The following is a 112076-nucleotide window of genomic DNA, read 5'->3' as shown; positions in this document are numbered from 1 at the left end:
AGTGGGTGGGCATGATGGACCTGACGCTCAGCGAGGAGCAGGAAGCCGTCCGGAAGCTGGCCGAGGACTTCGTCGCCCGCGAGGTCGCCCCCCATGTCGTCGCGTGGGACCGCGCCGAGAATGTCGACAGGTCGATCGTGAAGAAGCTCGGAGGCCTCGGCTTCCTCGGTCTGACCGTCCCCGAGGAGTACGGCGGATCCGGCGGTGACCACCTGTCCTACTGCCTGGTCACCGAGGAGTTGGGGCGCGGCGACTCCTCGGTGCGCGGCATCGTCTCCGTATCGCTCGGGCTGGTCGCCAAGACCGTCGCGTCCTGGGGCGACGAGGAGCAGAAGCGGGCCTGGCTGCCGCGGCTCACCTCCGGCGAGGCGATCGGCTGCTTCGGCCTCACCGAGCCCGGCACCGGCTCGGACGCCGGGAACCTCGCCACCCGGGCCGTGCTCGACGGCGGTGACTACGTCGTCAACGGCGCCAAGACGTTCATCACCAACGGGACCTGGGCCGATGTCGTGCTGCTCTTCGCGCGGACGAACGACGCCCCCGGCCACCGGGGTGTCTCCGCCTTCCTCGTCCCCACCGACACCCCCGGCCTCACCCGCCGCACCATCCACGGCAAGCTCGGCCTGCGCGGCCAGGCCACCGCCGAACTGGTCCTCCAGGACGTCCGGATACCGGCCGCTTGCCTCCTCGGGCCCGAGGGCAAGGGCTTCTCCATCGCCATGTCGGCTTTGGCCAAGGGGCGGATGTCCGTCGCGGCGGGCTGCGTGGGCATCGCGCAGGCCGCTCTGGACGCGGCCGTGCGCTACGCCGGCGAGCGCGAACAGTTCGGCAAGGCCATCGCCCGCCATCAGCTCGTCCAGGAGCTGCTCAGCGACATCGCCGTGGACGTGGACGCGGCCCGGCTGCTGACCTGGCGGGTCGCCGACCTGATCGACCGGGGGCAGGAGTTCGCCACCGCCGCGTCCAAGGCCAAGCTGTACGCGTCCGAGGCCGCCGTCCGCTGCGCCAACAACGCCCTCCAGGTCTTCGGCGGCTACGGCTACATCGACGAGTACCCGGTCGGCAAGCTGCTGCGGGACGCCCGTGTGATGACGCTCTACGAGGGCACCAGCCAGATCCAGAAGCTGATCATCGGGCGCGCGCTGACCGGCGTCTCCGCCTTCTGACCGGCTCGCGGCTTCGTACGGGTGTCTGAGTACGAGCCTGAGTACGGGCGCGGATGTGGCGTGCGCCACGTCAGCGGATGCTGAGCCCATGAGTGACACGACATCGGTCAAGCAGCAGAGCACCGCCGCCTTCTACATGCAGGCCGTGGCCTCCTTCATGGTGGCGATCGGCGCGGTCGCCTTCGGCATCTTCTTCCTCGACGCCGACGCCTGGGTGCGCGGCTTCCTCGCCATCGGTGTGCTCTACCTCGTCACGTCCTGCTTCACGCTCGCCAAGGTGATCAGGGACCGCCAGGAGGCCGGGCAGATCGTCAGCCGGGTGGACCAGGCCCGGCTGGAGAAGATCCTCGCCGAGCACGACCCCTTCCAGAAGCTCTGACCGCCGGGATCGGCGGGGTGGCCGCTAAGCGCTTGCTCAGGTTCGGGGTATGGTGTTCGTCCTGCTGACGGAGAGGGGCCCTGGGCGATGTGTGCGGCGGAGGAGACGAGCGGCGAGGACGCGCCGTGGGGCGAGGTCACTCCCGAGGCGGCCAGGCGGCTCCTCGTCGCCGCCGTGGACGCCTTCGCCGAGCGCGGGTATCACGCGACCACCACCCGCGACATCGCCGGCCGGGCCGGGATGAGCCCGGCCGCGCTCTACATCCACTACAAGACCAAGGAAGAGCTGCTCCACCGGATCAGCAAGCTCGGTCATGAGCGGGCGCTGAACGTGCTCACGGCCGAGGCCGACCGCGACGGCACGGCCGGCGAACGCCTCGCGGGAGCCGTCCGGTCCTTCGTCCGCTGGCACGCGGAGCGCCACACCACCGCCCGGGTCGTGCAGTACGAGCTCGACGCGCTCGGCGAGGAGCACCGCACCGAGATCGTCGCGCTGCGGCGCAGGAGCGACGCGGTGGTGCGCCGGATCATCGGCGAAGGGGTGCGGGACGGCGAGTTCGACGTCCCCGACGTCCCCGGCACCGCCCTCGCGGTGCTCTCCCTCTGCATCGACGTGGCCCGCTGGTTCAACGCCCGGGGCACCCGCACCCCCGACGAGGTCGGCGAACTGTACGCCGGCCTCGTCCTGCGGATGGTCGGAGCCGGGCGGGCCCGGAAGTAGCCGGCGGCTCCGGAAGCGGCCGACGGTTTCCGGGGTGTCAGAAGTAGTAGCGGGACACCGACTCGGCGACGCAGGCCGGCTTCCCGCTGCCCTCGCGCTCGACCGTGACGACCGCCGTGACCTGTACGCCGCCGCCGGTCTCCTCGACGTCGCGCAGTACCGCCGTCGCCCGCAGCCGTGAGCCGACCGGGACGGTCGAGGGGAAACGGACCTTGTTGGTCCCGTAGTTGATGCCCATCTTCATGCCCTCGACCCGCATCACCTGCGGCACCAGCGCGGGCAGCAGGGAGAGCGTCAGATAGCCGTGCGCGATGGTCGTGCCGAACGGCCCGTCCTTCGCCCGCTCCGGGTCCACGTGGATCCACTGGTGGTCGCCGGTCGCGTCGGCGAACCGGTCGACCCTCTCCTGGTCGATCTCCAGCCAGTCGCTGTGTCCCAGCTGCTCGCCCACTCCGTCGCGCAGCTCCTGCGCGGACGTGAAGATCCTCGGCTCTGCCATGTTCCCGGTTCCTGCCTTCCGGCTCGGCGCACCATCAGGCGCGATGTCTAAGCGCTTGCTCAGCATCGTTGTGCGGCGCGTTCCTGTCAACGACATGGCAGTAGATTCGAGGGGTGCCCCAGATTCCACAGACACTCCACGAACTCTCGGTCGGCCAGCTCTCGGCGCGCAGCGGCGCGGCCGTCTCGGCCCTGCACTTCTACGAGGCCAAAGGCCTGATCAGCAGCAGCCGCACCAGCGGCAACCAGCGCCGCTACTCGCGGGACGCGCTGCGCCGGGTCGCCTTCGTCCGGGCGGCCCAGCGCGTCGGTATTCCCCTGGTCACGATCCGGGAGGCGCTCGCCGAACTGCCCGAGGAGCGCACGCCGACCCGCGAGGACTGGGCCCGCCTCTCCGAGGTCTGGCGCCAGGAACTGGACGATCGCATCGGGCAGTTGCACCGCCTGCGCGACCATCTGACCGACTGCATCGGATGCGGCTGTCTCTCACTGGAGACCTGTGTGCTGTCCAACCCCGACGACGTCGTCGGTGAGCGGATCACCGGTTCCCGCCTGATGCCCGAGGGCCGGCAGCCACCCAGGCGTAAATAGTTCAGGGGCGCGGGCGCGAGGCCTCACGCCGCTGTTGTGGCCGGCCTCCGGTGCCGTGGCAGCCGCGCCCTGGCCAGGGTGCGGTCGGTCAGGGCGGGCTGCGGCACCGCGATCCCGCAGGCCGTGCACACCGGGCCCGCCCAAGGCGCCTCGCCCCGCTCCTGCCGCCACTCGATGCCGGTGTCCGCGCAGACCGGGCAGGCGGAGCCGGGGTCGGCGCCCAGAGCCGCGATCAGGCGGCGCAGGACCTCGGCGAGCGGCTCGGTGGGATGGATGTCCGGGTCGGAGCAGCGGGCCACCCCGTGCCCGCCCCAGGTGCGGCGGTGCCAGTCGTCGAACGCCCCGGGTCGCCGCAGCCCCGCGTGCTTCTCGCGCCGCCGCCGCTCGGCGAACCCCGCCTCGTACGCGAGCCACACCGCCCGCGCCTCCTCCAGTTCGTCCAGCGCGCCCACCAGGCGCACCGGATCGGGCGCCCGGTCCTCGGGATCGATCCCGTGCCGGGCGCACAGATGGTCCCAGGTCGCCCGGTGCCCGTACGGGGCGAACCTCTCCAAACACTTGCGCAGCGAATACCGCCGCAGGGCCAGATCCCCCATCGGATCGCGGACCTGTCTCGCAAGACTCCGGAAACCGGCCATGACACCGCCACCTCCGTCGCTCGTCCTTGGACGTCAAGGAATGGACGTACGCCTGCCCGTTTCGGCTCCATCGAAAGATGGAATCCGTCCATTGGCCGAGACTCCCCATGTGGGAAGGGGTGCCTCGGGCGAGAGCGAAGCGGCGCGCGGACGGGGGGTGCGAGGGCGCACTTCTCGCGCGGGTGGCGAAATCCGATGGCGGTGTCACGGTCCCGTGCGGTTGGGTTCCCCCATGACAACAGCTCGTCCGCGCCTGGAAAAGGTGACCCCCGACAACGTGCTCGCCGCCTGTCGGCTGGAAGTCGCCCCAGAGCAGCGCGTGTTCGTCTCCCCGGTCGCCCAGTCCCTGGCCGAGGCCTATGTGTATCCCGACATCGCCTGGCCCCGGCTGATCTGTGACGGTGAGCGCGTCGTCGGTTTCGTGATGGCCTTCTTCGACGTGCCGTTCGACTTCGACGCCGGGGCGCCGGACGCCCCGCCCCGCTCCGGGCTCTGGCGGCTCGCCGTCGCCGCCGACGAGCAGGGCCGGGGCTATGGGCGGTTCGCCGTGGGGGCGGTGAACGAGGAGATCCGGCGGCGGGGCGGAACGGTCTCGACCGTGACCTGGAAGCCCGGCGAGGGCGGACCGGAGGAGTTCTACCTCCGGCTCGGCTACCGCAAGCGGGGCATCACCGAGGACGACGAGTGCCTCGGTGACCTGGACCTGACCGGCTGAACCGCCGTCCCGGGCCCGGCGGCCGGGCCCGGGACGCCCGCGCTACCCGCCGTACCGCAGATACCTCCGCCGCTTCGCCCGGAACGCCGACAGGTCCTGCTGCCATGCCCGTACCACGGTGTCGGTGTCCGCGCCCGCGTCGATCATCGTGCGGACCCGGGTGTTCCCGGTGAGCTTGTCGATCCAGTTGTCCGGCCGCCAGGCGAAGCCGCTCCAGCTCTGCTTCGCCGTCACCAGCAGGGCGATCCCGGTGCGGACCGGGTCGAAGACCTCCCGGTCCTGTACGTGCACCTGCACCCCGCCCACCGTCTTCCCCGCGAACTTGGAGAAGGTCGGCGCGAAGTACGCCTCGCGGAAGGCCACCCCCGGCAGCTCCAGGGCGTTCGCGGCGGCCGCCCAGCGGTGGTCGACGCCCTCCGCGCCCAGCAGCTCGAAGGGGCGCGTGGTGCCGCGGCCCTCGGAGAGGTTCGTGCCCTCGAAGAGACAGGTGCCGGAGTAGACGAGCGCCGTCTCGGGCGTCGGCATGTTCGGGCTCGGCGGCACCCACGGCAGCCCGGTCTCGTCGAAGAAGTCCGAGCGCCGCCACCCCGACATCGTCACCACGTCCAGCCGCGCCGGATTCTCGAGCAGGAACTCCGCGTTGAAGAACAACGCCAGCTCCGCCACCGTCATCCCGTGCGCCTGGGCGATCTCCCGGCGGCCGACGAACGTGCCGAACGCCGGGTCCAGCACCGGGCCCAGCGCAGCCCGTCCGGTCACCGGGTTCGGCCGGTCCAGCACGACGAGGCGCTTGCCCGCGAGCGCCGCCGCCTCCATGCAGTCGTACAGCGTCCAGATGTACGTGTAGAAGCGCGCGCCCGCGTCCTGGATGTCGAAGAGGACCGTGTCCACGCCCGAGGCGGTGAAGACGTCCGCGAGCGGCTGCCCGCTCTTGAGGTACGTGTCGTACACCGGCAGCCCGGTCGCCGGGTCGTCGTAGCGGCCCTCGGAGCCGCCCGCCTGCGCGGTGCCCCGGAACCCGTGCTCGGGGCCGAAGACGGCGGTCAGGTCCACCCGCGCGTCCGGGTGCATCACGTCGACGATGTGCCGGACGTCCGCCGTGACGCCGGTCGGGTTGGTGACGATCCCGACCTTCTGGCCCCGCAGCAGCCGGTAGCCGTCGGCCGCCAGCCGGTCGAAACCGGTGAGCACCCGGCGGCGCCCGGGCCCGGGGCCGCGAACGGGAGCGGCGGTCGCCGCGGCGGGACCGGTGCCGGCCACTGTCGCCGCGAGCGCGCCCACGGCGCCTCCCGCGGCCAGCACACCACGTCGGGACAGGCTCATTCCGCTACCTCCATGATCGCGCCGACTGTCATGGCCACGCAGGCTAGCGCGGGCCGGGGCCGCGCGGAACGACCTGGACCGCGCCGGATTCCCCGAGCCGGGCGCCTCGCTCCTCCCGGCCTCCCCCTGCCTCCTCGCGGCCTTTCCGGGTGCTCGCTCCCGGCCCCGGCCGGTCCGTTCCCGCCCCTTCCCGGAGCACATACCGACCGGTTAGTCTGCCGGTGCAGCCGGATGGGAAGGGCGGGATGACGATGTGTACGGTGCAGGGCGCCGGAGTAGTGGTCACAGGGGCCGGAGGCGGCATCGGCGCCGCTCTGGCCCGCAGGTTCGCCGCCGGGGGCGCGCGGGTCGTCGTCAACGACCTCGACCTCGCGCGGATCGAGCCGCTCGCGAAGGAGATCGGCGGCTTCGCCGTCGCCGGGGACGCCTCGGGCGCGGTCGACGCCGCCCGGGAGGCGCTGGACGGCACGGTGGACGTCTACTGCGCCAACGCGGGCCTGGCCTCGCCCGGCGACGTGTTCGCCGACGAGGAGGTCTGGGCGGCCGCCTGGGACGTCAACGTGATGGCCCATGTCCGCGCGGCCAGGGCCCTCCTGCCCCACTGGCTGGAGCGCGGCAGCGGCCGGTTCGTCACCACCGCCTCCGCCGCCGGGCTGCTCACGATGATCGGCGCGGCCCCGTACAGCGTCACCAAGCACGGTGCGGTCGCCTTCGCCGAGTGGCTCTCGCTCACCTACCGCCATCGCGGGGTCAAGGTCCACGCGATCTGCCCGCAGGGCGTGCGCACCGACATGCTCACCGCCGCCGGTTCGGCCGGCGAGCTGGTCCTCGCTCCCGGCGCCATCGAGCCGGACGCGGTCGCCGCCGCGCTGTTCGAGGCGATGGACGCCGACCGCTTCCTGGTCCTGCCGCACCCCGAGGTGGCCGGCTACTACCATGCCCGCGCCGCCGATCCCGACCGGTGGATGGGCAGTATGAACCGCCTCCAGCAGAAGTGGGAGGCGAGCGGCGCGTGAACGACCCGACCCCCGCCCCCGCCACCCCGGCCCCCGGCGGCTCGATCTACGCGGCCCAGCCGTGGCTCGCCCTGCTCAGCGACGCCCAGCGCGCCCCCGTCACCCCGCCCGCGTCCGTGCTGCACGCCTTCCGCGCCGCGGTCGGGCGCGCACCCGAGCACCCGGCCCTGGCCTACTTCGACGGCCGCCTGAGCTACCGGGAGACCGACGAGCTGTCCGACTCGGTGGCCGGACACCTCGCCGCCCGCGGGCTGCGCCGCGGGGACCGGGTCGCGATCATGCTCCAGAACAGCCCGCACTTCGTCCTCGCGCTGCTCGGCGCCTGGAAGGCGGGCGCGACCGTCGTCCCCCTCAACCCGATGTACAAGTCCGGCGAGGTCGGCCACGTCCTCGCGGACGCCGGGGTCACCGCGCTGATCTGCTCGGACCGGGCGTGGGAGGGGTATCTGCGGGAGACCGCGGCGGCGGCCCCGCACCTCACCGTCGTGCTCACCGCCTGCGAGCTGGACCTCCAGACCGTGAACGACCCCCGCGTCCTCGGTTTCGAACGGCTCCCGGCCCCCGGCCCGGACGGCCTCGCGAACGATCTGCTCACCGCTGCCCGCGCCGGGAACCCGCTCCCGGCCGGCCGGGAGCTCACCGCCGCCGACACTGCGCTGATCAGCTACACCTCCGGGACGAGCGGCACCCCCAAGGGTGCGAAGAACTCCCACGGCAACATCATGGTCAACGCCGAACGCCAGCGCACCGGCCACCCGATCGCCGAGGGCTCCGCCTACTTCGCGCTCGCCCCGCTCTTCCACATCACCGGCATGGTGTGCCAGCTCGCCGCCTGCGTCGCCAACGTGGGCACCCTCGTCCTGGCCTACCGCTTCGAGGCGGGCGTCGTCCTGGAGGCCTTCGCCGCCCACCGCCCCGCCTACACCGTCGGCCCCTCCACCGCCTTCATGGCGCTGGCCGCGCATCCGGACGCCACCCCGGACCACTTCGCCTCGTTCCGGGTGATCTCCTCCGGCGGCGCGCCACTGCCGCCCGCGCTCGTGCGGAAGTTCCGGGCGGGCTTCGGCCCGTACCTCCGCAACGGCTACGGACTCACCGAGTGCACGGCCCCCTGCGCCTCGGTCCCTCCGGAGCACGAAGCCCCGGTGGACCCGGTCTCGGGCACCCTTTCCGTCGGCGTACCGGGCCCCGACACCTTCGTACGGATCCTCGACGACTCGGGCCGGGAGGTCCCCTTCGGGGAGCAGGGCGAGATCGCGGTGCGCGGCCCCCAGGTCGTCTCCGGCTACTGGAACCTCCCCGAGGCCACGGCCGCCGCCTTCCCGGACGGTGAGCTGCGCACCGGCGACATCGGCTTCATGGACGCGGCGGGCTGGCTGTACGTCGTCGACCGCAAGAAGGACATGATCAACGCCTCCGGGTTCAAGGTGTGGCCGCGCGAGGTGGAGGATGTCCTCCACACCCACCCGGCGGTGCGCGAGGCGGCCGTCGTGGGCGTGCCCGACGCGTACCGGGGGGAGACGGTCCGGGCGTACGTGAGCCTGCGGCCGGGGGCCACGGTGGAGCCCGGTGAGCTGAGCGCTCACTGCGAGGAACGGCTCGCCGCGTACAAGTATCCGCGCGAGGTGGAGATCCTGGCCGAGCTGCCGAAGACGGCGAGTGGGAAGATCCTCAGGCGGGAACTGCGTTCCCCCCGTTAGAACGACGTCGAAACAGCGCACGCACGGTACGAAAGGAAGGTGGCGGCTCATGGCCAAGGCGACGGACCAGAACGGCACTCCCGTCCCTCAGAGGCTGCTTGCCGCCGCCACCCGGCTTTTCGCCGAGCGTGGATACGATCGCACCTCCGTCCAGGAGATCGTCGAGGCGGCGGGCGTCACCAAGGGGGCGCTCTACCACTACTTCGGCTCCAAGGAGGACCTGCTCCAGGAGGTCTACGCCCGGGTGCTCCGGCTCCAGCAGGAGCGACTGGACGCCTTCGCGGACGCCGAGGCGCCCATCGAGCGGCGACTGCGCGACGCGGCGGCCGACGTGGTCGTCACGACCATCGACAACCTGGACGACGCGTCGATCTTCTTCCGCTCCATGCACCACCTGAGCCCCGAGAAGAACAAGCAGGTGCGCGTCGAGCGCCGCCGGTACCACGAGCGCTTCCGGGCCCTGATCGAGGAGGGCCAGCGCAGCGGCGTGTTCTCCTCGGCCACCCCCGCCGACCTGGTCGTCGACTACCACTTCGGCTCGGTCCACCACCTCTCCACCTGGTACCGCCCGGACGGCCCGCTCAGCCGCCAGGAGGTCGCCGACCACCTCGCGGACCTGCTGCTACGGGCCCTGCGCCCGTAGAGGGGGACGGGGCCGGCCTGCGGATCGCGCTATCCACTGGCCCGCTCCGCCGGTCGGGGTGAGTCTGGGTAGATGACGTATGTCCTGCCCCACGGTGAGGCGCCGGAGCCCACGGGCGAACCACTGTTCGTTAATAGAACGGCCATGTCCGGTTTCCGCTCTTGACGGAGCACTGTCATTTCCTTGAGCATCGGTCACGCATTGCGCACCTCTGGGCCGCTTGTCGGGGCCCACGCTCCAGGACCCGGCCGGATCACCACGCGGCCGGGGACCCCCCGCACGTTCCGTCAGTCCCCAACGGAATCCGGAGCCAGTGAATGAGACCGAACCGTTTCACCCTGCGCAGATCCCCGACGGCCGTCGTCGCCGTCGCCCTCGCCGCCGTCCTCGGAGCCGGAGCACCGGCGGCCCAGGCCGCCGACGCGTCCGCGCCGCCGACCGCCGCCGCCGCGGCGCCCGACATCCCCCTGGCAGGCGTCAAGGCCCACCTCACGCAGCTCTCGACGATCGCCGCGAACAACGGCGGCAACCGCGCCCACGGCCGCCCCGGCTACAAGGCGTCCGTCGACTACGTGAAGGCCAAGCTCGACGCGGCCGGATACACCACCACGCTCCAGCAGTTCACCTCCAACGGAGCCACCGGCTACAACCTGATAGCCGACTGGCCCGGCGGTGACCCGAACCAGGTCCTGATGGCCGGGGCCCACCTCGACTCGGTCTCCTCCGGCGCCGGGATCAACGACAACGGCTCCGGCTCGGCCGGCGTCCTGGAGACCGCCCTCGCCGTCTCCCGCGCCCAGTACCAGCCCGACAAGCACCTGCGGTTCGCCTGGTGGGGCGCCGAGGAGCTGGGCCTGATCGGCTCCAAGTACTACGTCAACAACCTGCCGTCCGCCGAGCGTTCCAAGCTCTCCGGCTATCTCAACTTCGACATGATCGGCTCGCCCAACCCCGGCTACTTCGTCTACGACGACGACCCGGTCATCGAGAAGACCTTCAAGGACTACTTCGCCGGCCTGAACGTCCCCACCGAGATCGAGACCGAGGGCGACGGCCGCTCCGACCACGCCCCGTTCAAGAACGTCGGCGTCCCCGTCGGCGGACTCTTCACCGGCGCCGGCTACACCAAGTCCGCCGCCCAGGCGCAGAAGTGGGGCGGGACCGCGGGGCAGGCCTTCGACCGCTGCTACCACTCGTCCTGCGACACCACGAGCAACATCAACGACACCGCCCTGGACCGCAACAGCGACGCCGCCGCCCACGCCATCTGGACCCTGTCCTCCGGCACCGGCGAACCGCCCGCCGGGGACGTGTTCAGCAACACCGCCGATGTCGCCATCCCGGACGGGGGAGCGGCTGTGACCTCGCCGGTCACGGTCACCGGACGGACGGGCAACGCCCCGGCCGCCCTCCAGGTCGGCGTCGACATCAAGCACACCTGGCGCGGCGACCTGGTCGTCGACCTGGTGGCCCCGGACGGCACCGCGTACCGGCTGAAGAACTCCAGCAGCGGCGACTCGGCCGACAACGTCATCACGACGTACACGGTCAACGCCTCCGCCGAGGTCGCCAACGGCTCCTGGAAGCTCCGCGTCCAGGACGTCGCCCGTCAGGACACCGGCTACATCGACAGCTGGAAGCTCACCTTCTGAGCCCGCCGTATACGTACGGCAGCGGCCCCCTCCCGAAGAGCACCTCGGGAGGGGGCCGCACCGCTGTCCGTCACACGTACCGCTTGATCTCCCGCCGGGCCAGCGACCGCTGGTGCACCTCGTCAGGACCGTCCGCCAGCCGCAGCGTCCGCGCCGAGGCCCACAGCTCCGCCAGCGGGAAGTCCTGGCTCACCCCGCCCGCGCCGTACAGCTGCACCGCCGAGTCGAGGATGTCCACCACCGCGCGCGGGGTGGCGATCTTGATGGCCTGGATCTCGGTGTGCGCGCCCTTGTTGCCCACGGTGTCCATCAGCCAGGCCGTCTTGAGCACCAGCAGCCGCAGCTGCTCCACCGTGACCCGGGCGTCCGCGATCCAGTTCCGCACGACGCCCTGCTGGGCGAGCGGCTTGCCGAACGCCGTACGCGCCACCGCCCGCCGACACATCAGCTCGATGGCCCGCTCCGCCATCCCGATCAGCCGCATGCAGTGGTGGATCCGCCCCGGGCCCAGCCGCGCCTGCGCGATGGCGAAGCCGCCTCCCTCCTCGCCGATCAGGTTCGCCGCGGGCACCCGTACGTCGTGGAAGGCCACCTCGGCGTGACCGCCGTGCGCGTGGTCCTCGTACCCGTACACCCGCATCGCGCGCCGCACTTCGAGACCCGGGGTGTCGCGCGGCACCAGGATCATCGACTGCTGGCGGCGGATGTCCGCCCCGTCCGGGTCGGTCTTGCCCATCACGATGAAGACCGCGCAGTCCGGGTTCATCGCCCCGGAGATGTACCACTTACGCCCGTTGATGACGTAGTCACCGCCCTCCCGGACGATCCGCGTCTCGATGTTCGTCGCGTCCGAGGAGGCCACGTCCGGCTCCGTCATCGCGAACGCGGAGCGGATCTCCCCGGCGAGCAGCGGCTCCAGCCACTGCTTCTTCTGCTCGTCGGTGGCGAACTGGAGGAGCACCTCCATGTTCCCGGTGTCCGGGGCCGCGCAGTTCAACGCGGTGGGCGCGAGATGCGGGGAGCGGCCGGTGATCTCGGCGAGCGGGGCGTACTGGAGATTCGTCAGCCCGGCCCCGTACTCCGCGTCGGGCAGGAAGAGGTTCCACAGCCCCCGCCGCCGCGCCTCGGCCTTCAGCTCGCCCACCACCGCCGGGGTGTCCCACGGTGATGCGAGCCGCGCCCGCTGCTCCTCGGCGACCTCCTCGGCGGGATACACGTGCTCGTCCATGAACGCGAGCAGCCTGCTCCGCAGCTCCTCGGTACGGGCGTCGAATGCGAAGTCCATGGGGGTTCAGCCTTCCTGGAGGGTGGTGAGGCCGTGCTCGATGAAGACGGGGACCAGATCGCCGATCTGATCGAAGCCCGCGCCGACGGTCTGGCCGAGGGTGTAGCGGTAGTGGATGCCCTCCAGGATCACGGCGAGCTTGAACCACGCGAACGCGGTGTACCAGGAGATGGCGGAGGCGTCCCGGCCCGAGCGGGACGCGTAGCGCTCGATCAGCTCGGCGGGGGACGGATGTCCGGCCGCGCCGCTGGTGGTGGAGACGGGCGACCGGGGCAGGGCGAGGTCGGAGCTGTACATCACCAGCAGCCCGAGGTCGGTCAGCGGATCGCCGAGCGTGGACATCTCCCAGTCGAGGACGGCCTTGATCCGGTCGTCGGAGCCGAGCAGCACGTTGTCCAGGCGGTAGTCGCCATGGACGACGGTGGGCGCGGGGGAGGAGGGCAGCCCGCGGCCGAGGGAGGCGTGCAGCTCGTCGATGCCCGCCAGGTCACGGTTGCGCGAGGCGTCCAGCTGCTTGCCCCAGCGCCGCAACTGCCGGTCCAGGAAGCCGTCGGGACGCCCGAAGTCGCCGAGCCCGACCGCCCCCGGGTCCACGGCGTGCAGGTCGACCAGGGTGTCGACGAGCCCGAGGACCGCCGCCCGGGTGCGCTCGGGGCCCAGCGGAGCGAGCTGCTCGGCGGTGCGGTACGGGGTGCCCTCGACGTACTCCATCACGTAGAACGGGGAACCGATCACGCTGTCGTCCTCGCAGAGCAGCAGCGGCTCGGGCACCGGGACGGCGGTGGGGTACAGGCCGCTGATCACCCGGTGCTCGCGTGTCATGTCGTGCGCGGTGGCCAGCACATGGCCGAGCGGAGGCCTGCGCACCACCCACTGCCCCGTCCCGTCGCCGACGACGTAGGTCAGGTTCGAGCGACCGCCCTCGATCAGCCGCGCTTCGAGGGGTCCGCTCACCAGCCCCGGCCGCTCGCGGTCGAGATGGCCGCGCAGCAGCTCCGGGTCGAGACCTGGTGGGGGGACTGGGCTCATGGTGCGTACCTCCGGGCGGCGACGGAACAAGACGGAACGAGGCGACTGGACGTCCGGGAACCATGATGCCGACCAGTCGGTATGTCGTCCAGTGCCCTCCCGCGATCCGACGGTGCGGAGCCCTGTGACCGTGCGCACTGTCCGGGGTCGTGGCGGACGGCGTCGGCCGGTGCCCGGGGCTCCTGCCGCCGGCGCGGGCCTACGGGGTGCGCTGTCGGAGGGGTCAGGTCGCGGGGTTCTCCAGCAGGGTGACCCGGTTGCCGTCCGGGTCTTCCAGGGCGGCGGACCGGGTGCGCGTACCGCCGGCCTGCACCGGCCCCGCGGTCAGACCGCGTTCCTTGGCCGGAGTCCGCCGAGCGGCTCGCCTCCGTACGGAGCGATGCCCGTCGACGCTCGGCCCTCGCCTTCGTCGCACCTGTGGTCGCGGCCGTCTTCTTCGTGCCGTCCGCCGTCCATCTGGCGTGGCAACTGACGACGAGCGTGCTCCCGCCCTCCCGGTTCGACGAGTTGACCACCGGCCGGCCGCGCACCGAACTCGCCCCTCTGCTGCCGGCCCGCGCCTATCCCTACCCGTCCGACCACGCCCGTTCCGCACCCCGGTCGCCGGGCGCCCGTTGCGAGTTCTGCCGTTCCGGCCGCGACCTGTTGGACGAGGTCGACCTCTACCGGCTCTGCTGGTCCGGCGACACGCTGCTGACGAAGGACACCGTGCCCGCCGGCCGCCCCTGAAGCCCGCGACCTCACCGGCGGCGCAGGCGAGGGCCTGGCGGGAAAACGCATCCCTGAATAGAGTTCACGTATGAATACGGCTCTGGTGATCGAAGACATCCGGCTCACCCCGGCCCTCGTGGCCGATCCGCCCCTGCTGAACACGCAGGGCGTCCACCAGCCGTACACGCCGCGCCTGATCGTGGAGGTTGTCACCCGGGGTGGAGCGACCGGCGTGGGGGAGACGTACGGCGACGGCGCCTTCCTGGAGCCCGCGCGTTCCCTCGCCGAGGCGCTCCCCGGTGCCCACCGTGAGCGCGACGACGCGGCGGCGATGCGCGCCGCCGACCCGAAGTGGACGCCACCGGCGGTCCCGCGCTGGTGAGAGGGGGTGGACCCCGGCCGTACCCCCTGAGTTGCGGTAACCCCGACCTGCACGGAAGGTCGGGGGATGAAGGCGATCAGCTACAGCGCGTACGGTTCCGCCGACGTCATGGAGTACGGCGAGCGGCCCGACCCCAAGGTCGGCCCCGACACGGTCCTGGTGAAGGTACGGGCCGCCGCCGTCAACCCGGTCGACTGGAAGGCCCGCGAGGGCTACCTCCAGGGTGGCCTCGAAGCCGTCTTCCCGGTGATCCCCGGCTGGGACGTCTCCGGAGTCGTCGTGCAACCGGGCGTCGCGGTGGACGAGTTCGCGGTCGGCGACGAGGTCATCGGCTACGTACGCGAGGACTTCCTCTCGCGCGGCACGTTCGCCGAGTACGTCGCCGCCCCCGTGCGCACCCTCGCCCGCAAGCCCCTGAGCCTGAGCTTCGAGGAGGCCGCGGGCCTGCCACTGGCCGGGCTGACCGCCTACCAGGTGCTGCACCGCATCCTGAAGATCCGCGACGGCGACACCGTCCTGATCCACGCGGCGGCCGGCGGCGTCGGATCGATCGCCGTCCAGATCGCCCGGCACGCCGGCTGCCGGGTGATCGGCACCGCGAGCCCCCGCAACCACGAGCACCTCCGCAGCCTCGGCGCGGAGCCCGTGGAGTACGGCGAAGGCCTCGTCGAGCGGCTGCGCGAACTGGTCCCGGACGGCTTCGACGCCTCCTTCGACACGGTGGGCGGCGACGCGCTGCGCGCCTCCGCCGACACCCTCGCCCCGGGCGGCCGGCTCGCCTCCATCGCGGACGGCGAGGTCTTCTCCTACGGCGGCCGCTACGCCTTCGTGCGCCCCGACGCCGACGACCTGGCCCAAGTCGCGGAACTGGCCGAACGGGGCATCGTCACCGTCCATGTGGACCGGGTGTTCCCGCTGGAGCAGGCCGCTGACGCGTACCGGCTCAACCAGGAGGGGCGCACCCGCGGCAAGATCGTGGTGACGGTGGACTGGGACGGCTGAGGAGACCGGCCGGAACCGCCCGGCCGCCCCCGCTCAGGGGCAGCCGGGCCGCCCGTGTCCGGCCCGGCTCAAGCGGCGTCGCGCCCGCGTCCGGCCCGCTCTCAGAACGGCATCGCGTCCGCACCCGGCCCGGCTCTCAGAACAGCATCGCCGCGGCGAACACCGCCAGCGCCACCGTGCACAGCATCGCCGCCAGCGCTCCGCGTGGGGCGAGCGGCTCCGGCCGTGTCACCTCCATGCGCAGCATCCGACGGTGGGCCACCACCAGGAACCCCAGCCAGGCGGCCGCGCTCAGGGCCACCGCGATCAGCGCGGTCGGCGTCGCTCCGCCGAGCAGCGCCTGCCGCACCGCGAGCAGCGCGACGACCGTGGCGGACAGTGTCGTACGCCGCCAGGCCAGCCGTGTCCGCTCGGGCTGCAGCCCGGGATCCCGGTCCGCCGTCGCCGTCACACGCCCTCCCAGCCGAAGAGGACCACCACCACCATCGCCACGGCGACGACGGCGACCACCAGGCTCAACAGGGTCGGGAACCGGGACACCGGCAGGTCCTCGCCCCGCCGCATCGCCCGCTCGCACCGCACCCAGTGGTTGACCGCCCGCAGCGCGCAGAGCACGCCGGCCGCGAGCAGCCCGAGCGCGAGCCCGGCCCGGACGCCCCACACCAGCTCCGGCAGAAACTGGTCGACGGCGAAACCCCCGCCGATCAGGGCCAGAGCCGTCCGGATCCAGGCGAGGAACGTCCGCTCGTTGGCCAACGAGAACCGGTAGTCGGGGGTGTCCCCCTCGTCCCGGATCCGCTGCGGCGCGAACCACAGCCGTACGCTCTGCACGATCTTGTTCACACGGGAACCCTAGGCGGTACGCGCCGATCAGGCCCGGTCAGCCCCGCTCGGAATCGGTCTTGAGAGACCGAGCCAGGTCAGGCCGCCCGGATTTCCCGCAGCCGCCGGTACGCCTCCACCCCGTCCGGCACCCAGGGCCACTCGTCGAGCCGCCGCTCCAGCTCCGCGTCGTCCAGGAACGTGTGCCAGGCGACCTCCTCCACCTGCGGGGAGACCGGCAGCTCGCACCGCACCCGGTAGACGGCGGACCACCAGGTGTACCCGGTGTCCGCGTCGGCGTAGAGGAACCGGAACAGCGGCTCGGGCCGCGGCAGCCCCGAGACCCCCAGCTCCTCCTCCGCCTCGCGCAGCGCCGCCTCGTCGTACGACTCGCCCGCCCCCACCACCCCGCCGACGAACATGTCGTAGTGCGAGGGGAAGACCAGCTTCGTGGGCGTACGCCGATGGACGAACACCCGCCCGTCGGCGTCGCGCGCCTCGATGAACACACAGCGGTGCCGCAGCCTCCGCGCGGTCGCCTCGCCGCGCGGGGCCTGCCCGACGACCTCGTCGTTCTCGTCGACGATGTCCAGGATCTCGTCAGAAGGCGTCATACGTTTCATCCAACAGCACCCGGACGGTTGACGTGGCCCCGGCAGGTACCCAAGATCTGACGCACGAGTAACTTGAACGTTTCGCCGGCCCGGTGGGCCGACCTTCCCCGCGCGACCCGAGCCACCCCGACAGGATGGAACCCATGGCGTACGACGCTGATGTGATCGTGATCGGGGCAGGACTCGCCGGGCTCGTGGCCACCGCCGAACTGGTCGACGCCGGCCGTTCCGTGATCCTCCTCGACCAGGAGCCCGAGCAGTCCATCGGCGGCCAGGCGCACTGGTCCTTCGGCGGCCTCTTCCTCGTGGACTCGCCCGAACAGCGCCGGCTGCGGATCAAGGACAGCCGAGAGCTGGCCCTCCAGGACTGGTACGGCACGGCGGGCTTCGACCGGGAGGCCGAGGACCGCTGGCCGCGGAAGTGGGCCGAGGCGTACGTCGACTTCGCCGCCGGTGAGAAGCGCTCCTGGCTGCACCAGCAGGGGCTGCGCATCTTCCCGGTCGTCGGCTGGGCGGAACGCGGCGGCTACGACGCGATGGGCCACGGCAACTCCGTACCCCGCTTCCACATCACCTGGGGCACCGGCCCCGGCGTCGTCGCCCCCTTCGAACGGCGGGTCCGCGAGGGCGTCGCCAAAGGGCTCGTCCAGCTGAGGTTCCGCCACCGCGTCACCGGTCTCGCCCGCACCGCCGGGGCGCTCGACACGGTCACCGGCGAGATCCTGGAGCCCAGCGCCGCCGAGCGCGGCACCGCGAGCGGCCGGGAGGCCACGGCCCCCTTCGAGCTGAAGGCGCAGGCGGTGATCGTCACCTCCGGCGGCATCGGCGGCAACCACGACCTGGTCCGCGCCCAGTGGCCCGAGCGCCTGGGCACCCCGCCCGCGAAGATGCTGTCCGGGGTGCCCGCGCACGTCGACGGACTGATGCTCGGCATCGCCGAGAAGGCGGGCGCGCACCACATCAACCGCGACCGGATGTGGCACTACACCGAGGGCATCGAGAACTGGAACCCGATCTGGGCCAAGCACGGCATCCGGATCCTGCCCGGCCCCTCGTCGCTCTGGCTGGACGCGCGCGGCAAGCGACTGCCGGTCCCGCTCTTCCCGGGCTTCGACACGCTCGGCACCCTCGAACACATCATGGGCTCCGGCCACGGCTACACCTGGTTCGTGCTCAACCAGCGCATCATCGGCAAGGAGTTCGCGCTCTCCGGCTCCGAGCAGAACCCGGACCTGACCGGCAAGTCGGTCCGCGACGTGATCGGCAGGGCCCGCGCGGACGTGCCCGCACCGGTCAAGGCCTTCATGGACCACGGCGTGGACTTCGTCGTGGAGAAGGAACTCGGCGCGCTGGTCCGGGGCATGAACGCGGTCACCGGCGACGACCTCATCGACGAGGAGAGCCTGCGCCGCGAGATCACCGCCCGTGACAGGGAGATCGCCAACCCCTTCACCAAGGACCTCCAGGTCACCGCGGTCCACGGGGCCCGCGCCTACCTCGGCGACCGCCTCATCCGCACCGCGAAACCGCACCGCGTCCTGGACCCGGCGGCCGGCCCGCTGATCGCCGTCCGGCTCAACATCCTCACCCGCAAGTCCCTGGGCGGCCTGGAGACGGACCTGTCCTCCCGCGTCCTCGATTCCGCGGGCGCCCCGCTCCCCGGCCTGTACGCGGCGGGCGAGGCGGCGGGCTTCGGCGGCGGCGGAGTCCACGGCTACCGCTCCCTGGAGGGCACGTTCCTGGGCGGCTGCATCTTCTCCGGCAGAGCGGCGGGCCGGGCGGCGGCGCAGGCGGTGTAAGCACCGCATCGGGACCGGGCCCCGCACGTCCCTCCGGGCCGCGTTTCAAGCCCCTCCGGCGATTGAGGAGCGGGGCCCGGGGCAACGCTCCGGCGGCCGGCCGGCCGAAGACCCCCGCCCTCACCCCGCGGACGAATCGGACCCCGCGGTCACCCCAACCGCTCCACCACCCGGAACCGCTCCGCGACGATCAGGGTCCCGTCGTTCACCGTGAACCCCGGATCCCCCAGCGCCTCCCGCATCTCCTCGCTGTGCCAGAACCGCTCGTGCCCCGCCCGCCATTCGGCCACCGACCGATAGCCCTCGCCCTCGTCGAGCGCATGCTGGAGATCCACCTCCCCGAGGGGCAGTACCCGTACGTCGACCAGCTCCAGCACCGCCACCTCCCGCCCTTCCGAGTCGATCAGCGCGGACCGTTCGCCCACGGGGGGAAGCTCCTCCTGCTCCCGTTCGTACTCGGCCAACAGCCCGGATGTGGACACCTTCTCGCCGGAGAGGACCGCCGCCACCAGCTGGTCGCGCAACGGCCCGGGAAAGGCGAGAAGGAAGGGGCTGAGGGGTTCGCGAGGTTCCATGCCCTCAGTGTGTCAGGCGCCACTCGGCGCCCACCGACCCCGCCGCACGCTGCGCGAACACCGCGCCCGATGGGGTGCAATCCAGCCAAGTAGCGGAAAAGCGAACAGAGTTGACATCAATCGCCTCTTGACGGGGAGCGTTGCCTACCGCTTTGCTGTGCGCGATCATCCGCTCGCACACCGCATCGAAAGAAGCCTGCGGCATGCCCCCGCCTCCGCCGCCCCTGGGCCGCTCCCGCCGTCGGGGCAGCCGCTCGGACCACGTCTTCGACCTGGCCCTCGACGACGATGAACTCATCGCCGTACGAAGCCAGTTCGTCCAGGGCAGATGGTCCGAGGCCCGCACCCTGCTCGGGGGCACCGGGCGGGACTGGGACCGCCGCGGGCACCGTGTGCTGGCCCTCGCCGAGACCCCGTCCGCCGTCGACTGGGCCGGTGACTGGCTGCTCGTCGAACCCGAGAGCGCCGACGCCGCCACCCTCCTCGGCTGCGCCCGGGTCGCCCGCGCGCTGCGGCCCAGGGCCAAGGCGAACGACGCCGCCCGTGCCCGGGAAGCCTGTCTGGCCGCCGCCCGTCTCCTCCCCGACGACCCCACCCCCTGGCTCGCGCTGCTCCTCCTGGACCGGGGCCGCGACGACGGGGCGGACGAGACCGGCCGGCTCTTCGAGGAGGTGCGCTCCCGCCACCCCGACCACCACCATGCCCACCACGTGATGACCGCTCTGCTGGCCGAGAGCAACCCGGCCAGCGGTCACGACCCCCTCCACGAGGTGTACGACTTCGCCGCCTGGGCCGCCGAACTGGCCCCCGCCGACTCCCCGTTGTCCGTTCTCCCGGTCATCGCCCATGCCGAGCGCTACCGCGTCCTGGTCGCCGCCGGCATCGAGCCCGGCGACCCGGCGCTCTCCGAGCACTGGTCCGGACGGCGGGCCCGCCAGGTGATGAAGGCCGCCTTCGACTGGTGGCTGGAATGGGAGCGCGAGGACCACCCGCGTCACCGCCTCGATCTGAACTTCCTGGCCCACGCCAAGGTCTGCGAGGGCCGGCCCGCCGAGGCCGCCGCCCTGTTCCACCGCATCGGCCCGTACGCCACCGCCGCGCCCTGGTCGTACTCCGGACGGGAGCCCCACGCCGCGTTCGTCGCCGCGCGCGCCTACGCGCTCGGCACCCGGTGAAGCGCCCGTGAAGCACCCGGTGAAGGCGTCGTCCGTGAAGCACCTGGTGAAGGCGTCCGTGCAGCGCCCGTGAAGCACTCCGTGATCCACGAAAGGCACCACCCCGCCACGAAGAAGGGACCCATCCCGCCATGTCGAGGGGCAGTTCGATTTCCAGCGAGACCGGCAGTACGAGAGGGACGACCGATACCGGCGGGATCAACACCTACAAGGGCGAGGAACGAGCCCTGCGGGCGAACCGGCTCGGCACCCCCGGACTCCTGCTGTCGGTGATCGCGGCCAGCGCCCCCCTGATGGTGGTCGCCGGAGTGATGCCGACGGTCTTCGGCGTGATGGGCATCGTCGGCCAGCCGCTGCTCTACCTCATCCTGGGCGTCGTCCTGATGCTGTTCGGCGTCGGCTACGCGGAGATGAGCCGGCACGTCCACAACGCCGGCGCGTTCTACGCGTACATCGCCCGCGGGCTCGGCCCGACAGCCGGCGCCGGAGCCTCGCTGGTGGCCCTGGTCGCGTACAGCGCGATGCAGGTCGGCATCTACGGAATCCTCGGCTTCGAGGTCTCCGGCATCTTCGCCACGTATCTCGACATCGAGCTGGCGTGGTGGGTACCGGCCCTGGTCGCTGCGGCCGTCGTCGGCGTCCTCGGCTGGCTGAAGATCGATCTCAACGCGAAGGTGCTCGGCGTCCTGCTGGTCATCGAGTGCGCCCTCGTGGTGATCTTCGACATCGCCGCTGTGAGCAAGCCCGGCCCCGAGGGCCTGTCGCTGCACGCGTTCAACCCCGAGACCCTGACCGGCGCCGGGCTCGGCACCGCGCTCTGCTTCTGCATCGCCGCGTTCGTCGGCTTCGAACAGGCGCCGGTGTACGCGGAGGAGACCAGCCGCCCGCAGATCGTGGTGTCCCGGGTGATGTTCCTCGCGGTGGGCTACGCCGCGCTGTTCCTGGCGATCAGCTCCTGGGCCCTGACCGTCGCCGCCGGGCCCGGCTCCATCGCCGACACCTCCCTCAAGGAGGGCCCCGGCATGCTGTTCGGTCTCACCGAGGACCGGCTCGGCTCCACCTTCACCGACATCCTGCACATCCTCTTCGTCACCGGGATGTTCGCCGCGCTCCTCAGCTTCCACAACGTCGTCGCCCGCTACGCGTTCGCGATGGGCCGCGAGGGCCTGCTGCCCGCCCGTTTCGGCCGCACCAACCGGGCGAGCGGCGCCCCCGGCACCGGCTCGCTGCTCCAGACGGTCGTCTCCGTGGTGATCATCCTCGCGTTCGCGTTCACCGACGACAAGCCGGTCGGCGACCCCACCGCCCCCGTCCTGCGGCTCTTCACCTGGATGGGCAACGTCGGCGCGCTCGGAGTCATCCTGCTGATGGCCGCGGCCTCCTTCGCCGTCATCGCCTTCTTCGTCAAGCGCGGCGCCGGCCGCGCGCAGGCCCCGCGCCTGGTCGCCTCCGGCCTCGCCGGTCTCGCGCTCCTGACGATCGCCGTCTTCACCGTCCGCGACTTCGACGTCCTCGTCGGCTCCGGCCCCGGCTCCGCCCTCAGCTGGCTGCTGCCCGGCGTGATCATCCTCGCGCTCGTCGGAGGTCTCGTGTACGGGGCGGTGCTGCGCTCGGCCAAGCCCGAGGTGCACGCCCGGATCGGCCTCGGCAACGAGGCGTTCCAGCTGGAGAAGGCGGCCGAGAGCGGGTCGGCCCGCCGCTGACTACTCCTGTACGCACGCGAGACGCCCGCCCCGGTGCGGTACCGGGGCGGGCGTCTCGTCATTGCCGTACGGAGGGGCTACAGCAACAGCGAGAGCAGCAGGATGAAGGCCATGGCCACCACGGAGATGATCGTCTCCATCACCGACCAGGTCTTCACGGTCTGGCCCACGTCCATGCCGAAGTACTCCTTCACCAGCCAGAACCCGGCGTCGTTGACATGGCTGAAGAAGAGCGAACCGGCGCCGACGGCCAGCACGAGCAGGGCCGCGTGCGAGGTCGACATATCGGCGGCCAGCGGGGCGACCAGACCGGCGGCCGAGATGGTGGCGACGGTGGCCGAGCCGGTGGCGAGGCGGATCGCGACGGCGATCAGCCAGCCGAGCAGCAGGGCCGGGATCGACCAGTTCTCGGAGAACTCCAGGATCATCTGGCCCACCCCGGCGTCGATCAGCGTCTGCTTGAAGCCGCCGCCCGCGCCGACGATGAGCAGGATTCCGGCGATCGGGGCGAGGGACTTCTCCACGGTGCCGGCGAGCCGGTCCTTGGTGAACCCGGCGGCCCGGCCGAGGGTGAACATCCCGACGAGGACGGCCGCGAGCAGGGCGATCAGCGGCGACCCGATGACCGCGGTGACCTTCTGGAGACCGTTGTCGGGGTTGTCGACCACGATCTCCACGAGCGCGTTCAGCAACATCAGGACGACCGGCAGCAGGATGGTCGCCAGGGTCGCGCCGAAGCTCGGACGGCGGTCCAGGTCCTCGGAGGGGCGCTGCGGGATCATGTTCTCCGGCGGCTTGATGTCCACCCAGCGCGCGGCGTAACGGGAGAACACCGGGCCGGCGATGATCACCGTCGGGATGGCGACCAGCACGCCGAGCGCCAGCGTCACGCCGAGGTTGGCGTCCAGCGCGTCGATCGCGACCAGCGGGCCGGGGTGCGGCGGGATCAGCCCGTGCATCACGGAGAGCCCGGCCAGCGCCGGGATGCCGATCCGCATCAGGGAGTAGTTGCCGCGCTTGGCGACGAGCAGCACGACCGGGATCATCAGCACGATCCCGACCTCGAAGAACAGCGGCAGACCGATGATCGAGGCGATCAGGACCATCGCCCAGGGCATGACCCGGCCGCTGGCCCTCGCGAGGATGGTGTCGACGACCTGGTCGGCTCCGCCCGAGTCGGCGAGCAGCTTGCCCAGGATCGCGCCGAGCGCGATCAGGACGCCCACGCCCGCGACGGTGGAGCCGAGGCCCGCGGTGAAGCTGAGGATCGTGTCGGCCGGAGCGGCTCCCGCGAAGGAGCCGAGCGCCAGCGAACCGATGGTCAGCGCCAGGAACGCGTGCATCTTGAGCTTGGTGATGAGGAGAACGATGACGGCGATGCCCGCCAGGACGGCGATGCCCAACTGAGCGTTGCCTGCCGAGGTGATCGGTTCGGCGGCTTCCGCTGCCAGGATCTCGACGCTGAGACTGGTCACGGTGATGGTCCTTAACTGTCGAGCCGGCGCAGCGCGGCCACGGCTCGCCGGGTGATTTCCTCAGGAGTGCCGGACACGTCGACGCTCACCCCGGCCTCGTCGGCCTGGAGCGGCTGCAACGTCGCGAACTGGGAGTCGAGCAGCGCGGTGGGCATGAAGTGCCCCTTGCGGTCCGCCATCCGCTCCTCGATCAGCGCCCGGTCACCGGTCAGATGCAGGAAGACGGCGTCCGGCGCCCCGTCCCGCAGCCGGTCCCGGTAGACCCGCTTGAGCGCGGAGCTGGAGACGACCCCGCCGAGCCCCGCCCGCCCGTGCGCCCACGCGCCGATGGCGTCCAGCCAGGGCCACCTGTCGTCGTCGTCCAGGGGGGTGCCGGCCGACATCTTGGCGATGTTCGCCGGCGGATGGAAGTCGTCGCCCTCGGCGTACGGGACGCCGAGCTCGGCGGCGAGCAGGGGACCGATCGTGGTCTTGCCGGTTCCTGCTACGCCCATCACCACGACGACGTGGGGGGCGGTACTCATGGGGGGTGCCGTGTTCATGGAGGTGTCTCGCTGTCTTCTTCGACATCGGTCCGTCGCGCCACTGAAACCTATTAGGTACGACTTATTCAAGAGCCTGTGACGTAAACGTCGTACTTATTATTCCCGAGGGTCGCCCCGTAGGCTTGACCCATGACCACACAGAGCCAGGGGCTGCATACACATGTGCTGGACACCCTGGGTCTGGAGATCTCCTCCGGCCAGTGCCCGCCCGGCAGCGTCCTACGCACCGACGAGCTCGCCCAGCGCTTCGACGTCTCCCGTACGGTCGTCCGCGAAGTGGTCCGGGTCCTGGAATCGATGCACCTGGTCGAATCCCGCCGCCGCGTCGGCGTGACGGTCCGCCCCACCGAGACCTGGAACGTCTACGACCCCCAGGTCATCCGCTGGCGCCTGGCCGGCGCCGACCGCCCCCGCCAGCTGCGCTCCCTCACCGTGCTGCGCTCCGCGATCGAACCGGTCGCGGCGGGCCTCGCCGCCCACCACGCCACCGCCGCCCAGTGCGCCGAGCTCACCGAACGCGCCCTCGGCATGGTCGCCACCTCGCGAGGCCAGCAGCTGGAGGGCTACCTCGAACACGACATCGCCTTCCACCGGATCGTCCTCAACGCCTCCGGCAACGAGATGTTCGCCCGGCTCGGGGACGTCGTCGCCGAGGTCCTCGCGGGTCGCACCCACCACCAGGTGATGTTCGAGGACCCCGACCCGGCCGCCGTCACCCTCCATGTCCGCCTCGCCGAGGCGGTCCGCGAGGGAGACCCGGAGGCCGCCGAACGGATCACCAAGGAGATCGCGGTCGGAGCCCTGCACGAACTGGACGTGCTCGCTCCGTAGCGGGTCCCCCAAGGCGTACGGTGGTCCGCGATCGATCGTCGCGAAAGCTCAGGAGCAGGGAGAACACGGTTATGGCGCAGCAGGTGCAAGGGGTCATCGCACCGGGGAAGAACGAACCGGTCAGGGTCGAGACGATCGTGATCCCGGACCCCGGCCCCGGCGAGGCGGTCGTGAAGATCCAGGCGTGCGGCGTCTGCCACACCGACCTGCACTACAAGCAGGGCGGCATCAACGACGAGTTCCCCTTCCTCCTCGGCCACGAGGCCGCGGGCGTCGTGGAGTCGGTCGGCGAAGGCGTCACGGACGTCGCCCCCGGCGACTTCGTCGTCCTCAACTGGCGTGCCGTGTGCGGACAGTGCCGCGCCTGTCTGCGCGGCCGCCCCTGGTACTGCTTCGACACCCACAACGCCAAGCAGAAGATGACGCTGCTCGACGGCACGGAGCTGTCGCCCGCGCTGGGCATCGGCGCGTTCGCCGAGAAGACGCTCGTCGCCTCCGGCCAGTGCACCAAGGTCGACCCCGAGGTCTCCCCGGCGGTCGCCGGACTGCTCGGCTGCGGCGTCATGGCGGGCATCGGCGCGGCCATCAACACCGGCCAGGTCGGCCGCGGCGACTCCGTCGCCGTCATCGGCTGCGGCGGCGTCGGCGACGCGGCGATCGCCGGGTCCCGGCTGGCCGGCGCGGCGAAGATCATCGCGGTCGACATCGACGACCGCAAGCTGGAGACGGCGAAGAAGATGGGCGCCACCCACACCGTCAACTCCCGCTCCACCGACCCGGTCGAGGCCATCCGCGCCCTCACCGACGGCAACGGCGCCGACGTCGTCATCGAGGCCGTCGGCCGCCCGGAGACCTACCAGCAGGCCTTCTACGCCCGTGACCTCGCCGGAACGGTCGTCCTCGTCGGCGTCCCGACCCCGGACATGAAGCTTGAACTGCCGCTCCTGGACGTCTTCGGCCGCGGCGGCTCGCTCAAGTCCTCCTGGTACGGCGACTGTCTGCCCTCCCGCGACTTCCCGATGCTCGTCGACCTCCACCAGCAGGGCCGCCTCGACCTCGCCGCCTTCGTCACGGAGACCATCGGCATCGGCGACGTCGAGCAGGCCTTCGCCCGGATGCACGATGGCGACGTCCTCCGCTCGGTGGTGGTCTTCTGATGTCCGCCCGCATCGACCACCTCGTCACCTCCGGCACCTTCGCCCTCGACGGCGGCGAGTGGGACGTCGACAACAACGTCTGGATCGTCGGCGACGACACCGAGGCGATCGTCATCGACGCCGCCCACGACGCCGCCGCCATCGAGGCCGCGCTCGGCGGCCGGACGCTGCGCGCCATCGTCTGCACCCACGCGCACAACGACCACATCGACGCCGCCCCCGCCCTCGCGACAGCCACCGGCGCCCCGATCCTGCTCCACCCGGACGACCTGCCGCTCTGGCAGCAGACCCACCCGGACCGCGCCCCCGACGGCACCCTCTCGGACGGCCAGGAACTGACCGTGGCGGGCACCACGCTCACGGTCCTGCACACCCCGGGCCACGCCCCCGGCGCGGTCTGCCTGTACGCCCCCGAGCTGGCCACGGTCTTCACCGGCGACACCCTCTTCCAGGGCGGCCCCGGCGCCACCGGCCGCTCCTTCTCGTCGTTCCCCACGATCATCGACTCGATCAGGGACCGGCTGCTCACCCTCCCCGGCGACACCGCCGTCCGCACCGGCCACGGGGACCCCACCTCCATCGGAGCGGAAGCCCCGCAGCTCGACGAGTGGATCAAGCGCGGTCACTGAGGGCCGCGCGCCTCACCCCTCCGGCCAGGCGGAGAGCCGCAGCCCGCTCACGAAGCGGCGCGGCTCCCCGCCGACCGGATCGGTGAACTCCAGCACCCGGGCCAGCAACTGCAACGGCCGCGAGAAGTCGTCAGCGGCCGCTTCCCCCTCCACCACCGGGTACAGCGGATCGTGGAGGAGGGGCAGCCCCAGCGCGTTCATATGGACGCGCAGCTGATGCGTGCGCCCGGTAGCGGGCAACAGCCGGTACCGCCCGATCCCGCCCCGGTGCCCCACCAGCTCCACCCGGCTCTCACTGTTCGCCTCACCCGGCTCCTCGCGGGCGGCGAGCACCCCGCGCTCCTTCACGATCCGGCTCCGCACGGTCCGGGGCAGGACGAGCTCCGGGTCGTACGGGGCCACCGCCTCGTACTCCTTGCGCACCAGCCGGTCCCGGAACAGCGTCTGGTACGCGCCCCGGTCCTCCGGCCGCACCACGAACAGCACGAGCCCCGCGGTCAGCCGGTCCAGCCGGTGCGCGGGTTGCAACGCGGGCAGGTCCAGCTCCCGCCGCAGCCGGGCCACCGCGGTCTCGGTGATGTGCCGCCCCCGGGGCATGGTCGCCAGGAAATGCGGCTTGTCGGCGACCACGAGCCGATCGTCCCGGTACACGACGCCGACCGGGAACGGAACCGTCTCCTCCGGTGCGAAGTCCCGGTGGAACCAGAGGCACCGTCCCGCGGCATAGGGCTCGTCGCCGCGCACGGCGACCCCGTCGGCCCCCACGAACCGCCCGGCCCCCAGCATCTCCGCCACCCGGGCCGCCCCGATCGCCCCGCCGAACCGCCCGACCAGATGGTCCCCGACACAGCCCCAGAGCCCTTCGGAATCCTCCGGCAACCGCACCCGCACCGCGTCGATTCCGTTCCGCTGGGGGAGCGGAACGGGAGGCGGCTTCCTGCGCCCTCGCATCGTCGCCCCTCTCCGTGGTCGGCCGGTGACGCAAAAGAGCCCCACCGAAGTGGGGCTCCTGCTGGTGTCCGAGGGGGGACTTGAACCCCCACGCCCGATAAAGGGCACTAGCACCTCAAGCTAGCGCGTCTGCCATTCCGCCACCCGGACAAGGTGTCTGTCTCGCGGGCCGTGCCCGTTCCGACGTGGAAAACCATAGCAAACTTTCGAGGGTGCTCGATCACCCCCCGATGGCTGTGAACGGTGCGTGACCGGGGGTGCGCGGCCTTGGGCGCGGGCCGTGGGCGCGGGAGGATGAGGGAGAGCACCACAGCGACAGTGGAAGGAACCAACGTGAGTGAGAGCAGCACGGGCAAGGCCGTCACCGGCGGCAACGCCGAGAGGGAGGTCGTCGACCTCTGTCGTGACCTGATCCGGATCGACACCAGCAACTACGGCGACCACTCCGGCCCCGGTGAGCGGCTCGCGGCCGAGTACGTCGCGGAGAAGCTCGCGGAGGTCGGCCTGGAGCCGAAGATCTTCGAGTCGCACAAGGGGCGGGCCTCCACGGTCGCCCGGATCGAGGGCGAGGACCCCTCCCGCCCGGCGCTCCTCATCCACGGGCACACCGACGTCGTCCCGGCCAACGCGGCGGACTGGACGCACGACCCGTTCTCCGGGGAGATCGCGGACGGCTGCGTCTGGGGACGGGGCGCGGTCGACATGAAGGACATGGACGCGATGACCCTCGCGGTCGTCCGCGAGCGCATGCGCACCGGCCGCAAGCCCCCGCGCGACATCGTGCTCGCCTTCCTCGCGGACGAGGAGGCCGGCGGGACGTACGGAGCGCGCTACCTCGTCGACCACCACCCCGGGCTCTTCGAGGGCGTCACCGAGGCGATCAGCGAGGTCGGCGGTTTCTCCTTCACCGTCAACGAGAACCTGCGGCTGTATCTGGTGGAGACGGCCCAGAAGGGCATGCACTGGATGAAGCTGACCGTGGACGGCACCGCCGGGCACGGTTCGATGATCCACAAGGACAACGCCATCACGGAGCTGTCCGAGGCGGTGGGGCGGCTGGGCCGGCACAAGTTCCCGGTACGGGTCACCAAGACGCTGCGGCACTTCCTGGACGAGCTCTCCGACGCGCTGGGCACCGAGCTGGACCCGGAGAACATGGACGAGACGCTCGCCAAACTGGGTGGCATCGCCAAGCTCATCGGCGCCTCCCTCCAGAACACCGCCAACCCCACGCAGCTCGGCGCCGGCTACAAGGTCAACGTCATCCCGGGCCAGGCGACCGCCCACGTCGACGGCCGGTACCTCCCCGGGTACGAGGAGGAGTTCCTGGCGGACCTGGACCGGATCCTCGGGCCCAACGTCCGGCGCGAGGACGTGCACGCGGACAAGGCCCTGGAGACCACGTTCGACGGCGCGCTGGTCGACGCCATGCAGACCGCGCTGGTCGCCGAGGACCCCATCGCCCGTGCCGTGCCGTACATGCTCTCGGCCGGCACCGACGCCAAGTCCTTCGACGACCTCGGCATCCGGGGCTTCGGCTTCGCCCCGCTGAAGCTGCCGCCGGAGCTGGACTTCGCCGGGATGTTCCACGGCGTCGACGAGCGGGTCCCGGTCGACGGTCTGCAGTTCGGCGTGCGGGTGCTCGACCGGTTCATCGACCACTCCTGACCGCTCCCCGGACGATTCACCGTTGAATCGTCCACCTGTACGGACATGTCCGAACGAGTGAAACGAGCCGTTCACACGTAGCCCCGCCACATCCTCCTCGTTACAAGGTTTGCGGTCCGCGGCTGGGACCGCGTTTTCCAACTAGGAGGAATCATGATCAAGAAGGTCGTCGCAGTTGCGGCTGCTACGGGTGGCCTCGTTCTCGCGGGTGCGGGCATGGCTTCCGCCGACGCGGGCGCCCAGGGTGCTGCCATCGGCAGCCCTGGCGTGCTTTCCGGCAACGTCGTCCAGGTTCCGGTCCACGTGCCGATCAACGTGTGCGGCAACACCGTCTCCGTGATCGGTCTGCTGAACCCCGCCTTCGGCAACACCTGCGTCAACGCCTGACGTTGAAGGTCAACCCATAAGGGTTTGAGCTCGACCGGTCCCGGAGTGCACTCCATGCACTCCGGGACCGTTCGGCATTCGGCTCCCGCACGGTCATGTCCGGGGGTTTTTCGGAAGCCAGAAGGCAGGAAACGAACCTATGCGACAGGTCACTCGTAAAGGCCTGATCACCATGGCGGCTGCGGGCGGAGTGCTCGCGCTGAGTGGCGGATACGCCCACGCCGACTCCGGGGCGGCCGGTACCGCCTCCGGCTCACCGGGCGTGCTGTCCGGCAACTCGGTCCAGATCCCGATCGACATCCCGGTCAACGTCTGCGGCAACTCCGTCAGCGTCGGCGGTCTGCTGAACCCCGCCAACGGAAACGACTGCGGAAACGGATCAGCAGAGTCCGACCGCTCCGGGGACCGCTCGGCAGCTCCCCAGGAGCGCTCGGCCCCGGGCGGCTCCGGAAACGGCGCCCGGGCCGGCGACACCACCGCCTCGGACGGGCACACCGACACGTCGGACCGGCACGCCGAACCCGGCACCGGCCGTCACCGGGCCCCGGGCGGCGGAGCCACGGCCGAGGGGACCGCCCAGGGCTCGCCCGGCATCCTCTCCGGCAACCTGATCCAGGCGCCGATCGACATCCCGGTGAACCTCTGCGGGAACAGCGTCACCATCGGCGGACTGCTGAACCCCGTCTTCGGCAACAGCTGCTCCAACAACGCCGAGGTTCCGCCCCCGCCGCCCGAGCAGCCGGAGAAGCCCCCGGTCACGCCGGAGAAGCCGGTCATCCCGCCGGCCAACCAGCCGCCCGAGCCGAACGTCCCCGAGCCCCAGCACATCCCCGGGGAGCAGCTCGCGCAGACCGGTGGGGGCGGGCTCGAACTGCTCATCCCGGCCAGCGCGGGACTGCTGCTCGCCGGCGCGGGGTCGGTGCTCTACCGCCGCTCGCGCAGCGCCGCCTGATCCGGGCGCGCGCAGCACGGCACAGCCCAGACAAGAGAGCGGGCCCCGCGACCGCGGGGCCCGCTCCCTGTCACCAGGTGGCCCGTAGCTGACGGATGATCCGTCTGCGCAGCCGCACCCTGCGACTGCCGTCCCTGCGGAGCGTCAGGCGGTCCAGTTCCCAGTGTCCGTACTCGGCGTGGTCGGTCAGGAGTCGGGCCGCTTCCTTGCGGGAGACCCCGCGCGGCACGTACACGTCGACGAATTCGTATTCCGGCATCGCATCTATTGTGCGGGCAGAGCCCCGGTACGGATAGCGTCTGCACTATGTCTGATGCTGCGCAGCCCACCGCTGCCGAGGTACGTGCCGCCGCCGAGGCGGTCAAAGCCGCGATCGACCGTCACCTCGACGCGGTCGAACGCCGTACCGGGGACGACGACCCCGCCGTCTACGACGCGTTCAACGCCCTTGCCGCTGCCGCCGAGGTCTACGACGAACTCCTCTACGAGCGCTACGACGAAGTCACCCCCTTCGAGATCCCCGGTGCCGACGACTCCCTGCCTCCCTACGCCGGACCCGCCGAGCCCAGCGCGCTCAGCGTCCTGATCCGGCGCGACTACGTGGTCGCGGAGCCCCCGCGGCTGCTCGCCCAGGCTCAGCGCCTCGCCGACCTCGACACGGGTCCGGGCGGTGGACAGGACACGGCCCCGGTGGTCGGCACCAGCGTCCACGCCGCGCTCGGCGTGCTCTTCGGCGAGTACGAACCGGACGAGATCGCCTCCCGGCACAAGGAATTCGGCCTGGAGGAGGGAGACTCCACCCTCTGGGTCTCGGCCGGGGAAGCGCCGCCGGAGCCGGGGGAGTGGCTCGGCGCCCCGTTCGAGGACGCCGACCCCGAACTGGTGGTCTGCCGCTTCGACGTCAGCGCGGTCTTCGACGAGGAGGACGAGTCGGACGAGGACTTCGCCGGGCCCTCGGCGGGCGGCCTCTGACTCTTCTCCCTTCTCCCTTCTCCCTCCTCCCGCACCGGACGTGACGGTGGGGCCCCGGCGCACAGCGCACCGGGGCCCCACCGCTGTCCGGATCGCTCAACGCTCAGGACGACGCGTCGGGCGTCGGGAGCGCCTCCAGCAGCGGGCGCAGCCGTGTCGTCCGCTCCTGGGCCGGAACCTGCGCCACCGCGTGCGGGAGCGCCTGGTCCACCCCGTGCACCACGGACAGATGCCGCTCGCCCCGGCCGAACGCGGTGTACACCCAGGGCCTGCTCAGCCCCTGCGCGGCGTCGCCCGGCAGCACCACGACGGCGGCCGGCCAGCGCATCCCGGCCGCCTGATGGGCGCTGAGGGCCCAGCCGTGCCGCACCGACGACTCCACCCGTTCCTGCGGTACGACGACGGGGACGCCGCCGCAGTCCAGCCGCAGCCCCTCGGCGTCGGCCGAGCGCACCACCCCGGGCACCGCCCGGCCGGGCGCGGGCACATGGACCACGCGGTCGCCCGGGTCGAAACCGCCGAACCGGCCGGGGCCCGGGTTGAGCCGCTGCTTCAGCGCCTCGTTCAGCGCCCTGGTCCCGGCGGCCCCGCCGTGGCCCACGGTGATCACCTGGGTCTCCTCGGCGGGGATGGAGAACGCCCGGGGCACCGAGTCGGCGACCAGCTGCACGGTGCGGTGGACTGCCTCGCCCGCGTCGCGGACCGGGACGATCACCACCTCCTTGCCCGGGGCGTCGACCTGATGCAGCTCGCCGATGCCGATACCGGAGACCAGCTCGCCGATCGGCCCGGGGTCCGGGGTCCGGGAAACGACCTGCGGGCAGGCGCGGGACGCCAGCACATCGGCGAACACCCGCCCGGCGCCCGCGGAACCCAGCACACCCGGGTCGCCGCTCAGCACCAGCCGGGCGCCGTCGGCCAGCGCCTCGACCAGGACCGCCGCACCCTCCACGTCCAGCTGCGGGGCGTCCAGCACGACCAGCAGATCCAGGGCGAGCGCCCCGTCCTCGTCCCGGCCGGGGCCCTGCGCACCGGAGAGCAGGCCGGACAGCGTGACCGCCGTGTCCGGATCGCCGGTGGCGGCCGCGAGCCGCCGGCGGCCGTCCTCGCTGTGGGTGGCGCCCAGGGCCCGCAGCCCCAGGCCGCGCGCCGCCGCGATCAGGGCGGCGGGCTCGGCCCGGGCCGCCTCGCCGCCGCTGTGCGCGACCAGTCCGGCCGCGGCGGCCGTACGGATCAGCTCCGCGGCCGACGGGCCGGGGGCCGCGGCGGCCGCCTCCGCCCAGTCGGCGGCCTTCTCGAAGGCGTTGACCAGCCGGGCCAGGCCTTCGGCGAGGCTCTCCTCGGCCAGGGCGTAGCGGTCCAGACCCAGCAGCATCTGGACCGGCTCCCGCGCGACGTCGGCCTCCTCCGCGAGGCCCGCTTCATCCGCTTCGCCGTCCTCGGCCCCGGTGCCGCCCGGCGTCGGTTCGTCGCCCTCCTGGAAGAGCAGGGCGACGCCCTCCTCGACGGCGTCCCGCACCGCGGCTTCCGGGTCGCCGACCGCACGTTCGGCGAGCGCCGCCCGTACGGTCCCGGCGTCCAGGGCCGTGTGGCCCTGGAGGGCGGCACGCTGCAGCACCCAGCCGACCAGCGCCGACGTCCTGCGGCCGTCGTCCGGTCCGCATGCGGCGCCCAGCACGGCCCGCGCGAAGCCGTCGGCCTGCTCGGGCCGCACCCCGGGCACCGCCAGCAGCCGCCAGGGGTCGCTGCGCAGCAGCTCGGCCGCCTGCTCGCCCAGCACGCCGACGGCCGGGTGGGCCAGCGCCTCGGGGGCCCCGCCCCCCGTGAGTACCGCGCGCACCGCGTCCAGGGCTTCGGGGGAGGCGGTCTGCGCCGTCGGGGCAGCGGCGGGCACGGGGGACCGGGACGGCTGCGCGGCGGCCGACGCGGGGCGCCGGGCGGCCGGGGCCGGGGCGGGGCGGTCGAAGAACGCGGTGCCCGCCTTCTCACCGCTCTCCACGGCGCGGACGGCCGCGAGCAGCTCGGCGGCCGTGCCGCTCAGCCCCGTGCCGGCGGCGATGGGTGCGGCCTTCTCCGCCTTGCGCCTCTCGATCCGCTCCCGCAGTTCGCGCTGGGCGGCCAGCTCGGCCTGCGCCTCCGAGAGCTCGGCGGCGGGCGCCGCTTCCGCGGGCGCGGCGTCAGCGGCCGCCTCGGTCTCCGCGTCCTCCGCATCGCCCTCCACGTCCTCGCGCGCGCCCTCCTCGACGTCCGCCGACGTGTCCGACGGACCGGTGCCTCCAGAAGCCTCGGGAGCGTCGGGAGCGTCGGGCGCTTCGGCGTGCTCGGGGCCTTCGGCGCCGGCCTCCGGCGGGGACACGGTGTCCTGTGGCGTGTCCGGGCCGACGGTGCCGGGGGTCTCCCCGGGAAGCGCAGTCACAGCGTGCTCCAGTCCTGGTCGGGATAGCGGTGCACGGGCGCCGACACATCGTCGAGCGCCTGGCAGATCTCGTAGGGAAGACTAAGCGCCTCCACTGACAAAGCCTCCGCGAGCTGCCCGGCGTTGCGCGCACCGACGATCGGCGCGGCCACCCCGGGCCGGTCCCGGACCCAGGCGAGCGCCACCTGGAGCGGACTCGTCGCCAGCCCGTCCGCCGCCGTCGCCACCGCGTCGGTGATGCGGGCCGCCGCGTCGTCGAGATACGGCTCGACGAACGGGGCGAGCCGCGTCGACGCGCCCCGGGAGCCGGACGGGGTCCCCTGGCGGTACTTGCCGGTGAGTACACCGCGCCCCAGCGGCGAGGACGGCAGCAGCCCGATCCCGAGGTCCAGCGCGGCGGGCAGCACCTCGCGCTCGATGCCCCGCTGGAGCAGCGAGTACTCCATCTGCGTGCTGGCCAGCCGGGTGCGCGCCCCGGGCGCGGCGAGCTGCCAGGTGGCGGCCTTCGCCAGCTGCCAGCCGCAGAAGTTCGACACGCCCGCGTACCGCACCCGGCCGGAGGACACGGCGAGGTCCACCGCCTGGAGGGTCTCCTCCAACGGGGTCCCCGGGTCGAAGGCGTGTATCTGCCACAGATCCACGTAATCCGTGCCGAGCCGCTCCAAAGACGCGTCCAGAGCGGCCAGGAGGTGCCCGCGCGAACCGTTGAAGCGGCGGTAGGGGTCCGGGACGTTGCCGGCCTTCGTGGCGAGGACCAGATCCTGACGGGGGACCAGGCTCCCGACGAGCCGCCCGAGCAGATATTCGGCCTCGCCGCCCCCGTACACATCGGCGGTGTCCACCAGGGTGCCGCCCGCGTCCCAGAAGGCCTTGAGCTGGTCGGCGGCGTCGTGCTCGTCCGTGTCCCGGCCCCAGGTGAGGGTGCCGAGCCCGATCCGGGACACGCGAAGGCCGGTACGGCCGAGATGCCTCTGCTCCATGGGCGCTGAGATTACTGGCCACGACCCCACCGGGTGGAGGCCTGTGGACAACCGGAGGTCCGCCGGGCCTGCCGGATCTCCGTCACCCGCGCTAGAGTCCGGAGAAAGGCACGTTACTGATCAGTAAGGGGAGCGGCTATGCGGCTCGGCATCAATCTCGGTTACTGGGGCGCCGGCATGGACGGCGACAACCTCGCCGTCGCGCAGGAGGCCGACCGGCTCGGCTACGACGTCTGCTGGGCGGCCGAGGCGTACGGCTCCGACGCCCCGACCGTGCTGACCTGGGTCGCGGCCCGGACCGATTCGATCGACGTCGGCTCCGCGATCATGCAGATCCCGGCGCGCCAGCCCACCATGACGGCGATGACCGCCGCCACCCTCGACTCGCTCTCCGGCGGCCGCTTCCGCCTCGGCCTCGGGGTCTCGGGCCCGCAGGTCTCCGAGGGCTGGTACGGCGTGAAGTTCGACAAGCCGCTGGCCCGAACCCGGGAGTACGTGGAGATCGTCCGCAAGGCGATGACCCGCGAGCGCGTGTCGTACGAGGGGGCGCACTGGACGCTGCCGCTCCCCGACGGTCCGGGCAAGCCGATCAGGCTCACCGTGCACCCCCAGCGCGAGCACATCCCGCTCTACATCGCCGCGATCGGCCCCAGGAACCTGGAGCAGACCGGCGAGATCGCCGACGGCGCCCTGCTGATCTTCCCCTCCGCCGAGCATCTGGAGGAGACCGCGATCCAGCCGCTGCGCGCGGGCCGGGAGAAGGCCGGCAAGACGATGGAGGGCTTCGACGTCAGCCCGACGCTGCCGCTCGCCGTCGGCGACGACGTGACCGGCCTCGCCGACATGTTCCGCCCGTACACCGCGCTGTACGTCGGCGGCATGGGCAGCCGGAAGCAGAACTTCTACAACCAGCTCGCCCAGCGCATGGGGTACGAGAAGGAGGCCGCCGAGATCCAGGACAAGTACCTCGGCGGGGACAAGGCGGGGGCCGCCGCGGCCGTGCCGCACCAGCTGATCGACCAGACCGCGCTGCTCGGCCCCGTCGAGCGGATCGCCGAGCGGATGCAGGCCTACGCCGCCGCCGGGGTCACCACGCTCAACCTCGCCCCGGCCGGCTTCACACTGGAGGAGCGGCTCACCGCCCTGCGCGCCGGCACGGACGCCCTGGAGCGCTCCGGGCTCGCCTGACGGGCGACACCGGACAACCGGGACAGCGCTACGGCCGTGGTGGGGGCTCGGGGGTCCTCCCCGCCACGGCCGTCACCCGGAACAACGCGCCGCGCGCCCAAGGGTTACGGCCGCCGCGCCGGGGCGCCGCCCGCTCCGGTTGCCGACCGCCCCGCGGCGCACTTGACTCTTCCTGCGCGCTACTGCCCCGCGGACCTCGCGTCCGCGGGCAACGGGTACGGAGGTGGCTGTCATGCTCTCAGCGCAGACTCTGTTCCAGGAGATTCTGGACAACGACGAGTCCTACCGGCTCTTCTGCTCCATCGCCGCGAGCGGTGAGGCCCAGGGCGGCTGGGAGAACGCCCGCATCGCCGCACTCGTCCCGGAGAGCAGCCGCGACCTGGCGCCCAGGATCGTCCGGCACGGCGCCGACGAGGACAAGCACGGCCGGATCTTCAACGCGCTCCTGAAGAAGCGCGGACTGCCGCCCGTCGAGGTCCCGCCGGAGACCGACTACACGATGCTCCTGGAACAGCAGGGAATCGGGCTCGCGCACTCCCGGTTGCGCGGCGAGCAGCGACTCACCGAGCGCGACGTCATCACCTATCTGGCCCACAGCCGCGTCACCGAGCAGCGCGCCTCCGAGCAGATGCGCCTGCTGTGCCGGTACTTCGCCGACCACCGCGACATCGGCCGCGCGGTGAGGATGATCTCCCACGACGAGGACAACCACCTCGCCTACTGCCACGAGGAACTCCTCGGCCTCGCCCGCGCCGGGCACGGCCGCACCATCCAGCGGACCCTGCGCGAGTGCGCCCTGGCCGAGATCCGCGTCTACCGCGACGTCAGCCTCGCCGTGATGGCGGCCATGGGCCGGGTGCTCGGCTGGCCGCGGCCCAAGGCGGCCGTTCTCGCCGCGGGCATCCACGCGGTGTACGCGTACGAGCGCCTCGTCGGCTGGCGGCGCATGGTGAGCCTGGAGATGCCGCGTCGGCGTGACGCGCTGGGCAGCCCCGCCGCACCGGAACGCGAGTACGCCTGAGGGCAGGCGCCCCGCGGGCGCCGGGCGCTCAGAGCCAGCCGCGCCGCTTGAACTGCCGGTAGAGACCGAACACGGCGCAGCCCATCGCCGCGACCACCGCCGGGTAGGTCCACACCCAGTGCAGCTCCGGCATGTGGTCGAAGTTCATGCCGTAGACACCCGCCACCATCGTCGGGACGGCGGCCATGGCCGCCCAGGCGGAGATCTTGCGCATGTCGTCGTTCTGCCGCACACCCATCTGGGCCAGATGCGCCGACAGAATGTCCGAAAGCAGCCGGTCCAACCCCTCCACCTGCTCGTTGGCGCGCGTCAGATGGTCGGCCACGTCCCGGAAGAACGGCTGCGCGTGCTCGTGGACGAACGGCACGCCCGCCCCCGAGAGCCGGGCCATCGGAGCGGTCAGCGGCCCGGCCGCCCGGCGGAACTCCAGCACCTGCCGCTTGAAGGTGTAGATGCGGGCCGCGGTGTTCTTCGAGTCGCCGCCGCTCGGGGCGAACACCTGCGCCTCCAGCTCCTCCAGGTCGAGCTGGAGCTCACCGGACACGTCCATGTAGTGGTCCACGACGGCGTCGCTGACCGCGTACAGCACCGCCGTCGGGCCATGCCTCAGCACCTCGGGCTCGGCCTCCAGCCGACGGCGCACGGCCGCCAGCGGGGCGCCCTCGCCGTGCCGGACCGTCACCACGAACGATTCGCCTATGAAGACCATCAGCTCGTCGGCGCTGACCGTGTCGCTCTCGGGCTCGTAGACGACCGGCTTGAGGACCGCGAACAGGGAGTCGTCGTACACCTCCAGCTTGGGCCGCTGATGCGCCCGCAGCGCGTCCTCCACGGCCAGCGGGTGCAGCCCGAACTCCTCCCGTACGAGGTCGAACTCCTCCTCCGTCGGCTCGTGCAGCCCGATCCACAGGAAGGCGTCGCGTGCGTCCCGCGCCTCGTCCAGGGCAGCGGAGAAGTCGTCGGGCCGTTCGGTGCGGCGCCCGTCCCGGTAGATGGCACAGTCCACGATCACGGCGGGCATTCTTCCCCCTGACCGGCTCCCGCGCACCTTCGCCACCCCTTTACGCTGGCGGGTATGCCCACCTTGATCCTCGTACGCCACGGACGCTCGACCGCCAACACCGCCGGAGTGCTCGCGGGCCGCACCCCCGGTGTCTCCCTCGACGAGCGCGGCGCCGAGCAGGCCGCGGCCCTCCCCGCGCGGCTCTCCGCGGTGGTCCCGGTCCTCGCCGTCAGCAGCCCCCTGGAGCGCTGTCGGCAGACACTCCAGCCGCTCCTCGACGCCCGCCCCGGCCTGCCCCTGCACACCGAGGACCGCGTCAGCGAGTGCGACTACGGCGAATGGTCGGGACGGAAGCTGGCCGAGCTGTCCGACGAGCCCCTGATGTCCGTCGTCCAGCAGCACCCCTCCGCCGCGGCCTTCCCGGGCGGCGAGTCGATGCGCGCGATGCAGACCCGCGCCGTCGACGCCGTACGCGACTGGAACGACCGGGTCGAGGCGGAGCACGGTGAGGACGCCACCTACGTCATGTGCTCGCACGGCGACATCATCAAGTCCCTCGTCGCCGACGCGCTGGGCATGCACCTGGACCTCTTCCAGCGTGTCCACGTCGACCCCTGCTCGGTCACCGCGATCCGCTACACCCGGCTGCGCCCCTTCGTCCTGAGGCTCGGCGACACCGGCGACCTCGCCTCCCTCGCTCCCCGCGAGCACTCCGTCGGGGCGGACGCCGCCGCGTCCCCCACGGACGACGGCTCGGCGGACGCGACGGTCGGGGGCGGTGCGGGCGCGCCGTGATCGCTCCGGGCAGTAGGGTGGACGCGCCGTAGCGCCGTTCAACCACCATCGAAGCTCAAGGGAGCAGGACGTGTCCCGTCAGGTGTTCCTCTACGACCCACCGGACCGATTCGTGGCCGGTACGGTCGGGTTGCCTGGCCGCCGTACGTTTTTCCTCCAGGCGTCCTCCCAGGGCCGGGTCACCAGCGTCGCCCTGGAGAAGGCCCAGGTCACCGCTCTCGCCGAGCGGATCGACGAACTGCTCGACGAGGTCGTACGCCGCACCGGGGGCAACTCCCCGGTGCCCGCGGTGGCCCCCACCGACGTCTCCGACACCGCGCCGCTCGACGTGCCCGTCGAGGAGGAGTTCCGGGTCGGCACCATGGCCCTGGCCTGGGACGGCGAGGAACAGCGCATGATCGTCGAGGCGCAGGCCCTCGTCGAACTCGACGCCGGCTCCGAGGACGACCTCGCGGAGGCCGAGGAGAAGCTCCTCCAGGACGAGGAGAACGGCCCGCCGATGCTCCGCGTCCGGCTCAGCGGCGCCCAGGCCCGCGCCTTCGCCAAGCGGGCCCTGGACGTCGTCAACGCCGGCCGCCCGCCGTGTCCGCTGTGCAGCCTGCCCCTTGATCCGGAAGGACACGTATGCCCGCGCCAGAACGGATACCGTCGCGGAGCCTGACGGACGCGGACCCGCTCACCCTGCTCACCGAGGGCACGATCACCGTCCTCGGGCAGGTCGGCGGGGCGTCCAACGCGGTGCTGCACTGCACGGTGGCGTACGAGGGCGAGGAGCGCCTCTGCGCCTACAAACCGGTCGCGGGGGAACAGCCGCTGTGGGACTTCCCCGACGGGACCCTCGCCCAGCGGGAGGTCGCCGCGTACGAGGTCTCCCGGGCGACCGGCTGGGACCTCGTGCCGCCGACCGTGCTGCGGGACGGGCCGTACGGGCAGGGCATGTGCCAGCTCTGGATCGACGGCCCCCCTTCCGAGGAGGACGCCCCCGAGCTGCTGGCGCTCGTCGAGGGCGAGGAGCCCGGTGACGGCTGGAAGGCCGTGGGCTTCGCGGACGTGGGGGAGGGGAAGACCGCGCTGCTGGTGCACGCCGACGACGTCCGGCTGCGGCGGCTCGCCGTGCTGGACGCGGTGATCAACAACGGCGACCGCAAGGGCGGACACCTGCTGACCGCCCCCGGCGGACGGCTCTTCGGCATCGACCACGGCGTCACCTTCAACATGGACGACAAGCTGCGGACCCTGCTCTGGGGCTGGGCGGGCGAGCCGCTGACCGAGGAGGCGCTGGCCGTGCTGGGCCGGCTCGCCGGCGAGCTGGCGCCGGGGACCGCCCTCGCCACCCGGATGGCCGAGCTCATCACATCGGCCGAACTGGAGGCCCTGCGGCAGCGGGTCGCCGGGCTGGTCAAGAGCGCCGTGCACCCGCAGCCGAGCGGCCAGTGGCCGCCCATTCCCTGGCCGCCGGTGTAAGAGCTCCTCCTCGCGCCCGGGCCAGGCTTTACCGCCTGCCCCGTGTTTCCCGCAAGAGGGTCCCTTCGGACAGGTTTCCGATGCCGGTTCGTATCCGGAAGCAACGTCCGGTTACGCTTCTGACATGCATGCCTGGCCCGCTTCTGAGGTCCCCGCCCTGCCTGGCAAGGGCCGCGACCTTCGGATCCACGACACCGCGACCGGCGGACGGATCACCCTTGACCCCGGTCCCGTCGCCCGCATCTATGTCTGCGGCATCACGCCGTACGACGCGACCCATATGGGTCATGCGGCGACCTACAACGCGTTCGACCTCGTCCAACGCGTGTGGCTCGACACCAAGCGGCAGGTCCACTACGTCCAGAACGTGACCGACGTGGACGATCCGCTGCTGGAGCGGGCCGTGCGCGACGGTCAGGACTGGACCGAACTCGCGGAGCGCGAGACGGCGCTCTTCCGCGAGGACATGACCGCCCTGCGGATGCTGCCCCCGCAGCACTACATCGGAGCGGTCGAGGCGATACCGGGCATCGTGCCCCTCGTCGAACGCCTCCGGGACGCGGGCGCCGCCTACGACCTGGACGGCGACGTCTACTTCTCCGTCGACGCCGACCCGCACTTCGGCGAGGTCTCCGGCCTCGACGCCGAGGCGATGCGGCTGCTCTCCGCCGAGCGCGGCGGCGACCCGGAGCGCCCCGGCAAGAAGAACCCCCTCGACCCGATGCTCTGGATGGCCGCCCGCCCGGGCGAGCCGAGCTGGGTCGGGGCCTCCCTGGGCGAGGGCCGCCCGGGCTGGCACATCGAGTGCGTCGCCATCGCGCTCGACCACCTGGGCATGGGCTTCGACATCCAGGGCGGCGGCTCCGACCTCGCCTTCCCGCACCACGAGATGGGCGCCTCCCACGCCCAGGCGCTGACCGGCGAGCACCCGTTCGCCAAGGCGTACGTACACGCCGGAATGGTCGGCCTGGACGGCGAGAAGATGTCCAAATCGCGCGGCAATCTGGTGTTCGTCTCGACGCTGCGCCGCGACGGCGTGGACCCGGCGGCCCTCCGGCTCGCCCTGCTCTCCCGCCACTACCGGTCCGACTGGGAGTGGACCGACCAGGTGCTGGCCGACGCCGTGGAGCGCCTCGCGAGCTGGCGGGCCGCCGTCTCGCGCCCCGACGGGCCGTCCGCCGACGCGCTGGTCGAAGAGGTCCGCGAGGCCCTCGCGGACGACCTGGACAGCCCCGCGGCGCTCGCCGCGGTGGACCGCTGGGCCGCGCTCCAGGGCGCGGAGGGCGGCACGGACGAGGGTGCGCCCGGCGTCGTATCGCGTACGGTCGACGCCCTGCTGGGCGTCGCGCTGTAGGACGGAGCGCGACTCCGGACACACGAACGGAGCGCCGCACGGGATCGTCTCCCGTGCGGCGCTCCGCTGTTCGCCACCGGCGTCCGGTCAGTCCTCGTCGGGGGTGTCCCCGGAGCCGTCGCCCGCCTCGTTACCCGGCACCTCGTCAGGACCCTTGGCGCCCTGGTCCCCGGCGGCCTTCCCCCGCCCCGGTTCCGGACGCGGCGGCTTCGGCGGGCGGGTGCGGCCGCTGGAGGGGTCGCGCAGATACGGCACGTCCCCGGACTCCGTCGCATGGCCGCCCGGACCCTGCCCGGGGCCGCCGTCCCGCCGTCGCAGATAGCGCTCGAACTCCCGGGCGATGGCCTCGCCGGACGCCTCGGGAAGCTCCGCGGTGTCCCGCGCCTCCTCCAGTGTCTGCACGTACTCGGCGACCTCGCTGTCCTCCGAGGCGAGTTGGTCCACCCCGAGCTGCCAGGCCCGTGCGTCCTCGGGCAGTTCGCCCAGCGGGATCCGCAGCCCGATCAGGTCCTCGAGACGGTTCAGCAGAGCCAGCGTCGCCTTCGGGTTCGGCGGCTGCGACACATAGTGCGGTACCGCGGCCCACAGGCTGACCGCGGGCACCCCGGCGTGGGTGCACGCCTCCTGGAGGACCCCGACGATGCCCGTGGGCCCCTCGTACCGCGTCTCCTCCAGGTCCATCGTCCGCGCCAGGTCCGCGTCCGAGGTGACTCCGCTCACCGGCACCGGCCGGGTGTGCGGGGTGTCGCCGAGCAACGCGCCCAGGATGACGACCATTTCGACGCCCAGCTCATGGGCGAAGCCGAGGATCTCGTTGCAGAACGAGCGCCAGCGCATGGATGGTTCGATGCCGCGCACCAGGACCAGGTCCCGGGGCTTCTCCCCGCCCACCCGCACCACGGACAGCCGTGTCGTCGGCCAGGTGATCTTCCGCGTACCGCCGTCCAGCCACACCGTGGGCCGGTTGACCTGGAAGTCGTAGTAGTCCTCGGCGTCCAGCGCCGCGAACACCTCGCCCTTCCACTCCCGGTCCAGATGACCGACCGCTGTGGAGGCGGCGTCCCCGGCGTCGTTCCAGCCTTCGAACGCGGCCACCATGACCGGGTCGATCAGCTCGGGCACCGACTCGAGCTCGATCACCCGGGCCTCCTTCCGATGTCTCCATACGTACGGAGCAACCTTACGGCTTCCGGGGGCCCCCGCCGCAGCCCTCTTGCACGGGCGGGTGAACCCTGCCACCGGGAGTGGATCATCGGGCGGATCAGTGCATCATGGCCCTCCGCGATGGTCGAGTGCGCGTGCGCCGGGGCGTTGGCGCACGCCGACGGGGGCGGCTCCCGCGGGAAGCCGCCCCCGTCGCCCGTCCACGCGGGACGGGCAAGACCAGGTCAGTCCTTCTCGGCCAGCAGCCTCTCGACGCCGGCGCGGACGCCGTCCGTCGCCAGGCCCCGGATCGTCAGCGTGGTCCGGCGGCGCAGCACGTCGTCCGCCGTCTCGGCCCACTCGTGGTCCCGGGCGTAGGCGACCTGGGCCCAGATCTCCGGGGCGTCCGGGTGGACGCGTTCGGCCAGCTCCGGGCTCTCGTTCGCCAGCCGGGCGATGTCGAAGGCGAGCGAACCGTAGTGCGTGGCCAGGTGCCGGGCGGTGTCCGGCGCCATCCGGGGGCCGGGTGTGCCGCCGTCGATCAGCAGCCGGTGCGCCACCGCGTTCGGGTTGGCGATCCCGGGCAGCGGGAGCTTCCGCGGCAGGCGGTTCATCGGCTCCATGTCCTCGGCCAGCGGGTGCCCGGGCAGGGCGGCCAGCTTGTTCATGACGGTGCGGCCGATGTGGCGGAAGGTCGTCCACTTGCCGCCGGCGACCGACAGCATCCCGCCGCGGCCCTCGGTGACGACGGTCTCGCGCTTGGCCTTCGACGTGTCGCCGGGACCGCCGGGCAGCACCCGCAGACCCGCGAAGGAGTACGTGATCAGATCCCGCGACAGCTGCTGGTCCTTGATCGAGAACGCCGCCTCGTCGAGGATCTGCGCGGTGTCCGCCTCGGTCACCGAGACGTCCGCCGGGTCGCCCTCGTACTCCTCGTCCGTCGTGCCGAGCAGCAGCATGTCCTCCCAGGGCAGGGCGAACGTGATCCGGTACTTGTCGATCGGGGTGGCCAGCGCCGCCCGCCACGGGCGGGTCCGCTTGAGGACCAGGTGCGCGCCCTTGGAGAGGCGGATGGAGGGGGCCGCGTTCGGGTCCTCCATCTTCCGCAGGTGGTCGACCCAGGGGCCGGTGGCGTTCAGCACGAGCCGGGCGGTGACGCCGAACTCGGTGCCGTCCGTGCTGTCCTTCAGGTCGGCGCCGGTGACCCGGCCCCGGGTGAAGCGCAGCCCGGTGACGGCGGCGTGGTTCAGGACGACCGCGCCGGCGTCGACGGCCGCGCGGACCGTCATCAGGGCCATGCGGGCGTCGTTCATCTGGTCGTCGCCGTAGACGGCGACGGCCTTCAGGTTGTCGGTGCGCAGTTCGGGGACGTCGCGCTGCGCCTTGGCCGGGGAGATGACGTGGCCGACGCCGTCGCCGAACGCGGAGAGCGCGGAGTAGGCGAAGACGCCCGCGCCGAGCTTGGCCGCGCCGTGCGGGCCGCCCTTGTAGACCGGCAGGTAGAAGGTGAGCGGGTTGGCCAGGTGCGGGGCCACCTCGCGGGAGACCGCGCGGCGCTCGAAGTGGTTCTCCGCGACCAGCTTGACCGCACCGGTCTGGAGGTAACGCAGGCCGCCGTGGAGGAGCTTGGAGGAGGCGGAGGAGGTGGCGCCGGCGAAGTCGCCGGCGTCCACCAGAGCCACCCGCAGCCCGGACTGCGCGGCATGCCAGGCGGTGGAGATGCCCAGGATGCCGCCGCCGATGACCAGGAGGTCGTACGTGGCCCGGGACAGCTGCTCCCGGGTCTCGGCGCGGCTCGGCAGCGAGCCGGAGGCCGGGTGCGTTCCGAGGGCGGGAACGCTCTGCAGGGTGGTCATGGTGATGCTCCTCGTCAGCTTTCTTCGTCCTCGACCCAGCCCATGGTCCGTTCGACGGCCTTGAGCCAGCTCTTGTACTCGCGGGCACGCGTGTCCGCGTCCATGCGGGGTGTCCACTCGGCGGCCCGGCGCCAGTTGGCGCGCAGCGCGTCGGTGTCCGGCCAGAAACCGACGGCGAGACCGGCGGCGTAGGCGGCGCCGAGGCAGGTGGTCTCGGCGACCATGGGGCGCACCACGGGCGCGTCCAGGAAGTCGGCGAGCGTCTGCATCAGCAGGTTGTTGGACGTCATGCCGCCGTCGACCTTGAGCGCGGCCAGCTCGACGCCGGAGTCCTTCGTCATGGCGTCGCTGATCTCGCGGGTCTGCCAGGCGGTGGCCTCCAGGACGGCACGGGCGATGTGCGCCTTGGTGACGTAGCGGGTGAGACCGGTGATCACTCCACGGGCGTCCGGGCGCCAGTAGGGGGCGAAGAGACCGGAGAAGGCGGGCACGAAGTACGCGCCGCCGTTGTCCTCGACCGATGAGGCCAGCGTCTCGATCTCGGCGGCCGACTTGATCAGGCCCATCTGGTCGCGCATCCACTGCACCAGCGAGCCGGTGACCGCGATGGAGCCCTCGAGGGCGTACACCGGGGGTTTGTCGCCGATCTGGTAACCGACGGTGGTGAGCAGCCCGTTGTACGAGTTCACCGGGGTGGAGCCGGTGTTCATCAGCATGAAGGTGCCGGTGCCGTACGTGGACTTGGCCTCGCCCTCGGCGAAACAGGTCTGGCCGAAGAGCGCCGCCTGCTGGTCGCCGAGCGCTGAGGCGACGGGGATGCCGTCGAGGATGCCGCCCTTGGCGTGGCCGTACACCTCGGCGGAGGAGCGGATCTCGGGGAGTACCGCCGCCGGGATGCCGATGGAGTGGAGGATCTTCTCGTCCCACGCCATGGTGTGGAGGTTCATCAGGAGGGTGCGCGAGGCGTTGGTGACGTCGGTGACGTGCACCCCGCCGTCGGTGCCGCCGGTCAGGTTCCAGATGACCCAGGAGTCCATGGTGCCGAAGAGGATGTCGCCTGCCTCGGCGCGCTCGCGCAGCCCCTCGACGTTGTCGAGCAGCCAGCGGACCTTGGGCCCCGCGAAGTACGAGGCGAGCGGCAGCCCGGTCTCGCGGCGGAACCGGTCCTGGCCCACGTTGCGGCCGAGCTCCTTGCAGAGCGCGTCGGTGCGGGTGTCCTGCCAGACCAGCGCGTTGTGGACCGGCTCACCGGTGTTCTTGTCCCACATCAGCGTGGTCTCGCGCTGGTTGGTGATGCCGATCGCCTTGACGTCGGCGGAGGTGATGCCGGCCTTGACGATGGCGCCGGCGACGACCTCCTGGACGTTCTCCCAGATCTCGGTCGCGTCGTGCTCGACCCAGCCCGGCTTCGGGAAGATCTGCTCGTGCTCCTTCTGGTCGACAGAGACGATCCGGCCGTCCTTGTCGAAGACGATGCAGCGGCTGGAGGTGGTGCCCTGGTCGATGGCCGCGATGAACGGCCCGGTGCCGTGGGTGCCGGTGGTGTGTGCGTCGGTCACGGTGTGCTCCCGGAAGTCTGTGATGTGAAGAGGTGCGGCTCGGGCTGGGGACGGCTACGCGAAGGCGAGGTTGTAGAGCCCGCCGGCGAGTGCGCCGCCGACGAGCGGACCCACGATGGGTACCCACGCGTAGCCCCAGTCCGAACCACCCTTGTTCGGCAGCGGCAGCAGGAAGTGCACGATGCGCGGACCGAGGTCGCGGACCGGGTTGATGGCGTAGCCGGTCGGGCCGCCGAGCGAGAGGCCGATACCGACGACGACCAGGGCGGTGATCAGCGCGCCGAGCGCGCCGAGGCCGTTGCCCTCGTCGTTGAGCCCCTGGGTCAGGATCGCGAGGACCAGCACGACGGTCGCGATGATCTCGGTGACGACGTTCTGGACGCCGTTGCGGATCTCCGGACCGGTGGAGAAGATCCCGAGCACCGGGCCGGCCTTCGGGGCGGCGGCCCGGTCGACCATGCCTTCGTCGGTGGACTTGGTCCCGACGATCTCCGGGTCGGTCAGATGCGCGTGGAACTGGCCGTAGTAGACCGCCCAGACGAGCAGGGCCCCGATCATCGCGCCGAGCAGCTGCGAGACGAGGTACAGGGGTACGTCGCCCCACGCGGTGCCGCCCTCGATGGCGAGGCCGACCGTGACCGCGGGATTGAGATGGGCGCCCGATACGCCGCCGGCGAGGTAGGCGCCCGTCAGCACGGCGAAACCCCACCCGAAGGTGATGGCCAGCCAGCCCGCGTTCCGGGCCTTCGAGCTCTTCAGCGTGACAGCGGCACAGACACCGCCGCCGAGCAGGATGAGTACGGCGGTACCTATGGTCTCGCCGATGAAAATGTCGGAGCTGGACACCCGCGACTCCTTTGTCCTTCGTCCAGGGGAGAGCGGAGCACCGGTCCCTGCCGGTGATCCGCGCCCCAGATGGGTATCCACGAAGCGTGGGCAGCCCACCTGTAAGGGCTTGACCGGCCCTTGGCACTGTCACACCCTAACGCGTATTGCCGTTAGGCGTTCGACAATGCCGACCGTTGAACGGCAGTGTTTCCCCCGAGTGAAGGAAGCGTCAAGGGTTCTGTGGTCCATGACTCGGTGCGCGACGCGATCGTTACCGCGAGCAGACGGGGCGGCCAGGGGCGGGCTCGGACACACCGGGGCGAGAGCGGGGTGACCGCCCGGGCGCCGGGCGGCGGGGGCGGACGCGGCCGCCTGCGGGGTCAGGTGTACGGGGGCGGAGGCCGCGGCGGCGCGGGGAGCGGGCGGGCGGCTCGTGCGGGCCGTCAGAAGCGGCCGGCGCCCAGATCCCGGGAGACCGCGCGGGCGCAGTCGCGTACGGCGGCGATCAACTCGGGACGCAGCGTCCCGCCCGGGGCCACCCGCTCCACCGCGCCCGTCACGGCGACCGCTCCGACGGGCATCCTGCGCCGGTCGTGGATCGGGGCGGCCACCGCGGCCACGCCCTCCCAGGTCTCCTCGGCGTCGGCGGCCCAGCCCTGGGCCCGGATCAGGTCGAGCATCGACTCGAAGGCGTCGGCGGCGGTGACGGTGCGCCCGGTGAAGGAGCGGCGCTCCGCCTCCATGACCTCGCTGTGGGCAACCGGGTCGTACGCGGACAGCACCTTGCCCAGCGCCGTGGAGTGCAGCGGCTGCATGGCCCCGACCTCCAGCACCTGGCGGCTGTCGTCGGGCCGGAAGACGTGGTGGACGATCAGGACGCCGTGCTGGTGCAGCACACCGAGGTGCACGCTCTCGCCGCTGGAGCGGGCCAGGTCGTCCGTCCAGACCAGGGCGCGCGCCCGCAGTTCGTGGACGTCCAGATAGCTGTTGCCCAGCCGCAGCAGCTCCGCGCCCAGCTGGTAGCGGCCCGACGCCCCGTCCTGCTCGACGAAGCCCTCCAGTTGGAGCGTGCGCAGAATGCCGTGCGCGGTGCCCTTGGCCAGCCCCAGCGAGGAGGCGATGTCGGAGAGCCCGAGCCGGCGCTCGCCGCCCGCCAGCAGACGCAGCATCGCGGCCGCCCGCTCCAGCGACTGGATGTTCTTCGCCATCGCGCCGTACTCCTCCACCTCGGTTCGACAATGCTGAACACTATCGGTCGATGCCGACCTGCGCCGGACTCCGAGGGAAAGTCTCCGCTACCGAGCCGCACCCGCCGCACCCGCACAGCATGCAGTCCGCCCCATGGACGCCCCCTACGGCCCCGGGCGGTGTCCGGCTAGGCTGGCGAGGTGCGCCTTCCCCAAGAAGGACGCAAAGCCGACAGCCGTCGCATCCCTGGGAGATCATCCATGGCCTCGTTGCCGACATCCGCCGCCGACAGCCGGACCCGCGCAGACGCACTCCGAGAGGCACTCGCCACCCGTGTGGTGGTGGCCGACGGGGCGATGGGCACCATGCTCCAGGCGCAGGACCCCACGCTGGAGGACTTCGAGAACCTCGAAGGCTGCAACGAGATCCTGAACGTCACCCGGCCCGACATCGTGCGTTCGGTCCACGAGGAGTACTTCGCGGTCGGTGTCGACTGCGTCGAGACGAACACCTTCGGCGCGAACCACTCCGCCGCGAACGAGTACGAGATCGCCGACCGGATCTTCGAGCTCTCCGAGTCCGGCGCCCGGATCGCCCGAGAGGTCGCGGACGAGTTCGCGCGGAAGGACGGACGCCAGCGCTGGGTCCTCGGCTCGATCGGCCCCGGCACCAAGCTGCCCTCGCTCGGCCACATCTCCTACGACGTCCTGCGCGACGGCTACCAGAAGAACGCCGAAGGCCTCCTCACGGGCGGCTCCGACGCCCTGATCGTCGAGACCACCCAGGACCTGCTGCAGACCAAGTCCAGCATCATCGGCGCGCGCCGGGCGATGGACGCCCTCGGCGTCCACGTGCCCCTGATCTGCTCCCTCGCCTTCGAGACGACCGGCGTCATGCTGCTGGGCTCCGAGATCGGCGCCGCCCTGACCGCCCTGGAGCCGCTGGGCATCGACCTGATCGGCCTGAACTGCTCGACCGGCCCGGACGAGATGAGCGAGCACCTGCGCTACCTCGCCCGCCACTCCCGTACGCCCCTGATGTGCATGCCCAACGCCGGCCTGCCCGTCCTCACCAAGGACGGCGCGCACTTCCCGCTCGGCCCCGACGGTCTCGCCGACTCCCAGGAGAACTTCGTCCGGGACTACGGCCTCTCCCTCATCGGCGGCTGCTGCGGCACGACTCCGGAGCACCTGCGGGCCGTCGTCGAGCGCACCCGGGGGCTCACGCCGACCGAGCGGGACCCGCGCCCCGAGCCCGGCGCGGCCTCGCTCTACCAGACCGTCCCCTTCCGGCAGGACACCGCCTACCTGGCGATCGGGGAGCGAACCAACGCCAACGGCTCCAAGAAGTTCCGCGAGGCCATGCTGGAGGCCCGCTGGGACGACTGCGTGGAGATGGCCCGCGACCAGATCCGCGAGGGCGCGCACATGCTCGACCTCTGCGTCGACTACGTGGGCCGTGACGGCGTCGCCGACATGGCGGAGCTGGCCGGGCGCTTCGCGACCGCCTCCACCCTTCCGATCGTGCTGGACTCCACCGAACTGCCCGTGCTCCGCGCCGGTTTGGAGAAGCTCGGCGGCCGGGCCGTGCTGAACTCGGTGAACTACGAGGACGGCGACGGCCCCGAATCCCGCTTCGCGCAGGTCAGCGCCCTGGCCTCCGAGCACGGCGCCGCCCTGATCGCGCTGACGATCGACGAGGAGGGCCAGGCCCGTACGGTCGAGCACAAGGTCGCCATCGCCGAGCGGCTGATCGAGGACCTCACCACCAACTGGGGCATCCACGAGTCGGACATCCTCATCGACACCCTGACCTTCACCATCTGCACCGGTCAGGAGGAGTCCCGCGGCGACGGCATCGCCACCATCGGGGCGATCCGCGAGCTGAAGCGGCGTCACCCGGACGTCCAGACCACGCTGGGCCTCTCCAACATCTCCTTCGGCCTGAATCCTGCCGCCCGAGTCGTGCTGAACTCCGTCTTCCTCGACGAGTGCGTCAAGGCGGGCCTGGACTCCGCGATCGTGCACGCCTCGAAGATCCTGCCGATCGCCCGGCTGGAGGAGGAGCAGGTCAAGGTCGCCCTCGACCTGATCTACGACCGCCGGGCCGAGGGCTACGACCCCCTCCAGAAGCTCATGGAGCTGTTCGAGGGCGTCAACATGAAGTCGATGAAGGCGGGCAAGGCCGAGGAGCTGATGGCCCTGCCGCTGGACGAGCGCCTCCAGCGCCGCATCATCGACGGCGAGAAGAACGGCCTGGAGGCCGACCTGGACGAGGCCCTCCAGGACACCCCGGCCCTCGACATCGTCAACAACACGCTGCTGGAAGGCATGAAGGTGGTCGGTGAGCTGTTCGGCTCCGGCCAGATGCAGCTGCCGTTCGTGCTCCAGTCCGCCGAGGTCATGAAGACCGCGGTGGCCCATCTGGAGCCGCACATGGAGAAGACCGACGACGACGGCAAGGGCACCATCGTGCTGGCCACCGTCCGGGGCGACGTCCACGACATCGGCAAGAACCTCGTCGACATCATCCTCTCCAACAACGGTTACACCGTCGTCAACCTCGGCATCAAGCAGCCCGTTTCCGCGATCCTGGAAGCCGCCGAGGAGCACCGCGCGGACGTGATCGGCATGTCCGGCCTCCTGGTGAAGTCGACGGTGATCATGAAGGAGAACCTCCAGGAGCTCAACCAGCGCAAGATGGCCGCCGACTTCCCGGTGATCCTCGGCGGCGCCGCGCTGACCCGGGCCTACGTCGAGCAGGACCTGCACGAGATCTACGAGGGCGAGGTCCGCTACGCCCGCGATGCCTTCGAAGGCCTGCGCCTCATGGACGCGCTCATCGGTGTCAAGCGCGGAGTGCCCGGCGCGGTCCTGCCCGAGCTCAAGCAGCGCAGGGTCCCCAAGAAGGACATCGACACCGCGGTCCTGGAGGTCGAGGAACCCGAGGGCTCGGTGCGCTCGGACGTCTCCACCACCAACCCCGTCCCCGAGCCGCCGTTCCGGGGCACCCGAGTCATCAAGGGCATCCCGCTCAAGGACTACGCCTCCTGGCTCGACGAGGGCGCGCTCTTCAAGGGCCAGTGGGGCCTCAAGCAGGCCCGGACCGGGGACGGACCGACGTACGAGGAGCTGGTGGAGACCGAGGGGCGCCCGCACCTGCGCGGCTGGCTCGACCACCTCCAGTCCAACAACCTCCTGGAAGCGGCCGTCGTCTACGGCTACTTCCCCTGCGTCTCCAAGGGCGACGACCTGGTCCTCCTCCACGAGGACGGCTCCGAGCGCACCCGCTTCACCTTCCCGCGCCAGCGCCGCGGCCGCCGCCTCTGCCTCGCCGACTTCTTCCGCCCCGAGGAATCCGGCGAGACCGACGTCATCGGCCTCCAGATCGTCACGGTCGGCTCCCGGATCGGCGAGGCCACCGCCGAACTGTTCGCCGCGAACTCCTACCGCGACTACCTGGAGCTGCACGGCCTCTCCGTCCAGCTGGCCGAGGCGCTCGCCGAGTACTGGCACGCGCGGGTCCGCAGCGAGCTCGGCTTCGCCGGGGAGGACCCGGCGGACGTCGAGGACATGTTCGCGCTGAAGTACCGCGGCGCACGGTTCTCGCTCGGTTACGGGGCGTGCCCGAATTTGGAGGACCGGGCGAAGATCGCCGACCTCCTCCAGCCGGAACGCATCGGCGTGCACCTCTCCGAGGAGTTCCAGCTGCACCCGGAGCAGTCCACCGACGCCATCGTCATCCACCACCCCGAGGCGAAGTACTTCAACGCGCGCTGAGGGGGCTTCTCGCCCGTACTCCCGCCGCGGCCTCGCGCCCTTCGCGCACCGCGGCCGGACACGTCGTACACTGGTCGGTCCAGTGCAGGCCGGTCGCCCTCCCGTTCTCCGGGAATGGCGGCCGGCCTTCTCGTCCCTTACGGAAGGTGTGCCGGATGACCAGTACGGTCCCCGCGTCCTTGACCCGCACGGCCGAAGGCGCCGCCCTGCAGGCGGTCCTTCTCGACATGGACGGAACCCTGGTCGATACCGAGGGCTTCTGGTGGGACGTCGAGAAGGAGGTCTTCGCAGGCCTCGGGCACCGGCTGGAAGAGGCCTGGCGGGACGTGGTCGTCGGCGGTCCGATGACCCGCAGCGCCGGCTACCTCATCGACGTCACCGGCGCCGACATCCGGCTGGACCAGCTGACGGTGCTGCTCAACGACGGATTCGAGAAGCGCATCGAGCGCGGGGTGCCGCTGATGCCGGGCGCCGAGCGGCTGCTCGCCGAACTGGCCGCGTACGAGGTGCCCACCGCGCTCGTCTCCGCCTCGCACCGCCGGATCATCGACCGGGTGCTGGAATCGGTGGGCCGCCACCACTTCGCGCTCACCGTCGCCGGGGACGAGGTCGCCCGGACCAAGCCCCACCCCGAGCCCTACCTCACCGCGGCCGCGGGCTTCGGCGCCGACCCCTGGCGCTGTGCCGTCATCGAGGACACGGCGACCGGGGTGGCCGCCGCCGAGGCCGCCGGCTGCCGGGTCGTCGCCGTGCCGTCCGTCGCCCCGATCGCGCCCGCGGCCGGACGCGTGGTCGTCGGCTCCCTAGAAGAGGTCGACCTCGCCTTCCTGCGCAAGCTCATCACCCAGGCGGGCGGAACGGGCTGACCCGCACCGGGGGTGCGCCCGCGCCCGCCGCGCACTTGTGAACGAACCGCGGATTTTCTGGTCGTCCCCGTGTGCGTTCCGGCAACGTTCCGTGGATGTGGATCAGTTGCGGGTCGCATCTGTGAAGAGGTCCGTCAAGTGACCTTCCTCACCCGGGGGCCTCCGGAGGGCTGCCGGGATCGGGGGAGCTGTCCGTAATGGTGGGCGTATGTCACCCCGCCCGGTCGCCGGAGGCGCGGGAGCCACCGGCCGGACGGTCGGAGGTGTCACCCCCGGCTACTAGCTTTGATTCCTCACCTGCCGGGATGAGGGAGAACGTCCAGATGAACCGCAAGACCCTGGTGCTGCCGGCCGTCGTCGGCCTGCTCGCCCCCGTGCTCGCCGCCTGCGGCAGCACGGACAGCGGCGCCGGTGGCAAGGGAGCCATCGTCGTCGGCACCACGGACCAGCTCGTCGCCTCCAAGGAGAACCCCGCGCCGCTCGACCCGGCCATCGGCTACGAGGCGGGCGTCTGGAACGTCCTGCGGCAGACCGTGCAGACCTTGACCACGGTGCCGAGCGGCGGCGGCGAGCCGGTGCCCGAGGCCGCCCGCAGCTGCACCTTCACCGACACCGCGAACGAGAGCTACCGCTGCACCCTGCGGGCGGGCCTCACCTTCGCCGACGGGACGGCCGTCACCGCCGAGGACGTGAAGCACTCCATCCAGCGCGTCATCGACATCGACGCGGACAGCGGGCCGGTCGGACTGCTCGCCAACATCGACATGATCGAGACCAAGGGCGATGACCAGGTGATCTTCCACCTGAACGCGCCCGACGCGACCTTCCCGTACAAGCTCGCCACCCCCGCCGCCGGTATCGTCCCGAAGGCGCACTACCCGGCGAAGGAGGGGCGCACCGGCTTCCAGGTGAACGGCTCCGGCCCGTACACCATGAAGCCGCGGGTCGAGGACGGCCGGGTCGCCGAGATCGCCTTCACCAAGAACCCCTCGTACAAGGGCGAACTGAAGGTCCTCAACGACAAGGTCGAGATGGAACTGTTCCCCGACGCCGAGGCCATGGGCAAGGCGCTCGACGAGGAGAAGATCCACATGATGACCCGGGCGATGTCGCCCCAGCAGGCCCGCGACATGCTCGTGGAGCCGGAGGAGGGCGTCGAGCTCACCGAGCTGCCCGGCCTGGCCATCAGCTACATCGGGTTCGACACCAAGGATCCGGCGGTCAGCAAGCCCGTCCGGCAGGCCATCGCGCAGATCGTCGACCGGGGCGCGATCGCGGGCAAGGTGTACGGCACCACCGCCGAGCCGCTCTACTCGCTGATCCCGTCCAGCATCGCCGGGCACACCAACGCCTTCTTCAACAAGTACGGCGAGCCCAGCACCGCCAAGGCCCGGGCGATCCTCGACGACGCCGGGATCAGGACGCCGGTGAAGTTCACCCTGCACTACACCAGCGACCACTACGGCCCGGCCACCGCCAAGGAGTTCAAGGCGATCCAGCGGCAGCTGAACAGCTCGGGCCTCTTCGACGTCTCCGTCCAGGGCAAGGAGTGGTCGCAGTACCGTCCCGAGCAGAAGCGCGGCGACTACGCGGCCTACGGCATGGGCTGGTTCCCCGACTTCCCGGACCCGGACAACTACACCGCGCCCTTCCTGGACGAGAACAACTTCCTCAACTCGCCCTACCGCTCGCGCGAGGCGCAGAAGGTCCTCATTCCGCAGTCCCGCCGCGAGACCGACCGCACCGCCGCCGGCGCCACCTACGAGAAGCTCCAGGACATCGTCGCCACCGATGTCCCGGTGCTGCCGATCTGGCAGGGCAAGCAGTACGTGGCCTCCCGCGACGGGATCGCCGGCGTGGAGCGCTCCGTCAGCGCCACCTCCGAACTCCAACTGTGGGAGCTCAACCGGCCCAGCGTCTGAGACCCGACCGGAAAGCCGTCCGGCCCGTCCCCCTCCTTGGAACAGGAGGGGGACGGGCCGGACGGCTTCGTCGTGTGCGGGTGCGTGTGCGTTGTGGTGCGGGTGCTCGGGGCCGCTACTGCGCGCCGGGACGCACCAGCCCGCTCTCGTACGCGTACACCGCGGCCTGCACCCGGTCGCGCAGGCCCAGCTTCGTCAGCACGTGGCCCACATGCGTCTTGACCGTCGTCTCGCTGACGAACAGATCCGCTGCGATCTCCGCGTTGGACAGGCCCCGCGCCACCAGCTTCAACACCTCGACCTCACGGTCCGTCAGCGTGTGCAGGGCGTCCGGCACCGGGTCCTCACCGGACGGCAGGTGGTCCGCGTACTTGTCCAGCAGACGGCGCGTGATGCTCGGCGCGAGCATCGCCTCGCCCGCCGCCACCACCCGGATCGCCTGCACCAGCTCCGCCGCCGGAGCGTCCTTCAGCAGGAAGCCGCTCGCCCCGGCACGCAACGCCTCCACCACGTACTCGTCGAGATCGAAGGTGGTCAGCACCAGCACCTTCGCCGGGCCGTCCTTCCCGGGGCCGGTGATCTGACGCGTGGCCTCCACGCCGTCCATCCGTGGCATCCGGATGTCCATCAGCACCACATCGGGCTGCAGCGCCCGCACCTGATCGATGGCCTGCAGACCGTCACCGGCCTCACCGACCACCGCCAGATCGCCTTCGGCCTCCAGAATCATCCGGAAACCGGTGCGCAGCAGAGGCTGGTCATCGACCAGAAGGACGCGGATCGCCACAGGAACTCCTTAAGGGCCCTCAAGGGCCACGGCACGGCCGGCCTCGGCCCGGACCGGTCCCATTCTGCCCTGGCCATCCTCGCCCGAATCCGCAGGGCGGACCGACAGCGGATATACCGGGGGAGTCCCGCCGAATTCCGGGCACACCGCCTGGTGGTCGCACCAGCCGCACAGCTTCGTCGGCCGGGGCCGCCAGTCACCGGTCTCCGTCGCCAGCGAGATCGCCTCCCACAGCGCCAGCAGCTTGCGCTCCACCCGCTCCAGGTCCGCCACCAGCGGGTCGTACGTCAGCACGTCGCCGCTGCCCAGATAGACCAGCTGGAGGCGGCGCGGCACCACGCCCTTCAGCCGCCAGATCACCAGCGCGTAGAACGTCATCTGGAACAGCGGACCGTCGGAATACTCCGGCCGCGGCGCCTTCCCCGTCTTGTAGTCGACGATCCGGACCTCGCCGCTCGGCGCGACGTCCACCCGGTCGATCACCCCGCGCAGCCGCAGCCCCGACTCCAGCTCCGTCTCGACGAACAGCTCACGCTCCGCCGGCTCGAGGAGCGTCGGGTCCTCCAGCGAGAACCACCGGTCCACCAACCGCTCCGCCTCACCCAGCCAGCGCGTCAGGCGCTCCCCCCCGGTGTCCCCGGCGAACAGCTCGGTCAGCTCCGGCTTCGACTCCAGCAGCCGGTCCCACTGGCCGGGAATGAGCGCCCGCGCCCGCGGCGCCGTCCGGTCGGCCGCCGGTGCGTCGAAGAGCCGCTCCAGCACCGCATGGACCAGCGTGCCGCGGGTAGCCGCCTCGCTGGGCTTCTCCGGCAGCTTGTCAATGACGCGGAAGCGGTAGAGCAAGGGACACTGCATGAAATCGCTCGCCCGCGACGGCGACAGGGACGAAGGCGGCTGGGGCGGCCGCGGCACGGAAGTCATGTCTGAAGACCCTACGGCCCGCCACTGACAGCGAGCGGCATACCATCGACGGCAGACCCTCGCACACTGCATGATCGTGGCGAACGCCACTCACCGAACCGAAGGGACCCCGTGGACGACAGCGGCGACAGCGGGCGGCCGCAGCCCGGCGCAGGGGGAACGGCCCCCGGCGCCGATCCCGACAACGGCAAGCCGAAACGCCCCGCCGAGCCGGGCGGCGGCCTGCTCATGGGCCGGCCCTTCGGCGTGCCCGTCTACGTCGCCCCCAGCTGGTTCGTCGTCGCCGCGCTGATCACCTGGGTGTTCGGCGGCCAGCTCGACCGTGTGCTGCCCGAGCTGGGCGCCGCCCGCTACCTCGTCGCCCTGTTCTTCGCCATTGCCTTCTACGCCTCCGTGCTCGTCCACGAACTGGCCCACACGGTCGCCGCGCTGCGCTACGAGCTCCCCGTCCGCCGCATCCAGCTCCAGTTCTTCGGCGGAGTCTCGGAGATCGAGAAGGAGAGCGAGACACCCGGCCGCGAGTTCGTCCTGGCCTTCGTGGGACCGCTCCTGTCCCTGGTCCTCGGCGGCGTCTTCTACGGAGCGATGCAGCTCGTCGAGCCCGGCACGGTCCCCGGCGTCCTGGTCGCGGGCCTGATGATCTCCAACCTCATCGTGGCCGCCTTCAACCTGCTGCCCGGCCTGCCGCTGGACGGCGGCCGGATGCTCCGCGCCGTCGTCTGGAAGATCACCGGCAAGCCCATGAGCGGCACCATCGCCGCCGCCTGGGTCGGCCGCGGCCTCGCCGTCGTCGTCCTCGTCGGACTGCCGCTGCTCACCCACACCGGAGTACTCGGCGGCACCGCCCAGAAGATCGGCGGCGTCGAGACCGTCATGGACGCGCTGCTCGCCGCGATCCTCGCGGGCATCATCTGGACCGGCGCCGGGAACAGCCTGCGCATGGCCCGCCTCCGCGAGCACCTGCCCGACCTCCGGGCCCGCACCCTGACCCGTCGCGCCGTCCCCGTCGAGTCCGCCACCCCGCTCTCCGAAGCGCTGCGCCGGGCCAACGAGGCGGGCGCCCGCGCCCTCGTCGTCGTCGACGGACAGGGCAACCCCAAGGGCGTCGTCCGCGAGGCCGCCATCGTCGGCGTCCCCGAACACCGCCGCCCCTGGGTCGCCGTCAGCGGCCTCGCCCAGGACCTCACCGACGGCATGAAGGTCCCCGCGGAACTGGCCGGCGAAGCCCTCCTGGACCGGCTCAAGGCCACCCCCGCCACCGAGTACCTGGTCGTCGAGGAGACCGGCGAGATCTACGGAGTCCTCTCCACCGCCGACGTGGAGCGCGCCTTCGTCAAGGCCATGGCCCGCCCCGGCGCCTGACGGCCCTCCCGGACGGTCGACGGCCGCGGCCCGGGCGGTCGGCGGCCGGGGAATCACCGGTAGGCTGGTCACATGTCTGAACCGACCGGTGCCGCCCGCCGACGTGGGCCCTTCAAGGTCGGGGACCAGGTACAGCTCACCGACCCCAAGGGCCGCCACTACACCTTCACGCTCGAAGCCGGAAAGAACTTCCACACCCACAAGGGTTCTTTCCCGCACGACGAGCTGATCGGTGCTCCCGAGGGCAGTGTTGTCCGCACCACGGGAAACGTCGCCTATCTCGCGCTGCGCCCCCTGCTCCCCGACTACGTCCTGTCCATGCCCCGCGGTGCCGCCGTGGTCTACCCCAAGGACGCCGGCCAGATCCTGGCCTTCGCCGACATCTTCCCCGGCGCCCGGGTCGTGGAGGCCGGGGTCGGATCCGGCTCGCTCAGCACCTTCCTGCTGCGCGCCATCGGCGAGCAGGGCATGCTGCACTCCTACGAGCGCCGCGAGGACTTCGCCGAGATCGCCCAGCAGAACGTCGAGCGCTACTTCGGGTCCCCGCACCCGGCCTGGCAGCTGACCGTCGGCGACCTCCAGGACAACCTCTCCGACACCGACGTCGACCGCGTCGTGCTGGACATGCTCGCCCCCTGGGAGTGCCTGGAGGCCGTCTCCAAGGCCCTGGTGCCCGGCGGCATCCTCTGCGCCTACGTGGCCACGACCACCCAGCTCTCGCGCACCGTCGAGTCCATCCGTGAGATCGGCTGCTTCGCCGAACCGCAGCCCTGGGAGTCGATGATCCGCAACTGGCACGTGGAGGGGCTCGCCGTCCGCCCCGACCACCGGATGATCGGCCACACCGGCTTCCTGGTCACCGCCCGCCGCCTCGCGGACGGCGTCGAGCCGCCGCTGCGCCGCCGCCGCCCGTCCAAGGGCGCCTACGGCGACGACTACGACGGACCGGGCAGCCAGAGCGGCTCCGCCGCCTCCCGCGGCTGACCCGCCCAACGCACCGGCGCCGCCGTTCCGCCCGGATGTGAGGTGTGGCACGATGCTGGCCACCCCTCAGGGTGTTCCCACCCCTCACCGGGCTTCCAGGAACCATCAGGAGACAGACCGCGTGCAGACCCCCGCGCTCCCGGACCTCGCCCACACCGCCGCCAAGCCGGTGCACTGGCTCGCCACGGCCGCGGCGATGGCCGGGGTCGTCGCACTGGCCGGGCTGCTCCAGCCCCGTACGGCCACCGCGACCGCCACGGCCCCCGAGCAGCGGACCACCACGCAGCACGGCGTCCCCGCGCCCGCTCCCGACCCCGCCGGCGTGGAGTTCCCGCTGGAGTGCGGCGGTGCCGGGACGACCGTCGCGAAGAAGGCCTCCGGGGACCTCGACGGCGACGGACGGCCGGAAACCGTCGCCGTGGTGCACTGCGCCGCCGGATCGGGGACCCCGCCGGGCGGCATCTACGTCCTGACACGGAGCAGCGGGGCCGCGCCCCGGGTCGTGGCGACCCTGGTGGACCCCGCTGACGGGAAGACCGTCGGGGACTTCGCCGTACGCGACGGTCTCGTCTCGGCGACCCTGCTCGGCTACTCCTCGCTCGACGTGCCCCGCTGCTGCCCCGACCAGGAGGAACAGGCCTCGTGGCGGTGGAAGGGGAAGGCGTTCGTCCGCACCTCCGGAGACCTCGCGCGCAGCGTCTGAGCGCGCTCCGCGGGGCTCCGGCCGACGTCGGGGCGCGAGCCCCCGTACCGGCTAGCCGGCGTCGGGTCCGTACACCTCGACGCTGTCCTTGACGCGCCGCACGTGGATGCAGTCCCCGGGGCACTCCTTGGCCGAATCGACGACGTCCTGGAGGAGCGGCAGCGGCACGGGCGTCGTCGCCCCCGGGCTCTGCAGGAGCTCGTCGTCGCCGCTCTTCACATAGGCCAGGCCGTCGATGTCCAGCTCGAAGACGTCGGGGGCGTACTGCACACAGATGCCGTCGCCCGTACAGAGGTCCTGGTCGATCCAGACCTCCAGGTCCTGCGTGTCACTGTCGCCCGGCGAGTCCTGCTGCACGGTCATGTGTCCTGCCGTTCCTGCGTATCTGAACCAATTGGAGCCAGCCCTGACGGGTGTTGAACAGTTCGACGATACAACCGGCGGCTTTCCGGTGGCGCAGGGTGGGTATTCCCTTGACGTGAGGGAGAGCGCAAGGGTGAAGATCGGACACGCCCCGCAGTCTTTGTGATCTAGGGGTTTCAATCACCACCCACCCAGGTAGGGTCAGGAAGCGTCCAGCTCCCCATGGAGGAGGTGAGGACCGTGGCAGCCCACGACGACGACATCAACCGCGGCATCCGGCCCGCGCGAGGGTCAGAGGACCCAGCCGGCCAGGTTGCCTATCTCGAGCAGGAGATCGCCGTCCTGCGACGTAAGCTCGCCGACTCTCCGCGTCACTCGAGGATTCTCGAAGAGCGGATCGTCGAGTTGCAGACGAACCTGGCAGGCGTGTCCGCACAGAACGAGCGGCTCGCCAACACGCTCCGTGAGGCGCGTGACCAGATCGTGGCCCTCAAGGAGGAGGTCGACCGGCTCGCGCAGCCCCCGGCCGGCTTCGGCGTCTTCCTGCAGGCCAATGAGGACGGCACGTGCGACATCTTCACCGGGGGCCGCAAGCTCCGGGTGAACGTCAGCCCCAGCGTCGAGCTGGAGGACCTCCGGCGTGGCCAGGAGGTCATGCTCAACGAAGCGCTCAACGTGGTCGAGGCCATGCAGTTCGAGCGCGCCGGGGACATCGTCACCCTCAAGGAGATCCTCGAGGACGGCGAGCGCGCCCTGGTGGTCGGGCACACCGACGAGGAGAGGGTGGTGCGGCTCGCCGAGCCGCTGCTGGACATCACCATCCGCTCCGGCGACGCCCTGCTCCTGGACTCCAGGTCGGGTTACGTCTACGAGGTGGTCCCCAAGAGCGAGGTCGAGGAGCTCGTCCTCGAAGAGGTCCCGGACATCGACTACGGCAAGATCGGCGGCCTGGGCGACCAGATCGAGCTGATCCGCGACGCGGTCGAGCTTCCGTACCTGCACCCCGACCTCTTCAAGGAGCACGAGCTCCGCCCGCCGAAGGGCATTCTGCTCTACGGTCCGCCCGGCTGTGGCAAGACCCTCATCGCCAAGGCCGTCGCCAATTCGCTCGCCAAGAAGGTCGCCGAGGTCACCGGGCAGCCCACGGGGAAGAGCTACTTCCTCAATATCAAGGGCCCCGAGCTCCTCAACAAGTACGTCGGCGAGACCGAGCGGCACATCCGCCTGGTCTTCCAGCGTGCGAGGGAGAAGGCGAGCGAGGGCACCCCCGTCATCGTCTTCTTCGACGAGATGGAGTCCCTCTTCCGCACTCGCGGCAGCGGCGTCAGCTCGGACGTGGAGAACACCATCGTCCCGCAGCTGCTCGCCGAGATCGACGGTGTGGAGGGCCTGGAGAACGTCATCGTCATCGGCGCCTCCAACCGCGAGGACATGATCGACCCCGCCATCCTGCGACCCGGCCGTCTTGATGTGAAGATCAAGATCGAGCGTCCGGACGCCGAGGCGGCGAAGGACATCTTCGCGAAGTACCTGACCCCGGGGCTCCCGCTGCACGCGGACGATCTGGCCGAGCACGCCGGCTCCCGGCCGGCCGCCGCCCATGCCATGATCCAGTCCGTCGTGGAGCGGATGTACACGGAGTCCGAGGAGAACCGCTTCCTGGAGGTCACGTACGCCAACGGCGACAAGGAAGTCCTCTACTTCAAGGACTTCAACTCCGGCGCGATGATTCAGAACATCGTCGACCGGGCGAAGAAAATGGCCATCAAGGCATTCCTGGAACAGGGCCAGAAGGGACTGCGGGTCGCTCATCTCCTGCAGGCCTGCGTGGACGAGTTCAAGGAGAACGAGGACCTGCCGAACACGACCAACCCGGACGACTGGGCCAGGATTTCCGGCAAGAAGGGTGAGCGGATCGTCTTCATCCGCACACTCGTCACCGGAAAGCAGGGTGCGGACACCGGGCGCTCCATCGATACGGTGGCCAATACCGGCCAGTACCTGTAATACGCGGACCGGCTGCGGAAGCCCTCAAGGGCCTCCGCAGCCGGTTTCATTCCCCCGTTCCGGCCGTGCCGGAGCAATGTCGTAATGGAGCTCCCCACCGGCGCAGAGGCGCTCTAGGCTCTGCGGTACCGCCGAGTCGCGCAGTGCGGTGACGGGCACCGCACACGCACCGGACACAGCAGCGGTACTTGAGCGTCGTCCCCGGAGGGGGCCGACGCCGGGCAAGGAGGGCCGCATGACCGTACGGCGAGTAATGGGCATCGAGACGGAGTACGGGATCTCCGTCCCCGGCCACCCCAACGCCAATGCCATGCTCACCTCGTCCCAGATCGTCAACGCCTACGCGGCGGCGATGCACCGGGCGCGCCGCGCCCGCTGGGACTTCGAGGAGGAGAACCCGCTGCGTGACGCGCGAGGCTTCGACCTCGCCCGGGAGACCGCCGACTCCAGCCAGCTGACCGACGAGGACATCGGCCTGGCCAATGTCATCCTCACCAACGGCGCACGGTTGTACGTCGACCACGCGCACCCCGAGTACAGCTCCCCGGAGATCACCAATCCGCGCGACGCGGTGCTCTGGGACAAGGCCGGCGAACGGATCATGGCGGAGGCGGCCGAGCGGGCGGCCGCCATCCCGGGCGCGCAGCCGATCCACCTCTACAAGAACAACACCGACAACAAGGGCGCCTCCTACGGCACGCACGAGAACTACCTCATGCAGCGGGAGACGCCGTTCTCGGACATCGTGCGCCATCTGACGCCGTTCTTCGTCTCGCGCCAGGTCGTCACGGGCGCGGGCCGGGTCGGCATCGGCCAGGACGGCAACGAGCACGGCTTCCAGATCAGTCAGCGCGCCGACTACTTCGAGGTCGAGGTCGGGCTGGAGACCACGCTCAAGCGCCCCATCATCAACACCCGGGACGAGCCGCACTCCGACGCGGAGAAGTACCGCCGGCTCCATGTGATCATCGGCGACGCCAACCTCTCGGAGATCTCCACCTATCTCAAACTCGGCACCACGTCCCTGGTGCTGTCCATGATCGAGGACGCCTTCATCGGCGTCGACCTCGCGGTCGACCAGCCGGTGCGCACCCTGCACCAGGTCTCCCACGACCCGGACCTGCGGCAGCTGATCACGCTCCGCAGCGGCCGGACGCTCACCGCGGTCCAGCTCCAGATGGAGTACTTCGAACTGGCCCGCAAGTACGTCGACGAGCGGTACGGCGCGGACGCCGACGAGCAGACCAAGGACATCCTGGTCCGCTGGGAGGACACCCTCAACCGGCTGGAGACCGATCCGATGAGCCTGTCGGGCGAGCTGGACTGGATCGCCAAGCGGGAGCTGATGGAGGGCTACCGCCGCCGCGACGGGCTGGACTGGGACGCGTCCCGGCTGCACCTGGTGGACCTCCAGTACGCGGACGTACGGCCCGACAAGGGCCTGTACAACCGCCTGGCGGCCCGCGGGAAGATGAAGCGCCTCCTGGACGAGGACGAGGTCACCAGGGCCCGCGCGAAGCCCCCGGAGGACACCAGGGCCTACTTCCGCGGGCGCTGCCTGGAGCAGTACGCCGACGACGTCGCGGCGGCCTCGTGGGACTCGGTGATCTTCGATCTGCCGGACCGCGACTCCCTGCAGCGGGTGCCCACCCTGGAACCGCTGCGCGGCACGAAGGAACACGTCAAGGACCTGCTGGACCGCTGCCGGACGGCGGAGGAGCTGGTCCGGGCGCTGTCGGGCGGCTGAAAGGCCTCCGGGCTGGGAATCAATCACCTTGAGGCGCGGGCGTTGCACCAACTACCGGGTCAAATGTCGGACCCCGTGGGTAGGGTCTGATCAAGAGCTTCGATTGCTTCGAACCGAGCGGGGTGAGCTACATGGCGACCAAGGACACCGGCGGCGGACAGCAGAAGGCGACACGTTCCACCGAGGAGGTCGAGGAGCAGGCGCAGGACGCGCAGGCGTCCGAGGACCTCGCGGAGCGCCAGGAGAAGCTGAGCGACGACGTCGACTCGGTCCTGGACGAGATCGACGACGTCCTGGAGGAGAACGCCGAAGACTTCGTTCGGTCCTTCGTTCAAAAGGGTGGACAGTAGTTCACCCCTGTGAACGCCCGGAAGTGTTCCGGGTGCTCACGCGGATATGCGCGGACAATGGGGGAGGGGGTGACGGCGTTCGCCACGGCGTGCGTCGTCACCCCCGCCCGCCGATCCGGGGCCGTTTCCCGGTCTCGCCGGATCGGTGCGGATAACCCCCTCCGAACATGTGGATCACTCCCGCCGGGCGGGTAGGGTCCGTGACGTACGTACTTGCTTCAACGGCAATTCGGCCATCGGCAAGTTGGGGGATGATCCTGACTCTCCTGCGCAGGGCCATCGCATACCTGGAGGGAAACGCGTGGAAGCCAACACTCGTAGCACCGGGCGTCTACCAGCTGCCTTCCTGACGCCGGGTTCGTCCTCGTTCATGGACTTCCTGTCCGACCAGTCGCCCGAGATGCTCCCGGGCAACCGGAGCCTGCCGCCGCTCCAGGGGGCCATCGAGGCGCCGCACGGGACGACCATCGTCTCGGCGTCCTTCCCCGGTGGCGTGGTCCTGGCCGGCGACCGGCGCGCCACGATGGGCAACATGATCGCGTCGCGCGACATGCAGAAGGTCTTCCCGGCCGACGAGTACTCCGCGGTGGGCATCGCCGGCACCGCCGGACTGGCTGTGGAGATGGTCAAGCTGTTCCAGCTGGAGCTGGAGCACTTCGAGAAGGTCGAGGGCGCCCAGCTCTCCCTGGAGGGGAAGGCCAACCGCCTCTCCACCATGATCCGCAGCAACCTCGCCATGGCCATGCAGGGCCTCGCCGTGGTGCCGCTCTTCGCCGGCTACGACGTCGACCGCGAGAAGGGCCGCATCTTCTCCTATGACGTCACCGGCGGCCGTACCGAGGAGAGCGGCTACGCGGCCACCGGCTCCGGGTCGATCTTCGCCCGCAACGCGATGAAGAAGCTCTACCGCGAGGACCTGACGGAGGAGCAGGCCCTCACCCTGGTCGTGCAGGCGCTGTACGACGCGGCGGACGACGACTCGGCGACCGGCGGCCCCGACGTGGCCCGCCGCATCTACCCGATCGTCACCGTCATCACCGACGAAGGCTTCCGGAGGCTGACCGACCAGGAGTCCTCCGAGATCGCGCGCTCCATCCTGGAACGCCGACTCGAGCAGCCCGACGGCCCGCGCGCCGCGCTGCTCTGATCCGGACCTCTAGCCTCCAGACGCACTCGTCACTGACAGAAAGGGACGGATAGCCGGTGTCGACGCCGTTCTATGTCTCACCCCAGCAGGCCATGGCCGACCGGGCGGAATACGCCCGCAAGGGCATCGCCCGTGGTCGCAGCCTCGTTGTGCTGCAGTATGCCGACGGCATTGTGTTCGTCGGCGAGAACCCGTCCCGCGCTCTGCACAAGTTCAGCGAGATCTATGACCGGATCGGCTTCGCGGCCGCCGGCAAGTACAACGAGTACGAGAACCTCCGTATCGGCGGTGTGCGCTACGCCGATCTGCGGGGATACACCTACGACCGGGACGATGTGACGGCCCGTGGGCTGGCCAACGTCTACGCCCAGACGCTCGGCACCATCTTCTCCAGCGCGGCCGAGAAGCCGTACGAGGTGGAGCTGGTGGTCGCCGAGGTCGGCAGCGCGGCCGAGGGCGACCAGATCTACCGGCTGCCGCACGACGGTTCGATCGTGGACGAGCACGGCTCGGTAGCGGTCGGCGGCAACTCCGAACAGATCAGCACCTTCCTCGATCAGCGCCACCGCGACGGGATGACGCTGGCCGAGGCGCTCAAGCTCGCCGTCCAGGCCCTCTCGCGGGAGCCGGGCGGCGGCGAGCGGGAGATCCCCGCGGAGCGCCTGGAGGTCGCGGTCCTGGACCGCACCCGCCCCCAGCAGCGCAAGTTCAAGCGGATCGTCGGCCGTCAGCTGGCCCGGCTGCTGGACACGGAGACCGCCGGCAGCACGCCGACGGACGCCCCGTCCGACACGGAGGACACCGACACCACGGACGGCACTGGCAGTGCCGACAGCGCTCCCGACTCCACGGAGGAGACGGACAAGTAGGGGACGAGCGGCGCCCCTCGGAGCGCCGTGCCCCCGGGTCCCGGCCCGGGGGCACCGTCATGTCCGGGCGGCGGGCGGCGGCGCCGTGGAGCCGCGTACGACGAGCCGGACCGGCAGACCGCCCCGCTGGACGGGGCGGCCGTCCAGTACCGCGAGGAGCGCCTCCATGCCCCGCTCCCCGACCTGCTCCGCCGGCAGCCGCACCGTGGTCAGCTCCGGCTCCAGCGCGGTGGCCAGGGCCAGGTCGTCGAATCCGGTGACCGACAGTTCGTCCGGCACCCGCAGCCCGAGCCTGCGGGCCGCCTTGCAGGCCCCGGCGGCCAGAATGTCGTCGTCGCAGATGATCGCGGTGGGCCGGTCCCCGATGGCCGACAGGGCCTGTTCGGCCGCCTCGCGCCCCGCCCGTACGTTCAGCGGGGCGCGCACCGTGCGCACCGTCGCGTCCCCGCCCGCCCCCAGCGCGTCGTGCAGCGCCCCGGCGCGTACCGCGAACGTCCAGGTGTCCACGGCGGACGCCAGATGCAGGAAGCGGCGGTGGCCGAGCCCCAGCAGATGGTCCGTCACCTGACGCATCCCGTCGGCGATGTCGAGGTTCACATGGGCGGCGGGTCCGGCGTCCGAGGGGTCGCTGTCCAGCATCACCAGCGGCATATCCGCCCCGTGCAGCGCGCCCAGCGCGTCGGCTGCCATCGAGGAGGCGATGACCCCGTCGAGCGCGGCGCGGGCCGAGGCGAACGGGTCCCGGGCCGGGCCCGTGCCGTCGGGCGACGGGTAGAGCACCACGCCGAAGTCGTGCTCGGCGGCGAGGTCCGCCGCCCCGGCGTACACCCGCGCGAAGAACTCGTTGGTGAGCGCGGGCACCACCAGCAGCGCGGTCCTGGTGCGGCCGAGCCGCAGACTGCGCGCCGCCAGATTGGGCCGGTAGCCGATCTCCGCCGCGGTGTCCCGGACCCGCTGGGCCGTGGCCTCCGACACCCGGCCCGGCCACTTCTCGCCGAGCACCAGGGAGACCGTCGCCTGGGAGACGCCCGCCGCACGGGCCACGTCGCGGCTGGTGGGCCGGGCGGGGACGGGCTGCTGCGCGCTGGTCACTCGTGCCTCCGTGCGGGATGTCTCCGTAGCGCCGCGAGGTGGACCCGCGAACTGCGCACATGGTACGTATGAACCTCGACGTTATACGTAACACCTCGGGGGCGGCGCAGCCGGTCGGGGCGGAGAGGGGCGGAGATGGCCGCGGGATATCTGGAGATCCTCCGGGCGCGGCATGCCGCCCGGCTGCTGGCGGGCACCCTGGTGGGGCGGCTGCCCAACGGCACCGCGCACATCGCGATCGTGCTGTTCACCCGGGCGGAGGGCGGCAGCTACACCCTGGCCGGCGCGCTCGCCGCCGCCTACGGACTGGCCACCGCCGTCGGGCAGCCGCTGCTCGGCCGGGCGGTCGACCTCTACGGGCAGCCCCGCGTCCAGTTCCCGGCCGCCGTGGTCTCCGCGCTCGGCATGTCGCTGCTGGCGGTCACCGGCCTCTCCTCGCTCCCGCTGGCCTACCTCGCCGTCGTCATCGCCGGAGTCGCCACTCCGCCGCTGGAGGGCGGTCTGCGTGCCCTGTGGCCCAGCGTGCTCAAGGGCGAGGGCCAGGTGCACCGGGCCTACGCCATGGACGCCGTGGCGCAGGAGATCATGTTCACCGTCGGCCCGCTCCTGGTGACGCTGCTCGTATCGCTCTGGTCGCCGGCCGCCGCACTGCTCGTGATCAACGCCATCGGGGTCCTCGGCGCCCTCTCCGTCGTCCTGTCCGAGCCCTCGCGCACCTGGCGCTCCGCGCCCCGTGAAGCGCACTGGCTCGGCGCCCTGCGCTCGCCCGGACTCCTCGCCCTGCTCGGCGCGTTCTTCTTCGTCGGGCTCGCCCTCGGCTCCATCACGGTGGCCGGGGTGGCGTACGCGGACGAGCACGGCCGGGAATCGGTGTACGGGTGGCTGATGGCCGCCCTCGGTCTCGGCGCGCTGATCGGCGGACTCGGCTACGGGGCGCGGCAGTGGGCCGGCGCCCCCGAGAAACGGCTGCGGGTCATCGTCGGGCTGCTGGCACTGGGCTATCTGCCGCTGGCGCTCACCCCCTCGGTGCCGGTCATGACCGCCCTCGCGGCCCTCGCCGGAGTGTTCCTCGCACCGGCCATCGCCTGCTCCTTCATCGTGGTCGACCGGCACGCCCCGCGCGGCACGGTGACCGAGGCGTTCTCCTGGCTCGTCACCACGTTCGGCGTGGGCGCGGCGGCCGGCACGGCCGTCGCGGGACCGGCCGTCGAACTCGGCTCGACCGCCTGGAGCTTCGCCGTCGCCGCGGCCGGGGGAGTGGCTGCCCTGGTGGTCCTCCTGGCCACCGGGAACGTCCTCGCGACCCCCTCCCGTACGCCCTCCGTCGTGACGGGATCGGAAAATGATCGAAACGGAGCCGTCGAACCCGGTTTCAGCTCAGGCCATAAGGCGTAATGTTCAGTCATGGACCGCCGCATTTTCGGGCTGGAGAACGAGTACGGCGTCACGTGCACGTTCAGGGGACAGCGCCGACTGTCACCTGACGAAGTGGCGCGCTACCTCTTCCGCCGTGTTGTGTCATGGGGCCGCAGCAGCAATGTCTTTCTGCGGAACGGCGCCCGCCTCTACCTCGACGTGGGATCGCATCCGGAATATGCAACCCCCGAATGCGACAACGTGACCGAACTGGTCACGCACGACAAGGCGGGCGAGCGCATTCTCGAAGGCCTGCTCGTCGACGCCGAACGCCGCCTGCACGAGGAGGGAATCGCGGGCGACGTCTATCTCTTCAAGAACAACACCGACTCGGCGGGAAACTCCTACGGCTGCCACGAGAACTACCTCGTCGCCCGCCACGGAGAATTCTCCCGGCTCGCGGACATCCTCATTCCGTTCCTGGTCACCAGGCAGCTGATCTGCGGTGCGGGCAAGGTGCTCCAGACCCCGCGCGGCGCGGTCTACTGCGTCAGCCAGCGTGCCGAGCACATCTGGGAGGGCGTCAGCTCCGCGACCACCCGCTCCCGGCCGATCATCAACACCCGCGACGAACCCCACGCCGACGCCGAGCGGTACCGCCGCCTCCACGTCATCGTCGGTGACTCGAACATGTCCGAGACGACCATGCTGCTCAAGGTCGGCGCCACCGACCTGGTGCTCCGCATGATCGAGGCGGGCACGGTGATGCGCGACCTGACCCTGGAGAACCCGATCCGGGCGATCCGCGAGGTCAGCCACGACCTCACCGGTCAGCGCAAGGTGCGCCTGGCCAGCGGCCGGGAGGCCTCGGCCATCGAGGTCCAGCGGGAGTACTACGAGAAGGCCGTGGACTTCGTCGAGCGCCGGGGCATCCGCACCGGCACCGTCGACCAGGTCCTGGAGCTGTGGGGCCGCACCCTGGACGCGATCGAGGCCGAGGACCTCGACCGGATCGACACCGAGATCGACTGGGTCATGAAGTACAAGCTCATCGAGCGGTACCGGGCCAAGCACAACATGACCATGTCGAACCCGCGGGTCGCCCAGATAGACCTCGCCTACCACGACATCCACCGTCGCCGAGGCCTCTTCTACCTCCTGGAGCGCAAGGGGCAGACCGCCCGCATCTGCAACGACCTGAAGATCTTCGAGGGCAAGTCGGTGCCCCCGCAGACCACCCGGGCGCGGCTGCGCGGCGACTTCATCCGCAGGGCCCAGGAGCAGCGGCGGGACTTCACCGTCGACTGGGTCCACCTCAAGCTCAACGACCAGGCGCAGCGCACGGTGTTGTGCAAGGACCCGTTCCGTTCCGTGGACGAGCGGGTGGAGAAGCTGATCGCCGGCATGTGAGCCGGCGTCACCGCAGCACGGCCCCGGCCCCCAGGACCCACCGGTCCTGGGGGCCGGGGCCGTGCGTGCGGGGTCCGGCCCCAACCGAATCAAAGGGCCTAGAGTGTTGCGGGACCGATTCACCGTGCCCCCTGAGATCTGAGGAACCAGTGCGCCGAATTGCCGGCCTTCTTCTCGCCCCCCTCCTGCTGCTGTCGGCAGTGGCGTGCGGCAGCGACGACAAGGCCTCCGACTCCGCCTCGTCCAAGAACGGCGTCCCCGCGATCACCGCGGGCGCCAAGTTCGGCGAGAAGCCCACCCTCTCCAAGGGGGAGGGCGACCCGCCCAAGGAGCTGAAGACCGAGGTCCTCAGCGAGGGGGACGGCGCGAAGCTCAAGAACGGCGACGCGATCCAGGTCAACTACCTCGGTCAGGCGTGGGACTCCACCAAGCCCTTCGACAACAGCTTCGACCGCAAGCAGCCCTTCGACCTCACGCTCGGCGCGGGCATGGTCATCCAGGGCTGGGACAAGGGCCTGGTCGGTCAGAAGGTCGGCAGCCGCGTCGAGCTGGTCATCCCGCCGGAGCTCGGCTACGGCGAGCAGGGCCAGGGCGACATCAAGCCCAACGCCACGCTCGTGTTCGTCGTCGACATCCTGAAGGCCACCCAGATCCCGGCCTCCGCCAAGGGCACCGAGGTCGCCCAGGACAACGTCGACCTGCCCAAGGTCGGCGTCAAGACCGACGGCAAGGCCCCGACGGTCACCATCCCCAAGGGCGACCCGCCGAAGAAGCTCGTCTCCAACTACGTCCTGGAGTCCGACGGCGAGGTCGTCAAGGAGTCCGACAGCGTCGTCGTGAACTACGTCGGCATGATCTGGAAGGGCGCCAAGGAGTTCGACAACACGTACACCACGGGCAAGACCCAGACCTTCCCGCTGTCCCAGGTCACCCTCAAGGGCCTGAAGAACGGCCTGGTCGACAAGAAGGTCGGCAGCCGGGTGCTGCTCGTCATCCCGCCGGACCAGGCCTTCGGAGACCAGCAGCAGCAGGCCATCCCGAAGAACTCCACCCTGGTCTTCGCCGTGGACATCCTCGCCAAGGTGTAAGACTGTCCCGGTTGTCCAGTTCATCATTTAGAGGAGCAGTTTCCGTGAGCATCGAGAAGCCCGAGGTCGACTTCCCGGGTGGCGAGCCGCCGGCCGACCTGCAGATCAAGGACATCTGGGAGGGCGACGGCCCGGTGGCCCAGGCCGGCCAGACCGTCTCCGTCCACTACGTGGGCGTGGCCTTCTCCACCGGCGAGGAGTTCGACGCCTCCTGGAACCGCGGCACGCCGCTGAAGTTCCAGCTCGGCGCCGGTCAGGTCATCTCCGGCTGGGACCAGGGCGTGCAGGGCATGAAGGTCGGCGGTCGCCGCGAGCTGATCATCCCCGCGCACCTCGCCTACGGCGAGCGCGGCGCCGGCGGCAAGATCGCCCCGGGCGAGACGCTGATCTTCGTCTGCGACCTCGTAGCGGTCTGATCCGTTCCGGTTGCGCGATGAGGGCCCCCGCCGCACGGCGGGGGCCCTCATCGCTCTCCGGCGGGTCCCGTCACCGCTCTCCGGTCGGCGGCCCGCCTTTTGGTCCCCACACCCCGGGGCGGTACGGTCGACGGTCGTAGAGCAACAAGAGAAAGGGCGTCGATGGCGATTGCCAAGGCCGAGCGGTTGATGAACCTCGCGCTGTGCCTGCTGGGGACCCGGCGCCCACTCAGCAAACGCGAACTCCGCGGATCCATCGAGGCCTACCTCGAGGCGGGCTCCGACGACTCCTTCAACCGGATGTTCGAGCGCGACAAGGACGATCTGCGTGAGCTCGGCCTCGTCATCGAGACCGTCGAGAACCTCGACGGCGACACCGGATACCTGGCCCGCCGCGACAGTAACCGACTGCCTCCCATCACTCTGGACGCCGAGGAGGCCGCGGCCCTCGGCCTCGCCGCCAAAGTCTGGCAGCAGGCCCGCCTCGCCGGGGCCGCCAGCGGCGCCCTCCAGAAGCTCCGGGCCGCCGGAATGCCGGAGGCCGAGGACGCCTACGAGGTCCACAGCGCCCTCGAACCCCGCATCCCCGTCCACGAGGCAGCGTTCGAGCCCCTGATGCTGGCCTGCCGCGACCGGCGCCCCGTCACCTTCGACTACCGCAAGGCCAACTCCGCCCGCCCCGAGCAGCGCCAGGTCGAACCCTGGACCCTCGAATGCTGGCGCGGCCACTGGTATCTGGCGGGCTGGGACCGCGAGCGCGGCGCCGAACGCGTCTTCCGGCTCTCCCGGATCACCGGTAAGGTCCGCTCCCGCGCCGGGGCCTTCGACGCCGCGGTGCCCGACGTCGTCACCGTCCGCGAGACCGTCGAGAGCTGGGCCGGCGAGACCGCGACCCGTACCGCCCGGATCAGGCTGCGCGCCGGAGCCGGTTACCCGCTGCGGTCGCGGGCGATAGCCGTGAGGGAACGCGGCGACGGCTGGGACGAGCTGGAGATCCCGTACGGGCACGGACTCGACGCCTGGCTCGTGGAGTTCGGCCCGGACGTCGTCGTGGAGGAACCCGCCGATCTGCGGGCCGATGTGGTGGACCGGCTCCGTGCCGTGGCCAAGGACTAGGGACAGGGAAACCATGGCCACGAACGCGATCGACCAGACCCGCCGGATGCTGTCCCTGGTGACGTATCTGCGCGAGCGCCCCGGCGCCCACGTCCAGGACGTGGCACGGGCCTTCGGGATCACCGAGGACGAGCTGATCTCCGACCTCGACGTCCTGCCCATGTGCGGCACCAGCTTCCGCGGCGGCGACCTCCTCGACATCGACACCGACGGCGACCGGATCTGGTGGCACAACCCGGACGACGTCGCCGAGCCGCTCCGCCTCGCCGCCGACGAGGCCACCGCACTGCTCGTCGCGGCCCGCGCCGTCGCCACCCTGCCCGGTCTGCGCGAGAGCGACCGGCTCGCCCTCGTCCGCGCCACCGCCAAGCTGGAGACGGCCGCAGGCGAGTCCGGCGCGGCCAGCTCCCGCCTCTCGGTGACCTTCGAGGCGGAGGGCGGCGTCTTCGCCGACGTCGACCGGGCCATCTCCGAACGCCGTCGGCTCTGGCTGCGCTACTATTCGCCCGCCCGCGACGAACTCACCGAGCGCGAGGTCGACCCGATCCGGCTCTTCGCCGTCGGCCACACCTACATGGAGGGCTGGTGCCGGCTCTCCGAGGCCCGCCGGACCTTCCGGCTGGACCGGGTCGCCGAGATCCGCCTCCTCGACGCCCCCGCCGCCCCGCCCGAGCTGGAGCTGCGCGACCTGTCCGCGGGGCTCGTCCAGCCCGCCGCCGAGGACCCGGAAGTCGTCATCGAGGTCGGCACCGGCGGCCGCTGGGTCGCGGAGTACTACCCGCACGACTCCGCCGACGAGCTCCCCGACGGCGGCCTGCGGATCACCCTGCGCACGCCGGACCCGGCCTCCCTGCGCCGGCTCGCCCTGCGCCTCGGCGGCGACGGACGCATCGTCACCCCGCCGGAGCTCGCGGACAGTGCCCGCGAGGCCGCCCGCGAGGCACTCGCCGCCTACGAGGACGCGCTCTGAGTCCCGAGGAGGGGAGACGACGATGAACCGGACGCCCCTGTTCCCGGCCACCACTCCCGGGGCCCGCCCGGCGCCCCTGCCCGGCGCCGGACCCGTGCCGGTGCCCGTACCCGCCGCCGTACGCTTCCGGGCCGCCTGCCCCGACTGCCGCGGGCGCTTCGAGCTGGCCGCCGCGGCACTGCGCCTCGCGATCGGCGCCACCAGCCGCACCACCTTCTACACCTTCACCTGCCCCGAGTGCGGCGCCTCGGTCCGTAAGCCCGCGGGGGAGCGCATCATCGAACTGCTCACCGGCGGCGGCGTACGGACGCTGCGCCTGCACACCGCCCTGTAGCGACCCGACCGCCGCGCCCGCTCGAAGCCCGGTCGGAAGCCCTGTAGGAAGACCCGTAGGAAGAGGGACCGCCGTATGTTCTGGCCCATGCTCGCCATCGCCCTCGGATTCCTGGGCATCGCCGTGCTCGGCGTCCTGGGCATCAAGGTCTTCGTCGAGGCCCGGCGTCTCGGCCGACAGGTCACGGTCACCACGGAGCGGATCAACCGGGCGTCCGAGGACCTCGAACGGGCGGCCACCCGCCTCGCGACCACCGGCGAAGGCCTGCGATAACGGCCCCTGAGACCTGATGCTCGACCGCACCGGGGGGTACGCTGCATGGGTCGGCCCAGGCAGGGGGTGCGGGTCGCAAGCAGGAGTACGCACGGGCATTGCCTCGCGTTTACCCCTGCGGGTTACGATCGCTGCCAAGCGCAACGATCGGACGTATGCCCGGTCGAACGGGTAGCGAGCCCACCCTCCAGCCGCCTCAGTGAGAAGGAAGTCGCACATGATCGGCAATCTGAAGCCCCTCGAGATCGTTCTGATCATCGCTGTCATCCTGCTGCTCTTCGGTGCCAAGAAGCTTCCCGACATGGCGCGCTCGCTCGGCAAGTCGGCCCGCATCCTCAAGAGCGAGGCCAAGGCCATGAAGAAGGACGACGCGCCGGCCGCGGCGCCCACGACGGAGACCGTCGAGGACCCGAAGCCCCCGCAGTCCACCACCGCGCGTACCATCCAGGCCGCTCCGGGAGACGTCACCAGCTCCCGCCCGGTCAGCGAGGCCAAGCCCACCACCCAGAGCTGACAGCTGACGCGCTCCGCCGACAGCCGCCGCACGAGACGAGGGAAGTGGGTTGCTCAAGTCTGCCCGCAAGCAGGAGAAGGACGACGAGGGGCGGATGCCTCTCCTCGATCACCTGCGTGAGCTGCGTAACCGGCTGCTGAAGGCCGTGCTGGCGATCTTGATCGCCGTCATCGGGGCCGCCTTCTTCCATAAGGAGATCTTCGAGTTCTTGATGAAGCCGATCCTTGATTCGGTCGGCTGCAAGAACGGCGTCGAAACGATGGTCAACGGCCGCCCGTGCGCGGAGATGACCACCAACGGCCTGCTGTCGCCCTTCACCATCGCGCTGAAGGTGTCCCTCATGGCGGGCGTTCTCCTGGCCACGCCTGTCTGGCTGTACCAGCTCTGGGCTTTCGTCGCTCCCGGTCTCCACCAGAAGGAGAAGCGGTACTCCCTGGGCTTCGTGGCCGCAGGGGTTCCGCTGTTCGCCGCAGGTGCCTATCTCGCGTACACGATCCTGCCGCAGACGGCCGAGATCATGCTCGGCTTCACGCCGGACAACGTGACGAACCTCCTGCCGCTCGACGACTTTCTCGACCTGATCACCCGCATGGTGATCGTCTTCGGCCTCGCCTTCGAGCTGCCCCTGCTGCTCATCGCCCTCAACATGACCGGGGTCCTCACCGGCACCCGCATGTTGCGTTGGTGGCGCGGCATGATCGTCGGCCTCACCGGATTCGCGGCCATCGCGACCCCCGGTGGCGAGCCCATCTCCATGCTGCTTCTCGCGGGCCCGCTCGCGGTCCTCTACTTCATCGCCGTCGGTTTCTCCCTGCTGAACGACAAGCGGCGCAACCGCAACAACCCCGACGCCGAGCTCGGCGACGACGAGGCCTCCGACCTGGATCTGACACCCGAGCCCGTCGGGAGCGTGGAGCGTGTCTCCGGCTCCCGCCCCGCGCTTCCGGGGCAGGCGTCCGGCGAGGCGGACGGGCCTGGAGCACACCGGCTGAACGGTTACGACGACATCACCTGACCTTGTAGGGTCCGGAAGGGTGACCAGCGAGATCACCCTCTTCGTCAATCCCACCGCAGGACGCGGCCGGGGCGCGCACGCCGCGCAGCCGGCCGCTTCCGCTTTGCGGGACGCCGGATTCTCCGTCCGTACCGTGCTGGGCCACGACGCCGACGACGCCCTGCGTCGGGCTCGCCGGGCCGTCGCGGCGGGGACCGGGGCGCTGATAGCCGTGGGCGGGGACGGGCTGATGTCCCTCGCCCTCCAGGCCGTCGCCGGGACCGCAACCCCGCTCGGTGTCGTCGCCGTCGGCACCGGCAACGACTTCGCCCGGGCGCTGGGGCTGCCGATACGTGACCCGGCCGCCGCCGGACGGCTGGCCGCGCGGGTGCTCAAGGAGGGCGGTCACCGCGCCATCGACCTCGGTCGGGTCGGGGAGCGCTGGTTCGGCTCGGTCCTCGCCTCCGGCTTCGACTCCCGGGTCAACGACCGGGGCAACCGGATGCGGTTCGTCGGCGGTCGGTTCGCCTACGATCTCGCGATCCTCGCCGAACTGACCGCCTTCCGGCCGATCCCGTACCGGATCCGGCTCGACGGGGGAGAGGTCCGCGAGATCGAGGCCACGCTCATCGCGGTGGGCAACGGCACCACGTACGGCGGGGGCATGCGGATCTGTGCCGAAGCCGAGATGGACGACGGGCTGTTCGACGTGACCGTGGTGGGACGGTGCACCCGCACCACGCTCCTCAAGGTCTTCCCGAAGGTCTACCGGGGCACGCACCTCGGCCACCCCGCCGTCACCGTGCACCGGGTCTCCTCGATCGAGCTGGCGGCGGCCGGGGTCACGGCGTACGCGGACGGTGAACCGCTGGGCGCGCTGCCGCTCACCGCCACCTGCGTACCGGGTGCCGTGCGGGTGCTCACCGGCGGCTGAGCAGGCGCCGGCCGGCCCCGGGCGAGCGAACGACCGAGGGCGTTAAAGATCGCGCTGAGTGTCAGAGGTGACGGGTAGGCTCGTATGCAAGATGACAGAGGACCTCTCACCAGCTGAGCGATACCAGGCTTCTCAGGTCCGTGCGGCCGAGATGGCGACGGCCCTCGGGCCCTTCCGCGAGATGTACGAGTTCGGTCTGGACCCGTTCCAGATCGAGGCCTGCCAGGCCCTGGAGGCGGGCAAGGGGGTGCTGGTCGCGGCCCCCACCGGGTCGGGCAAGACGATCGTCGGCGAGTTCGCCGTGCATCTGGCTCTGGAGCAGGGCCGCAAGTGCTTCTACACCACACCGATCAAGGCGCTCTCCAACCAGAAGTTCGCCGATCTGGTCAAGCGCTACGGCGCCGACAAGGTCGGTCTGCTGACCGGCGACAACAGTGTCAACTCCGAGGCGCCGGTGGTCGTGATGACCACCGAGGTCCTGCGGAACATGCTGTACGCGGGCTCCCAGTCGCTGTCCGGCCTCGGCTATGTGGTCATGGACGAGGTGCACTACCTCTCCGACCGCTTCCGGGGCGCGGTGTGGGAGGAGGTGATCATTCACCTCCCGGAGTCGGTGACGCTGGTCTCCCTGTCGGCGACCGTCTCCAACGCGGAGGAGTTCGGCGACTGGCTGGACACCGTGCGCGGCGACACCGAGGTGATCGTCTCCGAGCACCGCCCGGTGCCGCTCTGGCAGCACGTGATGGCCGGACGGAAGGTGTACGACCTCTTCGAGGAGGCGACCGACCACGGCGGCCGAGGCGCCGGACGGCGTGAGGTCAACCCCGACCTGGTCCGGCTCGCCCGGCAGGAGAGCCAGAACGTCTACAACCCGCGTGACCGCCGCCGGGGCAAGATGGTGCGCGAGGCCGACCGTGAGCGCGAGAGGCGTCAGCGCGGCCGGATCTGGACGCCCGGCCGGCCCGAGGTCATCGACCGGCTGGACAACGAGGGCCTGCTCCCCGCCATCACCTTCATCTTCAGCCGGGCCGGCTGCGAGGCCGCCGTCCAGCAGTGCCTCTACGCCGGTCTGCGGCTCAACGACGAGGACAAGCGCCGACTGGTCCGGGAGATCGTCGAGGAGCGGACCGCGTCCATCCCCGGGGAGGACCTGCACGTCCTGGGCTACTACGAGTGGCTCGAAGGTCTGGAGCGGGGCATCGCCGCGCACCACGCGGGCATGCTGCCGACCTTCAAGGAGGTCGTCGAGGAGCTGTTCGTACGGGGGCTGGTCAAGGCCGTCTTCGCCACGGAGACCCTGGCGCTCGGCATCAACATGCCCGCGCGTTCCGTGGTGCTGGAGAAGCTCGTCAAGTGGAACGGCGAGCAGCACGCCGACATCACCCCCGGCGAGTACACCCAGCTCACCGGCCGGGCCGGACGCCGCGGCATCGACGTCGAGGGCCACGCGGTGGTCCTGTGGCAGCGCGGCATGGACCCGACGGCGCTGGCCGGCCTCGCGGGCACCCGTACGTATCCGCTGCGCTCCAGCTTCCGCCCCTCGTACAACATGGCGGTCAACCTGGTGCAGCAGTTCGGGCGGCACCGCTCGCGGGAGCTGCTGGAGACCTCGTTCGCCCAGTTCCAGGCGGACAAGTCCGTCGTGGGGATCTCACGTCAGGTGCAGCGGAACGAGGAGGGCCTGGAGGGCTACCGGGAGGGCATGACCTGCCACCTCGGTGACTTCGAGGAGTACGCGCGCCTGCGGCGCGACCTCAAGGACCGCGAGACGGAGCTGGCCAAGCAGGGCGCGGCGCAGCGGCGGGCGGCGGCGGCCTCATCACTGGAGAAGCTGAAGGCCGGCGACGTCATCCACGTGCCGACGGGGAAGTTCGCGGGGCTGGCGTTGGTGCTGGATCCCGGGCTGCCCGCCGGGCGGGCCAACGGACACCGGGGCCTCGACCACCACGACGGGCCGCGTCCGCTGGTGCTGACCGCCGAGCGCCAGGTCAAGCGGCTGGCCTCGATGGACTTCCCGGTGCCGGTGGAGGCGCTGGACCGGATGCGCGTCCCGAAGTCGTTCAACCCGCGCTCGCCGCAGTCCCGGCGCGATCTGGCCTCCGCGCTGCGGACGAAGGCCGGGCACATCGTGCCCGACCGGCACCGCAAGGGGCAGGCGCCGGCCCCCGACGACCGCGAGATCGCCCGGCTGCGTACCGAGCTCCGCGCCCACCCGTGCCACGGGTGCGACGAGCGGGAGGACCACGCGCGGTGGGCCGAGCGCTACCACCGGCTGCAGCGGGACACCCGGCAGCTGGAGAAGCGGATCGAGGGGCGGACGAACACGATCGCCCGGACCTTCGACCGGATCGTCGCGCTCCTCACCGAGCTGGACTACCTCCGGGGCAACGAGGTCACCGCGAACGGGCGGCGGCTGGCCCGGCTCTACGGGGAGCTGGACCTGCTCGCCAGCGAGTGCCTGCGGGAGGGTGTGTGGGAGGGGCTCAACCCCGCTGAACTGGCGGCTTGTGTCTCCGCGCTGGTGTACGAGGCGCGGCAGGCCGATGACGCGGTCGCGCCGAAGCTGCCGTCCGGTCCCGCCAAGGTCGCCATGGGCGAGATGGTACGGATCTGGGGGCGGCTGGACGCCGTGGAGGAGGACTTCAAGATCAACCAGACGGAAGGGGTCGGGCAGCGCGAACCCGATCTCGGCTTCGCCTGGGCGGTCTACATGTGGGCCTCCGGCCGGACGCTGGACGAGGTGCTGCGCGAGGCGGAGATGCCGGCGGGGGACTTCGTACGGTGGTGCAAGCAAGTGATCGACGTACTGGGGCAGGTGGCCGCCGCGGCTCCCCGGGATGCGGGGGAGGGTGCGAGTTCTGTGGCGAAGAACGCGCGCAAGGCCGTGGACGCGGTGTTGCGGGGGGTCGTGGCGTACAGCTCTGTCGGCTGATGCCGGTGCTGGGCGCGCGGGCGGGGTGGGGCAGGTCGTGCGGGTGCGCCTGCGGCGGGCTTGTTCCCCTCCCCACCCCCGAGCTCTCGACTTCGTTCGAGCAGAGGAGACCCCACTCTCCCCGGAACCGGGGCTCCGCCCCGCGGGCCCCGCTCCTCAAGCGCCGCAGGGGCTGCAAAAGAGCTGCTCCTCAAGCGCGGGAGGGGCTGGAGCGGGCTCGACGAGGGGTGGGGCTGTCGGGGGGCCGCGGGGTCAGGTCCTGCGGGTTTTGGCCGCTGCTCCCGCGCAGACCATGCCCAGCAGTACGGTCAAGCCGCCGACGATGATGTTGTTGATCACGATTCCGGCGTCCGGGCTGCTGCCCACCACCCAGCTCGACACGATGATCCACGCCCCCATCGCGCAGATCGCCCAACTCAGGCCGTACATGCGCTCCGGCATCGCCGTGAAGCCGAGAGCCAGTACCGCGATGGCGATGCCCATCACCAGGTTGTGCGTGACCAGGGCCGGCTGGCTGGCCGTGAAGTGGAGCACCCACGGGGAAACGGCGCAGTAGAGGCCGACGAGGAACACCGGCGCGTCCACCAGCGCCACATCGCGACCACCCATCACCCGGTCGTACCGCGCACGCATTTCGGAGGCGTCGGGGTGGCCCGTTATGTCACTCCTCGCGTGTGAGACGTTGCTCATGGGATTTCGTCTCCTTCGTCGCGCGGGCCCCGCCGCCGTGCGGATGGATACGGCGGGCACCCTCATCCCCATAGTGCTCTTATATGGCGCTTATGTGTACTTTTCGGGCGATTTTTTTGTTGGGGATTCTCAGGTGTTCCGAGGCCCTTCGCAGTCCAGCCGACCGGCCGGGGATCGTTCCGATGCCGTACACCGCTCCCGCCGGTGCGACCTGGATCAGTTCGTGGAAGACCGCGGTGCCTCCCGGGCCCTCCGGTCGCCGTGGGTCGGCGCCGCGATCCGACGGTAGGCAGCGCCCGCGCACGAGGAGGGGCGGGGAGGCGCGGCGTACCGCGTCCCGCCGCCCCTCGTCCATGGGGATCGGTGCAGGCTACTTCGGGGGCATCAGGACCGAGTCGACGATGTAGACCGTGGCGTTGGCGGTCGGGACGTTGCCGCAGACGATCTTCGAGGCGTCGTTCACCGTGTACTCGACGCCCGAGCCGGCCGTGGTCAGCTTGCTCTTCTCCAGCGTGTCGAAGGAGCCCTTCTCCAGCTGCTGGGGTGTCAGCTTCTCGCCCACCACGTGGTAGGTGAGGACCTTGGTGAGCTCGGCCTTGTTCGCCAGCAGTGCGTCCAGGTCGGCCTTCGGGATCTTGGCGAAGGCGTCGTTGGTCGGGGCGAACACCGTGATGTTCTCCGCGTTGTTGAGCGTGTCGACGAGGCCGGCCTGCTTCACGGCGGCCACCAGCGTCGACAGCTCCTCGTTGTTCGAGGCGGCCGTGGCGACCGGGTCCTTCGCCATGCCGTCGAACGAGCCGGCGCCTTCCGTCGGCACCGACGAACAGGCCGGACCGAACGGCTCGTCCATGGTCGCCGAGTCATCGGCCGAGGGGCTCGCCGGGGCGGACGAGCTGGGCGTCGAACCTGCCGCCGAGTCCTTGGAGGAGTCGTCCGACGAGCAGGCGGTCAGGGCGAGCGGCAGCACGGCCGCTGCGGACACGGCGACGGCTGCCCGGCGGAAGAGGAGCGTGTTCATGGTGTTTCTCCTGGATCGAAGGTCTGGTGCGAAGAGAGAAAGAGAAGAGAAAAGGGGAGTGGGGCATGCGGTCGGCGGGATCAGCGGGGCGGAAGTGCCCCGGCCAACCGCGCGTCGTTCCGGTCTGCTCTCACACAAGGGGTTCGACGCCGGTCGGTCGGCGGATTGGTCCGGGACCCTCATTCACCCGTTCGGGTTAGATCCACTGATCGACCAATCCATCCGGCCACCGGCCACGAATGCAGAGTGAGGAGCACTCCAGCAGTGCTCCGACCTGTGTTGAGGGACCGGAGGGAGCCGGAATGGCAGGGGAACGACGGCGGACGGCGGTGGTCGGATCCGGAGTGGCGGGACTGACCGCCGCCCACGTTCTCCGGGACGCCCACGAGGTGACGCTGTACGAGGCGGACGACCGCCTCGGAGGCCATGCGCATACGCATGACCTGACCGCGTCCGACGGCCGGGTGCACCGCGTGGACTCCGGGTTCATCGTGCACAACCGCCGGACCTACCCCCACCTGCTGCGGCTCTTCGACGAACTGGGCGTCGCCACCCAGGAGTCCGAGATGTCGATGTCCGTACGGTGCGAGGGATGCGGCCTCGAATACGCCGGGGCGCGCGGCCCGGCCGGGCTCTTCGCGCAGCCGCGCTCCGTCGTGCGCGGCCCCTATCTGCGGATGCTCGCCGAGGTGCCGCGCTTCCATCGCGCGGCCCGGGCCCTCCTGGAACTGCCGGAGAGCGGGGCGGGCGGGGCGAGCGGGACGAGCGGGGCCAGAGGGACGGGCGGGGCGATCGGGGCGAGCGGGATGACACTGGGGGAGTTCGCCCGGCGCGGGCGCTTCTCGCCCTACTTCCACGCCCACTTCCTCACGCCCATGGTCTCCGCCGTCTGGTCCTGCGACCCGGTCACCGCCCTGCGCTACCCGGCCCGCCATCTCTTCCGCTTCCTCGCCCACCACGGCATGCTCGCCATCAGCGGCTCCCCGGTCTGGCGCACCGTCACCGGCGGGTCGCGCAGCTACGTCGACCTCCTCGCCAAGCAGCTCACCGCCGTGCACACCTCGACCCCGGTACGCGCCATCACCCGGCACGCCGACGGTGTCGAGGTCACCACCGAGGACGGCACGAGCACCCCGTACGACTCCGTCGTCATCGCCACCCACCCCGACCAGGCGCTGCGGCTGCTCACCGACCCGACCGAAGCCGAGCGCGGCACGCTGGGCGCGTTCCGGTACTCCCGCAACCCGACCCTGCTGCACACGGACACCGCCTTGCTGCCGCGCGCCCGGGGGGCCAGGGCCTCCTGGAACTACCTGATGCCCTCGTGCGCCGCCGACGCCGACCGCGTCACCGTCAGCTACGACATGAACCGGCTCCAGCGGCTCGACGCGCCCGAGGCCTTCGTCGTCACGCTGAACGGCTCGGACCGCGTCGACCCCGCCTCCGTACGCGCCCGCGCGGTCTACGAGCACCCCGTCTACACCCCCGAATCCGTCGCCGCCCAAGACCGCCTGCCGGCCCTCTCCGGTCCCGTCACCGCCTACGCGGGGGCGTACCACGGCTGGGGGTTCCACGAGGACGGCTGCCGTTCGGGGGTCGCCGCCGCGGCGGCCCTGGGGGTGAGGTGGTGAACGCCCTCTATCCGTGCACGATCACGCACGTGCGGAACCGGCCGACGAGATACGCCTTCCGGCACCGTACGTATCTGTGGCTCATCGACCCCGACCGGCCGCCCCGGCTGCCCCGCCTCCTGCGACCGCTGGCCCGGTTCGACCCCCGCGACCACTTCGGGGGCACCGCCCCCACCGTCCGGGCCGGGCTGGAGCGCTTCCTGCGGGCGCGGGACGTGGAGCTGGGCGAGGGCACCGTCACCATGCTCACCCAGGCCCGGACGTTCGGGTACGTCTTCAACCCGATCACCGTCTACTGGTGCCACCGGGCCGACGGGAGCCCCCTCTGCGTCGTCGCGGAGGTGCACAACACGTACGGCGGACGGCACGGCTATCTCCTGCGCCCCGACACGCATGACCGCTCCGTGGCCGACAAGGAGTTCTACGTCTCGCCGTTCTTCCCCGTGGACGGCGGCTACCGGATGCGGCTGCCCGAGCCCGGACTCAGCCTCGATCTGAGCATCCACCTGGAGCGCGACGGGGCCCGCCCGTTCACCGCGACCGTCCGCGGCCGGCGTCGGCCCGCCGTCCCCCGGGAGCTGGTGCGGCTCGCCCTGCGCCACCCCCTCTCCACCGTCCTCGTCTCCGCCGCGATCCGCCTGCACGGCATCCGGCTCTACCTGCGCGGCCTCCCCGTGCAGCCCCGCCCCCCGCACCGCCCACAGGAAGGCATGCAGTGACCGCGCCCACCTCCGCGCCGCCGGCAGAGCACACCCCCGGGACCGACCCGCAACGCTGGCCCGACATCATCGAGCAGCCCCGGGTCTCCCGCGCCCGGACCGCCGTCGCCGAGCGCCTCGTCCGCCACGCGCTCGCCCGGCTCCCCCTGCGTGCCCGCCTGGCGGGCCGGGACGACATAGGCCTCGGCGGGCCGCTCATGGACATCCGCGACCCCGACGCCTTCTTCCGGCGGATCGGCGCGAGCGGACTCATCGGCTTCGGCGAGTCCTACATGGCGGGGGAGTGGGACGCGCCCGACCTGGTCGGCGTGCTGACGGTGCTGGCCGCGAACGCGGCCGGCCTCGTCCCCCGACCGCTGCAACGCCTGCGCGGCATCTGGGCGCCGCGCAGGCCCGCCGCACAGCTGAACACCCCCGAAGGCTCCCGGGACAACATCAGCCACCACTACGATCTGTCCAACGAGCTGTTCGCCCTCTTCCTCGACGAGACGCTCTCCTACTCCTCCGCAGTCTTCCGCGGCTTCCCCGCCGAACACGGCCTGCTGCCCGCCGCCCAGCACCGCAAGATCGACCGGCTGCTGGACGCCGCCGGGGTCACCGGGGGCACCCGTCTCCTGGAGATCGGCACCGGCTGGGGCGAACTGGCCGTCCGCGCGGCCGCCCGCGGCGCCCGGGTCGTCACCGTCACCCTCTCCGGCGAACAGCGCGAACTGGCCCGCGCCCGGGTCCGCGAGGCCGGGTACGAGGACCGCGTCGAGGTGCGGCTGAGCGACTACCGCCACGTCACCGGCGACTACGACGCCATCGTCAGCGTCGAGATGGTCGAGGCGGTCGGCGAGGAGTTCTGGCCGGTCTACTTCGAGACCCTGGACCGGCTGCTCGCCCCCGGCGGCCGGATCGCCCTCCAGGCCATCACCATGCCCGACGACCGGCTCCGCGCCAGCCGCTCCACGTACACCTGGATCCACAAGTACATCTTCCCCGGCGGGCTCCTGCCCTCCACCGAAGCCGTGGAGCGGATCACCACCCGTCACACCCGCCTGCGCACCACCCAGTGCATCCGCTTCGGCGCGCACTACGCCGAGACGCTCCGGCTGTGGCGGGAGAGGTTCGCCGAGCGGGCGGCCGAGGTCGACGCCCTCGGCTTCGACGCCGTCTTCCGCCGGATGTGGACCTTCTACCTCGCCTACTCCGAAGCGGGCTTCCGCTCCGGCTATCTCGATGTGCAGCAACTGCTTCTGACCCGCGAGGAGACCGCGTGACCACCACCGCACCCGAGCCCCGCGCCCGGCGCGTCCCGACCGGGGCCGCCCAGCGCGTCGAACCGCTGATCGAGCGGCTCCTCGGCGGCCCGCCGCCGGTCCGGGTACGGATGTGGGACGGCAGCGAGACCGGACCCAGGGACGCTCCCACCGTCCATGTGCGGACCCGCAGAGCGCTGCGCCGCCTGCTGTGGGAGCCGGGCGAACTCGGCCTCGCCGAGGCCTACGTCACCGGCGACATCGACCTCGACACCGATCTCGGCGACGGGCTGCGCGCCATGCGCCGCGCCGCGCGCGACCGAGGCCTGACCGCGCCCGCGCCCGCCCTCGCCGACCGGCTCAGGGCGGCGGGCCTCGCCCTGCGGCTCGGCGCGGTCGGCCCCCGGCCCCCGGTCCCCGCCGCCCGCGCCGGCCTGAGCGGGACCCCGCACAGCAAGGCCCGGGACCGGGCGGCGATCAGCCACCACTACGACCTGTCCAACGCCTTCTACGCGCTGCTCCTCGACGAGACGATGGCGTACTCCTGCGGCTACTGGACCAGCGAGGCGCCCGGCTACGGCCCGGCCGACGCGCAGCGCGACAAGCTGGAGCTGATCTGCCGCAAGCTCGGACTGCGGCCCGGCGCACGGCTGCTGGACATCGGCTGCGGCTGGGGTGCGCTGACCCTGTACGCGGCCGAGCGCCACGGTGTCCGTGTCACCGCCGTCACCCTCGCCGCCGAACAGGCCGCGTACGTACGGGAGCAGGTCACCGCGCGCGGCCTCGACGATCGCGTCGAGGTGCTGAACATCGACTACCGGGACATCGCGGGGCGGCGGGAGGACCGGGGCGCGTACGACGCCGTGTCCACCATCGAGATGGGCGAGCACGTCGGGGACGCCGAGTACCCGGCGTTCACCGCGATCCTGCACGACGCGTTGCGGCCGAAGGGCCGGGCCCTGGTCCAGCAGATGTCCCGGGGAACGACCGCGCCGGGCGGCGGCGCGTTCATCGAGTCGTACATCGCCCCCGACATGCACATGCGGCCGCTCGGCGAGACCGTCGCCCTGCTGGAGGGCGCCGGGCTCGAGGTCCGTGACGTCGAATCGCTGCGTGAGCACTACGTGCGGACGGTGGAGGCCTGGCGGCGCACCCTGGAGGAGCGCTGGGCCCAGTTCGTCGCGCTGGTGGGGGAGGAGACCGCGCGGGTGTGGCGGCTCTACCTCGTCGGCGGCGCGCTCGCGTTCGAGGAACGCCGGATGGGCGTCGACCAGATCCTCGCCGTACGGCCCGACCCGGTCGGCTCCGCCGCGATGCCGCCCACCCGGCGCGACTGGTACGCGCCGGCCGCCCCGGAGGAGAGCCCGTGAGCGGCTTCGTCTGGTCCGCGTTCGCGAGCGGGCTCGTGGGCGCGGCCGTCGCCGCGCTCGGTGTCATGCTCGTCACCTTCGCCGTCGCCCTGAAGAAGGGCGTGCACCGGATCGTCGATGTCGCCTGGGGCCTCGGGTTCGCCGCCGTCGCCCTGGTCTCCTACGGACTGTCGGCGGGCGACGGCGACGACGGCCGCCGGCTCCTGGTCACCGCGCTGACCGTGATCTGGGGGCTGCGCCTCGCCGTCCACATCGGCCGGCGCGGCCGGGGCCACGGAGAGGACCCGCGCTACGAGAAGATGCTGGCCAAGGCCCCCGGCAGTCCGAACCTCTACGCCCTGCGCAAGGTGTACCTGCTCCAGGGGGCGCTGGTCTGGCTGGTCTCGCTCCCGGTCCAGGCCGCGCAGTACCTCACCGCTCCGCTCGCATGGTGGGCCTGGACGGGGGCGCTCCTGTGGGCCGTCGGTCTCGCCTTCGAGGCGATCGGCGACGCGCAGCTCGCCCGGTTCAAGGCCGACCCCGCCAACAAGGGGAAGATCATGGACCGGGGGCTGTGGTCCTGGACCCGCCACCCGAACTACTTCGGCGATTTCTGCGTCTGGTGGGGCCTCTTCCTCTTCGTCTGCCAGGCCCCGGCCGCCGCTGCCGCCACCGTCGTCGCCCCGCTGGTGATGAGCTTCCTGCTGACCAAGGGCAGTGGCGCGGCCCTGCTGGAGCGTCATATGGCCGACCGGCCCGGGTTCGACGCCTACGTGGCGCGGACGAGCGGCTTCTTCCCCCGGCCGCCGCGCCGGGGCTGACAGCCGAAGCGGCCCGCCCCGCATCTCCGCGGGACGGGCCGCTTCGCGTCGTGGCCGTCGTCCGGTCAGTCCAGGCCCCGGGCGCGTTCGAAGCGGGCCCGGGCCTCGGCCAGGTCCACCACCGGGTCCGGGTAGTCCAGGCCCGCCCGGTCCGGGCCCCGGAGCTTCCAGGGTTCGTGGATCGCGGCCCCCTCCAGCTCCGCCAGCTCCGGCACCCAGCGCCGTACGTAGGCGCCGCGCGGGTCGAAGCGCTTGCCCTGGATCACCGGGTTCAGCACCCGGTTGGGCCGGGTGTCCGTGCCGGTGCCCGCCACCCACTGCCAGTTGAGCTGGTTGTTCGCCAGATCGCCGTCGACCAGCAGGTCCAGGAAGTGCCGGGCGCCCACCCGCCAGTCCACGTACAGCGTCTTGGTGAGGAAGCTCGCGGTCAGCATCCGGCCCCGGTTGTGCATCCAGCCCTCGTGCGCGAGCTGCCGCATCGCCGCGTCCACCAGCGGATAGCCCGTACGCCCGGACTTCCAGGCGTCGATCTCGTCCTCGTCGGAGCGCCAGCGGTCCTGGCGCGGCCGGTAGTCGGACCAGGAGGCGTCCGGCCGGTCCGCGAGTACCTGGTGGTGGAAGTCGCGCCAGGCCAGTTGCCGCACGAACGCCTCGCTGCCGGGCCCGCCCTTCTCCCGGGCACGGTGGACCAGTTCGGCGGCGGAGACCGTACCGAAGTGCAGATGTGGGGAGAGCCGGGACGTCGCGTCGCCGGCCAGGTCGTCGTGGCCGTCCTCGTAGTCGGCCATCGGCCCGTTCAGCCAGGTCGTCACCAGCTTGCGGCCCGCCTCCTCGCCGCCCCGGGCGAGGCGGGGGGAGATGTTCTCCACGCTGTCCCGGTCCGGGAGTGGGTCGCTCGCCACGCCGTCCGGCACCCGCACCGTGCGGGGAGCGGTCAGTGTGCCCCGTACTCCCTCCGCCTCCCAACGGCGGAAGTACGGGGTGAACACCGCGAAGTGGTCCTTGCCGCCCGCCGGGACCACCCGGCCCGGAGCGAGCGCGGTGACCACCGCGTCATGGACGCGCAGCTCGCCGCCGGTGCCCGCGAGGGCCTCCCGGATCCGTTGCTCGCGCCGCGTCGCGTACCCGCTGACCCCGGCCGCGACGTGTACGGAGGCCGCCCCGGTCTCCTCGGCCACCCGCCTCACCGCGGCGGCCACCTCGCCCCGGCGGACGACCAGCCGGCCGCCCCGGTGGCGGAGGCCGGCGTCCAGGGCGGCCAGGCAGTCGGCGAGGAAGGCCAGCCGGTTGGGCGCGTCGAACCCGGCGCGGTGGACGGCGGCGTCCCGGACGAACAACGGGACGACCTCGTCCGCGTCCCGCAGGGCGGCACGCAGCACCGGGTTGTCGTGCAGCCGCAGATCGGAGGTGAAGAGCACCACTGCGACACTCATGGAACGGACGCTCCCTTGCATGGTTCGTGGGTGAGTGGTCAGGTGAGCGGTCAGGCGGTCGGGAAGTCCATCAGCGCCACCGGGGACGAGGTCGGTTCGTCGGAGCCTCCGGCGGGCTCGACCGTGATGCCCATCCCGGACGCCCGGTCCACCGGTCCGTCCAGCAGGACCGCGTCGTCGTTCGCCTTCGGATCCATCAGACCGGCCGAGCGCATCGTGCCCTCGTCGTTGAACCAGAGCTGGTAGACCTTGCCGCTCGGCGGCCGGTCCATCCCCGAGGCCAGGAAGACGGCACGGTTGTGGCTCCGCGAGACGACGACGGCGCCGTGCGCGCCGCCCGTCAGCTCACTCGACGTGGTCCTCGCGTCCGGGGCCGAGAGCACCTGGGCCAGCTGCTCGTTCTGCCGCTGCGCCTGGTTCGCCTCCTGCCGCGCGTCCTGCGCCACCTGGTTCTGCCAGACCGCGACCCCGCCGAACGCGGCGGCCGCGGCGACGCAGGCGGCGAGCGCGTAGGCGTACCACCGGCCGGTGCGTCCGCCTCCGCCGGTCCGCGTCCGTCCGACGGGCGCCGGAGCCTCCTGGCGTACGGTCGTGATCTCCCGCAGCACCCTCTCGCGCAGCTCGCGCGGCGGGGTCTCGGCGACGGCGAGGCCGAGCCGGGCGGCGGTGGCCGACAGCTCCCGCACCTCCTGGGCGCAGGCCTCGCACTCCTCCAGGTGCCGCTCGAACGCCTGCCGTTCGGAGTCCGGCAGCGCGTGCAGGGCATAGGCGCCGGTCAGCGTGTGCAGTTCGGCCGTGCTCATGCGCTCACCCCCAGACAGTCGCGCAGGCGGATGAGGCCGTCGCGGAGTCGTGTCTTGATGGTGCCCAGCGGCACGGCGAGCAGCTCGGAGACCTCACGGTAGGTCAGGCCCCGGTAGTAGGCCAGGGTCACCGACTCCCGTTGCAGCTCGGACAGGGTGCGCATACAGCGCCGTACCTGTTCTCTCTCCAACCGGGTCTCGACCTGTTCGGACACCTCGTCGAAGGCGGGCGTCCGGTCCAGCAGCGCCGCCTTGTGCTCCCGGGCGGCGGCGGCCTCCGCCGAGCGGACCCGGTCGACGGCCCGGTGGTGGGCCACGGTCAGCACCCAGTTCATCGCGCTGCCCCGGGAGGCCCGGAAACGGGGCGCGGTGCGCCACACCTCCACCAGCACCTCCTGCGCCACCTCCTCCGACTGGGCCGGATCGCGGAGCACGCTGCGCACCAGGCCGAGCACGGGCCCGCTCACCGCGTCGTACACCGCGGCGAACGCGTTCTGGTCGCCCCGCGCGACCCGCACCAGGAGCTCCTGGAGGTCGGGGCCGGGCGAGGGCACCCCACTGATGTGTACGGCTTCCTTCACGCGGGTTTCCTCCCGGGACGATCGTCGCTTCCGGCAGTGATTCGGAGCCGACGGCCGTACGGATTGGTCGGATGCCCGCGATCTTCGCAGACCGGGACCCCGGAGGCCGCGACTCAGCCGGTGGGCGTTTCGCGCCGTCGCAGACGGACGGCGCGGACGGCGCGGACGGCGAGGAAGATCATCAGCCCGAACGGCGACAGCAGGATCGTCAGGACCAGCAGCGGTCCCATCAGCAGCGGCGACAGCCCCAGCTTCCGGCTCTGGAGGTACATCCACTGACCGAGCAGCAGGTCCCAGGCGAGCACCTGCGCCCAGATGGTCCCCGCGCCGCCGGCCAGCGCCGTCAGATCACGGAACGCGTCGACGTCCGGGCTGCTCACCGCCGTCCAGAGCTCCGGGAACACCGGCACGGCCATGACGACGTAGACGGCGAGCACGGGCAGCACGGTCAGCGGTGAGGCGGCGACGCGGGCGGTGCCGGACCAGGTGGGGGCGAAGATCATCAGCAGCCAGAACGGGGCGGCCAGATAGAACGTGATCTCGAACAGTGCGCCGGTCATGCCACGGGCTCCCTGTCGTCGGCGGTGTTGGAGGAGGGGCGGTCCGGGGCGGCCGTGCGCAGCGTGCTCCACGTTCCGCACGCCACCGCCGCGAGGACGGCTCCGGCGGCGGCCAGCGTGGCGCCGTCCGGGTGGATCAGCGGCTGTCCCCGGAGCGCCTGCCAGGTGATGAGCGCGACGAGCGCCGCGTAGCCGGCCACGGCGACCCGCACGAGACGCAGCCGCACCCCGGCGTCGCGCAGCGGGGCGAAGCGGGGCGCGAGGAGCACCAGGACGATCACGAGGAGCGGAAGGAGCTGGAGGGCGTGCATGCCCACGAAGTGCGGGGCCCGCAGATCGCCGCCGGTCGTCGACCAGCCGGTCAGCGGCATGGCCGGGCCGCCGTCCGGGACGCCCACGGAGTGCGCGCCGACGATGTCGGCGGTGTCGAGGTTGCCCGCCGCCCGCTGGCTCTCGCTCGGCAGCGTCATCAGGAAGCCGAGGGCCGCGCCGGCCAGGGCGATCAGCACCCCGCCCCGGACGGCCAAAGCTGTCGCGCGGTCGGCGATACGGGTGCGCAGCAGCAGGACGGCGATCACCAGGGTCGCCGCCCACAGGACGACGACGGTCTTGCCCATCGCGTCGAACAGCGCCGCGTCGAAGGGGGTCGCGGAGTTGAAGTGGCTGCGCCGGCCCCGGACGACCTGCACCGTGATCAGCACCATCTCGCCCAGGCTCGTCAGCACGACGACGTGCCCCGCCCACCGGCCGGTCCGCACCCCCCGGGTGAGGTGGGTCAGCATCCAGGCCAGGGTCAGGCAGTACGCGGCGAAGGACACGGCGAACTTGAACGGCTTCGCCCAGATCGGCGCGCCCACCAGGACCCGGTCGTCGACCACGAGGCCCACGGCGGAGACGAGGGCCAGAATGGCCATCGCGGCGGAGAAGACGACTAATGGGCGATGCCAGGAACGCCATGACGACATGAGAGACCCCCTGTGATGATGTGATCTATATGGATAGTCGCACTGTCCGCTATCCGATAGAGGGACTATCTATGATGAGTGCGGTTTCTGGCAAGGGCGAAAGGGCGAACACGCGGTGCGCATCGGTGAATTGAGTCGCAGGTCCGGAGTTCCGGTGCCGACGATCAAGTACTACCTACGTGAAGGGCTTCTGTCGGCAGGGGAGTTGACCAGCCCGAACCAGGCGCGCTACGGCCCCGGGCATGAGCGCAGGCTGCGCCTGATCCGGGCGCTGCTGGACGTCGGCGGCCTCTCGCTCGCCGCCATCGGTGAGGTCCTGGAAGCGATGGACGACCCCGAACAGCCCGTGCACAAGGTGCTCGGCGTCGCGGCGGACGGCGTCACGCCGGCCGGTGAGGAGGGGGCGGGTCCCGAACTGGAGGATGCGCGGGAGGAGGTGGCGGAACTGCTGCGGCGGCGGGGCTGGCAGGCCGACGAGCGGAGCCCCGCCGCCGAGTCGCTGGCGGGGGTGCTGTCCGCGCTGCGCAGGGCCGGGCACGGCGGGTACATCGACCTGCTGGACGTCTACGCGGATGCCGCCGAGCCGGTCGCCCGCGCCGACCTCGACTACGTACAGCGGCGGGTGGCCCGCGAGGACCTGGTCGAGAGCGTCGTCGTGGGCACCGTCCTCGGCGAGGCGATGTTCGGCGCGCTGCGGAGGCTGGCGCACATCGACGTGTCCTTCCGGCGCTTCGAGTCCCCGCAGAACCTCTCGGGGCCGGTCGGTCCGGAGGGCTCCCAGGGCTCCCACGCCACGGAAGAGGGCGCGGAGGGAGGCGGGGCACGTGACGCCGGGGCTGGTGGCGGGGTGGAGGCGGGCGGCCAGGACGCGCCCTCCGGGCGCCTGAGGCCGGGGGCGGGCCCGGCGGAGGGACCCGCGGGATGAACCCGGCGCGCGGCCCGGTCGGCGGGCGTGGCGGCCCGGGCCCGGCGGCCTCACCCGCTGCACCTCCCCCGATGCGCGGACCCCGTCCGCCGCGGGTGCGGCGGACGGGGTCCGGTGGTCAGCTCGCGACGGCAGCGGCCCGACGGCAGGAGCTAGGCGGCGGTCGTGCCGCTCTCCTGCTCGCGCTCCACCTGCTCGTTCCACTCGCGCTTGACGGCACGCCAGGCGTCGTCGTTCTGGCCGAGACGCCAGTAACCCGAGATCGAGAGCCGCGCCAGCGGGATCTGCCGCTCCACGCGCAGGTACCGGCGGATCTCCTTCACGAAGCCCGCCTCCCCGTGCACGAAGGCCTGGATCTCGCCCTCCGGGAAGTCCAGCCCCTTCACGGCGGCGGTCAGCAGCTCGCCGACGGGCCGGTCGCCGCGGTGCAGCCAGGTCACGGCCACCCCGTCGGGCGTCACGATCTTCTGCTCCTCGGAGGCGTCCGACACCTCCACGAAGGCGTGCACCAGCGCACCCGACGGCATCTGCTCCAGCGCCGCCGCGATCGCCGGCAGCGCGCTCTCGTCGCCTACCAGCAGGTGCCAGTCCGCCGACGCCTCGGGACCGTAACCGCCGCCGGGGCCGAGGAAGGTCACCTGCTCGCCCACCCGGGCCCGCTGCGCCCACGGTCCCGCGAGTCCCGCGTCGCCGTGCACGACGAAGTCGACGGCCATCTCCCGGGCGACCGGGTCCCACGAGCGCACCGTGTACGTACGGGTGGTGGGCCACAGCTCGCGCGGGTACCGCTCCCGGATCGCGGCCATGTCGAACGGGTGCGCGTAGTCCGCGCCCTCGGGCGCGAAGCACAGCTTGATGTAGTGGTCGGTGAAGCCGGAGAGGGCGAAGTCCGCGAGCCCCTCGCCGCCGAGGACCACCCGGACCATGTGCGGGGTGATCTGCTCGGTGCGCACGACCTGCGCCCCCCGAGCCGTGGGTCCCTGCCGGGCCGGCCGCTCTGCCACGAGGTACTCCCTGGTTCGAAAATGTGAGCTTAGGTATGCCTAAGTTAACACCTCAGGCCTGAAGGGTGGTCAGGAGCCGCTGAAGCGCTCCGCCCAGCCCCCACTGCTCCGCCAGGGCCTCCAGGGCGGCCGGGTCGCGCGGCTCGCGGGGCAGCGCCGGGTCGAAATCGGGCAGGGGGACGTCCCCGGCCACCCGGACCACCTTCGGGGCGACGGCCACATAGGCGCGCGACTCGTCCAGCCGCTTGCGCTGCGAGGGTGTCAGCTTCGCCTTCGGATCGTCCACCGCCGCCATGATCCCGTCGAGATCGCCGTACGCGTCCAGCAGCTTCGCCGCCGTCTTCTCGCCGATGCCGGGGACGCCCGGGAGTCCGTCGCTCGGGTCGCCGCGGAGCAGTGCCAGGTCGACGTAGCCCGCGCCGTCCACGCCGTACTTCTCGCGGAGCCAGGCCTCGTCGGTCACCTGAAGGGTGCCGACGCCCTTGAGCGGGTAGAGCACGCGCACCTGGCGGGCGTCGTCGACCAGTTGATACAGGTCGCGGTCGCCGGTGACGATGTCCACCGGCCCCGTCGCCCGCCCCGTGAGGGTGCCGATGACGTCGTCCGCCTCGTACGGCGTGACGCCGACCCGGGCGATCCCGAGGGCCGCCAGCACGTCCTCGATGATCGGGACCTGCGGGGACAGCGTCTCGGGGATCTCCTCCTCGTCCGCCTGTCCGGCGGGCCTCTCCTCGGCGACCCGGTGCGCCTTGTACGTCGGGATCAGGTCGACCCGCCACTGCGGGCGCCAGTCGTTGTCCCAGCAGGCGACCAGATCGTCCGGCCGGTGGTCCTGCACCAGGCGGCCGATGAAGTCGAGGAGTCCGCGCACGGCGTTCACGGGCGTGCCGTCCGGTGCGCGCACCGAATCGGGCACCCCGAAGTAGGCGCGGAAGTAGAGGGAGGCGGTGTCGAGGAGCATCAGGCGTCGCGTCACAGACCCGATGATGCCCCACCGCACCCACAGTCGCTCCGAGTAACCGCTCACTGTCGCTCCGTCGCAGGTCGGTGACGTGGATCACTGTTGTGTTTGGGCTGTGTAAGTGAGGGCAGGCGCGCCACCGGAGCGAACCACGTCGCATTTTCAACTAGTGCATGTGCCACGCGGACAGAGCCCGCACCGCTCCACGGTCTGCCGGAGGGGGTGGCAGACCGTTTTTCGGTTCAACGCGTGAGGTGTATGTGTCCAGGCTGCAAGCCGAACACTTGTACAAAGTCTTCGGAAGACGACCCGATGAGGCCGTGCGGAAGCTCGAGAGCGGCTCCGGCCGCGACGAGTTGCGCGGCGAGGGAACGACCGCAGCGGTGATCGACGCCTCGTTCACCGTGGAGCCGGGGCAGATCTTCGTCGTCATGGGGTTGTCCGGCTCGGGCAAGTCCACCCTGCTGCGGATGCTCAACGGTCTGCTCGACCCCACCGCGGGCCGGGTACTCTTCGACGGCCAGGACCTGACCGCCCTGAGCCCCCGCGACCTGCGGCACGTCCGCTCCACCAAGATCAGCATGGTGTTCCAGCACTTCGCGCTCTTCCCCCACCGGAGCGTCCTGGAGAACGCCGCGTACGGCCTGGAGGTCCAGGGCGTGTCCCGCGAGGAGCGTGAGGTGCGCGCCACCGAGGCGCTGCGGCTGACCGGCCTCGAAGGCTGGGAGAAGTCCTGGCCCGACGAGCTGTCCGGCGGTATGCAGCAACGCGTGGGCCTCGCCCGCGCGCTGGCCACCGACGCCGACCTGCTGCTCATGGACGAGTCCTTCAGCGCGCTCGACCCGCTGATCCGCCGTGACATGCAGGACCAGCTCCTGGAGCTCCAGAAGCGCCTGAAGAAGACCATCGTCTTCATCACCCACGACCTCAACGAGGCCATGCGCCTGGGCGACCGGATCGCCGTCATGCGCGACGGGGAGATCGTCCAGCTCGGCACGGCCGAGGACATCCTCGTCACCCCGGCCAACGACTACGTCGCCTCCTTCACCCAGGACGTCGACCGCTCCCGGGTCCTCACCGCGGGCGCGATCATGGCCGAGGCGCACACCGTGATGGGCACCAGGGCGGCGGACGGCAGGGAACTGCGCACCCCGCAGGACGTGCTGGCCGCGGCCCCCGCCACGGTCCCGGAGTCCACGCCGATCATCGACCTGTTCACGCCCTGCTCGCAGAGCTCGAACCCGGTCGCCGTGACCGACGCCAAGGGCAAGCTCGTCGGCGTCGTCCCCAGCTCCCGGTTGCTCGCCGTCCTCGGTGAGCCGATGACCCCGGCCGAGGCCCCCCGCGACACCGAACCCGCGGCAGCGGGCGGCGCGAAGAAGGTGGCCAGTGTTTAGGCTCCCCCTCGGCGAATGGGTCGACTCCGCGGTCGACTGGCTGCAGACCCACCTCGCCTGGCTCTTCGACGCCATCAGCTCCATCGTCAGCGGCATGTTCGACGGCATAGCCGCCGTGCTGTCCGCCCCGGCACCGCTGCTCTTCGCGGGCATCGTCGCCGTCATCGCCTGGTGGCTGCGCGGCCTGCCCGCGGCGCTGCTCACCTTCGTCGGGTTCGCCCTCATCGACTCCGTCGAACTGTGGGACGAAGCGATGGACACCCTCACCCTGGTGCTCGTCGCGACACTCGTCACCCTGGTCATCGCCGTACCCCTGGGCATCTGGGCCTCCCGGTCCAGGACGGTCAGCGCGATCACCCGGCCGGTCCTGGACTTCATGCAGACCATGCCCGCCATGGTCTACCTGATCCCCGGCGTCATCTTCTTCGGCGTCGGCGTGGTCCCCGGCATCATCGCCACCATCATCTTCGCGCTGCCCCCGGGCGTCCGGATGACCGAACTCGGCATCCGCCAGGTCGACGGCGAACTCGTCGAGGCGGCCGAGGCCTTCGGCACCACCTCGCGCAACACCCTGCTGCGCGTCCAGCTGCCGCTCGCCCTGCCCACGATCATGGCCGGCATCAACCAGGTCATCATGCTCGGCCTGTCCATGGTCGTCATCGCGGGCATGGTCGGCGGCGGCGGCCTCGGCGGCTCCGTCTACCGCGCCATCGGCAACGTCGACGTCGGCCTCGGCTTCGAGGCGGGCATCTCCATCGTCATCCTCGCCATGTACCTGGACCGGATGACCGGCGCGCTCGGCACCGAGGTCTCCCCGCTGGGCCGCCGCGCGGTCGCCAAGGCCCAGGCCATGGCCGAGGGCTGGAAGATCTGGACCTACCGTCCGCAGCCCCGCATCGCGGCCGTCGGCATCGTCGTCCTCGCGCTCGTCGCGGGCAGCATGAGCGTCTTCGGCGGCGGCTCCAAGGACGACACGGCCGGCAGGGCCGCGCTGATCGGCGACGGCAAGAAGGTCAGCATCGGCTACATCCCGTGGGACGAGGGCATCGCCTCCACGTTCCTCTGGAAGGAGATGCTGGAGCAGCGCGGCTTCGAGGTCGACGTCAAGCAGTACGAGGCCGGCGCGCTGTACACCGGTATGGCCAACGGGCAGATCGACTTCCAGACCGACTCCTGGCTGCCGGTCACCCACGCCAGCTACTGGGCGAAGTACCAGGACCGCCTGGAGGACCTCGGCGCGTGGTACGCCCCGACCTCGCTGGAGCTCGCCGTCCCCGCGTACATGAAGGACGTCCGGACGATGGACGACCTGAAGGGCCGGGCGTCCGAGTTCAAGGGCCGCATCGTCGGCATCGAGCCGAGCGCCGGTGAGATGGGCCTGCTCAAGGACAAGCTGCTGCCGGGCTACGGCCTGGACAAGGAGTACAAGCTCATCGACGGCTCCACGCCGTCCATGCTGGCCGAGCTGAAGCGCGCGTACGCCAAGAAGGAGCCGATCGTGGTTCCGCTCTGGTCGCCGCACTGGGCCTACAACGAGTACGACCTCACCAAGCTGAAGGACCCCAAGGGTCTCTGGGGCAAGGGCGACGGCGTCCACACCCTGGCGCGCACGGGCTTCTCCGCCGAGAACCCCGTGGTCAGCAAGTGGCTCAAGGACTTCAAGATGAGCGAGAAGCAGCTCACCAGCCTTGAGGCCGAGATCCAGAAGTCCGGCTCCGGCAAGGAGCAGGAAGCCGTGCGCACCTGGCTGAAGGCCAACCCGGGCGTCGCCGACACGTGGTCGCCGGTCCCCAAGGACGCCAAGGCCGACGGCGGCAAGGACGAGCGTGACCGTGCCGTCGAGATCGCCTGGTTCCCCTGGGAGGAGGACATCGCCGCCACGTACCTGTGGAAGGCGGTCCTGGAGGAGCGCGGCTACAAGATCAACCTCAAGCAGTTCGAGGTCGGTCCGATGTACGCCGCGATGTCACGCGGCCAGATCGACGTGCAGTTCGACGGCTGGCTGCCGTACACCCAGAAGAACTACTGGGACAAGTACGGCGACAAGCTGACCGACATCGGCTCCTGGTACGGGCCGACCTCCATCGAGGTCGCCGTCCCCGACTACGTCAAGGACGTCAAGACCCTCGACGACCTCAAGGGCAAGGGCTCCGACTTCAAGGGCCGGATCGTCGGCATCGAGCCCGGCACCGCCACCATGGAGAACCTCAAGAAGAACGTCCTGCCGAGTTACGGCCTGGACAAGGAGTACGAGGTCCTCGACTCCTCCACGCCCGGCATGCTGGCCGAGCTGAAGCGCGCGTACGCCAAGAAGGAGCCCATCGCGGTCCTGCTGTGGACCCCGCACTGGGCGTACAACGAGTACGGCATGACCAAGCTGAAGGACCCGAATAAGGCGTTCGGTGAGGGCGACCGCCTGCACACCATCGCCTCCAAGGAGTTCCCGCAGCAGTACCCGCAGCTGACGAAGTGGTTCAAGGACTTCAAGCTCACCGAGAAGCAGCTCGGCGGCCTGGAGAACGAGATCCAGAAGCGCGGCGTGGGTCACGAGGAGGAAGCCGTGAAGGCCTGGATGGACGACAACCCGGGCATCGCGGACACCATGGCGCCCCAGTAAGGGCCCACGGGCACGAAAGCAGCAGGTCGTCAGGGGTGGCCCCGCCTTCGGGCGGGGCCACCCCTTCCGGCTGCCCGAGGGGCGTTTACCGGACGTCGTGCGCAACCATGTGCGTAAGGTGCTGGCAACCGGGAGGATGGCTGAGGCGGGAGGGAGCCGGCACATGGACGACAAGGACACACCGAGGGTGGGCGCCGCCGTCCGCCGACGACGCAGATCCCTGGGACTCACGCTGGCCGCGGTCGCCTCGCGCAGCGGCCTCTCCGTGCCCTTCCTCAGCCAGATCGAGAACGAGCGCGCCCGCCCCAGCGCCCGCTCGCTCGACCGGGTCGCCGAGGCGCTGGAGACCACCACCGGGCGTCTGCGGGCCGCCGCCGACTCCGCGCGCGCCGTCGACGTCGTCCGGGCCGAGGAGGCCGAGGGAGGTGAGGGCGTACGCCGCCTGGTGCGCGGCCGGCACCAGCTCAGCGCCCTGGAGTTCACCGGCGAACCGGACCTCGGCCGCGAGTTCCAGCACCGCAACGACGAGCTGATGCACGTCGTCGAGGGCGCCGTCGACGTCGAGGCCGAGGGCCAGGTCCACCGCCTGGAGCGCGGCGACACCCTGTTCCTCTCCGGCGGGGTCCGCCACCGCTGGCGCGCCACCGTGCCCGACACCCGGCTGCTGGTCGTCGCGGTGGCCGAGCACATCGACGCCACGTTCGACTCGCGCCGCTGACCCCCTTGGCCGTCCGTACGGGGCCGAGCCCGTACAGGGCCGTCCGTACAGGGGCGACCCCGCCCGTCCACCCGCGAAAGGCCCGTCCGTGCGCGTCGTCTCCCTGGTCCCCTCGCTCACCGAGGCCGTCGCCGTCACCGCACCCGGGCTGCTCGTCGGCGTCACCGACTGGTGCACGCACCCCGCGGACCTCACCGCCGCCCGCGTCGGCGGCACGAAGAACCCGGACGTGGCCGCGATCGCCGCCCTCGCCCCCGACCTCGTGATCGCCAACGAGGAGGAGAACCGGGCCGCCGACCTCGACGCGCTCCGGGCGGCCGGGCTCGACGTCCTGGTCACCGAGGTCCGCACGCTGGACCAGGCGCTCGCCGAACTGCACCGCGTCCTCGTCGACGGCTGCGGGCTGGCCCGGCCCCGCTGGCTGGACACGGCCGAAGCCGCCTGGGCCGCCCTGCCCGCGCCCTCCGGGAGCCCGCGCCCCGCCGCCGTACCGATCTGGCGGAGGCCCTGGATGGTGCTGGGCCGCGACACCTTCGCCGGCGACCTCCTCGCCCGCCTCGGCATCCGCAACGTGTACGCCGACCACGCCGAGCGCTATCCGCGCATCCCGCTCGACGGGCTGAACGCCTCCGGGGCCGAGCTGATCGTGCTGCCGGACGAGCCCTACCGCTTCACCGCGGACGACGGGCCCGAGGCCTTCCCCGCCCTGCCCGCCGCCCTCGTCGACGGGCGGCTGCTCACGTGGTACGGGCCGTCGCTGGCCGAGGCGGCACGGGCGCTGCCGTCAGCGCTCCGCTGAGCACCCCGAGCGCCGTCCGCGTCCCGGCCGCCGCCCAGGCCGCCACCAGGAGGACGTACAGCCCCACCGCCAGCCAGGTCAGCGCGTCGAGCCCGGTGTGCCGCGCCAGACCGGCCGCGCCCGTCACACACGTACCGACGGGGAAGGTGAACGCCCACCACGTCATCGCGAACCCCATGCCGTTCCGCGTGGCCCGCACCACCATCGCGGTCGCCAGGGCCAGCCACAGCAGCGCGAAGCCCATCACCGGCACCCCGTACAGCACGGCGAACGCGCCGAACGCGGAGGCGTAGGGGGCCCCGACCGCCCCCGGGGCGACGTCGGCCAGCTGGTTGACGGCGGTCGTCGACTGCCCCAGCGGCCCCAGCACCAGAAAGAGCGTCGGGGTCAGCGCGAGCGGCAGCGGACCGTGGTGGACCAGCCGGGAGAAGACCAGCGGCAGCACCACCAGTGTGGCCAGCAGGGACAGGCCGAACATCGCGTAGCAGGCCAGCAGCAGCGCCTCGCGCCCCTGTCCGGCGGCGACGTGCGGCACCAGCAGCGCCCCCTGCGAGGCCGACACCATCGGGGCGACCAGCGGCAGCAGCCAGACCGGCGACGCGGTCCCGGGCGCGGGACGGTGGCGTACGACCATCAGATACGGCACCACGACGGCGGCCACCAGACCGATCGCCGTACCGGCCACGAACAGCACCACGTCCACCGCGAGCGCGGCCCGCGCCCCCACCACGTCCTGGCCCACCGTCAGCGTGGCCCCGCCGACGGCCATCAGCGCCATCGACAGACAGCCGTAGAACGGGGCGACGGCCGGGTCCAGCAGATGGGCGCGGGCCTGGTCGCGGTGGCAGAGCCAGTGCCCCGTACGGGCGGCGATGACGGTCAGCAGCAGGACGGCCGACAGCGCCCACACCACGGTGCACGCGGCCCGCAGCCCGGGAACGTCCCCCGGAAGCATCGCGCCGGCGCTCGCGACGATCGCGGTGCCCATGACGCTCGCGTACCAGTTCGGGCCGACGTGCCGCAGCGACGGCAGCCGCGTCGCGTCGCCGGACGCCTCCGCCGGGAGGGTCGCAAGCGCGGCGGGCGGCGACGGGACGGCGGTCCGGGTCTGCGGAAAGATGGCCATGCCACGATTCTCCGCGGCCGGGCCCCCGCCCACCAGGGAGCCCGCCCCTATGAGGTCATAAGCTGGCTTGATGACCGGCGACGACCCACACGCACCCCACGTCCCCCTCTCCCACCGGGTCCCCGACCTCGGGGCGCTGGAGCTGCTCCTCGCCGTCGCCCGGCACGGCAGCCTCGGGCGGGCCGCCCGGGACGTCGGCATCACCCAGCCCGCCGCCTCCAGCCGCGTCCGGTCCATGGAGCGACAGCTCGGCGTCGCCCTCCTGGACCGCTCCCCGCGCGGCTCCCGGCTCACCGACGCGGGGGCGCTGGTCACCGACTGGGCGCGCCGGGTCGTCGAGGCGGCGGAGGCCTTCGACGCCGGCGCCCAGGCGCTGCGCGACCGCCGCGACTCCCGGCTGCGGGTCGCCGCCAGCATGACGATCGCCGAATACCTGCTGCCGGGCTGGCTGATCGCCCTGCGCGGGGAGCGGCCGGACACCGCGGTCTCGCTCCTCGTCGGCAACTCCGCAGCTGTCGCCCGACGCCTCGTCACCGGCGAGGCCGACCTCGGCTTCGTCGAGGGTCTGTCGATACCGGAGGGCCTCGACGGCACCGTCATCGCCCACGACCGCCTCGTCGTCGTGGTCGCCCCCAGCCACCCCTGGGCCCGCCGCCGCAGCCCGCTGCTGCCCGGCGAACTCGCCGCCACTCCGCTGATCCTGCGCGAACACGGCTCCGGAACCCGCCAGGTCCTGGACGCGGCGCTCGCCGTGCACGGCGGACTGGCCCAGCCCCTGCTGGAGCTCTCCTCGACCACTGCGGTCAAGGGCGCGGCGGAGAGCGGCGCGGGCCCCTGCGTCCTGAGCGAACTGGCCCTCGGCGAGGAACTGTCCTCCCGCCGCCTCGTCAAGGTCCCCATCGCGGGCGTACGGCTGCGACGCCAACTGCGAGCGGTCTGGCCCGGGGGCCACCGCCCCACCGGCCCCGCCCGCGATCTGCTGTCCCTGACCGGCCGCGACGCCTGACTGCGCGAACCCTCCCGACCCCGGCCGCCGTGTCGGAGCCGCACCTAGAGTGGGGGCATGAGCTACGCGACGCCGCCCGGCTGGTACCCGGACACGGGCGCACCCGGCCTGGAGCGCTGGTGGGACGGCACGGCCTGGACCGCGCACACCCGCACGGCCGCCGCCCCCGCCGCGCCGGAACAGCCGCCCGCACCCGCGGCGTTCGGCCCGCCGCTGCTTCCGCTCCCGCACCAGCGCGATCCGCGGGGCGAGGCCGGTGGGCCGAGCCGGACGAAGGTCCTGGCGATCACGCTCTCCGGGGTGCTGGTCCTGGGCGCGGCCGTCGCCGGGGCCGTGCTGCTGGGCCGCGACGAGGGCGGTACGCCGACGGCTCCGACGACGACGGCCTCGCCCCCGGCGCCCGTCACCGCTCCCGCGGCCACCGCCTCCTCCGCCGCGCCGGACCCGGACGAGAACCCCGCCCTCCTCGTCGACCAGCTCAACGGGGTCACCCTGCCGGTGCCCGAGGGCTGGGAGAAGCCGGAGAGCACCTCCGACGACGCTCCCACCATCCGCACCGAGCAGTCCTACGACTGCCCCGGAGGCGCGTCGTTCTGCTACCACGGCACGGTCACCACCCGAACCGCCCGGGGCGGCGAGACCGATGTCAGAACCCTGGCCGAGGCCGACATCGTCACCGCGGCCGACAAGGCCTACGAGGAGGACAGCCTCGGCCGGCGCACCCACGGCGGCATCACGTCCCACAAGGTGCTCAAGTCCCAGGAGCTGACCGTCGCCGGCCGCACCGGATACCTGGTGCGCTGGCAGGTCACCACCGGCAAGGGGCCCGGCGGGTACGTGCAGTCCCTGGTCTTCCCCTCCACGGTCGGCGCCGGAACACCGGTGATCGTCCGGTTCGCCTTCGACGCCGAGGCGCCCGGCCTGCCGATGTCCCTGATGGACACCATCACCCGGGGCATCCGCCCGCTCGGCGACACCGCTACGAGCGGCGGAGTGGGCGCGTCCATCGGCCCCTGAAGCCCACGACGCCCACGGGCCCCGAGGTCAGAGGAAGGTCTGACCCTCGCCCCGGTAGGTCGGAACGCTCGCCGTGACCCGGTCGCCCTCGATCAGGTGCAGTGCGTCGAAGCGCTCGCACAGTTCCCCGGCCTTGGCGTGCCGGAACCACACCTTGTCGCCGATCAGCAGATCGTCGGCGGGGGAGCCCAGCAGCGGTGTCTGCACCTCGCCCGCGCCCTCCCGGGCGTCGTAGCGCAGTCCTTCCGGCAGATACGGCACCGGCGAGCGGTCGGCGCCGGCCGGGCCGGACGCCGGATAGCCGCCCCCGAGCACGGTCACCACGCCGACGCCGGGCCGGCGCACCACGGGCTGCGCGAACAGGGCCGCCGGCCGGCCGGTGAACGACGTGTAGTTGTCGAAGAGCCGGGGCACGTACAGCCCCGAACCCGCCGCGATCTCCGTCACCGCGGCCTCGGCCGCCGTGTGCTGCACACTGCCGGTCCCGCCGCCGTTGACGAACTCCAGCTCGGGCACGACCGCCCGGACCGCCCGGACCACCTCGGCCCGGCGCACCGCCAGCTCCTTGCGGGCGGCCGACTGCATCAGCCGGATCGCCCGGGACAGCAGCGGCTGCCCCGCCAGCGCGTCACCGACCCCGGCGACATGCCCCTCGTACGCCATCAGCCCCACCAGCCGGAAGCCCGGTCTGCGGACCACCGAGCGGGCCAGCTCCGCGAGTTGCGCGGGGGAGCGCAGGGGGGAGCGCAGCGCCCCGATCCGGACCCGGCCGCCCAGCATCCGCAGTGAGGTGTCCAGCTCCAGACAGACCCGGATCTCCTCCCGGCCGCCCGCCCGGGAGGCGTCGATCAGCTCCAGTTGGGCGTGGTCGTCGACCATGACGGTCACGGCCCCGGCGAGCTCGGGATCGGCCGCCAGCGCGGCGAACGCGGACCGGTCGGCCGACGGGTAGGCCAGCAGGACGTCGTCGAACCCGGCTCGTGCGAGCCACAGCGACTCCGCCAGCGTGTACGACATGATCCCGGCGAACCCCGGACGCGCGAGCACCCGTTCCAGCAGAGCCCGGCACCGCACCGACTTGCTCGCCACCCGGACCGGTTTCCCGGCCGCCCGCCGCACCAGATCGTCAGCGTTGGCGTCGAACGCCTCAAGATCGACGATCGCGATCGGGGCGTCGAGATGGGCGGTGGCCCGGTTGTACCGGGCCCGGTCAGCCGCGCGGGCAGTCATGTCCGCAGCTTGCCAGAGAGCCGCTACGGATGGGTAGGGGGATGATCGGGGCAGATCGCCCGCCGACCGGGGCGTCCCGTTCCCCGCCGCCCGCCCGCAGCCCGTAGAGTGACGTGCACGCGAGCACCAACGGGCCTGTCAGCGGCGGTGATCCGTGGTCGGTACGAGGACGTGTATGCAGGGGGCCGGATGAGTACCGAAGCGCAGCGCGCCCCTGTGCCGCCCCGCCCGACCACTCCTCCCACGGCCCCCGCTTCCACGCCCGCCCCCACCCCTCCGGCCCCCGCTTCCACACCCGCCCCCACCCCTCCGGCCCCCGCTTCCACGCCCCCGCCCGCCTCACGGACCGCGCCGCCTCAGCAGGCTCGGCCGGCGGTCACCCTGCAGGCGGCTCAGGCCGCACCGGCCCGCCCGGTCGCACCGGCCCCGCAGGAAGCGTCTCCGGCCCCGGCCGCTCCGGCCCAGCAGTCGGCCCAGTCCCCCTCCCCGCCCCGCCCGGTCGCACCGGCTCCGCCGATGCAGCCGGCCGCACCGGCCGCACCGGCCGCGCCTGCCCCATCTGCCGCACCTGCCGCACCGGCCGCGCCTGCCGTACCAGCCCCATCTGCCGCACCGGCCGCACCGGCCGCGCCTGCCGCACCGGCCCCATCTGCCGCACCGGCCCCGGTGGACCCGAAGGCTCCGCCGACCCGCTTCACCCTGGCGGCCCGTGCCGTCCCACCGGCCCGTCCCACCCCGCCGGCAGCCCCGGCCCCTTCCGCCCCTTCCGCCCGGGTGACCCCGCAGGCGGCACCGGCGGTCCCCGCCCCGCAGGCCGCACCGGGGAATCAGGCCGTACCGGCATCCCGCGCCCCGCAGACAGCCTCGGCAGCCCCCGCCCCACCGCCCCAGCGGCCCGCGCCCGCCAGGGCGTCCGCGCCCGCGCCGCCCTCCACGGGCCCCGCCCCGACGCGGCCGGGCCCGCACCCCGCGGGTTCGGCGGGCCCGACGTTTCCCGGTCCGCCCGACGGCCCACCGCCCGTCACCCGGCGCAGGCCCGTCGGGGCCGTCGATCTGACGCCCGCGCCCGGAGCCGTTCCGCCGCCCCCCGGCGGCTACCGGACTCCGGTCCGTTACGGCTACCCGGAGACGCCTGCCGAGACCACCACCCGGCTGCGGCCGGTCCGTCCCCGGCAACGGTGGCGTACCGCGGCGGCCGCCGCCTGCGTCGTGCTCGGCCTCGGGCTGATCGGCGGGGCGGTCACCGGGGCGTGGCTGACCGGCGACTCCTCGGCCGAGACCACCGGGGACCCGTACGCCGCGGCTCGCGGCGCCTGGCACAGCGTCCCCGTCGACACCCTGTTCCCGCGCGCCCTCCAGGGCAAGGGCGCGGGCCCCGGCGGCACCCACCGCACCTGGACGCGGATCGCCGTCGCCGCCGACAGCACGTGCCGCAGCGGGCTCGACCCGCTGCTCCTGACCACGCTCCGCTCCGTCGGCTGCGAACGGCTGGTGCGCGCCACCTACACCGACGCCACCCGCTCCGCCGTCACCACCGTCGGCCTGGTCTTCACCGAGGCCGACGCCCCGGGCATGCGGGCCCTGCACACCCGGTTCACCGAGCAGAGGCTCGGCGCGCGCAAGGACCTGATGCCCCGTACGTACGCTCCCGAGGGCACGCCCGCGGCCTCCTTCGGCGACGGGCAGCGCGCCAGCTGGACGGTCAACCCGCTCACCGAGATCCCGGTCGTCGTCCTCGCCGTCTCCGGCTTCGCGGACGGCCGCACCGTCGCCGAGCCGCAGCCCGCGCCCGCCGCCATGGCCCCGGGTGCCACGACGGACATCGCCCAGGCCGGGCTCGGCCACGAGGCGAAGGGCATCGCGGACCGGGTGGAGCGCGGGCTGCGCACGCACGTCGCCGAACTCACGGAGCAGCCCGGATGACCCGACGACCCCACCGCGCCCTCGCCGCGGTCAGCGCCGCCGCGGTCAGCGCCGCCGCGGTCCTGGCGCTCGCCCCCGCCGCGCCCGCCCACGCGGACGCCATCCGGGACCAGCAGTGGGCCCTGGAGGCCCTGCACACCGACCGGGCCTGGGAGACCACCCGGGGCCAGGGCGTCACCGTCGCCGTCCTGGACACCGGGGTCGACGACGCCCACCCCGACCTGACGGGCCAGGTGCTCCCCGGTAAGGACCTCGTCGGCTTCGGCGCCGCCCGGGGCGACTCCTCCTGGGCCCTGCACGGCACCGCGATGGCCGGCATCATCGCCGGACGCGGCAACGGCCCCGGGCGCTCCGACGGCATCCTCGGCATAGCCCCCGAGGCCCGGATCCTGCCGGTCCGGGTCATTCTGGAGTCCAAGGACCCCGCCCGGGCCAAGGCCCGCAAGTCCCGCGGCACCGCCCTCGCCGACGGCATCCGCTGGGCCGCGGACAACGGAGCCGACGTCATCAACCTCTCCCTGGGTGACGACAGCGAGTCCGCCCACCCCGACCCCGGGGAGGACGCGGCCATCCAGTACGCCCTGTCCAAGGGTGTCCCCGTCGTCGCGTCGGCGGGCAACGGCGGCGAGAAGGGGGACCGGATCTCCTACCCCGCCGCCTACCCCGGGGTGATCGCGGTCGCCGCGGTCGACGAGTACGGCACGCACGCCTCGTTCTCCACCCGCCGCTGGTACGCCACCGTCAGCGCCCCCGGCGTCGACATCGTGGTGGCCAACCCCGACGGGCACTACTACATCGAGTGGGGCACATCGGCCGCCGCCGCCTTCGTCTCCGGCGCGGTCGCCCTGGTCCGGGCCGCCCACCCCGGCCTGGACCCGGCCCAGATCAAGAAGCTCCTCGCCGACACCGCCCGCGACGCCCCCGCCGAGGGCCGTGACGACGCCCGGGGCTACGGCATCGTCGATCCGGCGGAGGCCATCGAGGCGGGCTCCCGGCTGCGTCCGGCCGACCTGGACGCCAAGGCCGCCCCGGCGGGACACCGGGGGCGGTACTTCGGCGACGGCCCGGCCCCGGCCCATGCCGCCGACGCCACGGCCAACTGGGCCGCCCCACTCGCCGGCGGCCTCGGCGCGGCGCTACTGGCCGCGGCCGTCGTCCTGTGGCGCGGCCGGAACGCCCCCGGCCGCCGCTGAGCGCACCGCGCCCGGACCGGCCCGCGCCGATTCACCGGGTCGCCCCGGACGCCGCGTCCGACCGGTCACGCGTGGCCGCCTCGCCGTCATGAGGAGCTCCGAGGAGCTGCGACGGATCACCATGACGCCTGCCGCGCGACTGGCCCTGGCCGCCGCCGGGCGCCCTTTCCACGACCGGGGCGTCCATCCCTCCCGCCCGGCGCACGCGGTCATCACCGGCCAGAAGCGGTAGCTGCCGGACCGTTCACCCGGCTCGCCCGAGGCGTCGGGGAGCTCGGCCCCGACGCCGCCGACCGACTGGGCCGGACGCTCACGCTGCTGGACGAAGGGGCCCTGGTCGCCCACGGACCGAAGGTCTTCCCGGACCCCCTCGCCCACGCCCGCGAGGAGGCGGCCGCCCTGCCGGCCGGGGCCACCGGGCGCCGAGCCCCGCGCCCGCCCACCTGCGGGCGGGCGGCCGAACCCCAGGCACTACGCTCGTCCCGTGGAGCTCAAGAACATCCCGGACCCCGGTTTCTCCGACGACGACGGCTCGGCGTCCCCCGCCCTGGCCAGGGCCCTGGAGGCCTGGTCCCGCGACCGGAGCGCCGTCGGTCCGGTCCTCGCGGCCCTGCGCGACGCCCGGCTCCTGGTCCCCGTCGTCGCCGTGCTCGGCGAGGTCGAGGAGGACGAGAACGGGCTCCGGCGCGAGAAGACCAGCGACATGGCCGTGCCCACTCTCCGAGCCGGTGACCGGCGCGCGCTCCCCGCCTTCACCTCGACCGCGTCGCTGGCGCTCTGGGACCCGGAAGCGCGCCCCGTGGCCGTACCGCTGCACCAGGCGCTCCAGGCCGCCGCCCACGAGAAGGCCGACACCGTCGTGCTGGACCTCGCCGGGCCCGTCGCCTTCGAGCTGAGCGGGCAGGCGCTCCTGGCCCTCGCCGAGAACCGCACCAGCACCGACCCGCTCCAGGACCCCGCCGTCATCGAGGCCGTGCGGGAGACCGTGGCCGCCGACCCCGCCGTGGTCCGCGCCCACCTCGGCCCCGGCAGCGCGGACGGCACCCTCGCCCTCGTCCTCGCCCCGGACGCCGTGCCCGCCGAGGCGGCCCGCCGCATCGCGCAGGCGCTGTCGGCCAGCGACGTGCTGCGGGCCCGACTGGTGAGCGGCCTGGATCTGGCCGTTCTCCCCGCCGGCACGCCCACACCGGGAGAGCCTCTCTTCGCCCGCTGACGTATCGGGCCCAACCGGGATGACCCGGTCGACGCGCGCCACGTGCCCGCCGCCGTGAGAATTGTCGGGAATTCGGAGAAATCCGACCAACCGATCAAGCTTGCGAGGTGGTTCCATGCAGAAGCGGATCGTGGCGTCAGAGTTCCTCGGCACCGTGCTGCTGGTGTTCTTCGCCGTGGGGTCCGCGGTGGTCGCGGTCGACTACCTCGGCACGGTGGGCATCGCCCTCACTTTCGGCTTCACCCTCCTCGCGCTGGCCTACGCCCTCGGCCCGATCTCCGGCTGCCATGTCAACCCCGCGGTCACGCTGGGCATGTATATGGCGGGCCGGATCGGCATCCGTACGGCCGTCGAGCGCTGGGTGGCCCAGTTCCTCGGAGCGGTCGTCGGCGCGGCCCTGCTGTTCCTGCTGGCGAAGCAGATCCCGGACCTGGAGACCAGCGGCGAGTTCGGTACCAACGGCTACGGCGACCGGTCGGCCGTCGGCATCAACATCGGCGGCGCGTTCCTCGCCGAGGTGATCCTGACGTTCCTGCTCGTCTACGTGGTCCTCGCGGTGACCCACAAGGTGGCGGTCACCGGCTTCGACGGGCTGCCCATCGGGCTGGCGCTCGCCGCGATCCACCTGGTGGGCATCCCGCTGACCGGCACGTCGGTCAACCCGGCGCGCAGCTTCGGCCCGGCGCTCTTCGCGGGCGGCGCGGCCCTCTCCCAGCTCTGGCTGTTCATCGTCGCGCCGCTGGTCGGCGGAGCGATCGCCGCCTACGCCCACCGGCTCACCCACCCCTGCCCCAACGTCCTGCCCGCGGAGACCGAGGACGCCATCTGACGAACCGCTCCCGCCCGACCGCACACGCGGAAGCCCGCTGTCCCACGGGGGGACGGCGGGCTTCCTGACGTACGGGGAAGGGGGTGCGGGCGGTCAGCCGTAGACGGGACCGGTGTACTTCTCGCCGGGGCCGTGGCCGGGCTCGTCCGGCACCAGCGACGCCTCGCGGAAGGCGAGCTGGAGGGACTTCAGGCCGTCGCGCAGCGGGGAGGCGTGGAAGGTGCTGATCTCCGTGGCGCTCGCGTCCAGCAGTCCGGCCAGCGCCTGGACCAGCTTGCGGGCCTCGTCGAGGTCCTTGTGCTCCTCGCCCTCCTCCGTGAGGCCGAGCTTCACGGCGGCTGCGCTCATCAGGTTGACGGCGACCGTCACGATCACCTCGACCGCGGGGACCTCCGCGATGTCGCGGGCCATGTCGTCGAAGCCGGGGTTCTCACTGCTGGGGGTCGCGTCACTCATGCCCACACGATAAGGCCAGGCCACCGCCCTCCCGCGCGCGGGAGCCGCTTCGGGACCGCCGGGGCGGAGAGGAGGACGATAGTGGGGGAGACGCGGGATTAGCGCCCCCGGGGCCGGGCTGCTAGCCTTGTGTAACGACCGGCCGGACATCTATGTGCCCGGCCCACAAGTGGAGGCTCCGATCTCCCACCTGACCGTCCTCACCGGACGGCGGGTCACCGGTCAGACGGTCCCCATCGTTCCGTACGGACGATGGAGCCGTCCGATGCGCCCCGCGGTTGACCGCGGCGGTGCTCCGGTAGTTCCTGGAGCCCCGCCTGTGTCCCGTCCGGGGCATTTTTGCGCTCCCGGCTCGGTTGGTCTTGACGTTATAAGACGTTACGCGGCTGTCCGCCAGGCGGTCGCGTGGTGCTACCGAGGAGGATCCATCAGCGCCGAGCCCCGCATCAACGACCGGATTCGCGTTCCCGAGGTCCGACTTGTCGGTCCCAGCGGCGAGCAGGTCGGGATTGTTCCGCTTGCCAAGGCCCTGGAACTCGCACAGGAGTATGACCTCGACCTGGTCGAGGTGGCGGCGACAGCCCGTCCGCCCGTGTGCAAGCTCATGGACTACGGGAAGTTCAAGTACGAGTCGGCCATGAAGGCCCGTGAGGCGCGCAAGAACCAGGCGCACACGGTCATCAAGGAGATGAAGCTCCGGCCGAAGATCGACCCGCACGACTATGACACCAAGAAGGGTCACGTCGTCCGGTTCCTCAAGCAGGGCGACAAGGTCAAGATCACGATCATGTTCCGTGGTCGTGAGCAGTCCCGCCCCGAGCTGGGCTTCCGACTGCTCCAGCGTCTCGCTTCGGACGTGGAGGACCTGGGCTTCATCGAGTCCAACCCGAAGCAGGACGGCCGGAACATGATCATGGTTCTGGGCCCGCACAAGAAGAAGACCGAAGCCATGGCCGAGGCCCGTGAGGCCCAGGCCGCCCGCAAGGCCGAGCGTCAGGGTACGACCGACGCGCCGACCGAGGGCGACACCGCCGAGGCTCCGGCCGAAGCGGTCGAGGCTCCGGCCGAGACACCTTCCGAGGCGTGACCTCAGGGGCTGCCATCCAGGCGGCCCCCGGGTCCCCCCGGAATCCCATAGAGATCTGACGCCCCTGCAGTCCGGTGCCCCGCACCGTGAGGGGCGCCACTGACGAGGAGAGAACGGCGCGATGCCGAAGAACAAGACGCACAGCGGTGCCAGCAAGCGCTTCAAGATCACCGGCTCCGGCAAGGTGCTCCGCGAGAGGGCCGGCAAGCGCCACCTGCTCGAGCACAAGTCGTCCAAGAAGACCCGCTCGCTGACCGGCACGGTCGTCGTGGCTCCGGCCGACGCCAAGAAGATCAAGAAGCTTCTCGGCAAGTGAGGCTCGGCCTCCGGCTCGCCCCGGAGGCACGACCTCGATCACACCGGGACCGATTCGTTTCCGGGCCGTGTGAAGACACCCACGGCCCCGCTACAAGGAGTTAACAAGTGGCACGCGTCAAGCGGGCAGTCAACGCCCACAAGAAGCGCCGGGCAATTCTCGAGGCGGCCAAGGGCTACCGCGGGCAGCGTTCGCGTCTGTACCGCAAGGCCAAGGAGCAGGTCACCCACTCCCTGGTCTACAACTACAACGACCGCAAGAAGCGCAAGGGCGACTTCCGTCAGCTGTGGATCCAGCGCATCAACGCCGCTGCCCGCCAGAACGGCATGACGTACAACCGCCTCATCCAGGGTCTCAAGGCCGCCAACATCGAGGTGGACCGCAAGATCCTGGCCGAGCTCGCGGTCAACGACGCCAACGCGTTCGCCGCCCTCGTCGAGGTCGCTCAGAAGGCCCTCCCGAGCGACGTCAACGCCCCGAAGGCCGCCTGATCCAGGCACCCCCTTCCAGGTACGCGAACCGGACCCGCAGGCGCACGCCGCCTGCGGGTCCGGTGCGTTGACCCGCCGCCCCACCCCGCCGCCGACACCCCACACCGCCACAGCCGTACGCAGAGAGGCTCGCCGCCGACCATGGGCACCCCCGAACTGATCTCCCCGCGTTCCCCCCGTGTCGCCGCCGCCCGCCGGCTGGCCCGCCGCAACTTCCGCGG

The 112076-nt window shown here is 71.7% G+C and carries 109 protein-coding genes, 1 tRNA gene and 2 pseudogenes (1 of these 112 only partly in view); 73 read left to right on the top strand and 39 right to left on the bottom strand.

All coding sequences use genetic code 11. The features are described from left to right. Positions 1-14: 14 nt before the first annotated feature. From ACH4RG_RS30755 to ACH4RG_RS30745, 3 genes are all read left to right on the top strand, one after another. Positions 15-1166, top strand: a complete 1152-nt coding sequence (locus ACH4RG_RS30755) for an acyl-CoA dehydrogenase family protein (RefSeq protein ID WP_397923153.1) — start codon at positions 15-17, stop codon at positions 1164-1166. An 88-nt stretch (positions 1167-1254) separates the two neighbouring features. Then, positions 1255-1545 (top strand): YiaA/YiaB family inner membrane protein, encoded by a 291-nt coding sequence (locus ACH4RG_RS30750; RefSeq protein WP_018959586.1) that lies wholly within the window; start codon positions 1255-1257, stop codon positions 1543-1545. A gap of 87 nt (positions 1546-1632) precedes the next feature. Next, positions 1633-2265 carry a TetR/AcrR family transcriptional regulator gene (locus ACH4RG_RS30745; RefSeq protein ID WP_397932066.1) on the top strand — a complete coding sequence of 211 codons (633 nt, stop codon included), beginning with the start codon at positions 1633-1635 and terminating at the stop codon, positions 2263-2265. A 37-nt stretch (positions 2266-2302) separates the two neighbouring features. On the opposite strand, the gene ACH4RG_RS30740 is transcribed toward ACH4RG_RS30745, so the two are convergent. Further along, positions 2303-2764: a MaoC family dehydratase gene (locus ACH4RG_RS30740; protein WP_397932068.1), complete on the bottom strand. Its 462-nt coding sequence runs from the start codon at positions 2762-2764 to the stop codon at positions 2303-2305. A 113-nt stretch (positions 2765-2877) separates the two neighbouring features. Between ACH4RG_RS30740 and soxR the strand changes: the two genes are divergently transcribed. Continuing rightward, positions 2878-3354 carry a redox-sensitive transcriptional activator SoxR gene (gene soxR / locus ACH4RG_RS30735; protein WP_397922654.1) on the top strand — a complete coding sequence of 159 codons (477 nt, stop codon included), beginning with the start codon at positions 2878-2880 and terminating at the stop codon, positions 3352-3354. Between the two features lie 23 nt (positions 3355-3377). On the opposite strand, the gene ACH4RG_RS30730 is transcribed toward soxR, so the two are convergent. Continuing rightward, positions 3378-3992 carry a hypothetical protein gene (locus tag ACH4RG_RS30730; protein WP_398540547.1) on the bottom strand — a complete coding sequence of 205 codons (615 nt, stop codon included), beginning with the start codon at positions 3990-3992 and terminating at the stop codon, positions 3378-3380. Between the two features lie 232 nt (positions 3993-4224). On the opposite strand from ACH4RG_RS30730, the gene ACH4RG_RS30725 reads away from it, so the two are divergent. After that, positions 4225-4707, top strand: a complete 483-nt coding sequence (locus tag ACH4RG_RS30725; RefSeq protein ID WP_398540546.1) for a GNAT family N-acetyltransferase — start codon at positions 4225-4227, stop codon at positions 4705-4707. Between the two features lie 42 nt (positions 4708-4749). Here ACH4RG_RS30725 and ACH4RG_RS30720 read toward each other — a convergent pair whose 3' ends face one another. Further along, positions 4750-6030, bottom strand: coding sequence for an exo-beta-N-acetylmuramidase NamZ domain-containing protein (locus ACH4RG_RS30720; RefSeq protein WP_398540545.1), 1281 nt, complete (start codon positions 6028-6030; stop codon positions 4750-4752). A gap of 245 nt (positions 6031-6275) precedes the next feature. On the opposite strand from ACH4RG_RS30720, the gene ACH4RG_RS30715 reads away from it, so the two are divergent. The 4 genes from ACH4RG_RS30715 to ACH4RG_RS30700 all read left to right on the top strand — a co-directional run bounded on the left by ACH4RG_RS30715 (position 6276) and on the right by ACH4RG_RS30700 (position 11041). After that, positions 6276-7046 carry an SDR family oxidoreductase gene (locus ACH4RG_RS30715; protein ID WP_398540544.1) on the top strand — a complete coding sequence of 257 codons (771 nt, stop codon included), beginning with the start codon at positions 6276-6278 and terminating at the stop codon, positions 7044-7046. Further along, positions 7043-8746: an AMP-binding protein gene (locus ACH4RG_RS30710; protein WP_398540543.1), complete on the top strand. Its 1704-nt coding sequence runs from the start codon at positions 7043-7045 to the stop codon at positions 8744-8746. Before ACH4RG_RS30715 ends, ACH4RG_RS30710 begins: the two co-directional genes overlap by 4 nt. A gap of 49 nt (positions 8747-8795) precedes the next feature. Next, the gene (locus ACH4RG_RS30705) at positions 8796-9389 is read left to right on the top strand and encodes a TetR/AcrR family transcriptional regulator (RefSeq protein ID WP_397922666.1); all 594 of its coding nucleotides are present in this window, start codon (positions 8796-8798) and stop codon (positions 9387-9389) included. 317 nt (positions 9390-9706) lie between these two features. Next, entirely contained in the window at positions 9707-11041 is a 1335-nt protein-coding gene (locus tag ACH4RG_RS30700) for a M28 family metallopeptidase (protein WP_397922668.1), read from the top strand. Positions 11042-11111: 70 nt separating this feature from the next. On the opposite strand, the gene ACH4RG_RS30695 is transcribed toward ACH4RG_RS30700, so the two are convergent. Together ACH4RG_RS30695 and ACH4RG_RS30690 are read right to left on the bottom strand one after the other, a co-directional pair. Next, positions 11112-12326: an acyl-CoA dehydrogenase family protein gene (locus ACH4RG_RS30695; protein ID WP_397922670.1), complete on the bottom strand. Its 1215-nt coding sequence runs from the start codon at positions 12324-12326 to the stop codon at positions 11112-11114. Between the two features lie 6 nt (positions 12327-12332). Continuing rightward, a complete protein-coding gene (locus tag ACH4RG_RS30690; RefSeq protein ID WP_397922672.1) occupies positions 12333-13355 on the bottom strand; it encodes a phosphotransferase family protein in 1023 nt (340 codons plus the stop codon). Between the two features lie 417 nt (positions 13356-13772). Here ACH4RG_RS30690 and ACH4RG_RS30685 point away from each other — a divergent pair, with 417 nt between their 5' ends. The 3 genes and pseudogenes from ACH4RG_RS30685 to ACH4RG_RS30675 all read left to right on the top strand — a co-directional run bounded on the left by ACH4RG_RS30685 (position 13773) and on the right by ACH4RG_RS30675 (position 15450). Continuing rightward, a complete protein-coding gene (locus tag ACH4RG_RS30685) occupies positions 13773-14084 on the top strand; it encodes a hypothetical protein (protein WP_398540542.1) in 312 nt (103 codons plus the stop codon). A 70-nt stretch (positions 14085-14154) separates the two neighbouring features. After that, positions 14155-14367, top strand: a pseudogene (locus ACH4RG_RS30680) (glucarate dehydratase); the annotation flags it as partial. A gap of 147 nt (positions 14368-14514) precedes the next feature. Beyond that, positions 14515-15450 (top strand): NADP-dependent oxidoreductase, encoded by a 936-nt coding sequence (locus ACH4RG_RS30675; RefSeq protein WP_397922675.1) that lies wholly within the window; start codon positions 14515-14517, stop codon positions 15448-15450. Between the two features lie 136 nt (positions 15451-15586). On the opposite strand, the gene ACH4RG_RS30670 is transcribed toward ACH4RG_RS30675, so the two are convergent. From ACH4RG_RS30670 to ACH4RG_RS30660, 3 genes are all read right to left on the bottom strand, one after another. Beyond that, on the bottom strand, positions 15587-15901 hold the full coding sequence (locus tag ACH4RG_RS30670; protein WP_397922676.1) for a DUF202 domain-containing protein: 315 nt from the start codon (positions 15899-15901) through the stop codon (positions 15587-15589). Next, a complete protein-coding gene (locus ACH4RG_RS30665) occupies positions 15898-16293 on the bottom strand; it encodes a YidH family protein (protein ID WP_215106810.1) in 396 nt (131 codons plus the stop codon). The genes ACH4RG_RS30670 and ACH4RG_RS30665 overlap by 4 nt, the downstream gene beginning before the upstream one ends. Positions 16294-16370: 77 nt before the next feature. Then, positions 16371-16886 carry an NUDIX domain-containing protein gene (locus tag ACH4RG_RS30660; RefSeq protein WP_397922678.1) on the bottom strand — a complete coding sequence of 172 codons (516 nt, stop codon included), beginning with the start codon at positions 16884-16886 and terminating at the stop codon, positions 16371-16373. A gap of 143 nt (positions 16887-17029) precedes the next feature. Between ACH4RG_RS30660 and ACH4RG_RS30655 the strand changes: the two genes are divergently transcribed. Further along, entirely contained in the window at positions 17030-18685 is a 1656-nt protein-coding gene (locus ACH4RG_RS30655; RefSeq protein ID WP_397922680.1) for an FAD-binding dehydrogenase, read from the top strand. Positions 18686-18834: 149 nt separating this feature from the next. On the opposite strand, the gene ACH4RG_RS30650 is transcribed toward ACH4RG_RS30655, so the two are convergent. After that, positions 18835-19260, bottom strand: coding sequence for an ASCH domain-containing protein (locus ACH4RG_RS30650; protein ID WP_397922682.1), 426 nt, complete (start codon positions 19258-19260; stop codon positions 18835-18837). A gap of 4 nt (positions 19261-19264) precedes the next feature. After that, entirely contained in the window at positions 19265-19465 is a 201-nt protein-coding gene (locus ACH4RG_RS30645; RefSeq protein ID WP_397932080.1) for a hypothetical protein, read from the bottom strand. Here ACH4RG_RS30645 and ACH4RG_RS30640 point away from each other — a divergent pair. Continuing rightward, positions 19464-20435 carry a hypothetical protein gene (locus tag ACH4RG_RS30640; protein WP_397922686.1) on the top strand — a complete coding sequence of 324 codons (972 nt, stop codon included), beginning with the start codon at positions 19464-19466 and terminating at the stop codon, positions 20433-20435. The two genes, ACH4RG_RS30645 and ACH4RG_RS30640, sit on opposite strands and share 2 nt — an antisense overlap. A gap of 131 nt (positions 20436-20566) precedes the next feature. Next, positions 20567-22138 (top strand): APC family permease, encoded by a 1572-nt coding sequence (locus ACH4RG_RS30635; protein ID WP_397922688.1) that lies wholly within the window; start codon positions 20567-20569, stop codon positions 22136-22138. 77 nt (positions 22139-22215) lie between these two features. Here the strand turns inward: ACH4RG_RS30635 and ACH4RG_RS30630 are convergent, their stop codons facing one another. Both ACH4RG_RS30630 and ACH4RG_RS30625 read right to left on the bottom strand, forming a co-directional pair. Further along, positions 22216-23613: a GntP family permease gene (locus ACH4RG_RS30630; protein ID WP_397922690.1), complete on the bottom strand. Its 1398-nt coding sequence runs from the start codon at positions 23611-23613 to the stop codon at positions 22216-22218. Positions 23614-23624: 11 nt separating this feature from the next. After that, a complete protein-coding gene (locus ACH4RG_RS30625; RefSeq protein ID WP_397922692.1) occupies positions 23625-24137 on the bottom strand; it encodes a gluconokinase in 513 nt (170 codons plus the stop codon). A 150-nt stretch (positions 24138-24287) separates the two neighbouring features. Between ACH4RG_RS30625 and ACH4RG_RS30620 the strand changes: the two genes are divergently transcribed. The 3 genes from ACH4RG_RS30620 to ACH4RG_RS30610 all read left to right on the top strand — a co-directional run bounded on the left by ACH4RG_RS30620 (position 24288) and on the right by ACH4RG_RS30610 (position 26775). Beyond that, positions 24288-24989, top strand: a complete 702-nt coding sequence (locus ACH4RG_RS30620; RefSeq protein ID WP_397922694.1) for a FadR/GntR family transcriptional regulator — start codon at positions 24288-24290, stop codon at positions 24987-24989. Between the two features lie 71 nt (positions 24990-25060). Further along, on the top strand, positions 25061-26146 hold the full coding sequence (locus ACH4RG_RS30615) for an S-(hydroxymethyl)mycothiol dehydrogenase (RefSeq protein WP_274345711.1): 1086 nt from the start codon (positions 25061-25063) through the stop codon (positions 26144-26146). Beyond that, positions 26146-26775, top strand: coding sequence for an MBL fold metallo-hydrolase (locus ACH4RG_RS30610; protein ID WP_397922696.1), 630 nt, complete (start codon positions 26146-26148; stop codon positions 26773-26775). Before ACH4RG_RS30615 ends, ACH4RG_RS30610 begins: the two co-directional genes overlap by 1 nt. Before the next feature lie 12 nt (positions 26776-26787). On the opposite strand, the gene ACH4RG_RS30605 is transcribed toward ACH4RG_RS30610, so the two are convergent. Then, entirely contained in the window at positions 26788-27726 is a 939-nt protein-coding gene (locus ACH4RG_RS30605; RefSeq protein ID WP_398540541.1) for an RluA family pseudouridine synthase, read from the bottom strand. Between the two features lie 62 nt (positions 27727-27788). Then, positions 27789-27876, bottom strand: a tRNA-Leu gene (locus tag ACH4RG_RS30600). A 183-nt stretch (positions 27877-28059) separates the two neighbouring features. Here ACH4RG_RS30600 and ACH4RG_RS30595 point away from each other — a divergent pair. The 3 genes from ACH4RG_RS30595 (at position 28060) to ACH4RG_RS30585 (ending at position 30733) form a co-directional block, all read left to right on the top strand. Continuing rightward, on the top strand, positions 28060-29394 hold the full coding sequence (locus ACH4RG_RS30595) for a M20/M25/M40 family metallo-hydrolase (protein ID WP_397922700.1): 1335 nt from the start codon (positions 28060-28062) through the stop codon (positions 29392-29394). Positions 29395-29547: 153 nt separating this feature from the next. After that, complete coding sequence (chpH, locus tag ACH4RG_RS30590) at positions 29548-29781, top strand: chaplin ChpH (protein ID WP_003970136.1); 234 nt, start codon at positions 29548-29550, stop codon at positions 29779-29781. Positions 29782-29920: 139 nt separating this feature from the next. Next, the gene (locus ACH4RG_RS30585; protein ID WP_397922702.1) at positions 29921-30733 is read left to right on the top strand and encodes a chaplin; all 813 of its coding nucleotides are present in this window, start codon (positions 29921-29923) and stop codon (positions 30731-30733) included. 70 nt (positions 30734-30803) lie between these two features. Here the strand turns inward: ACH4RG_RS30585 and ACH4RG_RS30580 are convergent, their stop codons facing one another. Further along, entirely contained in the window at positions 30804-30992 is a 189-nt protein-coding gene (locus ACH4RG_RS30580; RefSeq protein WP_003970138.1) for a DUF5703 family protein, read from the bottom strand. Between the two features lie 47 nt (positions 30993-31039). On the opposite strand from ACH4RG_RS30580, the gene ACH4RG_RS30575 reads away from it, so the two are divergent. Continuing rightward, a complete protein-coding gene (locus ACH4RG_RS30575; protein ID WP_398163558.1) occupies positions 31040-31705 on the top strand; it encodes a hypothetical protein in 666 nt (221 codons plus the stop codon). 103 nt (positions 31706-31808) lie between these two features. Here the strand turns inward: ACH4RG_RS30575 and ACH4RG_RS30570 are convergent, their stop codons facing one another. Together ACH4RG_RS30570 and ACH4RG_RS30565 are read right to left on the bottom strand one after the other, a co-directional pair. Then, entirely contained in the window at positions 31809-34121 is a 2313-nt protein-coding gene (locus tag ACH4RG_RS30570) for a helix-hairpin-helix domain-containing protein (RefSeq protein ID WP_398540540.1), read from the bottom strand. After that, positions 34118-35101: an aldo/keto reductase gene (locus ACH4RG_RS30565; protein WP_397922708.1), complete on the bottom strand. Its 984-nt coding sequence runs from the start codon at positions 35099-35101 to the stop codon at positions 34118-34120. The genes ACH4RG_RS30570 and ACH4RG_RS30565 overlap by 4 nt, the downstream gene beginning before the upstream one ends. Positions 35102-35239: 138 nt before the next feature. On the opposite strand from ACH4RG_RS30565, the gene ACH4RG_RS30560 reads away from it, so the two are divergent. Both ACH4RG_RS30560 and ACH4RG_RS30555 read left to right on the top strand, forming a co-directional pair. Next, complete coding sequence (locus ACH4RG_RS30560; RefSeq protein WP_397922710.1) at positions 35240-36289, top strand: LLM class F420-dependent oxidoreductase; 1050 nt, start codon at positions 35240-35242, stop codon at positions 36287-36289. Positions 36290-36521: 232 nt separating this feature from the next. Beyond that, positions 36522-37310: a ferritin-like domain-containing protein gene (locus tag ACH4RG_RS30555; protein ID WP_397922712.1), complete on the top strand. Its 789-nt coding sequence runs from the start codon at positions 36522-36524 to the stop codon at positions 37308-37310. A 28-nt stretch (positions 37311-37338) separates the two neighbouring features. Here the strand turns inward: ACH4RG_RS30555 and ACH4RG_RS30550 are convergent, their stop codons facing one another. Next, the gene (locus ACH4RG_RS30550) at positions 37339-38331 is read right to left on the bottom strand and encodes a magnesium and cobalt transport protein CorA (RefSeq protein WP_397922714.1); all 993 of its coding nucleotides are present in this window, start codon (positions 38329-38331) and stop codon (positions 37339-37341) included. A 54-nt stretch (positions 38332-38385) separates the two neighbouring features. Here ACH4RG_RS30550 and ACH4RG_RS30545 point away from each other — a divergent pair, with 54 nt between their 5' ends. The 4 genes from ACH4RG_RS30545 to mshC all read left to right on the top strand — a co-directional run bounded on the left by ACH4RG_RS30545 (position 38386) and on the right by mshC (position 41926). Beyond that, positions 38386-39108, top strand: coding sequence for a histidine phosphatase family protein (locus ACH4RG_RS30545; protein WP_398540539.1), 723 nt, complete (start codon positions 38386-38388; stop codon positions 39106-39108). 70 nt (positions 39109-39178) lie between these two features. Continuing rightward, the gene (locus tag ACH4RG_RS30540) at positions 39179-39769 is read left to right on the top strand and encodes a DUF3090 domain-containing protein (RefSeq protein ID WP_018959545.1); all 591 of its coding nucleotides are present in this window, start codon (positions 39179-39181) and stop codon (positions 39767-39769) included. Then, complete coding sequence (locus ACH4RG_RS30535) at positions 39733-40572, top strand: SCO1664 family protein (RefSeq protein WP_398540538.1); 840 nt, start codon at positions 39733-39735, stop codon at positions 40570-40572. The genes ACH4RG_RS30540 and ACH4RG_RS30535 overlap by 37 nt, the downstream gene beginning before the upstream one ends. A gap of 124 nt (positions 40573-40696) precedes the next feature. Then, positions 40697-41926 (top strand): cysteine--1-D-myo-inosityl 2-amino-2-deoxy-alpha-D-glucopyranoside ligase, encoded by a 1230-nt coding sequence (gene mshC, locus ACH4RG_RS30530; protein ID WP_398540537.1) that lies wholly within the window; start codon positions 40697-40699, stop codon positions 41924-41926. 87 nt (positions 41927-42013) lie between these two features. On the opposite strand, the gene ACH4RG_RS30525 is transcribed toward mshC, so the two are convergent. From ACH4RG_RS30525 to ACH4RG_RS30505, 5 genes are all read right to left on the bottom strand, one after another. Further along, a complete protein-coding gene (locus ACH4RG_RS30525; protein WP_398163560.1) occupies positions 42014-43066 on the bottom strand; it encodes a PAC2 family protein in 1053 nt (350 codons plus the stop codon). 248 nt (positions 43067-43314) lie between these two features. Further along, a complete protein-coding gene (locus tag ACH4RG_RS30520; protein ID WP_397922724.1) occupies positions 43315-44925 on the bottom strand; it encodes an FAD-dependent oxidoreductase in 1611 nt (536 codons plus the stop codon). A gap of 14 nt (positions 44926-44939) precedes the next feature. Beyond that, positions 44940-46484, bottom strand: coding sequence for a glycerol kinase GlpK (gene glpK / locus ACH4RG_RS30515; RefSeq protein WP_397922726.1), 1545 nt, complete (start codon positions 46482-46484; stop codon positions 44940-44942). 54 nt (positions 46485-46538) lie between these two features. Further along, positions 46539-47330 carry an MIP/aquaporin family protein gene (locus ACH4RG_RS30510; protein WP_397922728.1) on the bottom strand — a complete coding sequence of 264 codons (792 nt, stop codon included), beginning with the start codon at positions 47328-47330 and terminating at the stop codon, positions 46539-46541. A gap of 425 nt (positions 47331-47755) precedes the next feature. Beyond that, on the bottom strand, positions 47756-48520 hold the full coding sequence (locus tag ACH4RG_RS30505) for an IclR family transcriptional regulator (protein ID WP_397922730.1): 765 nt from the start codon (positions 48518-48520) through the stop codon (positions 47756-47758). Between the two features lie 240 nt (positions 48521-48760). Between ACH4RG_RS30505 and metH the strand changes: the two genes are divergently transcribed. From metH to ACH4RG_RS30490, 3 genes are all read left to right on the top strand, one after another. After that, positions 48761-52279, top strand: coding sequence for a methionine synthase (gene metH / locus ACH4RG_RS30500; RefSeq protein WP_397922732.1), 3519 nt, complete (start codon positions 48761-48763; stop codon positions 52277-52279). A 155-nt stretch (positions 52280-52434) separates the two neighbouring features. Continuing rightward, positions 52435-53145 carry an HAD family hydrolase gene (locus ACH4RG_RS30495; RefSeq protein WP_397922734.1) on the top strand — a complete coding sequence of 237 codons (711 nt, stop codon included), beginning with the start codon at positions 52435-52437 and terminating at the stop codon, positions 53143-53145. A 323-nt stretch (positions 53146-53468) separates the two neighbouring features. Continuing rightward, complete coding sequence (locus ACH4RG_RS30490; RefSeq protein WP_397922736.1) at positions 53469-55067, top strand: ABC transporter substrate-binding protein; 1599 nt, start codon at positions 53469-53471, stop codon at positions 55065-55067. A 115-nt stretch (positions 55068-55182) separates the two neighbouring features. On the opposite strand, the gene ACH4RG_RS30485 is transcribed toward ACH4RG_RS30490, so the two are convergent. Then, positions 55183-55854 (bottom strand): response regulator transcription factor, encoded by a 672-nt coding sequence (locus ACH4RG_RS30485; RefSeq protein WP_003970158.1) that lies wholly within the window; start codon positions 55852-55854, stop codon positions 55183-55185. A 9-nt stretch (positions 55855-55863) separates the two neighbouring features. After that, positions 55864-56709, bottom strand: coding sequence for a RecB family exonuclease (locus ACH4RG_RS30480; RefSeq protein ID WP_398540536.1), 846 nt, complete (start codon positions 56707-56709; stop codon positions 55864-55866). A gap of 177 nt (positions 56710-56886) precedes the next feature. Between ACH4RG_RS30480 and ACH4RG_RS30475 the strand changes: the two genes are divergently transcribed. The 3 genes from ACH4RG_RS30475 to ACH4RG_RS30465 all read left to right on the top strand — a co-directional run bounded on the left by ACH4RG_RS30475 (position 56887) and on the right by ACH4RG_RS30465 (position 59824). Further along, positions 56887-58137: a site-2 protease family protein gene (locus tag ACH4RG_RS30475; protein ID WP_397922740.1), complete on the top strand. Its 1251-nt coding sequence runs from the start codon at positions 56887-56889 to the stop codon at positions 58135-58137. 72 nt (positions 58138-58209) lie between these two features. Then, positions 58210-59121 carry a tRNA (adenine-N1)-methyltransferase gene (locus ACH4RG_RS30470; protein WP_097866996.1) on the top strand — a complete coding sequence of 304 codons (912 nt, stop codon included), beginning with the start codon at positions 58210-58212 and terminating at the stop codon, positions 59119-59121. A gap of 121 nt (positions 59122-59242) precedes the next feature. Next, positions 59243-59824 (top strand): hypothetical protein, encoded by a 582-nt coding sequence (locus ACH4RG_RS30465; protein ID WP_397932097.1) that lies wholly within the window; start codon positions 59243-59245, stop codon positions 59822-59824. A 51-nt stretch (positions 59825-59875) separates the two neighbouring features. On the opposite strand, the gene ACH4RG_RS30460 is transcribed toward ACH4RG_RS30465, so the two are convergent. Then, positions 59876-60187, bottom strand: coding sequence for a ferredoxin (locus ACH4RG_RS30460; RefSeq protein ID WP_265602516.1), 312 nt, complete (start codon positions 60185-60187; stop codon positions 59876-59878). A gap of 240 nt (positions 60188-60427) precedes the next feature. On the opposite strand from ACH4RG_RS30460, the gene arc reads away from it, so the two are divergent. From arc to prcA, 6 genes and pseudogenes are all read left to right on the top strand, one after another. Beyond that, positions 60428-62194, top strand: a complete 1767-nt coding sequence (arc, locus tag ACH4RG_RS30455; RefSeq protein ID WP_398540535.1) for a proteasome ATPase — start codon at positions 60428-60430, stop codon at positions 62192-62194. Between the two features lie 235 nt (positions 62195-62429). After that, positions 62430-63941, top strand: coding sequence for a depupylase/deamidase Dop (dop, locus tag ACH4RG_RS30450; RefSeq protein ID WP_397922746.1), 1512 nt, complete (start codon positions 62430-62432; stop codon positions 63939-63941). Positions 63942-64072: 131 nt separating this feature from the next. Continuing rightward, entirely contained in the window at positions 64073-64291 is a 219-nt protein-coding gene (locus ACH4RG_RS30445) for a ubiquitin-like protein Pup (RefSeq protein ID WP_003970166.1), read from the top strand. Positions 64292-64448: 157 nt separating this feature from the next. Then, positions 64449-64641 (top strand): annotated as a pseudogene (locus ACH4RG_RS30440) (endonuclease domain-containing protein); the annotation flags it as partial. Further along, positions 64593-65438, top strand: a complete 846-nt coding sequence (prcB, locus tag ACH4RG_RS30435; protein WP_397922748.1) for a proteasome subunit beta — start codon at positions 64593-64595, stop codon at positions 65436-65438. The pseudogene ACH4RG_RS30440 and the gene prcB, both read left to right, overlap by 49 nt. 56 nt (positions 65439-65494) lie before the next feature. Next, the gene (prcA, locus tag ACH4RG_RS30430) at positions 65495-66307 is read left to right on the top strand and encodes a proteasome subunit alpha (RefSeq protein WP_397922750.1); all 813 of its coding nucleotides are present in this window, start codon (positions 65495-65497) and stop codon (positions 66305-66307) included. Positions 66308-66364: 57 nt separating this feature from the next. Here the strand turns inward: prcA and ACH4RG_RS30425 are convergent, their stop codons facing one another. Further along, on the bottom strand, positions 66365-67399 hold the full coding sequence (locus ACH4RG_RS30425; RefSeq protein WP_398540534.1) for a LacI family DNA-binding transcriptional regulator: 1035 nt from the start codon (positions 67397-67399) through the stop codon (positions 66365-66367). A 135-nt stretch (positions 67400-67534) separates the two neighbouring features. Here ACH4RG_RS30425 and ACH4RG_RS30420 point away from each other — a divergent pair, with 135 nt between their 5' ends. From ACH4RG_RS30420 to ACH4RG_RS30365, 12 genes are all read left to right on the top strand, one after another. Further along, positions 67535-68794 carry an MFS transporter gene (locus tag ACH4RG_RS30420; protein WP_397922753.1) on the top strand — a complete coding sequence of 420 codons (1260 nt, stop codon included), beginning with the start codon at positions 67535-67537 and terminating at the stop codon, positions 68792-68794. 9 nt (positions 68795-68803) lie between these two features. Beyond that, positions 68804-70165: a Pup--protein ligase gene (gene pafA, locus ACH4RG_RS30415; RefSeq protein ID WP_026290808.1), complete on the top strand. Its 1362-nt coding sequence runs from the start codon at positions 68804-68806 to the stop codon at positions 70163-70165. 149 nt (positions 70166-70314) lie between these two features. After that, the gene (locus tag ACH4RG_RS30410; protein WP_397922755.1) at positions 70315-71253 is read left to right on the top strand and encodes an FKBP-type peptidyl-prolyl cis-trans isomerase; all 939 of its coding nucleotides are present in this window, start codon (positions 70315-70317) and stop codon (positions 71251-71253) included. Between the two features lie 44 nt (positions 71254-71297). Next, positions 71298-71669, top strand: coding sequence for an FKBP-type peptidyl-prolyl cis-trans isomerase (locus tag ACH4RG_RS30405; RefSeq protein WP_361869066.1), 372 nt, complete (start codon positions 71298-71300; stop codon positions 71667-71669). Positions 71670-71831: 162 nt separating this feature from the next. Continuing rightward, the gene (locus tag ACH4RG_RS30400; protein ID WP_397922757.1) at positions 71832-72785 is read left to right on the top strand and encodes a helix-turn-helix transcriptional regulator; all 954 of its coding nucleotides are present in this window, start codon (positions 71832-71834) and stop codon (positions 72783-72785) included. A gap of 13 nt (positions 72786-72798) precedes the next feature. Further along, entirely contained in the window at positions 72799-73755 is a 957-nt protein-coding gene (locus tag ACH4RG_RS30395; RefSeq protein WP_397922759.1) for a helix-turn-helix transcriptional regulator, read from the top strand. A 22-nt stretch (positions 73756-73777) separates the two neighbouring features. Beyond that, positions 73778-74089, top strand: a complete 312-nt coding sequence (locus ACH4RG_RS30390; protein ID WP_397922761.1) for a hypothetical protein — start codon at positions 73778-73780, stop codon at positions 74087-74089. Between the two features lie 75 nt (positions 74090-74164). Further along, on the top strand, positions 74165-74362 hold the full coding sequence (locus tag ACH4RG_RS30385; RefSeq protein WP_397922763.1) for a hypothetical protein: 198 nt from the start codon (positions 74165-74167) through the stop codon (positions 74360-74362). A gap of 217 nt (positions 74363-74579) precedes the next feature. Then, a complete protein-coding gene (gene tatA, locus ACH4RG_RS30380; RefSeq protein WP_397922765.1) occupies positions 74580-74876 on the top strand; it encodes a Sec-independent protein translocase subunit TatA in 297 nt (98 codons plus the stop codon). Positions 74877-74925: 49 nt separating this feature from the next. Further along, positions 74926-75891, top strand: coding sequence for a twin-arginine translocase subunit TatC (gene tatC / locus ACH4RG_RS30375; RefSeq protein ID WP_397922767.1), 966 nt, complete (start codon positions 74926-74928; stop codon positions 75889-75891). A 19-nt stretch (positions 75892-75910) separates the two neighbouring features. Continuing rightward, positions 75911-76804: a diacylglycerol kinase gene (locus ACH4RG_RS30370; RefSeq protein ID WP_397922769.1), complete on the top strand. Its 894-nt coding sequence runs from the start codon at positions 75911-75913 to the stop codon at positions 76802-76804. A 91-nt stretch (positions 76805-76895) separates the two neighbouring features. Further along, positions 76896-79736 carry a DEAD/DEAH box helicase gene (locus tag ACH4RG_RS30365; RefSeq protein ID WP_398540533.1) on the top strand — a complete coding sequence of 947 codons (2841 nt, stop codon included), beginning with the start codon at positions 76896-76898 and terminating at the stop codon, positions 79734-79736. 252 nt (positions 79737-79988) lie between these two features. On the opposite strand, the gene ACH4RG_RS30360 is transcribed toward ACH4RG_RS30365, so the two are convergent. Together ACH4RG_RS30360 and ACH4RG_RS30355 are read right to left on the bottom strand one after the other, a co-directional pair. Next, positions 79989-80426 (bottom strand): SPW repeat protein, encoded by a 438-nt coding sequence (locus ACH4RG_RS30360; protein ID WP_397922773.1) that lies wholly within the window; start codon positions 80424-80426, stop codon positions 79989-79991. A gap of 370 nt (positions 80427-80796) precedes the next feature. After that, positions 80797-81444, bottom strand: a complete 648-nt coding sequence (locus ACH4RG_RS30355; RefSeq protein WP_397922775.1) for a fasciclin domain-containing protein — start codon at positions 81442-81444, stop codon at positions 80797-80799. A 302-nt stretch (positions 81445-81746) separates the two neighbouring features. Here ACH4RG_RS30355 and ACH4RG_RS30350 point away from each other — a divergent pair, with 302 nt between their 5' ends. Genes ACH4RG_RS30350 through ACH4RG_RS30330 form a run of 5 tightly spaced genes read left to right on the top strand, consistent with a single transcriptional unit; the run spans position 81747 to position 87205 of the window. Further along, on the top strand, positions 81747-83075 hold the full coding sequence (locus tag ACH4RG_RS30350; RefSeq protein ID WP_398540532.1) for an NAD(P)/FAD-dependent oxidoreductase: 1329 nt from the start codon (positions 81747-81749) through the stop codon (positions 83073-83075). Beyond that, positions 83072-83794: a DUF1365 domain-containing protein gene (locus tag ACH4RG_RS30345; RefSeq protein WP_397922779.1), complete on the top strand. Its 723-nt coding sequence runs from the start codon at positions 83072-83074 to the stop codon at positions 83792-83794. Before ACH4RG_RS30350 ends, ACH4RG_RS30345 begins: the two co-directional genes overlap by 4 nt. Continuing rightward, complete coding sequence (locus ACH4RG_RS30340; RefSeq protein ID WP_398540531.1) at positions 83791-85056, top strand: class I SAM-dependent methyltransferase; 1266 nt, start codon at positions 83791-83793, stop codon at positions 85054-85056. The genes ACH4RG_RS30345 and ACH4RG_RS30340 overlap by 4 nt, the downstream gene beginning before the upstream one ends. After that, positions 85053-86405: a class I SAM-dependent methyltransferase gene (locus tag ACH4RG_RS30335; protein WP_398162491.1), complete on the top strand. Its 1353-nt coding sequence runs from the start codon at positions 85053-85055 to the stop codon at positions 86403-86405. The genes ACH4RG_RS30340 and ACH4RG_RS30335 overlap by 4 nt, the downstream gene beginning before the upstream one ends. Then, on the top strand, positions 86402-87205 hold the full coding sequence (locus tag ACH4RG_RS30330; protein ID WP_397922785.1) for a DUF1295 domain-containing protein: 804 nt from the start codon (positions 86402-86404) through the stop codon (positions 87203-87205). The genes ACH4RG_RS30335 and ACH4RG_RS30330 overlap by 4 nt, the downstream gene beginning before the upstream one ends. A 65-nt stretch (positions 87206-87270) precedes the next feature. On the opposite strand, the gene ACH4RG_RS30325 is transcribed toward ACH4RG_RS30330, so the two are convergent. From ACH4RG_RS30325 to ACH4RG_RS30305, 5 genes are all read right to left on the bottom strand, one after another. Continuing rightward, entirely contained in the window at positions 87271-88638 is a 1368-nt protein-coding gene (locus ACH4RG_RS30325; protein ID WP_398540530.1) for a cryptochrome/photolyase family protein, read from the bottom strand. Positions 88639-88688: 50 nt separating this feature from the next. Next, positions 88689-89441, bottom strand: a complete 753-nt coding sequence (locus ACH4RG_RS30320) for an anti-sigma factor domain-containing protein (RefSeq protein ID WP_398540529.1) — start codon at positions 89439-89441, stop codon at positions 88689-88691. Beyond that, a complete protein-coding gene (locus ACH4RG_RS30315; protein WP_397922790.1) occupies positions 89438-90022 on the bottom strand; it encodes a sigma-70 family RNA polymerase sigma factor in 585 nt (194 codons plus the stop codon). Before ACH4RG_RS30315 ends, ACH4RG_RS30320 begins: the two co-directional genes overlap by 4 nt. 113 nt (positions 90023-90135) lie before the next feature. Next, a complete protein-coding gene (locus tag ACH4RG_RS30310; RefSeq protein ID WP_397922792.1) occupies positions 90136-90582 on the bottom strand; it encodes an ABA4-like family protein in 447 nt (148 codons plus the stop codon). Beyond that, on the bottom strand, positions 90579-91547 hold the full coding sequence (locus ACH4RG_RS30305) for a hypothetical protein (protein WP_398540528.1): 969 nt from the start codon (positions 91545-91547) through the stop codon (positions 90579-90581). The genes ACH4RG_RS30310 and ACH4RG_RS30305 overlap by 4 nt, the downstream gene beginning before the upstream one ends. 115 nt (positions 91548-91662) lie before the next feature. On the opposite strand from ACH4RG_RS30305, the gene ACH4RG_RS30300 reads away from it, so the two are divergent. Further along, positions 91663-92472, top strand: coding sequence for a MerR family transcriptional regulator (locus ACH4RG_RS30300; protein ID WP_397922795.1), 810 nt, complete (start codon positions 91663-91665; stop codon positions 92470-92472). 152 nt (positions 92473-92624) lie between these two features. On the opposite strand, the gene ACH4RG_RS30295 is transcribed toward ACH4RG_RS30300, so the two are convergent. Further along, positions 92625-93476 carry a siderophore-interacting protein gene (locus ACH4RG_RS30295; RefSeq protein WP_397922797.1) on the bottom strand — a complete coding sequence of 284 codons (852 nt, stop codon included), beginning with the start codon at positions 93474-93476 and terminating at the stop codon, positions 92625-92627. A 52-nt stretch (positions 93477-93528) separates the two neighbouring features. Next, positions 93529-94437 (bottom strand): 5'-3' exonuclease H3TH domain-containing protein, encoded by a 909-nt coding sequence (locus ACH4RG_RS30290; protein ID WP_397923155.1) that lies wholly within the window; start codon positions 94435-94437, stop codon positions 93529-93531. Positions 94438-94697: 260 nt separating this feature from the next. On the opposite strand from ACH4RG_RS30290, the gene ACH4RG_RS30285 reads away from it, so the two are divergent. From ACH4RG_RS30285 to ACH4RG_RS30270, 4 genes are all read left to right on the top strand, one after another. After that, the gene (locus ACH4RG_RS30285) at positions 94698-95834 is read left to right on the top strand and encodes a glycine betaine/L-proline ABC transporter ATP-binding protein (RefSeq protein WP_397932120.1); all 1137 of its coding nucleotides are present in this window, start codon (positions 94698-94700) and stop codon (positions 95832-95834) included. Further along, on the top strand, positions 95827-98451 hold the full coding sequence (locus ACH4RG_RS30280) for an ABC transporter permease/substrate binding protein (protein WP_398162493.1): 2625 nt from the start codon (positions 95827-95829) through the stop codon (positions 98449-98451). Before ACH4RG_RS30285 ends, ACH4RG_RS30280 begins: the two co-directional genes overlap by 8 nt. 163 nt (positions 98452-98614) lie before the next feature. Beyond that, positions 98615-99169 (top strand): helix-turn-helix domain-containing protein, encoded by a 555-nt coding sequence (locus tag ACH4RG_RS30275; protein WP_397922803.1) that lies wholly within the window; start codon positions 98615-98617, stop codon positions 99167-99169. 88 nt (positions 99170-99257) lie between these two features. Further along, positions 99258-99968 carry a helical backbone metal receptor gene (locus ACH4RG_RS30270; RefSeq protein ID WP_397922805.1) on the top strand — a complete coding sequence of 237 codons (711 nt, stop codon included), beginning with the start codon at positions 99258-99260 and terminating at the stop codon, positions 99966-99968. Here ACH4RG_RS30270 and ACH4RG_RS30265 read toward each other — a convergent pair. Then, entirely contained in the window at positions 99907-101094 is a 1188-nt protein-coding gene (locus tag ACH4RG_RS30265; protein ID WP_397931818.1) for a TDT family transporter, read from the bottom strand. The two genes, ACH4RG_RS30270 and ACH4RG_RS30265, sit on opposite strands and share 62 nt — an antisense overlap. Positions 101095-101164: 70 nt before the next feature. Here ACH4RG_RS30265 and ACH4RG_RS30260 point away from each other — a divergent pair, with 70 nt between their 5' ends. Continuing rightward, positions 101165-102100, top strand: coding sequence for a LysR family transcriptional regulator (locus ACH4RG_RS30260; RefSeq protein WP_397931820.1), 936 nt, complete (start codon positions 101165-101167; stop codon positions 102098-102100). Between the two features lie 57 nt (positions 102101-102157). Further along, entirely contained in the window at positions 102158-103117 is a 960-nt protein-coding gene (locus ACH4RG_RS30255; RefSeq protein WP_397931823.1) for a DUF2510 domain-containing protein, read from the top strand. A gap of 27 nt (positions 103118-103144) precedes the next feature. Here the strand turns inward: ACH4RG_RS30255 and ACH4RG_RS30250 are convergent, their stop codons facing one another. Beyond that, positions 103145-104347 carry an amino acid deaminase/aldolase gene (locus ACH4RG_RS30250; RefSeq protein WP_397922812.1) on the bottom strand — a complete coding sequence of 401 codons (1203 nt, stop codon included), beginning with the start codon at positions 104345-104347 and terminating at the stop codon, positions 103145-103147. Between the two features lie 1053 nt (positions 104348-105400). Between ACH4RG_RS30250 and ACH4RG_RS30245 the strand changes: the two genes are divergently transcribed. From ACH4RG_RS30245 to ACH4RG_RS30225, 5 genes are all read left to right on the top strand, one after another. Beyond that, the gene (locus ACH4RG_RS30245) at positions 105401-106270 is read left to right on the top strand and encodes a hypothetical protein (protein ID WP_397923157.1); all 870 of its coding nucleotides are present in this window, start codon (positions 105401-105403) and stop codon (positions 106268-106270) included. Then, positions 106267-107463, top strand: a complete 1197-nt coding sequence (gene mycP, locus ACH4RG_RS30240; protein ID WP_398540527.1) for a type VII secretion-associated serine protease mycosin — start codon at positions 106267-106269, stop codon at positions 107461-107463. The genes ACH4RG_RS30245 and mycP overlap by 4 nt, the downstream gene beginning before the upstream one ends. Positions 107464-107551: 88 nt before the next feature. Further along, a complete protein-coding gene (locus tag ACH4RG_RS30235; RefSeq protein WP_398540526.1) occupies positions 107552-107695 on the top strand; it encodes a hypothetical protein in 144 nt (47 codons plus the stop codon). A gap of 252 nt (positions 107696-107947) precedes the next feature. Further along, positions 107948-108676: an SseB family protein gene (locus tag ACH4RG_RS30230; RefSeq protein ID WP_397922816.1), complete on the top strand. Its 729-nt coding sequence runs from the start codon at positions 107948-107950 to the stop codon at positions 108674-108676. 115 nt (positions 108677-108791) lie between these two features. Beyond that, positions 108792-109505 (top strand): MIP family channel protein, encoded by a 714-nt coding sequence (locus tag ACH4RG_RS30225; protein ID WP_397922818.1) that lies wholly within the window; start codon positions 108792-108794, stop codon positions 109503-109505. Positions 109506-109598: 93 nt separating this feature from the next. On the opposite strand, the gene ACH4RG_RS30220 is transcribed toward ACH4RG_RS30225, so the two are convergent. Then, positions 109599-109961: a DUF1844 domain-containing protein gene (locus ACH4RG_RS30220; RefSeq protein WP_018959482.1), complete on the bottom strand. Its 363-nt coding sequence runs from the start codon at positions 109959-109961 to the stop codon at positions 109599-109601. 370 nt (positions 109962-110331) lie between these two features. Here ACH4RG_RS30220 and infC point away from each other — a divergent pair, with 370 nt between their 5' ends. The 4 genes from infC to ACH4RG_RS30200 form a co-directional block, all read left to right on the top strand. Next, entirely contained in the window at positions 110332-111048 is a 717-nt protein-coding gene (infC, locus tag ACH4RG_RS30215) for a translation initiation factor IF-3 (RefSeq protein WP_397923159.1), read from the top strand. Positions 111049-111169: 121 nt separating this feature from the next. Beyond that, the gene (rpmI, locus tag ACH4RG_RS30210; protein ID WP_003970213.1) at positions 111170-111364 is read left to right on the top strand and encodes a 50S ribosomal protein L35; all 195 of its coding nucleotides are present in this window, start codon (positions 111170-111172) and stop codon (positions 111362-111364) included. A gap of 107 nt (positions 111365-111471) precedes the next feature. Next, positions 111472-111855: a 50S ribosomal protein L20 gene (gene rplT, locus ACH4RG_RS30205; RefSeq protein ID WP_007457565.1), complete on the top strand. Its 384-nt coding sequence runs from the start codon at positions 111472-111474 to the stop codon at positions 111853-111855. A gap of 141 nt (positions 111856-111996) precedes the next feature. Next, on the top strand, positions 111997-112076 hold the start of the coding sequence (locus tag ACH4RG_RS30200; RefSeq protein ID WP_397922819.1) for a TrmH family RNA methyltransferase. 766 nt of this gene lie beyond the right edge of the window; 80 of the gene's 846 nt are visible here — the first part of the coding sequence; the start codon lies at positions 111997-111999; its stop codon lies beyond the right edge, outside the window.

The organism is Streptomyces sp. NPDC021019, assembly GCF_044333295.1.
Classification (GTDB): domain Bacteria; phylum Actinomycetota; class Actinomycetes; order Streptomycetales; family Streptomycetaceae; genus Streptomyces.
Note: the sequence above shows the minus strand (reverse complement) of the source record. Positions and strands in the feature narration are given on the sequence as shown.

Coding starts and splice junctions, on each gene's coding strand:
- ACH4RG_RS30755 (WP_397923153.1), top strand. CDS start 15: ATGGACCTGACGCTCAGCGAGGAGCAGGAAGCCGTCCGGAAGCTGGCC.
- ACH4RG_RS30750 (WP_018959586.1), top strand. CDS start 1,255: ATGAGTGACACGACATCGGTCAAGCAGCAGAGCACCGCCGCCTTCTAC.
- ACH4RG_RS30745 (WP_397932066.1), top strand. CDS start 1,633: ATGTGTGCGGCGGAGGAGACGAGCGGCGAGGACGCGCCGTGGGGCGAG.
- ACH4RG_RS30740 (WP_397932068.1), bottom strand. CDS start 2,764: ATGGCAGAGCCGAGGATCTTCACGTCCGCGCAGGAGCTGCGCGACGGA.
- ACH4RG_RS30730 (WP_398540547.1), bottom strand. CDS start 3,992: ATGGCCGGTTTCCGGAGTCTTGCGAGACAGGTCCGCGATCCGATGGGG.
- ACH4RG_RS30725 (WP_398540546.1), top strand. CDS start 4,225: ATGACAACAGCTCGTCCGCGCCTGGAAAAGGTGACCCCCGACAACGTG.
- ACH4RG_RS30720 (WP_398540545.1), bottom strand. CDS start 6,030: ATGAGCCTGTCCCGACGTGGTGTGCTGGCCGCGGGAGGCGCCGTGGGC.
- ACH4RG_RS30715 (WP_398540544.1), top strand. CDS start 6,276: ATGACGATGTGTACGGTGCAGGGCGCCGGAGTAGTGGTCACAGGGGCC.
- ACH4RG_RS30705 (WP_397922666.1), top strand. CDS start 8,796: ATGGCCAAGGCGACGGACCAGAACGGCACTCCCGTCCCTCAGAGGCTG.
- ACH4RG_RS30700 (WP_397922668.1), top strand. CDS start 9,707: ATGAGACCGAACCGTTTCACCCTGCGCAGATCCCCGACGGCCGTCGTC.
- ACH4RG_RS30695 (WP_397922670.1), bottom strand. CDS start 12,326: ATGGACTTCGCATTCGACGCCCGTACCGAGGAGCTGCGGAGCAGGCTG.
- ACH4RG_RS30690 (WP_397922672.1), bottom strand. CDS start 13,355: ATGAGCCCAGTCCCCCCACCAGGTCTCGACCCGGAGCTGCTGCGCGGC.
- ACH4RG_RS30675 (WP_397922675.1), top strand. CDS start 14,515: ATGAAGGCGATCAGCTACAGCGCGTACGGTTCCGCCGACGTCATGGAG.
- ACH4RG_RS30660 (WP_397922678.1), bottom strand. CDS start 16,886: ATGACGCCTTCTGACGAGATCCTGGACATCGTCGACGAGAACGACGAG.
- ACH4RG_RS30655 (WP_397922680.1), top strand. CDS start 17,030: ATGGCGTACGACGCTGATGTGATCGTGATCGGGGCAGGACTCGCCGGG.
- ACH4RG_RS30650 (WP_397922682.1), bottom strand. CDS start 19,260: ATGGAACCTCGCGAACCCCTCAGCCCCTTCCTTCTCGCCTTTCCCGGG.
- ACH4RG_RS30640 (WP_397922686.1), top strand. CDS start 19,464: ATGCCCCCGCCTCCGCCGCCCCTGGGCCGCTCCCGCCGTCGGGGCAGC.
- ACH4RG_RS30645 (WP_397932080.1), bottom strand. CDS start 19,465: ATGCCGCAGGCTTCTTTCGATGCGGTGTGCGAGCGGATGATCGCGCAC.
- ACH4RG_RS30635 (WP_397922688.1), top strand. CDS start 20,567: ATGTCGAGGGGCAGTTCGATTTCCAGCGAGACCGGCAGTACGAGAGGG.
- ACH4RG_RS30625 (WP_397922692.1), bottom strand. CDS start 24,137: ATGAGTACCGCCCCCCACGTCGTCGTGGTGATGGGCGTAGCAGGAACC.
- ACH4RG_RS30620 (WP_397922694.1), top strand. CDS start 24,288: ATGACCACACAGAGCCAGGGGCTGCATACACATGTGCTGGACACCCTG.
- ACH4RG_RS30615 (WP_274345711.1), top strand. CDS start 25,061: ATGGCGCAGCAGGTGCAAGGGGTCATCGCACCGGGGAAGAACGAACCG.
- ACH4RG_RS30610 (WP_397922696.1), top strand. CDS start 26,146: ATGTCCGCCCGCATCGACCACCTCGTCACCTCCGGCACCTTCGCCCTC.
- ACH4RG_RS30605 (WP_398540541.1), bottom strand. CDS start 27,726: ATGCGAGGGCGCAGGAAGCCGCCTCCCGTTCCGCTCCCCCAGCGGAAC.
- chpH (WP_003970136.1), top strand. CDS start 29,548: ATGATCAAGAAGGTCGTCGCAGTTGCGGCTGCTACGGGTGGCCTCGTT.
- ACH4RG_RS30585 (WP_397922702.1), top strand. CDS start 29,921: ATGCGACAGGTCACTCGTAAAGGCCTGATCACCATGGCGGCTGCGGGC.
- ACH4RG_RS30580 (WP_003970138.1), bottom strand. CDS start 30,992: ATGCCGGAATACGAATTCGTCGACGTGTACGTGCCGCGCGGGGTCTCC.
- ACH4RG_RS30575 (WP_398163558.1), top strand. CDS start 31,040: ATGTCTGATGCTGCGCAGCCCACCGCTGCCGAGGTACGTGCCGCCGCC.
- ACH4RG_RS30565 (WP_397922708.1), bottom strand. CDS start 35,101: ATGGAGCAGAGGCATCTCGGCCGTACCGGCCTTCGCGTGTCCCGGATC.
- ACH4RG_RS30560 (WP_397922710.1), top strand. CDS start 35,240: ATGCGGCTCGGCATCAATCTCGGTTACTGGGGCGCCGGCATGGACGGC.
- ACH4RG_RS30555 (WP_397922712.1), top strand. CDS start 36,522: ATGCTCTCAGCGCAGACTCTGTTCCAGGAGATTCTGGACAACGACGAG.
- ACH4RG_RS30550 (WP_397922714.1), bottom strand. CDS start 38,331: ATGCCCGCCGTGATCGTGGACTGTGCCATCTACCGGGACGGGCGCCGC.
- ACH4RG_RS30545 (WP_398540539.1), top strand. CDS start 38,386: ATGCCCACCTTGATCCTCGTACGCCACGGACGCTCGACCGCCAACACC.
- ACH4RG_RS30535 (WP_398540538.1), top strand. CDS start 39,733: ATGCCCGCGCCAGAACGGATACCGTCGCGGAGCCTGACGGACGCGGAC.
- mshC (WP_398540537.1), top strand. CDS start 40,697: ATGCATGCCTGGCCCGCTTCTGAGGTCCCCGCCCTGCCTGGCAAGGGC.
- ACH4RG_RS30520 (WP_397922724.1), bottom strand. CDS start 44,925: ATGACCACCCTGCAGAGCGTTCCCGCCCTCGGAACGCACCCGGCCTCC.
- ACH4RG_RS30505 (WP_397922730.1), bottom strand. CDS start 48,520: ATGGCGAAGAACATCCAGTCGCTGGAGCGGGCGGCCGCGATGCTGCGT.
- metH (WP_397922732.1), top strand. CDS start 48,761: ATGGCCTCGTTGCCGACATCCGCCGCCGACAGCCGGACCCGCGCAGAC.
- ACH4RG_RS30495 (WP_397922734.1), top strand. CDS start 52,435: ATGACCAGTACGGTCCCCGCGTCCTTGACCCGCACGGCCGAAGGCGCC.
- ACH4RG_RS30490 (WP_397922736.1), top strand. CDS start 53,469: ATGAACCGCAAGACCCTGGTGCTGCCGGCCGTCGTCGGCCTGCTCGCC.
- ACH4RG_RS30480 (WP_398540536.1), bottom strand. CDS start 56,709: ATGCAGTGTCCCTTGCTCTACCGCTTCCGCGTCATTGACAAGCTGCCG.
- ACH4RG_RS30470 (WP_097866996.1), top strand. CDS start 58,210: ATGTCTGAACCGACCGGTGCCGCCCGCCGACGTGGGCCCTTCAAGGTC.
- ACH4RG_RS30460 (WP_265602516.1), bottom strand. CDS start 60,187: ATGACCGTGCAGCAGGACTCGCCGGGCGACAGTGACACGCAGGACCTG.
- dop (WP_397922746.1), top strand. CDS start 62,430: ATGACCGTACGGCGAGTAATGGGCATCGAGACGGAGTACGGGATCTCC.
- ACH4RG_RS30445 (WP_003970166.1), top strand. CDS start 64,073: ATGGCGACCAAGGACACCGGCGGCGGACAGCAGAAGGCGACACGTTCC.
- ACH4RG_RS30420 (WP_397922753.1), top strand. CDS start 67,535: ATGGCCGCGGGATATCTGGAGATCCTCCGGGCGCGGCATGCCGCCCGG.
- pafA (WP_026290808.1), top strand. CDS start 68,804: ATGGACCGCCGCATTTTCGGGCTGGAGAACGAGTACGGCGTCACGTGC.
- ACH4RG_RS30400 (WP_397922757.1), top strand. CDS start 71,832: ATGGCGATTGCCAAGGCCGAGCGGTTGATGAACCTCGCGCTGTGCCTG.
- ACH4RG_RS30395 (WP_397922759.1), top strand. CDS start 72,799: ATGGCCACGAACGCGATCGACCAGACCCGCCGGATGCTGTCCCTGGTG.
- ACH4RG_RS30390 (WP_397922761.1), top strand. CDS start 73,778: ATGAACCGGACGCCCCTGTTCCCGGCCACCACTCCCGGGGCCCGCCCG.
- ACH4RG_RS30385 (WP_397922763.1), top strand. CDS start 74,165: ATGTTCTGGCCCATGCTCGCCATCGCCCTCGGATTCCTGGGCATCGCC.
- tatA (WP_397922765.1), top strand. CDS start 74,580: ATGATCGGCAATCTGAAGCCCCTCGAGATCGTTCTGATCATCGCTGTC.
- ACH4RG_RS30365 (WP_398540533.1), top strand. CDS start 76,896: ATGACAGAGGACCTCTCACCAGCTGAGCGATACCAGGCTTCTCAGGTC.
- ACH4RG_RS30360 (WP_397922773.1), bottom strand. CDS start 80,426: ATGAGCAACGTCTCACACGCGAGGAGTGACATAACGGGCCACCCCGAC.
- ACH4RG_RS30355 (WP_397922775.1), bottom strand. CDS start 81,444: ATGAACACGCTCCTCTTCCGCCGGGCAGCCGTCGCCGTGTCCGCAGCG.
- ACH4RG_RS30350 (WP_398540532.1), top strand. CDS start 81,747: ATGGCAGGGGAACGACGGCGGACGGCGGTGGTCGGATCCGGAGTGGCG.
- ACH4RG_RS30325 (WP_398540530.1), bottom strand. CDS start 88,638: ATGAGTGTCGCAGTGGTGCTCTTCACCTCCGATCTGCGGCTGCACGAC.
- ACH4RG_RS30320 (WP_398540529.1), bottom strand. CDS start 89,441: ATGAGCACGGCCGAACTGCACACGCTGACCGGCGCCTATGCCCTGCAC.
- ACH4RG_RS30310 (WP_397922792.1), bottom strand. CDS start 90,582: ATGACCGGCGCACTGTTCGAGATCACGTTCTATCTGGCCGCCCCGTTC.
- ACH4RG_RS30305 (WP_398540528.1), bottom strand. CDS start 91,547: ATGTCGTCATGGCGTTCCTGGCATCGCCCATTAGTCGTCTTCTCCGCC.
- ACH4RG_RS30290 (WP_397923155.1), bottom strand. CDS start 94,437: ATGCTCCTCGACACCGCCTCCCTCTACTTCCGCGCCTACTTCGGGGTG.
- ACH4RG_RS30275 (WP_397922803.1), top strand. CDS start 98,615: ATGGACGACAAGGACACACCGAGGGTGGGCGCCGCCGTCCGCCGACGA.
- ACH4RG_RS30265 (WP_397931818.1), bottom strand. CDS start 101,094: ATGGCCATCTTTCCGCAGACCCGGACCGCCGTCCCGTCGCCGCCCGCC.
- ACH4RG_RS30260 (WP_397931820.1), top strand. CDS start 101,165: ATGACCGGCGACGACCCACACGCACCCCACGTCCCCCTCTCCCACCGG.
- ACH4RG_RS30255 (WP_397931823.1), top strand. CDS start 102,158: ATGAGCTACGCGACGCCGCCCGGCTGGTACCCGGACACGGGCGCACCC.
- ACH4RG_RS30250 (WP_397922812.1), bottom strand. CDS start 104,347: ATGACTGCCCGCGCGGCTGACCGGGCCCGGTACAACCGGGCCACCGCC.
- mycP (WP_398540527.1), top strand. CDS start 106,267: ATGACCCGACGACCCCACCGCGCCCTCGCCGCGGTCAGCGCCGCCGCG.
- ACH4RG_RS30235 (WP_398540526.1), top strand. CDS start 107,552: ATGAGGAGCTCCGAGGAGCTGCGACGGATCACCATGACGCCTGCCGCG.
- ACH4RG_RS30225 (WP_397922818.1), top strand. CDS start 108,792: ATGCAGAAGCGGATCGTGGCGTCAGAGTTCCTCGGCACCGTGCTGCTG.
- ACH4RG_RS30220 (WP_018959482.1), bottom strand. CDS start 109,961: ATGAGTGACGCGACCCCCAGCAGTGAGAACCCCGGCTTCGACGACATG.
- rpmI (WP_003970213.1), top strand. CDS start 111,170: ATGCCGAAGAACAAGACGCACAGCGGTGCCAGCAAGCGCTTCAAGATC.